The organism is Paenibacillus sp. FSL K6-1558 (assembly GCF_038002565.1).
Classification (GTDB): domain Bacteria; phylum Bacillota; class Bacilli; order Paenibacillales; family Paenibacillaceae; genus Paenibacillus; species Paenibacillus polysaccharolyticus.
Genome location: NZ_JBBOCV010000001.1, coordinates 1,153,433 through 1,268,775, shown reverse-complemented (window position 1 = coordinate 1,268,775; position 115,343 = coordinate 1,153,433). Strand labels below are relative to the sequence as shown.

Genomic DNA, 115,343 nt, shown 5'->3' with positions numbered 1-115,343 from the left:
GATCTGCAAATGATTCAGGACTCTAAAAATCCTTGGGTTGCTTCCGCGGCTGTAGACCCAACAGACATTGGACGTGTACAAGTTCGATATGCATACCAGAAGTTGCATGGGGACCAAACTGAAGATGCGGTTGTTCTTAATCCGGTGTACGTACAACGCGAGGCTTTGCCTGATAAACAAATCTCCACATCTGAGCTGTCTGAGTACGTAAAAGGCTGGGGAGGCAGTACTCAAGGGATTAAGGACTGGATGAGCGAGTACGGGATCACTGCGAAGTAAGCAGCGTTAGAAGCACGCCGCGAGGCGTGCTTTTTTTTCAGGCGATAACAGGCAATACAGCTGATTGGAGGCAACATCATGAAGGACCCGATATCACTGGATATGGAGCATATCCATAAGCATTTTTCAGGCATACCTGCGCTGAGGGACGTACATTTTTCTGTAAAAGGTGGAGAGATCCATGCCCTCCTTGGAGCGAACGGGGCCGGCAAAAGTACGTTGATGAAAATACTGTCAGGCGCGTACCAACTGGATGAGGGAACGATTCGTCTAAATGGCTATAAACTGGGCCTCCATTCTCCGAGAGAAGCCAAGGCAGGTGGAATTCACTGTGTATATCAGGAAGTGGATGCTGCACTTGTGCCGCAGCTGACGGCTTTCGAGAATATTATGCTAGATCAGTTGGCATCATCGGCTGGAGGATGGTGGAAAAGTCCAAGAACGTTGCAACAACGTGCCAAGGAAGCATTGAAACAGCTCGGGGCAGATCATATATCGATTCACCGTAAAGTGGCCGAGCTGACCCTGGCTGAGAAACAGATGATTTTGCTTGCGCGTATCCTGATTCAGGATGCCAAGGTTATTATTTTCGACGAGCCAACTGCACCTCTGAGTCAAGAGGAGACTGATGCCTTCTTTCGCATTGTACATCTGCTGAAGGAACGCGGGGTAGCCTGCATCTTCATTACCCATCGTCTTGCCGAAGTAACGAGTCACTGTGACCGGGTTACTGTGATGAGGGACGGTCGTCATGTGTTTACCGGTGAAACAAATGGACTGACGATCAATGATCTGGTTACGCAAATGTTAGGCAAACCGTTCGAAGAAGAGTTTCCCAAGACCGAAGCATCTGTGGGAGAGCTGCTGCTGCAAGCCCGAGGTCTTCGGCGGGGGTTGAAGGTGAAAGGGGTGGACCTTGAGGTTCGCCGCGGAGAAGTGCTGGCTGTGGTTGGGCTCGTGGGTGCTGGAAAAACGGAATGCTCTCGTCTGCTGATTGGTGCTGATCGATTGCAGGCAGGTGAGATAAGATTACTCGGACGGAATATCCGTCTGTCTCAACCCGCGGATGCAGCGGCTCTAGGCATTGTATCTGTTCCGGAGGAACGACGTAAACAAGGCATTCTTATTCAGGAGAACGTGGAACGTAATCTGAGCCTGCCCTTGCTTTCCAAGCTTAGTCGACTGGGCTTTGTTAACCGCAAACGTGAGCGTCATCATGCAGATTCACTAGTGGAACAACTCGGCATCAAGACTTCTTCCGTGAAACAGGAAGTGAAGTATTTAAGTGGCGGTAATCAGCAAAAGGTAGCCATAGGAAAATGGTTGCGTACGGATGCAGATGTATTTATTTTTGACGAACCAACAAAAGGTGTGGATATCGGGGCGAAAAGTGACATTTTCCGCATTATCAATGAATTGGCGTTGGCTGGTAAAGCGGTGATCTATTTCACTTGTGAATTGGATGAAGGAATGGGGATCGGAGACCGTATTGCGGTCATGTGTGAAGGGGTTATCGTAAAAGAGTTCCAGCGTGGCGAGACGAACCAAGAACAGCTGCTTTACTATGCAAGCGGTGGACAAGAGGTGGAAGCATGAAGGATAAATCACTCGATTTTGCGTTCCGGTATGGGGCGATTATAGTCATTATAGGCGTTATTGCTTTTTTCGGCATAAAACTGCCCTATTTCTTCACGTATAGCAATTTGACGGATATTTTGGGTTCGATCTCGATCGTAACCTTTGTGGCGATTGGTGTAACATTATCTCTCATTGTAGATGGATTTGATCTCTCTGTGGGAGCGACCGTCTCGCTGACAACCGTTGTTACTGCGTCATTAATGATCTGGTATCAACAGCCTCTTGCTGTCGTTATTATCGTACCTCTCGTTATCGGGGCTGTCATTGGTCTGCTGAACGCGCTGTTGATTGTAAAACTGCGTATTCCGGATCTGCTTGCAACGCTTGCGACAATGTACATTATCGGAGGTATCCACAAAACGTATGCGCAAGGGTATACCATCTACAATCACATGCAGTTCCCGGATGGAAGCAAGGCTGCCGGAGAGATGGATCCAACGTTCCTGCTGATTGGACAAGGGAAATGGCTGGGCATGCCGATCTCCGTTATTCTGTTGCTCATTGCTGTAATCGGTGTTCATATCTTTTTGACATACACCAAATATGGTAGGCAAATGTATATTACAGGCGGAAATGAAGAGGCGGCAAGGCTCTCCGGGATCAAGGTGAAAAAGGTACGAACACTTGCTTATGTGGCAGCTGGAATCTTCGCGGCTATTGGAGGAATCATCTATGCGTCCAAAGTGGGCTCGGGACAGATTGATGCCGGATCTCCATTGTTAATGGAATCCGTAGCTGCGGTGTTTGTTGGTTTCTCTGTCTTCGGGGCTGGGAAGCCGAATGTGATCGGAACCTTTATCGGTTCAGTTCTGATTGGTGTCCTGGTCAATGGATTAACGATGATGAACGTACAGTATTTTACACATGATATTGTCAAAGGTGGAGTGCTTGTGCTGGCTCTGGCAGTTACATTTTACGTTTTAAACCGTAGCCGCACTTGAAATTGTGTGCTGTCTGTATTAGTATAAAATTTGTTCGGCGTCAGAAACACGCGTGGTTTCAGGCGGCTTTTGCCAGAAATGACTGTGGGCCGCAGGCGGAGATGAATGTTCATCGCTCAAAATGGTCAACGTTTTTTTGTGAATGAACGTATATTTCCTAATAAAACGGAAACACAGTATAACATTCAGGACATTGATTCAGGAGGTGAAAAACAAATGAACAAATCAGACTTGATTACACACGTATCCGAGGCTACTGAACTGTCCAAAAAAGATGTAACGAAAGCGGTTGATGCCGTATTCGAAGCGATCTCTGAGGCTCTTCAAAACGGAGACAAAGTACAATTGGTTGGTTTTGGGAACTTCGAAGTTCGCGAGCGCTCTGCACGTAAAGGACGCAACCCGCAAACAGGTGAAGAAATCGAAATTCCTGCGAGCAAAATTCCTGCGTTCAAACCAGGTAAAGCGCTCAAAGACGGAATTAAATAAGATTTCTACATATTCCATATGTCAACAAAAAGACCGTGACTTGTTCACGGCCTTTTCTTTTGCCTGTAAACAGGAAATTTTCGTAATCTGTTACTCAACCTCTTTACTTTTTTCCGAAAGTTCCGGTTGCTCGCTGTAAGCGATTAGAATCAGATCTTTGCCCGTAACGGCAGACAGATGATGCTCAATCTCCTGTAACTGGTGTACATGCTCTTCCTTGAGCACAGCGGGGGTGTACTTCATGCAAACTCTCCTTTCCTGGCTGATCGTTATAGTATGACCCGGGAATTACGGTTTCTTGCGGTATATTCCCTCCAGGACTTGTTGACAAATGAAACAATCTTGATCATCATTAACGCTATGAAATCAGAAAAGGGGACGTGCGCGATGGATCACTCTACGGGCAATGACTTTATCGTAATTAAAGCAGAAGAAAACGGTGTACAGGTGATTGGCTTGACCCGGGGGCAGGACACACGTTTTCATCACACGGAGAAGCTGGACAAAGGCGAAGTGATGATTGCTCAATTTACAACACATACTTCAGCCATTAAAATCCGGGGAAAAGCTACGCTGATTACGAAGCATGGAGAGATTGAATCGGAATAGTCTTGAAAGAGTTTGACTAGGTACATTAAAAGGTTGAATGGGTTAGATGAAAATTGCAGGCATAGCCTGCTTTTTTTGATTGTACAATGAGGTATGAGCCTTTACCGGACAGACTACACTAACAGGTAAAGGCAGGGAGGCGCTTATGAAACCGGGAATGATTGTGACTGCGTCCATGCTGTCAACGATTGCTGCAGTCATCGTGCTCGTGGTTTTTCAAAGCTTACATACACGTACATGGGGCGGGGACCGGGCAGAGCCTGTAACCGCTTCTCATCAAACGATTCAGTTGACCAATGATAATCTGGTTGATGTACTGAGTTCACTTCATATGTCTACGCCGATTGCTAGAGTGGAGTGGAAACAGTCTATTTTGACACTTGACCTCAAAGTCAAAGGAACGGATACGAGTTATACTGAAATTTATGAAAATATGGCGGCAGTCGTGGATCTGAGTTTTCGCAGTGTAGACAACGTGGAGCAGGTGCTCCTTCGCGTCATGGCCGAGGATGAATGGGTGCATAGACGTCATCTGCTACTTGCGGCAGATATCAGGCGAGGAGAATGGCCTATGTATGCCATTGACATGCTTCGCACGTGGAAAAGCGCGGCATTTTCGGAGGATTTAAAAGACTGGTTCAATCTGATGCAGACGGAACTGTGGAAGAAGCAGTTCGAAATGACCAGTTAGGGGTAATCAAATAGCAGGATTCAGTGCGTGCCGAATAAACATATGCTATAATATATAAGATTGTAGTGCAGAAATGGTTTGACAAAGCAAAGCCTCGGAGGATGAGAATGAATTCATATCGTGTACCCCAACTTGCAAAGAAATATACGGATTACGACATGATTCGACAACATACGGAAATCCCGTCATTTCCGGATAGCCGGGCGCGTCTGTTACAGGTATTTGTGGGCCGAACAGACGAAAAGGGTCATCAGGAACTTTACGCTCTTGCGACCTCGCTCGTTCAGTTGGCTATGGATACGCATGATCGAATCGATACGATTTCCGGTGATCGGGTAGAACAGGAGATGCGTTCACGCCAATTAAATGTTCTCGCTGGAGATTATCTGAGTAGCCGTTTCTATCAGTTGCTTGCTCATGCAGGCAAAATAGAAATGATCGGTAAGCTTAGCGGTGCTGTTTCCGAAGTAAACGCACGTAAGATGACGCTGTATGAACGGATGAAAAAACTTCTCGTTTCGGCTGATGAATATTTGCGTGAAACGGTACAGCTGAGAATGCAGCTGTTTCTTTCATTTACAGACATGATGCCTGTTGAGGATAAGCCGTTATGGAACAGCTTGCTGATGGAGTTCAGCACTTGCGAAACCATCATAGAAGAAATGGATCGGATGCGTGACGAGAAGCGTATGCTTCATAGCTATGCGTTCTGGTATGTGTACGAGAACGGCAATGACGAGGAACGCGGTCATTTGACTCAAATGGAGCTCGAACCACGTATGTGGAGCTCTATGGTGCTGAAACACAGCATAAGCGAGGTGTTGGTGGACAAGCTTCGCGAGTGCACACACCGCATTCAGCTTTTGCTGCAAGATGAGGAAGGTCTTCAAGATATGCATGAGTTCGAGGCAATTCTTGAGCCTTACCTGTCCTATGTGCAGCCTTCACATGCGGCAGTAAGGGAAGATTGAGGGGGAGACAGACGAATGGGTAGCGGAGAGACCAAACCGAAAGAAGAATTTGTCCATTCGGTTTTTCAGAGTATAGCCGGCAAGTATGACGTCATGAATGATATTCTGAGTTTCCGCAGGCATAAAGCTTGGCGTAAATTCACGATGAAGAAGATGAATATGTCCAAGGGAGATACGGGACTGGATTTGTGTTGCGGCACATGCGACTGGACGCTCGCTATGGCACAGGCAAGTGAAACGGGGCACATGCACGGGCTGGATTTCAGTAGCAACATGCTGGAAGTGGGCCAGACGAAAATTGATGCGGTGAACCGTTCAAAACAGATTACGCTCGTTCAAGGGAACGCCATGTCTTTGCCCTTTGAAGACAATACGTTCGATTATGTTACGATTGGATTCGGTTTACGTAACGTGCCTGATCTAAGACAGGTTTTGTCTGAAATGAAACGTGTTGTAAAACCCGGCGGTATGGTGGTTTGTCTGGAATTGTCCAAACCGACGTGGCAGCCGTTTAAAGGCATTTATTATTTTTATTTTGAGCATATGCTGCCAAATATGGCGAAACTGTTTGCCAAACGTTATGAGCAGTATAAATGGCTGCCGGACTCTCTGGCGCTTTTCCCGGGTAGAAAGGAACTGGCAGACATTTTTGTTGAAACTGGATTGCAACAGGTGCAGGCCTACCCTCTAACCGGAGGCATCGCGGCACTGCATATTGGAACCAAGGAGAATCAGAATGTTTAGGAAAATTCGCATCTTTTTAGAAATGATCAAGATTGAACATACGCTTTTTGCTTTACCTTTTGCTTTTATGGGCGCTATCCTGGGATCGATGGTTGTTAACAACACGTTCCCAAGCTGGATGCAGATTATGTGGGTATTACTTGCCATGGTTGGTGCAAGGAGTGCCGCATTTGGTTTGAACCGGATTATTGACCAGGCGATTGACGCAAAAAATCCACGTACGGCGATGAGAGCTATTCCAGCAGGCTTGCTGAAGAATGGCGAGGTTATTATTTTTATCATCATCTCGTTTATTTTATTATTCTGGGCATCATCCAATCTTAATGTATTATCCATGCAGTTGTTGCCGATTGCAGTCTTCATGTTAGTGCTATATTCGTACACCAAACGGTTCACATGGCTTTGTCACGTCGTACTGGGGATGACCATTGGCCTTGCTCCTTTGGGAGGATGGGTGGCTGTGACAGGTACTATGGATTGGACAGCGATTGTTCTGTACGTTACGATTGTATTCTGGACTGCCGGTTTTGACATTATTTATGCATGTCAGGATCTGGAGTTTGATCAGGGAGAAGGTCTGCATTCCATTCCGTCCCGCTTCGGACTTGTGAAATCATTGCAGATTGCCAAGTTCTTTCATGTCATTACGGCGATTGGTTTCCTTGCCTTGTTACTAATGACCGATCTGAGCTGGTGGTATGGCGCAGGTATGCTGATTACGTATGGTATCCTGCTTTATGAGCACTATATTGTGTCACCTAATGATATGAGCCGTGTACAAACGGCATTCTTTACGATGAATAGTGTACTGAGCCTAGTCGTATTTACGTTTACATTCATTGATCTGGCGGTGAAATAATGATGCAGCAACCGGAGAATAAACGACTTGTCGTCGGAATCACCGGAGCGAGTGGCAGCATATATGGTATCCGATTGATTGAAACGTTGCTTGACCTGGGATATGCCGTTCATTTGGTTATTTCCAATGCTGGCTGGCGTGTACTAAAGGAAGAAATGGACTGGGATGTGACGAACCGGGATAGCCTGCTCCAAGAAAAATTCGGTCATCGCGGTGGATCGTTAATCTATCATCCCGTTAGTGATATCGGGGCTTCGATTGCCAGCGGTTCTTATCTGGCGGAAGGCATGATTATCATGCCTTGCTCCATGGGCACTCTTTCATCGATTGCAAACGGATCTTCAGACAATCTGATGTCACGCGCGGCAGATGTTATGATGAAAGAAGGCAGGACGTTAATTCTTGTGCCTCGTGAGACGCCTTTGCATGCCATTCACTTGGAAAACATGCTGAAGCTTTCACGTCTTGGTGTGCGAATGATCCCGGCGATGCCTGCCTTTTATTACAAACCTCAGAGCATGGAGGATTTAATTTTATTTTTAGTAGGTAAAGTGCTGGATAGCTTGCGCATCCCGCATCAACTGTTTACTAGATGGGGAGAACCGGATGAACGGGGATAATGTAGCCGGGTCGCGCTTTTCTGAATAACCGGATCAGAAAAGTGCGACACATGGACATGATCCCCTGACTCCCGGGGTATCGGTGAGTGCTGATGGCCAGATAAATGTGTCCACAGTCTTGACCCATGCTCCGGCAACTTCTGTACTTTTGGTTGATTCAGATTTGGTCGCAGCGTTTAAATCCCGAATGTTGGTGCTGGCATTCGAATAGGCATCATGATGGACGCTGTAGAAGAACACAAGCAGGAACGGCGAGCCTGAGGCGACGTTTTTGCCTGTAGGCTCGGGCTTGCTGGAAGGGAAGGTAAGCATGGATTTTTGGATTGACAATACGCTGACACGGGTGAACGAATGAAACTATTGGACATTTTCGGATTGTTAAAAAAGGACATGGATTACGTTGAAAAAGAGTTGTATCGTAGCGTAAAAGGCGAACAAAAGTTACTGAGTGAAACTTCGCTTCATCTGCTTAAGGCAGGTGGAAAACGACTGCGGCCTGTTTTTGTGCTTTTAGGTGGCAAATTTGGTACATACGATATCGAGCGTTTGAAGCTCGTAGCCGTTCCACTGGAACTTATTCATTCTGCTTCCCTCGTTCATGATGATGTCATCGATAATGCGGAGACTCGCCGGGGCAAACCCACCGTCAAGTCTAAATGGGACAATCGGATTGCGATGTATACAGGAGACTATATCTATGGCAAAGCGCTAGAGATGACGGCAGGACTTTCTGATCCGGCTATTCACCGCATCCTTGCCAAAGCTATGGTACAGATGTCCATTGGTGAGATGGAACAGATTCGGGACTTTTTTAATACAGGTCAGAGTGTGCGTAACTATCTGCTACGTATTCGTCGCAAAACTGCACTTCTGATTGCAGTGAGCTGCCAGCTTGGAGCACTCGCTACTCGTGCACCTGAGCACATTTCATCTTTGTTGTATACCTATGGATACAATGTGGGTATGGCTTTTCAGATTCAGGATGATGTTCTGGACTTGGTGGGTACGGAGAAACAACTTGGCAAGCCTCCAGGAAGTGATATGAAACAAGGTAACATCACGTTACCTGTGCTGTATGCTTTGGAAGAAGAACAGTTACGTGAGCCGTTGCTCAAGGAAATTTCGCGTGTTCATCATGAAGAAGGACGTGCAAGTGCATCGGATGCAATTGGAATGATTCGCCAAAGTCAAGGAATTGCTAAAGCAGAAGCCCTTGCTGACCGATATATGAAGAAAGCGCTCGATGCTCTCGATCAGCTGCCTAATATCAAGACCACTAAAAATCTGCGAGACATTGCTCACTTTGTCGTTAAACGTACACATTAAGCTTGCTTGTGTTGTTTAATGCTCTACACGGATGTGAAAATCCTCATTGGGAGGATTTGGACTTGTATGTTACAATCAAAGGGATTGCGTTTACATAGTGATTAACTTTGAACCGTGAGTGAGGAGTGAACTGGTAATGGATCGTACCTTTTTGATGGTGAAACCGGATGGTGTGCAGCGTGGTTTGATCGGCCGTATTATCAGCCGTCTGGAAGACAAGGGATTTAAGCTGGTAGCAGGAAAACTGGTGCAGATGTCGGAAGAACAGGCGAGGCGCCATTATGCTGAACATGAGGGCAAGCCGTTCTTTGATGATCTGGTTCGTTTTATCACTTCTGGCCCTGTATTTGCCATGGTGTGGGAGGGCGACGATATTGTGACACTTGCACGTATTGTCATTGGTAAAACGAATGTGAAGGAAGCAGCTCCAGGGACAATCCGTGGAGATTTCGCTAGCCATACACCACATAATCTCATTCACGGGGCAGATTCGCCGGAAAGTGCTACTCGTGAAGCTGCTAATTTCTTTAGTTCTGACGAGCTGGTAACCTATGAGAAGAGCATCGCAGGCTGGTTGTAATTATTAGCCAAAGGGTGATGTACGATGCTGGAGCAAGAACAACTAGACCCGGATTATGCCGGATTCATTCGTAAAATTAAAGAGAGCACAGGCATTGATCTTGCTCAGTACAAAGAAGGCCAGATGAAAAGAAGGCTGACCACACTACGTAACAAAAACGGGTTTAATACATTTTCTATCTTTTTTGATGCGATGCAGAAGGAGAAGTCGTTATTTTACGAATTTCTGGATCGCATGACCATTAACGTATCGGAATTTTGGCGCAACCCGAATCGCTGGGAAGTGTTACGTGATGAGATTCTGCCTGAGCTCGTGGGTTCCAAACGCAAGGTCAAGGTATGGAGCGCTGCTTGTTCGACTGGTGAGGAGCCATACACGATTGCCATGATTTTGGATACGCTAGGCATCTTGAAAGAAAGTTCCATTACGGCAAGTGACCTGGATGAAGGTGCACTCGCTAAGGCTAAGGAAGGCCGTTATATGGAACGTTCGCTGAAGGACGTGCCTCCAGAAACGGCGAGTCGATATTTCAAGCAAGACGGTATGATGTATCGTATTGATGAGAAATTAAAAAGCTCGATCAACTTCAAGAAGCAGAATTTGCTGGTTGACCGTTTTGATGATGGATACGATCTGATCGTATGCCGGAATGTCATGATTTATTTTACAGAGGAAGCGAAAAACCTGCTGTATCACAAATTCGCAGCCAGTCTGCGTCCAGGTGGGATGTTGTTCGTAGGCAGCACAGAGCAGATTTTCTCCCCAGGACAATACGGGCTGGAGACGGCAGAGACGTTTTTCTATCGGAAAAAATAAATCAGTGTATAGATCAACCGCCTGAGGTGCATGAAGATGTGCTCAGGCGGTTGTTTGCATAAGAAAAAGAGGCTTTCTTGTCAAAGCTGGTCAGCTATACTATAATAAGCAAAGAAATTATGGGATTTTAGCAATGTGAAGTTTAACAGTTTAAAGGGGGAACGTATTATGAGTTTACGTTATTTAACCGCAGGGGAAACGCACGGACCCCAATTGACCGCAATTATTGAAGGACTGCCAAGTAATTTGAATATTGATTTTGAAGAATTGAACTTCCAGCTTCATCGCCGCCAGAAAGGGTATGGCCGCGGACGCCGGATGCAGATTGAGAAAGACCAAGCTAATTTTGTTGGCGGAATTCGTCATGGATATACGACAGGTGCTCCAGTAGCGCTCGTTGTTCAGAATAATGACTGGAAGCATTGGCAGAATATTATGAACATTGAGCCGATTGAAGGTACTGATGAAGAAAAACGCCGTGTTCATCGCCCACGCCCTGGGCATGCCGACCTTAACGGTGGGTTGAAGTACAATCTCAAAGACTTGCGTAACGTTCTGGAACGCTCCAGTGCGCGTGAGACAACTGTACGTGTAGCATGTGGTGCGATTGCACGACAGTTTCTGGCTGAATTCGGTATTAAAGTGGCTGGAAGGGTTATTCGTATCGGGGAGATTGAAGCACCATACCAGGAGCTTCCGATTGATGAACTGATCGCCGTGACAGAAGCATCTTCAGTTCGTGTGACAGATGCGGAGACAGAGAAGAAAATGGAAGCCTATATCGATCAGATCAAGCAAGAAGGAGATTCCATCGGTGGAATCGTGGAATGTATCGTTGAAGGCGTTCCTGTCGGTCTGGGAAGCTATGTACAATATGATCGCAAGTTGGATGCTCGTATCGCTCAAGGTGTAATGTCGATCAATGCGTTCAAAGGTGTGGAGATCGGTATCGGCTTCGAAGCGGGTACGATTCGCGGCTCTCAGGTACATGATGAGATTCTGTATACGGAGGATCGTGGTTACCACCGTGCAACGAATCGTCTGGGCGGGTTTGAAGGCGGTATGACCAACGGTATGCCGGTTGTGGTACGTGGAGTAATGAAACCTATCCCAACGTTGTACAAGCCGTTGCAAAGCGTAGATATCGATACGAAAGAAGCTTTTTCGGCTCAGGTTGAACGTTCCGATGCTTGTGCGGTTCCGGCAGCTAGCGTTGTTATGGAACATGTCGTTGCTTGGGAAATTGCCAAGGCATTCCTGGAGAAGTTCGGCGGGGATTCCATGGAGGAGATTCGGGCAAACGTTGCCAGCTACCAAGCACAATTGGAGAATTACTAATATGCGTCAGTTGACAGTACAGCTTGAAGAGCGCTCATATCCTATATTGATTGGCAGCGGCCTGCTGGCTCAAGCTCCGCAATATTTTGAACAGTATGGATTGACTAAAAAAAGTCCACTTCTGATCATTACAGATGATCATGTAGCCCCGATATACTTGCATCGATTAGAGCAAACGTTGCGTGCGGCGGGATATTCCGTCGTATCCGCAGTCGTGCCGTCTGGCGAGACTTCGAAATCACTTGCGGTATATCAGGATATGATGACGGTAGCGATTGAAGGCAAACTGGACCGTAGTTCGGCGATTCTCGCTCTAGGGGGAGGCGTTGTGGGCGATCTGGCTGGTTTTGTCGCAGCTACATATATGCGCGGGGTTAAGTTTGTGCAGATCCCAACAACCATTCTTGCTCATGACAGTAGCGTTGGCGGTAAGGTGGCGGTCAATCATCCTCTTGCGAAAAATATGATTGGTGCTTTCCATCAGCCGGAGCTTGTACTGTATGATGTTGACACATTGCAATCGTTGCCGCCAAGAGATGTATCGGCCGGTTTATCTGAGATGCTGAAGCACGGACTGATCCGTGATGAAGCTTTTGCCCATTGGTGCGAAGAAAACGCCGAAGCGCTGCTTGCGCTTGACCCGGATACACTCGGATATGGTCTGGAACGTGGATGCAGCATCAAAGCCGAGATTGTTTCCAATGATGAACGTGAGAATGGAGAACGTGCACTCCTGAATCTAGGTCATACGATTGGACATGCGATTGAAGCAATTGCTGGATACGGTGAATTTCTGCACGGAGAAGCCATTTCTATCGGTATGGCTGGATCGGCACTACTGGGTGAGAAACTCGGAGCGCCAGCAGGGCTGTATGAGGATACTGTTCGTATGTTGCGTTCTCTTCGTCTTCCCGTGACGCTACCTGCACATCTAAGTACGGATGCATTGATGGAAGCGATGATGCATGATAAGAAATTCCGCGAGGGCCATATGGTCTTTATCGTTCCTGATCGGATTGGATCTGCCAGAATCGTGAAGGATGTGCCGGTTACGGTTGTTCGTGAAGTCATTGAACTGCTTAGGAAGGGAGAATAACAGCATGGTTACACGGGGAATTCGCGGGGCGACCACGGTCACCCAGAACAGTGAAGATGAGATTTTGCAAGAAACAGCAGTGTTGCTTCAGGAAATTGTTGACCGGAACAAGATTATACCGGAAGATATATGCAGCGTATGGATTACGATGACCGGCGATCTGGATGCGGCTTTTCCAGCAAAAGTGATTCGTCAGTTGGATGGATGGGAGCTTGTGCCTTTGATGTGTGCACTAGAGGTTCCTGTAAAAGGCGCTTTGGCGAAATGTATTCGTTTTATGGTACATGTGAACACAACCAAAGCACAAAATGAAATTCATCACGTGTACCTTAACGGTGCACAGGCATTACGTCCCGATCTGGCAGGGCGTTAAGTTTCTTCCATGATCATGGTTGTCAAACCAGTGAATATGATGTATAGTGAGAAACAGTTGAGTAGAGTTTAGATTGAGCTGAGAGCAGCTGAGTTGAGCCTAGTATATAGCAGAGTCCAGTGTTTGGTAGCCGATGCATCCGAAATCGGTCAACGCATACACGGTACGTCTTGCTAAGGGAGAAGTACAGGAGAAGAGAGTAGACGTGTCAGAGGACATCGTTTATTCCCATATATCTAACGAACATTTCACATTATCTATCATTGAGGAATTGAATTGATTTCTCAAGAGATGAAGATGATGCAAACGAAATGTTACGAAGTATATGTTATCTTATAATATCTGAAACATGGATGAACATGGATCAGTTGCCTGTCACTCGCCCTTCGCAAAAGTATAGGGACTTGTTATTTATGGAGCAACATGCTTGAATACAGCTTATAACCAAACCTCTACCTGATGGTAGAGGTTTTTTGTCGTCATAACTTTCTTCTACCTAAATCTGAAAGGACGTGATCTGATGATAACGCCAAACGTTAATCAAGTATTGAAAATGTCAAATGAATATAATCTGATTCCGGTTGTTAAACGGATTTTGGCTGATATGGAGACACCGATTCGTATCTTCCGCCGTTATGCGGACAATGACCGTGCCTTTTTGCTTGAAAGTGTAGAGGGTGGCATTCAATGGGCTAGATATTCCTTCATCGGTACGGATCCGTTTCTGATGATTTCGGGAAAGAAAGGCCGAATTGTGGTTGAAGAGGCAGGAAAGACTCTTGAACTGCCAGGCAAACCGATCGAAGAACTGAAAGCTTTGCTACGCAAATATCGGAGCCCGAAGATGGAAGATCTTCCTCCTTTTACTGGTGGAGCCATTGGATTTTTTGGATATGACCTGTTGCAATATTATGAGAAGCTTCCAGCTCATGCGCTGGATGATCTGAATATGGATGATATTCGCTTTATGTTTTGTGATCAAATTGTTGTGTTTGACCATGTGAAGCAGCACATGTTGCTCGTTGGCAATGTACATGTCAAAGATGGGGCAACGGATGAAGAGATTCGTCAGGCGTATGCAGCCACTTCCGAGAAGCTTGAACAAGCGGCAGAACGTTTGCAGCAGCAAGGACCAGGTGAAAACCTGAACCCGCGTTCGATTCCGGGAGATGTGGAGCTTGGGGACATTCGTTCCAATCTGACGAAAGAGCAATTTATCGGCAATGTGGAGCAAGCCAAAGAGTATATCCGTGCAGGAGACATTTTCCAGGTGGTGCTGTCTCAACGTTTTCACATTGATACGGAAATTTCCCCGTTACATGTATATCGCGTACTGCGGACGCTGAACCCATCACCTTATATGTATTATTTGAAAATGGACGATGAGATTATCGTAGGTACCTCACCTGAGGCGCTGGTCAAGGTTGACGGCAATCGCGTAGAAACACGTCCTATCGCAGGCACACGTCCACGAGGAGCGACAGAGGCAGAAGATCGCGCACTTGCGGCAGATTTGCTACAAGATGAGAAGGAGCGCGCAGAGCATCTGATGCTGGTGGATCTGGGAAGAAATGATCTGGGGCGTGTATCCACTTTTGGCAGTGTGAAGTGTGACATGTTCATGGAGATCGAGCGTTACTCTCACGTTATGCATATGGTATCGAACGTTACAGGTGAGTTAAGAGAAGATAAAGACTTCTTCGATGCTTTCCTCTCCTGTCTGCCAGCCGGGACCGTATCTGGTGCGCCGAAGCTGCGTGCGATGGAGATTATTGCGGAGCTGGAAAAGGAGGCACGGGGTGCCTACGCAGGAGCGATCGGTTACCTTGGATTCTCCGGAAATATGGATGCATGTATTACCATTCGTACGATCATTTTCAAAAAAGGAAAAGCATATGTACAGGCCGGAGCCGGAATTGTATGGGACTCTGTGCCTGAGAAGGAATATGAAGAGACCGTAAACAAAGCCAAAGCATTGTTAAAGGCCATTCGTACGGCTGAAGCGATGTTTCCGGCAAAAGCTGCAGATCCCAAATTAAGTCTGGCTAACGCTGATTATTTTGTTACACCAACTTCGGCAACAAACTGAGAGAGGAGAGACTGGAAATGAACTTGAATCCAATCATGAATGACAGTCAGGTGCTACCTGAAGCAGTGATTTCCCGGGAAGAAGGAATGAAACAAGGACTCGCTAAAATTCTCGAAGGCCGTCACCTGGAGCAGGACGAGGCACGTGAACTGATGTATTCGATCATGCGAGGTGAAGCTACTCCGGCTCAAATCGGAGGGTTGCTGATGGCTCTTCGTATGAAGGGGGAAACGGTGGATGAAATCACTGGTTTTGCTCAGGCGATGCGTGGACAAGGTGGACGTATACTGACTGATGGTAGAGGGCTGCTGGATACATGCGGTACAGGCGGATCGGGTATTCATAAATTCAATATCTCTACAGCATCGGCCATTATTGCTTCGGCAGTTTCAGTTCGAGTAGCCAAACACGGCAATCGTTCAGCTTCTGGCAAAGCAGGCAGTGCGGATGTGTTGGAAGCGCTCGGCGTTAATATTCATCTGAATGGAGAGCAGGCCAGACAATGTCTAGATGAGATCGGAATCTGTTTCTGTTTTGCTCAGGTATACCATCCATCCATGCGTCATGCGGCGGCTCCGAGAAAAGAGCTGGGTGTGCGCACGATTTTCAATATGCTTGGACCATTAACCAATCCAGCCGGTGCAGATCGTCAATTGCTCGGTTTGTATGATCGTTCCCGTACGCCGATGATTGCAGAAGTGCTTAACCGCCTCGGTTTGAAAAGAGCGCTAGTTGTTGCCAGCCATGATGGTCTGGACGAAATCAGTATCTCTGCACCTACACAGGTATCGGAGTTGCGGAACGGGGTAGTGCACACGTATGACATTGACCCACGCGATATGGGGCTGTCTTTGCATCCGCTCGAAGCAGTGCTTGGAGGAGATGCGGCGCAGAATGCCGAAATTATACATCGGATCTTCCAGGGTGAACGCAGTGCTTACCGGGATGTTGTGTTGCTGAATGCAGGGGCATGTATTTATGTATCCGGCCTTGCGGACAGCATTGCAGATGGCGTTAAAATCGCTGCAGAGGCAGTGGACTCGGGTAAAGCGGCCAGTAAGCTTGGACAGTTAATTCATACAACGGAGGCGTACAATCATGTATCTTGATCGAATCGTTGCGACAAAACATAAAGAAGTGCAGGCTCTTGCACAGACGTTTAACATGGATGAAGCTATGAAAAAGATTGAACAATTACCGGCTGCACGCGGGTTTGAACAGGCACTGTCAAGCAGACGCAATCGTAAGCTGGGGCTTATTGCCGAAGTGAAGAAGGCCTCGCCATCCAAAGGGTTAATTCGCCCGGATTTTCATCCGGTAGAGATTGCTTCTGCCTATGAACGTGCGGGTGCTGATTGTATCTCAGTTTTGACGGATGTTTCCTATTTTCAGGGTAGTAACGAGTATTTGCAGGCTATTCATCAGGCTGTGAATATTCCGCTCTTGCGCAAGGACTTTATGATCGATGAGTCACAGATTGCAGAAGCTAGACTTCTGGGAGCAGACGCGATCTTGCTGATTGCCAGCATTCTCACACCGGGGCAGATTCGTCAATTTCTAACGTTTGCGAAAAGTCTTGGACTGGATGCTTTGATTGAAGTTCATGACCGGGCAGAACTGGAAACGGTATTAGAGATTCCTGAAGCGACACTTGTTGGTATCAATAACCGAAATTTGAAAACGTTCGAAACCAGTCTGAATACCACGCTCGATCTGATGGAACTGATTCCACCAGGTGTGACGCTCATTAGCGAAAGCGGGATCGACGGTGCGGAATCGACCAAACCCCTGATTGAAGCTGGCGTGCACGGTATTCTCGTTGGAGAGCATCTGATGCGTAAAGACGATGTGGAAGCTGCTGTTTACGATCTGATGGGACCAAAATAATGAATAACCCGATATATGACGATACAGGTGCAGGTTCCCGTAAAGAAGAGAACTTGATGCCAGCGGCCGTAAAAATATGTGGACTTCAGGACGTTGAAGTGCTAAAATCGATGATAAACTTGCCTGTGGACTATATTGGTGTCGTATTTGCCAAGTCCCGACGACAGATTACTCCTGAGAAGGCAGCGGAGTTGAGATCGGTATTGTTTGAATGGTCTTTACATGAACGACCGAAACTTGCTGGTGTATTTGTGAATCCGACGATGCAAGAACTGAAACATGTGATGGAGACAGTGTCTTTGGATGTGATTCAATTGCATGGGCAGGAAAGTGCGGAATTCTGTCAACAAGTGAAAGAGCTCTGGCATGCAGATTTGTTCAAGGTCGTTTCTTTTCCAAAAGACGAAACAGGACAGGATGCGGATTATGCCGCTTTGCAACGGTTAAATGATTACGTGGGATTCGTTGACGCGATCTTGTTGGACACCTTTGATCCATTGTATGGTGGCGGTTCTGGCAAAACATTTGCTTGGGAACGTATTCCTGTATACGCAGAATGGGCTACTGAACGTGGTATTGCCATGTTTGTTGCAGGCGGACTTCAGACGGACAATGTACAACATTTAATTCAAACGTACAGACCTTATGGCGTAGACGTATCAAGTGGCGTGGAGACGGAAGGTCTGAAAGATATATCCAAAATTACAGCATTTGTAGAAAGGGTGAAGCAGGCATGACACACCAATTGCCGGATGAACATGGGCGTTTCGGTCTTTTCGGAGGCCGTTTTGTACCCGAGACACTAATGAACGCTCTGATTGAACTAGAAGAAGCATACAGCCGCTTCTCTGAGGATGAAGAGTTTAACAAGGAATTGAATTATTTGCTCAGTGAATATTCCGGACGAGAAACACCTTTGTATCACGCGGAGCAATTATCACGTCATCTGGGTGGTCCCAAAATTTATTTGAAACGTGAAGATCTGAATCACACAGGTGCACATAAAATCAACAATGCGATTGGACAAGGGCTTCTTGCTAAACGGATGGGAAAAAAGAAAGTCATTGCTGAGACCGGCGCAGGCCAGCACGGGGTTGCGACGGCAACCGTGGCGGCATTGCTTGGACTGGAGTGCAAAGTATTCATGGGTGAAGAAGATACCCAGCGCCAGCAACTAAACGTATTCCGCATGAAATTGCTCGGAGCAGAAGTCATTCCGGTAACGTCCGGCACACGTACATTGAAAGATGCTGGTAACGAAGCGCTTCGTTATTGGGTCAGTAATGTAGAAGATACTTTCTACGTGCTGGGATCTGTTGTCGGACCTCACCCGTATCCAATGATGGTGCGTAACTTCCAGCGTGTGATCGGAGACGAGACGCGTCGTCAGATTCAGGAGATTGAAGGACGCCTTCCGGATGTTATTGTAGCGGCTGTTGGCGGCGGAAGTAACGCCATCGGAATGTTCTACCCTTTTATCGGAGATCAGGATGTTAAATTGGTCGGTGTTGAAGCAGCAGGCAAAGGTGTGGATACCGAGTACCATGCGGCAACGATGAGCAAAGGCACACATGGTGTATTCCAGGGCTCGATGAGTTATCTGTTACAAGATGAGTATGGGCAAGTGCAACCTGCACACTCCATCTCAGCAGGTCTGGATTATCCAGGGGTTGGACCAGAACACTCCTATCTTAAAGATATTGAACGGGCTAAATATGTTCCGATCACGGATCAGGAAGCCTTGGATGCTTTGCAGTTGTTAAGTCGTACGGAAGGCATTATTCCTGCGCTCGAGTCGGCCCATGCGGTTGCCCAGGTCGTGAAGCTGGCGCCGGAACTGACAGCTGATGATATCATTGTGATCTGTCTGTCTGGGCGCGGGGATAAAGACGTAGAATCCATTATGAAGTATACGGGAGGTAACTTGTAATGAATCTGATGGACCGAACCTTCCAGCAATTAAAAGAACAAAATCGCACGGCGCTTATTCCGTTTCTTACCGTTGGTGATCCAGATGTGAACACCACTATTGATATTATCAAGGAGCTTGAACAAGCAGGAGCAGACATTTTGGAGCTTGGTGTTCCATATTCCGATCCACTCGCAGACGGCCCTGTGATCCAGCGTGCTTCCGAGCGTGCATTGAAAAGCCAAATCACGATTCGTACGGTGATGGAGACGGCGGCTAAAGCTCGTGAAGCCGGTGTGAAATTACCCTTTGTTCTGTTTACGTATTACAATCCGGTGCTGCAAACGGGTCTGGATATTTTCTTTGACGAGTTGATCAAACATGATATCAGCGGCATGATTATTCCGGATTTACCGATCGAAGAGGCTGAGGATATGCGTCGCCGTGCTGATCAGGCCGGTGTTCATCTAGTCCCGCTTGTAGCCCCTACGTCCAATGCTCGTATTGAGCGGATTGTCACTGGAGCGCGCGGATTTATCTATTGTGTCTCATCTCTTGGTGTAACTGGAGAGCGTGCATCCTTTTTTAACGGTGTAGAAAGTTTTATTGAAACGGTAAAAGGTCTGACAGACCTTCCTGTTGCCGTAGGCTTCGGTATCTCGAGTCATGAGCAAGTAGCCCATTTCTCCCGCATCTGTGATGGTGTCGTTGTAGGGAGTGCTATTGTGCGTCAAGTGGAAGAGGCAATCCCGCTACTTGAAAATCCGGATACTCGTGAGGCAGGACTGTTGCAAATTCGCAACTTTGTGGCACAATTAAAAGGATAATCACATAAGTTGAACTTTTTATTTTGCACTTTATTCTAAGTTTGAACAACAGGAGGCGGTCGAGTTGAAACCGAAATCCCAGATTGTCAATCTGCCTGTGTATAAACCGGGCAAACCGATTGAAGAAGTAAAACGTGAACTGGGGCTGGAGCACGTCATCAAGCTGGCCTCCAACGAGAACCCCTATGGCAGTTCTCCCGCTGTACTTGAGGCAATGACGAGAGAATTGGCTAATGTAAGTATTTATCCCGACGGAAGTGCTGCAGAACTGACAGCGGTGCTTGCCAAGCATTTGGAAGTAGAGCGAGACAATTTGATTTTTGGCTGTGGATCAGATGAGATTATTGCGCTGATCACGCGGGCGTTCTTTCTTCCCGGAGATGAGACCATTATGGCGGACCAGACCTTCTCCGTGTATAAAAGCAATGCGGACATCGAAGGTGCAGTAACGATAGAGGTCCCTTTAAAAAATGGAACTCACGACTTGCCAGCAATGCTGGCGCAAATCAACGATAAGACCAAAGCTGTCTGGGTGTGCAATCCGAATAACCCTACAGGTACGATCATTTCCGAGCAAGAGCTGATTGGCTTTATGGACCGGGTACCGTCGAATGTAATGGTTGTGCTGGACGAGGCTTATTATGAATTTGTAACGGATGAAGCTTATCCGCAAAGCATTTCATTGATCGATCGTTACCCCAACCTGGTTGTTCTGCGGACCTTCTCCAAAATTTATGGCTTGGCATCACTCCGCATAGGCTACGGAATTGCGCGTCCAGAGATTATTGACCTGATTAACCGTGTCCGGGAACCGTTTAACACCTCTCGTTTTGGGCAGGTTGCTGCAATGGCTGGACTTCAGGATCAGGCTTTTGTTCAGGAGTGTTCCAAACGGAATGCTGAAGATCGGGAATGGCTGCAAAATGAATTTTCACGACTGGGTTTGCCTTATTTCCCAAGTCAAGGTAATTTCATTTTGGTTGACGTCAACATGCCATCCGTCGAGGCATTTCAGTCTTTGTTGAAACAAGGTATTATCGTTCGCTCGGGCTTTCACGTCTATCCAACTTACATTCGTGTGTCTGTGGGAACAGCGGAGCAAAATCGTGCTTTTATAGCGGCGCTGGAGAACACACTGGCGGAGAATGTGGCAGCACGCCCTTAATACTGGCGATGAAAGAGTGAGGACCCATGACCATAAAAATTGCAATGATTGGTGTCGGACTCATCGGCGGTTCACTTGCGCTTTGCTTTAAAGGCAAGCCGGGGGTTACCGTCATGGGTTACGCACATTTGGAAGAGTTAAAAGACAAGTACATAGCGAGCGGAGTAGTGGATGCTGCGACGCTCTCTCTGGAAGAAGCGGTGCAGGATGCCGACTTCATTTTTTTGTGTGTGCCTGTTGGTTTGCTTGAATCGTATTTTGAACAACTGTCCAGACTGCCGCTGAAAAAAGGTTGCATCATTACCGATGTTGGGAGTACGAAAGCTTCCATTGCAGCTTGTGCGGAACAGATTCGGTTAAAAGAGGCTTACTTTATAGGAGGGCACCCGATGGCAGGATCGGAACGGGCGGGTGTAGACGCAGCGTCAGCTGTATTATTTGAGAACGCCTATTACGTTCTCACCCCTTCCATGCATGTGCCTGAGGAGGCGTATGGCCGCTTATCCGAGCTTTTAGCGTATACTCGTGCTCAGATTGTTCGGGTAGAGCCTCTGTTGCATGATGATATTGTAGGTGCGATCAGTCACCTGCCCCATGTTATTGCTGTTGCTTTGGTGAATCAGGTACGTGAATATAACGAATCTAATCCGCTGTATAAAATGCTGGCAGCAGGTGGTTTTCGGGATATTACGAGGATTGCGTCCAGTGATGCGATTGTCTGGAGGGATATTCTGCTGAGTAACCGTGACGTGCTGCTGGAGTTGCTTAAGGACTGGAATAGTCAAATGTCGTCTTTTACAACGATGTTAGAGCAAAAGAACGGGGAAGGCATTGAGGATGCATTTCGTCAGGCGCGGGAATTCCGCAGTGTATTGCCTGAGCGACGCAAGGGCATGATCTCGCCTTTATTCGATCTGTATACAGATGTGCAGGATGCTCCGGGTATGATCGGTAAAATAGCAACAGAGCTCGGGACAAATGATATCAACTTGAGTAACCTTGAGATTATTGAAAACCGGGTGGACGTGCCGGGGATTATGCGTTTGTCATTCCGTCAGGAAGAAGATATGGAACGAGCGAAGACTCTGCTGGCATCACTAGGTTATCAGGTGTGGATTTAGGTTGACAAAAGAGGGCGAGAGCTCTCTTTTTTTTGTAAGCAGTGGGAGAATTATGTTTTTAGACAAAAAAAAGACCGCTTACATAAGCGGCCATTGCTCACGTGGAGCAATACAGTTATTGGATAGGAGTGGAGAGAAACCATACTGTACTTTTATTATATGTATACGTTTTCATTTTGTCAACACTTTGGACAAATTTATTTGTATAAACTTAGATTTGGAGGAAAAACAGTACAATCAAGGCTTTTAATCTTAGCAAAACCACTCGTGAGGTACGAAAAAGAATGTTGATAGAATGCGCCAAAAAAAATTCCGGAAAAAATATCTCATTTTTGTAACCTTTTTAGAAATGGTCACGTCTATATATGCAAGGCTTTCCAAAATGCTGTATTAGGAAGTCATGACAACGAAATTAATGGCATATAAATGTTAAGTCGGACAAAAGTGGATAGCAATGGATTTGCCAGGATGATGCAGACCGTTGTACAATGTTACTGTTATGTAGAAACGTTGGGGAAATTGCCATTACATAGGGGAATTTGGCGGAAGGGCCGAAAACGGTGCTGGACGCTTTTTTTATGCGGTTGAACCGCAACTTTTTTACGCCTGTTCGGTAATACATGGATAGAGTCGAACGGGGAGAAGCACATGGATGGGCGAGGAGGGGTCGCACTCAAATGACGGATTCCCAGTTGATTCGAGAGATCAAGGAAGGTAACGTTGAGTTATATTCCGAGCTGATGAGTCGTTATCAGCGTAAAATACTGGCTTTCGTATATCATATGTTGAAAAGTTCCAATATGGAGCTGCTTGCGGAAGATCTCTGTTCTGAGACATTCTACAAGGCGTTCCGCAGTTTACACTCTTTCCGTGAGGTGGATGCTTCATTCTCCACCTGGCTGTATACCATCGCTAGAAATACGGTATTGAGTGAGCTTCGTAAACAGCGTAGTGGGAATGTTCCGCTTGAAGAGAGCGGCGTAGTTCCTGTTGCTCCTATGGAGAACGCTCCTGAGCATGCTGTACTGCGTAGCGAGCGGGTTATGCTGGTTAGAGATGCGATTAACAATCTACCAGAGAAGCAACGTTCTGCGATTATACTCCGTGAGTATGATCAGCTCGACTATCAGGAAATTGCAGGTATTTTGGGGCAGAGCGTTAGTTCTGTTAAATCGCTTTTATTCAGGGCAAGATCAAGCGTAAAAACACAGTTGGAGCCTTATTTCTTCGAGCCGATGTACGAGCCATATGAAGGGATGAAGAACCGATGAATTGCAATGAAGCCCAGGAACTGTTTGCATTGGTCTGGGACTTACCGGAATCTCATCCTCAGCGAATTGCTTTTCAAGCACATCTCGCTGGTTGTGAAGATTGTTCGGAGCAGTTTGAAGTCTGGGAGGAAGCCCAGATGTTGCTGCACAGCATCCCGGTTCCAGTGACAGAGCAACAGGCAGAGAGGGTCAACCGAAACGTAATGGACCGGATTTACGCGGAGTCTCCATGGCTATTACCAGAAGAGGCAAAGGTTAATCGATTCTCTGCGGCAATCCGTAAACATATGTCTTTGTGGATTGCGGCGTTCCTGGCTATTTTTTTATGCAGCTTTCTGTACATGGCGATGTTCAAGCCAGAGGTTTCAGAAGCTGAGAAGTCCAATGTAATTACAACAGGCATCCTTGAGACTGGGGTTGCTGGAAGTACATCTTCATCTTCGGGATTATATAAGTATGACATCCCTGGAGCGAATAAAGGGAGTATCATTGAACCTTTTGTTGTGAGTATGGGGCCTGCGTATCCTCAATACTGGATGGCATTGTCTCTGCTTGCCATAGGAATGGCTTTGTTTTCACTTGGACGTATGCATCGATCAACAACTAAACGTAAACAAGGTGTGGGTGCGTAGGTTTCCAACCTGGCGTTTGCTGTGTGGAGAAATGAGGGATGAATGTGCGGATCGGACTTGTTCGTCATGGTCTGACAGATTGGAATGCGGCTGGCCGCATACAGGGGCAGACGGATATTCCTTTGAATGAGGAAGGACGTAAGCAGGCAGAATGCCTTGGTAGACGTCTGCAGTCTGAGGACTACCAGTGGGATTTTATTGTGACGAGTGGTTTATCAAGGGCACAGGAAACGGGAAAGATTCTTTCACGGATGCTGGATGTACCTATGCTTGAACCGGACGCACGATTGAAAGAACGAGCATTTGGTCAGGTTGAGGGCCTTACTTCGGATGAACGGGTTGCGCGTTGGGGGAAATCCTGGGATACACTTGATCTGGGACAAGAGCACATCGAGGATATTCAAGTACGTGCGCTGGCTTTTTTGGACGATTTATGGTCTGCTCACTCGAAAGAAAATGTACTGATTGTAACGCATGGTGCTTTTCTTGCTAACCTGTTAACGGCGTTATATCAGGATAAATACACCGAACGCATTGGCAATCTGTCGCTGACCATTCTGGAGAAAGAACATGAAGATGACTGGACTCCACTCTTATATAATTGCACACAACATCTGTCTATGGATACCGCCAAACAATCTGAGTGATAAGCTCAGGTTGTTTTTTTATACCATCTACATTTAAGAGATTAAACAGGACTGCGGATAAACTCTACTGTTTCTCTTCTGATTGATTGTTTTGAGGCATAAGATGAGATAAAACAAAAAAAATGGCAAGAAGAGGTTTAGATTGTGGAGAATCCGTCAACCATGTTTACAAAACCACACTGTTGAAGGCCAGATCAGCAACCTAAAGCAGTGAACGGGTGAGGCGATGGATCCATGAATCTAGCAGATATGCTGACTTTTGCTGATATTGGCCAGCTTAATCGAATAGCAGACTACTATCAATGTGAATGCAAGCCTAATTCCAAACATGAACTCATCCAGAGCATCCTCACAACATTGGGTAGTAAACCTTTCTTTGAGCAACAGATACGTCAATTGAACCAGGCCGATCAACGGTTTCTGAACAACCTGTTATTTGACCCCCGCCAATTTTATGGTATGGAGGAGCTCATCGCCATAGCCCGTCAATCGATGGACAAAAAGGAGAGTGAGGCAGGCTCGAGTCCGCGTGATCTCATTGTTCGCTTTACCAAAAGCGGCTGGCTGTTCAATGGGACTACACAACAGACCAGATATCTCTATCAAGTGCCTAAAGACTTGAAACTGAGGTTCAGAGATGTATTATCTACCCATTTACGAGCAGGTATAGACAAAACAACAGAACCGGCCATGTATCGAGAAGAATATCATCTGATGGCAGAAGATCTGAAGTTGTTCCTGAAATTTGTGCAACGACATGAGATCGCTGTGAATGCCGAAGGCATGATGTATCGACGCTCACAGCAGCAACTTATGGAGCATCTGCACATCTCTGAGGAACTGGTAGGCAAAGCCGGTTGGCGCTTCGGATATGGTCGTTCGTTCAAGGATTATCCGGATCGATTCGCATTGGTGTATGATTATGCGTTTCATCACCGATTGATTCGTGAAGAGCAGGGGTGTCTTAGGCTGACAGGGTCTGGTGAAGAGAAACTGGGGGCCGAGAAAACAGCCGAAATGATACAGCTGTTTCGGTTTTGGTTAAGACTTTATAAAGGTGCTGTTCCAAATCTGTCCTCGATTGTGTACTGGACAGGCGAATGTGCCGAGAATTGGTCTACAAGGGAATCTCTTTTTCAGCAAATTGGCCCGTTTATCCAGCCGTTTTACTATGACACCGCTGAAGATATCTATGATAAGCGGATCATTAAAATGATGATGCATCTAGGCTTGATTCGTGCAGGTGAGCATGAACAAGGAAGAGTTGTGCAGATGACGGCTTGGGGATTAAAGCTCGCATCATCTTGCCGCTCCATCTCTGCTGATGTTGCACCTATTGTGTTTGACAAGTGAAGGACAAGTTGCTACAATCACTCCCAAATTAAGGAGTGATACGAATGATAATTCCATACAAAGGTATAAAACCAGTGCTACACCCTTCCATATATATGGCGGAGGGTTCAAAATTAATAGGTGATCTGCAAATGGACGAAGATTCTACCGTTTGGTTTAATGCAGTTCTGCGGGCCGATTTGGCACCTATTATTATTGGAAAGCGATGCAATATTCAAGATAATGCTGTAGGACATGTAAACACCGACCAACCTCTTATTCTGGGAGATGATGTCTCCGTAGGACATGCTGCAATCATTCATGGTTGTACCATCGGAACAGGGGCATTGATCGGTATGGGAGCCATTGTACTCAATGGTGGCGAAATCGGTGAGTACTCACTGATTGGAGCCGGTTCTGTAGTAACTGAAAATAGTAAAATTCCGCCCTATACTCTCGCTTTGGGGACACCTGCCAAAGTGATTCGTGAATTGACTGAAGCTGATCTGCAGCGGATGTCAAGAACTTCACTGGGTTATGTAATCAAAGGAAGAGAATATAGGAGCTCTTAAATCCGTTTTGGAGGTGCATCCTATTGGATAAAATGAAAGTTACGTATGAAGTCATGTTGGGGCTGGCGGCTGAGATGGTTTGGGACGAGGCGCTTCGCAAACAGAAGAGTGAAAAGCTTTATTTGGAAATCGACAAAGCGTTAGCTACCGGAGACGAAGTAGCTTTCCGGAGTCTGACGGATGAACTGAGGACGATCAATTAACGGATCAATATAGAACCATTTAAATGAATAGTGGATAAAAAGGAATGCGCAACCGCGCATTCCTTTTTTTAATATTTTTTTATATAAACCTAAAAATTGAATGAATATCTGGCTTTATAACATATGCTCATATATAATATGGGAATAAAATGGATAGGAAGGGGATATAGGGAATTGAAATTCAGTGAGATGAATCAAGACAGCTGGGCTGAACTGCAACTCTATCTGGATACCTGCCTTGTTCCGTTCACGGCTATGAGCGGCAAACAGTCACCGGTTGAAGCGACTGAAGCGCTGGAACGGCTGAGAGATTTTCTAGATACGGTGGAGATTCCTTTTAAAGGGAGAATTATGACGTACCCAGCCTATCATTACGCAAGTTCGCAAATGTCAATGACATTAAATACTTTGTCGACTGAACTCAAAGCTTCTGGATTTAAGTATGTGGTAATTATGTCAGCAGATGGATCATTTGTGGAGATGGACATTCCAGCCGCGGATTTACTTTTGAGTCAAAAGGATCTAGCAGGGCAACTCGAAGAAGGGACAATTGCCCGACATGTCGGGGAATGCATTCGAGACCTATGGAAAAGGTGACATCTTGATGACAAATGTGACAAATTTCCAACAGTTTTTTAACAACGCTTACAATTGAACCTTAAAAATGTGTGACAAATTCTTGACGGTGTTCTAGGGCTACTATATGATTATGTATGTTCTAGTAAGTCGTGGAATTTATGATAATGAAAACGATTGAGAGAGTTGGCTGAAAAAGGGGGTTGGAGACAGTATGAGCAGTGAGCATGACCAGCACGAAGCCTCGATGAAACCGCCAAGCAAATTGGAAATGTCGCGCAGGCAGTTTTTGACGTATACGCTTGGTGGAGCTACAGCCTACATGGCCGCCGGTGCAATTCTTCCTATGGTCCGTTTTGCGGTGGACCCGATTTTGCAACACAAGGGAGAAGGAACCTCTGTCAAAGTGGCTGAGATCAGCAAAATTACAAATGAACCTCAAGAATTTACGTTCGAACTGAAACAACAGGATGGCTGGTATTTGAGTAATGCTTCGTTGGTGGCCTGGATTCGCAAGGACGAGCAAGGGAAAATTTATGCGCTTTCACCCATCTGTAAGCATTTGGGATGTACAGTGGGATGGAACAGTGACAAAAACTACCCGAATGAGTACCATTGCCCATGTCACGGCGCGCACTATGACAAGGAAGGGAAGAATCTTGCCGTAGCCCCGAAACCATTGGATGAATATGTGGTTAAGGAGGAACAAGGCTGGGTTTATCTGGGCGAGATTGTTCCGAACACCCGAGTGAAATAGGAGGCGTGAACGCAGATGTTTAAAAATGTCTATGACTGGATTGACGAGCGTCTTGACATCACGCCAATATGGCGGGACGTTGCGGATCATGAAGTGCCAGAGCATGTAAACCCGGCGCATCACTTTTCCGCATTCGTATACTGTTTTGGCGGATTAACGTTCTTTATTACAGTTATTCAGATTCTGTCAGGTATGTTCCTGACGATGTACTACGTTCCAGATATTATTAACGCGTATGCAAGTGTTGAGTATTTGCAGACGAAAGTAGCTTTTGGTCAGATTGTACGCGGTATGCACCATTGGGGGGCCAGTTTGGTTATCGTCATGATGTTCCTACATACGATGCGTGTATTCTTTACAGGCTCATACAAGGCTCCGCGTGAAATGAACTGGGTTGTCGGCATGTTGATTTTCTTCGTCATGCTCGGTCTCGGTCTGACAGGATATTTGTTGCCTTGGGATAACAAAGCGTATTTTGCAACAAAAGTAACGCTGGAGATTGCCAACACCGTACCTTGGCTTGGACCAATTATCAAAGAATTCCTGCAAGGAGGAACCATCGTTGGTGCACAGACATTGACACGATTCTTCGCATTGCACGTCTTCTTCCTCCCTGCGGTGCTTCTGGTGCTTCTGGTCGGACACTTTATCATGATCCGCAGACAGGGCATTTCGGGACCACTATAAACCAAAGAAGGGAGGAAACGTAATGGCTCACGGGCACAAGGGCAATGATGAGGAAAAAGTTATCTTTGTCGGTGATTCACGCGTCCGCAAAGGGTCGGGGTTCATTACTCCACCTGATTACACGGCATATCCCGGCAAATCGGAAGCATTTATTCCTAACTTCTTGCTCAAAGAGTGGATGGTCGGGGTTGTTGTTCTGGTCGGCATTCTCGTGTTGACCATCTCGGAACCTGCACCTCTCGGTTATCCGGCTAATCCAAGTGCATCGGTTATCCCGATGCCAGACTGGTACTTTCTTTTCCTGTATCAGTATTTGAAATATCCTTATGCATCTGGAGATTATGTCCTGCTGGGTGTACTGGGTGTCAGCGGTGTCGCATTCGGAGCTCTGCTGCTGGCTCCTTTCCTGGATACGGGGAAAGAGCGTCGTTTCTACAAACGTCCAATTGCCTCAGCTTTAATGTTACTGTCCGTTATCTCGGTATTCTATCTGACAAACGTAGCGTGGACACACTACAAGCACGAGCTTGAAGCGTCAGGACAGAAGCCGGAGCATATTCAGCGGGAGGAAGAGGCTCTGGAGAAACATGAACAGGGCTTGCCTACTTCTAATGCACCGGGACAGCAGCAGGAGGAAGTCGCGATTGTTGACAAGGACGATTCTGCGATGGAAACGTACAAAAAGGCTGGATGTATTGGCTGTCACGCAACCGATATGAAAGGCCAAGGCAACGCACCTTCTCTTCGTGGCGTCGGTGACAAGCACAGTCAAGAAGAGATTGTGACGATTATTAAAGAGGGCTACAATGGAATGCCTCCAATGTATGACCAAGCTATAGCCCAGGGTGTTACCGATGACGAAATCACTCATCTAGCCGAATGGCTTGCGAAACAGAAGGCAGAACAGTAAAATCGAATTAATGAAAAAACCTGATCGTTATGCGGTCAGGTTTTTTTGAAGTCTATTTTGATAATATCTGAAATTCGGTAATCGAGATGAAGTGTCAAGAATGAGTGAAGGAAGAAGGTGCAGTGGTCGTGGCTTTATCGTTTTTTTGGAGCAGGGAGTTTTTAACCAATCGGTATTTCCTGTGGCTTTTGTTCTGGTGTAATGCGCTTGGTACGGTTTACGGGTATATCTGGTATGGTGAACAAATGAAATGGACTCTTGCCCACCAGCCAGTATGGCAGATCGTATTTGTGCCAGATAGCCCAACAGCAAGCTTGTTTTTTACATTAGCGCTGTTGTGGGTACTGTATCCTGTAAAGTCGGCAGTCCTGCAACGAATTGGACATATTATCCAGGCACTCGCTGTAGTTACCTCTGTTAAATATGGCGTATGGGCTGTATCTATCATTTTTGCTGGCTGGTCTCAAGGAGGAGCACAGCACTGGCAGGACTGGATGCTGATCGCTTCCCATAGTGCCATGGCAATTGAAGCACTGATATATGTACGCTTCTTCGGCTTCCGCTGGTTGTCATTGATTGTGGCAGGTCTCTGGACATTGTTGAATGATACGATGGATTATACATACGATATTTACCCGTGGTTGCCTGCAACGCTGTACCAACATGTACAGGCTGTTCGTAATTTTACAGTCACGTTGACCATCGCGAGCATTCTTGCGGCTTGGCTTGCGTTAAAGCAGGCCAAAAGAGCCTGAGTATACCAGCTTAGCTTGTTCTAACCAGCCATCCCTCGCCATACATTGATGATGGGAGGGATGTCCATGAAGAGAACATTCAGGAGTCTAGCGGGATGGTTGACGGTATCACTCATGGCTCTGCTGCTTTGGACCAATGCTTCGTACAGGGTATCCGCGCAAAGTGGTGAATTCAAACCAAATGTGAATCAGGAAGTTTCCTCAACTTATACCATTGCACAATTGAATGAAGAGGCTACTGTACTATATCGCAAGGTGCTTGAAAATAACATGGAGGAAGTACGTGCCAGCGTTACTCGTATCGGGAATAGTCTGGCGCATGTCTCGTTTGAGGGTCAAACCTCTGTTGAGGGAATTCATGCGTTGTCCGAAACGGTGGTAGAAGTCAAGGAGGCTACAGCTAAATTCAAAGGGGATAGACATTTGCTTCAGCAAGCTTCAGCCAAACTCAGACTTGCTACGGACAGTCTGGCCAATCCGGCTAAACCGCTCTGGCTCCAATATTATAAAATTGTGAAGAATGATCTCGATGCGTTATCACTGGCAGCTAATCAGAACAACAGTGCAACGATTCTGACTAATCGCTTTAGTGTTCTTGAAGAGCACTATGAAACGATCCGTCCAGCGGCGATCATTCGGCTTGAGCCGTATCAGATCGCTCAAATGGATGCTTGGTTATCCCATCTCAAAGGACTGACACATGCAAAGCAGTCTGATCGATCACAGCTCCGTAGCATGACCGAACATGGAGAGGAGTTAGTCAATCAACTGTTTGGACGTGAAAAGGATGAGAGTGCCTTTGTGCCCTATGTACAAGGGCCAGACCGCCGGGCAGCAGGGCTAATAATTAGTTCTGTCATTGTTGCTACGCTGAGTTATGCGGGGTACCGTAAGTATCGTGCCGAGCAACAGGATATTTTTACATATCGCCGCTAGTCATTTTTCCCTATTTATCATGATAGATGTATCATAAAATGAACAACGAAAACCTCTTACCACAAAGACAGCCGATAGACTGACGTCTTGCTGTGGGAAGAGGTTTCTTTTTTTGCATATTTACTATCGTAAAAATAAAGTCTCAGCTTTCTTTAAAACCTTCCCCATGCACATCGTGTACATCACTGATAATGACAAATGCCCTGGGATCAATGGAACGTACAATCGTTTGTAACCTGCGAAATTCTTGCCTGGAAATAACACAGTAGGCCATATGCTTTGCTTGTTTCGAGTAAGCGCCGATGGCTGGAATGAGCGTAACGCCGCGATCCATATCTTTGGTGATTTGATCGGCAATCTCGGGAGCATAATCGCTGATGATCATAAATGCACGGGCTGAATAGGCACCTTCCTGAATGAAATCGATAACCTTCGATGCAATAAACACAGCGACGAGTGTATACAGAATTTTTTCCTTGGGAATGTAAATGAGGGAAAGGCCAATGATCACAAAGTCGATACCTAACAGCACTCGTCCCATACTCCACCCATATTTTCGATTCAGGATACGCGCGATAATGTCGGAACCACCTGTCGTACCGCCCCAGCGGAACACGATGCCAAGCCCGGCTCCCAAGGTAACCCCTGCATATAATGCGGCCAAGAGAAGATCATTCTCGGTATGTAACGGTTCAATCCAGCCTTGATGAATCATTTTCTCAAACAGCCACAGAAATAAGGTCAACGCCCCAATCCCGACTCCGGTATAAATCATCTGTCTGCTACCGAGCACTTTAAGCCCAATCAGAAATAACGGAACATTTAAAATAAGAGTGGTAAGGGACGGGGAAACCCCGAAGGCATAGTTAATCAGCACGGTAACCCCGGTAAGTCCGCCCTCCATCAACTGATTGGGGATAATAAAATAAAGAAGCCCAAAGGCGTATAAAGCTGTACCCAACAGTATTGGGAGTACAAGTTTTAGTTGAATCCACGTTTTGGTAGTGCTCATAAGATCCCTCTCTGTACTTGAATTAGAATGAGGAAGTCATCATTCCCATCTTAGTATACCTGTTTCTATAGTCTTTAAAAATGATTATGCCGGACATTAATCATGATTTGTACCGTAGGATGGTGGAAGTAAACATCAATAACTGATATTATTAGGAACAAACACGACATCAGAATAGAAGGAGAACCTGCTCTCATGGAGAAAAGTATGGCAGAAATGCAGCGTGAGGTTGACCTCTATATTTCTCAATTCAAAGAGGGATATTTCAGTCCTCTGGCCATGCTGGCCCGGATGTCTGAAGAGGTTGGAGAGCTTGCCCGTGAAGTGAATCACGAGTTCGGAGAGAAACCGAAGAAAGCTTCCGAAGCTGCCAATTCAATTGAACTTGAGCTTGGTGATATTTTATTTATCACTATCTGCTTTGCAAACTCGCTCGGTATTGATCTGGCTGAAGCGCATGACAAAGTTATGCATAAATTTAATACCCGCGACGCAAATCGGTGGACTCCAAAAAACACCGATTAGGCGTAGATTACATATGCTGTACCATCACCCGCACGGGGAGGGTCAGCTTGATGATGAAACCGGAAGATTATATGCAGCAGGCTTACCGCTGTATATTGCAAAATGATTTTGAGCAAGCCATTCGCTGGTTCGAAGCGGCTATTCATGCTCACCCGGAGCATGCCGAGTTATATTATCGCTGTTCCATAACGCACGCCCGAAGCAAACATTTGCTTCCTGCACTTGAATATGCCCGCAAGGCGGTGGAACTATCCGAAGGTGCCGAAGAATATGTGCTTCATCTGCAGACACTTGAAGCGAAGCAACTTACAGTTAGAGCCAAATTACTGCTTGAGCAGGCTGGAACAGAATCAAGCAAGCCATATGTCGAGGCTTCCCAACTTCTTAAAGAAGCGATTAGGCTGGATCCACTGTCTGTGGAGGCACATGTGATGCTGGCTCTTGCTCACAGCGATCTGAACGAATACGAAAGTGCCCTTCAGGTGTTACAGGATGCAATTGTGCTTGATCCGCAGAACGGGCAGTTGTATCAGATGTTACAACAAACGAAGCAACGGTTGAAATCGATGCAGTAATTGATATTCACAGTCGAGTGTTATAATAAATACAGACTGGATGAGATGCATGGGTTAACACGACTAGATGAACTAACATAGTGAAGGAGATGCAGCCAAGATGAGTGAAGTGATAAGAGTTGCCGTGATCGGAGCGGCTGGACGAATGGGTCGTGAAGTTGTGAAACTGGTACTGCAAGACCCGGATTTGGAACTTGCTGCCGCTGTCAATCGCTCCGGAGCAGGCACGGATGCAGGAACGCTGGTAGGACTGCCAGAGTGTGGCGTATTGGTAACCGATGATATCGAGATGGCTTTTGCTGAAACCAAACCACAGGTCATGGTTGACTTTACAGTGCCTCAATTTGCTTTTGCTCATACAGAGATTGCTATCCGCCATGGCGTAAGACCCGTCATGGGTGTTACCGGCTTTACGCCGGAGCAGATTGAACAGTTGGACAAGCAATGCCAGGAGAAAGGTATTGGCGGACTGATCGCGCCTAACTTCTCGATTGGAGCCATTCTTATGATGCGTTTTGCAGCACAGGCAGCCAAACATATGCCTAACGTAGAGATCATTGAATACCATGGCGATCAGAAGCTGGATGCACCATCAGGAACAGCGATCAAAACAGCTGAATTGATTGCAGCCAATCGTGAAGAAATTCGTCAAGGCAATCCGAACGAAGAAGAAACGATTGAGGGTGCACGTGGTGGATATTATAACGGATTCCGCATTCACAGCGTGCGTTTGCCAGGTGTATTCGCACAGCAGGAAGTTGTATTTGGCGATTACGGACAGTCGCTGAAAATTCGTCATGATTCATATGAGCGTGCTGGTTATATGCCGGGAGTCAAGATCGGTGTACAAAAGGTGATGGAATATACAGGACTCGTTTACGGCTTTGACCACTTTATCGACTAAAGGAGATTGAAGATTGTCATGTTGAAAATCGCATTTATTGCCCACGATCGTAAAAAAGAAGAAATGGTAAACTTCGTTACGGCCTATGAGCCTGTGTTTACAGACCATCAATTATATTCAACAGGTACGACAGGTCTTCGTATTATGGAAGGTACATCCCTGCAGATTCATCGTTTTGAATCAGGGCCGCTTGGGGGAGACCAACAGATCGGAGCGTTGGTTGCACAAAACGAGATGGATCTGATCATTTTCCTTCGTGATCCATTAATGGCACAGCCCCATGAGCCGGACATTAATGCACTGCTTCGCCTGTGCGATGTTCAGGGCATTCCACTGGCTACCAATATTGCAACAGCCGAGATCCTTGTTAAAGCTCTTGACCGTGGTGATTTTGCTTGGAGGGAACTCGTACATAAGTACAAGCCGGACGCTGGATTGAATACGGGTGACTCTCAATGAGTCTAGATATTCTTATCTTCGGTGCACATGCGGACGATGCCGAGATTGGCATGGCTGGAACGATTGCGAAACATACGGCTGCCGGGTTAAAGGTAGGCGTATGTGACCTGACTCGTGCCGAGATGTCCTCCAATGGCACCGTGGAGCGCAGAACCGAGGAAGCGGAGCAAGCCTCACGCGTCCTCGGTCTTTCGTGTCGAACAAATCTCGAATTACCTGACCGGGGGCTGTATGTTACACCAGAACATGTAGAAGCGGTTACCGCTGAGATTCGCAGACATGCACCTCGAATTGTTTTTGCACCTTACTGGGAGGATCGGCATCCCGATCATATTATGTGTAGCAAACTCGTGCAAGAAGCGGTATTTAACGCGAAGCTTCGAAATTATATGCCGGACATGCCAGCTGTACAAGTGAAGGAAACTTATTTTTACTTTATCAACGATATCGGTCCTACGGATTTGATTGTGGATATTACGGAACACTATGAACAAAAGGAAGCCTCGCTTCGCTGTTATCGATCTCAGTTCGAGCAGGGTGCAGGTATCGTATCTACACCGCTGAATCAAGGTTATATCGAACGAGTGAGGGCACGTGATTCCTTACTTGGACAACGTAGCTTAATCCCGTTTGCAGAAGGATTTGCAACGATAACGCCTTATGTAGTGAAACAGTTTGGCGTCTAAACGGCGCTACCTCTGTATATAGATAGAACCATATATTCACACTTGAACGGAGAGGACAGAAAATACCTGAAAAAGCGAAGCGCTCGCCTAAAAGCTTCCTGAAAGAGATCTACTTTGTAAGCATAGGCTTATCACCGGATTTTCCCCTTTTAGTAAAAGGGAATCCAAAAAATCTGGGGATAACAGCGATTGGCAGGTAATTCTGTCATCGGAGTGGACGTGTGAATTATAATAGGTCTAGTTATATAAACAGACCATAAACAAATCATGACATCAATTAATTTCCGTTGCATGATATCAACCTGCAATATGCGGGAGATCAAAGGAGCGTCCAACCCGATGGATCAAAAGCTAAAAATCGGAATCACCTGTTATCCGTCCCTCGGAGGATCCGGGGTTGTCGCAACGGAACTCGGCAAATTGCTGGCCGAACAGGGACATCAGGTTCATTTTATTGCGAACAGCATTCCGTTCAGATTAGGAAAGTTTCAGAAGAATATCTTTTATCATGAAGTAGAGGTTAACGATTATTACGTGTTTCGGTATCCTCCGTATGACCTGTCTTTAGCAACCAAGATGGCTCAGGTGGCAAAGGCTCAACAGCTAGACTTGCTACATGTGCATTATGCTGTACCGCATGCGGTATGTGCATTTCTAGCCAAACAGATGGTCGGAGACAATCTGAAAGTGGTTACAACCCTGCATGGGACGGATATTACGGTACTTGCTCAGGATGAATCGTTGAAAGATCTGATCCGTCTTGCGATCAATGAAAGTGATGCGGTAACAGCTGTTTCTCAGGATTTGATTCGGGAGACGGTTGAACTACTGGATATTCAGCGTCCGATTGACCTGACCTATAATTTTATTGATAAACGTGTTTATTATCCAAGAGATGCAGCGAGTCTGCGACGTGATTATGCTGCCCCTCATGAAAAAATACTGATGCACATCTCGAACTTTCGTCCAGTCAAGCGAACACAAGACGTAGTGGAAGTATTCCGTCAAGTTCAGGAGCAGGTTCCCGCGAAGTTGTTGTTTGTGGGTGAAGGCCCAGACTTGCCCAAAATTCAGTGTAAAATTAAAGAACTGGGCTTGAGTGAAAAGGTTCATTTCCTGGGCAGACAGGATGATGTGGCTCAGGTGATATCAATGGCCGACATTTTAATGCTTCCATCCGAGAAAGAGAGCTTTGGTCTGGTAGCACTTGAAGCGATGGCATGTGGTGTGCCTACGATTGGTTCGCAGGCTGGCGGTATTCCGGAACTAGTACTGCATGGGAAGACAGGATTCCTCTCTCCGATCGGGGATACCCAATCTATGGCTGAGAATGCGATTCGTCTTCTAACGAATGAGCGTTTGGCTGCCGATATCAGGGAGGCTTGCCTTCATCGTGCACATCATGATTTCTGCAATGACTCCATTCGGCAGGAATATGAAAAGATATATTATCGTGTGCTTGGAAGAGAAATCCCCAGTCTCAATCCCGTTTGCGGTTAAGTGTGGGAAACCACAACTGGCAAGAGAAGAGGTGATATGTGGTGGTTCAATGGACACAAGCAGATGATGAAATGGCAAAACAAAGTGAGAATGTCCTTACTCGATTAAATGAACATGGCTTCGAGGCTTATTGGGTTGGCGGCTGTGTTCGGGATGAAATATTGGGGCGTGCCGTGGACGACATGGACATTACGACCTCTGCTTCTCCCGAGCAAGTTATGGCTCTCTTTGATGATTGTATTCCTACGGGATTACAGCATGGAACTGTGACGGTCCGCTCTGGCGGTTATTACTTTGAAGTGACGACCTTTCGGACAGAGTCGGAATATCAGGATAATCGCAGGCCTGCAGCAGTGCAGTTTGTTCAGGATATCAAGGAAGATTTAGAGCGGCGTGATTTCACCATGAATGCTCTTGCAATGGACGTGAAGGGAGCTATAGTGGATCCTTTTGGCGGACAAGTTGATATTAAACAAGAGCTTGTGCGTTGTGTAGGCCTGGCGGTTGAGCGTTTTGGTGAGGATGCTCTGCGTATGTTGCGCTGCGTTCGGTTCGCTTCCGTCTTTAATTTCAGGATTGCGTACAATACTTGGAAGGGACTCGTTGATCAACGCGAACTGCTCCGGCATATTGCGATGGAACGGGTTCGTACCGAGATGGTAAAAATGATGGCAGGTCCTCATCCGCTCAAGGGATTGGAATTGTTATTTCGCAGCAGAGCGCTAGAGTATGTCAAAGCACCAGTGGATTCTTCCAGGTTCAATAAAGATTTGTTAACTGGCTTGCAACATTTGGCAGGAGAACATGTGTTGCTCCGATGGTCATGTGTGTTGCTGGCTGGTGGATACAACCGGGGAGAAGCAGACAAGTTATTGCGGCTGTGGACATTTTCCAATGAACAACGTGTTCGAATTACGGGTGTGCTTCAGATGGAGCAACTGGTGACTGATTTTGTGGAGCATTGCGAAGATGATCAAGGGCTGCGGGAAAACTGGATTGTGTCCGTACTCCATTGTGGTGCTCAGGCGGCTAACGACTGGCTGCTCTTGCAAGAGCAATTGCCGAAACAGTGGCGTGAAGGTTCTGAACAGACACATGATCGACTCGTTAAAGTTCAAACTCTCGCGGCAGACTGGAGCCGATCCATGCCAGTCCACGCAATAAAAGAACTCGAAATCACCGGTGAACAGGTGTTGCAATTAGTGGAGCGCAAAGGTGGACCTTGGCTCGGACAACTCATGAAACATCTGCTCAGGGAAACGGCGATTGGAAATATAAAGAATCAGTATGAAACACTAAGTGCTGAAGTGAAACGGGTGGCTGCGAATGACCAAGCATGAGGACTTATTACATATGTTACTTCATGCTGACGGACAGTTTGTGTCGGGCGAGGAGATTAGCCGGCATCTGTCCATCAGCCGAACCGCCGTATGGAAACATGTCAATAAATTACGGGAGATGGGTTATGAGTTTGAAGCCGTTTCCCGTAAAGGGTACCGTCTGGTCACGAGACCCGAAAGCATTGATGAGACAGCTCTCCAACTTGCTCTGAAGACGACGACATTTGGCCGTAAAGCGATCATGCTGTCCTCAACGTCATCTACACAGGCTGATGTTCTTAAGCTGGCAGAAGAGGGCGAGAGTGAGGGGGCGGTGGTTTTCGCTGAAGAACAGACTGGCGGCAGGGGGCGTTTCGGCCGCAAGTGGTTCTCCCCTCCTGGAAAAGGGATCTGGATGAGCGTGCTGCTACGCCCCGAATTACCGTTGCAACATACGCCCCAGCTTACCCTTATGACTGGTGTAGCTGTATGTCGAGCGATTCGAGCTTATACTGGTGCAGAGGCTGGCATCAAATGGCCGAATGACTTGTTGATTAATGACCGTAAGATATGTGGCATTTTACTTGAATCTGCGGTGGAAGATCATCAGGTTCGATATTGCATTGCGGGCATTGGCGTAGATGTAAATTTCGATTCTCAGGATTATCCGGAAGACTTGCAACAGATTGCCACCTCGATTCAGATTGAAACAGGGCAAGCTATTGATCGGACGGGGCTGGCAGCCGCTATTTTAACGGAAATGGAACATCTTTATTTTTTATATCAAAAAGAGGGATTTGGAGTTATATCTTCACTATGGGAAGCGTTGTCCGTTTCGTTAAATCGAAAGGTGACTGTTACCAATCCTCACGGTGTGATTGAGGGAACAGCTGTAGGGCTGGACTCTTCGGGAGCACTGGTAGTTGAGAAGCAGGATGGGGTACGCGAACTGATCATATCTGGCGAAGTGACTTGGAAAAGCTAATATTTTGTCGAAAACTCTTGAATGATCTCGAACATAAGACGTGAACTTTGAGCAGAACTTTGGTATACTGTTTTCGTGAGGCGGTATCGGGCTGTAAAGACCGAGCTGCACTCCGATGAGCATTAACCTTAGTTCTGCTTGATGCGTTTTACGTAGACAAGTAGGACAGCAATAGCAAGGAAAAAATGGAATAAGAACAAATGTGTTGTTGGATTCTGCTCTGAGCCGAAGAGGACCGAGACAGAAGGGACGATCGCAAGTGACTCTTTTTTGACTTTTCGGGACTTTTTAGTGGAAAACTAAAAGGTTTTTTTGTTGCGTTTAATTGAAAAGGTGAGAGGGGTACAAGACAAATGGCAAACAAACAAGCATTAAACATTGTGAAGATGAAAAAATACAAGCAAGACGGCATCCCGCTTAGCATGATTACAGCTTATGACTATCCAACTGCTCTGCTCGCCGAAGAAGCCGGCATTGACATGATTTTAGTGGGCGACTCTCTAGGTAATGTTGTCCTTGGTTATAACTCAACTTTGCCAGTCACGATTGATGATATGGTCTACCACACTCGGTCGGTTGTGCGTGGAGCGGAACACACGTTTATCGTTACAGATATGCCTTTTATGACGTATCACGGTAGCGTTGATGAAACATTGAGAGGTGTTCGCCGGTTGATGCAGGAAGGTCATGCTCATGCGGTCAAAATGGAAGGCGGCATTGAGATTGCAGAGACAGTCAAGGCTGTTGTGCAAGCAGGTGTGCCTGTGCTCGGACATATTGGATTGACACCACAATCGGTGAATCAGATCGGTGGTTACCGGATTCAGGGCAAGGATGCAGCAGATGCCAGACGTCTGATGGATGAAGCCAAAGCGCTTGAAGCCGCAGGGGCTTTCGGCATCGTGCTCGAGCTCGTGACGGAAGAAGTGGCCGAGGCAATCTCGAAGGAATTGTCGATCCCGACCATTGGCATTGGTGCAGGGCGGGGATGTGACGGTCAAGTGCTCGTTTTTCATGATGTGGTTCAATATGCTTCACCATACACGCCTAAACGATTTGTCAAAACCTATGGTGATGTAGGAAGTGTGATTCGCAGCAGTATTGAAACGTATGTAAAAGAAGTGAAAGATCGCTCCTTCCCGGCCGAAGAGCATGTTTTCAGTGCAGCGGATGGCGTGCTGGATGGATTGTATGGACAACGTAAAGAAAAGGTGGAAATTCGCTGATGAAAGTCATACGCACGATCACAGAGTTAAGACGGGAACTAAGCTTGATGCGAAAAAAGCAAGCGATCCATTCCGAAGAAACGATCGTTGGACTGGTGCCCACCATGGGATACCTTCATCAAGGCCATGCCAGTCTGATGAAAGCAGCGAGAGAACAGAGCCACATCGTTGTTCTAAGCATCTTTGTTAATCCGATACAGTTTGGCCCGAATGAAGACTTTGAAAGTTATCCGCGGGATGAACAGCGCGATCTTGAAACGGCTCGTGCTGAAGGGGTAGATATCGTATTTATTCCCTCGGTGGAAGAGATGTATCCCCAGCCGACGCAAACGACGATTGCAGTATCCGGGATTACAGAGCGCTTATGTGGCGCATCCCGGCCAGGACATTTTAACGGAGTGACTACCGTAGTATCGAAGCTGTTTAACATCGTGCAACCGCAGAAAGCCTTTTTTGGGATGAAGGATGCACAGCAGGTGGCCGTTATTGAGCAAATGGTACATGATCTGAATATGCCAGTGGACATTATCCCTTGTCCTATCGTTCGTGAGCAGGACGGTTTGGCGCTCAGCTCCCGTAATGTCTATTTGAGCGCAGAGCTACGTCAGGAAGCTTTGGTCTTGTCTCAGGCACTGCGAGCCGCACAGGAGTCGGTGGAGATTGGAACAGCCGTTACAGCGAAAGACATTCGTCGTCTGCTTCATGAACATATTGGCAAATCTGCGCATGCTGTCATTGATTATGCCGAGATTCAGGCTTTTCCAAGTCTGGAGCCTCTTGCAGACCAAGAGGAATTGAATGCATATGATGATCTGCTAATTGCACTAGCCGTGAAATTTGGGAAAACAAGATTGATTGATAATATACGTATTCAAAAAATGGAGGTGCTGTCCCATGTTTAGAACTCTAATGAAATCCAAGATTCACCGTGCTACGGTAACGGAAGCCAACTTGAACTATGTGGGTAGCATTACCATTGATGAAGACCTTATGGAAACTTCGGATTTAATGGAAAATGAAAAAGTGCAAATTGTGAACAATAACAACGGAGCAAGGCTGGAGACTTATGTAATTCCAGGACCTCGCGGCAGTGGCGTCATCTGTCTGAACGGTGCTGCCGCTCGTCTTGTACAGCCTGGAGATACAGTCATTATCATTTCTTATGCCATGATGTCACAGGAAGAAGCGAATACGCATAAACCTACTGTGGTGTTTGTGGACAGTCAGAACAAACCGGTTCAGACGATGAAGAAAGAAGTTCACGCCACGATCTTGTAATCGACTGGGAAGGGGAATGAAATCGGCCCATCCAGCAAAAAATGAGTACAGGTCACTGCACTAATTCATTTTCCAAGGGTGGGGATGCATCGATGTTCCAGCATGTTTTCGCCGAAATGAACGACATGTTAGATGAAATTATCAAGAGCTATCCTTCCGCTGAAGGTCTGAACAAACAGGAGCTGCAACAAAAATGGAATTTGCTCAAACGAATGAGTGACGGGATGCTGGATGAATGGCTAATGTTTGAAGAAAAGATGAGTCAGATTCGGGAAAGGGAGCTGGACAAACCGGCTTCACTTGAGCCGGAGCAGGAAGCAGTGACAGCTTTGCCTGAACTTCATCTTGAATGCTTCAGCCGCGGCCAAGGATATTTTAAGCTACAAATGTATCCGCAGGCTATTGATCAATTCTTACCGGTTGTGAACGATTACCCGGATAGTGCCTTAGCCCGTTTTTATCTGGCACTCGCACACTTAAGTCTGGAGCAGATTTATGAGTCTGAAACCCATTTACAGCAAATTATGCTACTTAAGGGATCAGCAAGACTCAAAGGCCTTGTATGTAATGCTCTGGGCTGTATCCAAGCGAAGCTCTCCAATCCAGAAGCAGCATGCTCCCTGTTCGCACAGGCCCTTCAGTATGACCCGACGTTGACCGAACCTCTGTACAACATGGAAGTTTGCAGGCTGAACAGAGGTAAACTGCAATACGCAAACCAGCTAGGGTGTGTCTGAAAATCTGCACTTGCACTTCAGTCTGTTTCAAGACATGCCCAAATTGCCCTGAATTGAAAAAGACATGTGGCAACAAAAGAACGGTGTTTCCTCCTTTGACATAGCGGCGGAAACACCGCTTTTTTGTCAGTTAATTTTCAAATGTCCTTTTTTTTGCTATGCTGTAACATAGACTGGAATGGAAGGGATCGTATATTGCAATGAAATTTGCCGTTTTGGATTTCGAAACAACCGGCACGCAGTCCGACGGTGAGATCATACAGGCCGGACTTGCCATCATAGACCATGACTTCAGCATAACTCAAATATATAGTTCTTATGTAAATCCGGGTGTTCCAATTCCGCCATTCATCACTGGGTTGACCGGAATTACAGAAGAAGATGTCGCGGATGCTCCATCTCTTGAAGAGATGATGATGGAGATGGTACCGCTTCTTGACGATGTGGTTCTGGTGGGCCATAACGTAGCATTCGATTTTCATTTTTTACAGAATGCACTTGATCGATGTGGATATTTACCGTTTACAGGTCGTATTCTAGATACGATTGATTTCTTGAAAATAACTTTTCCTTCGCTGGGTTCATACCAGCTTGGTTATGTATCAGCCGAATTTGGATTTGAACATGACCGGCCCCATCAGGCTGACAGTGATGCACTGGCAACAGCTCATGTTTTGCTCAAATGTCTCGATGAACTTAGAGAGCTGCCGTTAATTACAATACAGCGGCTTAGCGACCTGTTTGCACCAGAAGACAGTGATCTGGGATGGTTTTTCGACGGACTACGTGCAGAGAAGGAAGCAGAACCGATTCAGGACCTGGATGGGCATACCTATTACCGTCAGCTGGCGCTTAACGTTAGTGACTGGACGGAAATTGGAGCTCCTCGGGATGAAAGAGAAGCGAATCCGCTGGACGGTGTGACCTTTGATCAGTTTATGGATCAGGTGCGCGCCAACCTCAAAGAGACACTGGATCATTATGAAGAGCGTGAAGCACAGACACAGATGTTTGGCAGCGTACGGCAGGCACTGGATGAAGAGAAACATCTTTTGCTGGAAGCCGGAACGGGAACAGGGAAATCCCTGGGATATTTGTTACCTGCTATTTATGAAAGTGTAAAACAAGAACAGAAGGTGATGGTAAGCACTCACACCATTAACTTGCAAGAACAACTGCGCGAACGGGATATTCCGATGCTGACGCAGGTAGTTCCTTTTCCGTTCAAAGCTTCCGTGTTCAAGGGGAGAGGCCATTATCTCTGTCTACGCAAATTCGAGCACAAAATCAACAAACGTGAATTTGCTACGCCGAAAGAGGACTACTTCACGGCAGCACAGATGATTGTGTGGCTCACACAAACCGAAACGGGTGACGATGAAGAATTGAACCTCAGTGCACGCGGAGGAGATTTCTGGGAAACGGTGCAGAGCGAGTCCGAGTCTTGTCTCGGTAGATCCTGTCCGTGGTTCCGCAAGTGCTTCTATCATCGTGCGAAACATGAGGCGGGACTTTCTGATATTGTGATTACCAATCACTCCAAACTGTTTACAGACGTGAAGGCTGCTCATCAGCTGTTGCCAGCTTATGAAAGTCTGGTCATTGATGAAGCGCACCATCTTGAAGATGTAGCGGGTAAACATTTGGGGCTTCACATGAAGTATTTTACGCTCGTACACACACTGACCCGTTTGTTCAAAGATAGTCGTAATGGTCAGCTTCCCATGCTTCGCTCTCAGTTGTCAGGGCACGAGAACGGTGTACAGTGGGGTTCAATGGTGGATCAGATGTTTCCTCTCGCCGTGGAAGTGAAGGAAATGTGGGATCGTCTGAGCGATGCTCTGTTTGGTCTTTTGCCTGAACGGAGTGATGCTTCTCCAGGGGAGACCGGACAGTTCTCGCTGCGGCTTAAAGCGTCTCAGAAGCCTGCCAAGTGGCAGGAGTTGCAGGATTTGGAGAACCAGATCTATGTGACATTGGGTGATTTGGTTCGTAAGGGTGACAAACTGTTGCTCGAAGTAAAAGAAGATCAGGATGATTATCAGTCCGACAGTCTGATCACTGATATCACCGGGCTCTTGAAAGATCTGACGACGATGAAGGAGAATTTAAGATTCTTCATGCGTATGGATGATGCCAAGACCGTGTACTGGATGGAGGCCAGCGGACAGTTCCGTAGCAAGTCACTCCAGCTATACGCTGTTCCGGTGGATGTGAGCGCACAATTGAAAGAGATGTTTTTCGATAAAAAGAAAAGCGTTGTTCTTACATCGGCTACGCTGTCGGTGGATAAGTCATTCCAGTTCATGATTGAGCAACTGGGTTTGCAGGAAGCTGCCGACAATAATCGGCTTCTGACCTCGGTGCTACCTTCCCCATTCAATTATCGGGAACAAGCTTTGTTAGTAATCCCGCGGGATTTCCCGAGTCTGAAGGGGAGCGTAGGGGACGCGCACTTTGTACAGATGCTGGTGCACTCTCTTGCTGAGACGGCGATTGCAACTCAAGGACGTATGATGGTGCTGTTTACCTCTTATAAAATGCTTCGACAAGTCTATGAACCACTGAAAGAGGCTTTGTCCGGGAATGACATCTCGCTACTGGGGCAAGGTGTTGACAGCGGGAATCGTTCGAAGTTGACCCGACGCTTCCAAGATGCCAAAGCAGCAGTCCTGCTGGGTACGAGTAGCTTCTGGGAGGGCGTGGATATTCCGGGTGAAGCGCTGACCTGTCTTGCGATTGTGAGACTGCCTTTCCAGCCGCCTAACCATCCGCTTCTGGAAGCGAAGAGTGAACTGTTGCAAGAGCAGAAGAAAAATCCATTTATGAAGCTTTCTGTGCCGCAGGCCGTCATTCGCTTCAAGCAGGGGTTCGGCAGGCTTGTTCGGACAGGCAAAGATCGCGGAATCGTCATTGTGTATGATACGCGTGTAATTGAAGCTTATTACGGCAAGTACTTCCTGTATTCGCTACCGGGACCAAAGATGGAGCATATGCTGACAGAACAGATGGTTCCCCGTATTGCTGAATGGTTAGATCGACCTGCAGAAACTCAAAAATAATTACGATGTAAAGCTATAACATTGCATTGGACTTCACCATGGCGTTAAACTTTGAAGAAGACTTCACAAAGTTCGAACAGGGCAGCGCTTTAATGAACTTATATTCCTAATAATTCGGGCATTCTGTATGAGGACATCATGCATGGATATTGCATGTATACAGAATGCTCATCTTTTCAATATTTATTTAATCGTGGCGATGGTAAGGGGGAGCAAGGATGAAATCGGATAAAATATCAGAAGCGGTAGTACGGCGTCTGCCTGTATATTTGCGTTATTTAAACGAGTTGGTTCAGCGTGAGGTGACAACGGTTTCCTCGCAGGAGCTAGGACAGCGACTGGATTTGAATCCAGCTCAAATCCGTAAAGATTTAGCTTATTTCGGTGATTTTGGTCGTAAAGGAATCGGGTATGATGTGTCTTACCTGATCGAGAAGATTCGTCACATTTTGAAAATTGATCAGCAAATTAATGTGGCTCTGGTAGGGGCCGGTAATCTCGGACATGCCTTATCGAATTATAATGCTTATTTGAAGGACAATATGAAAATTGTCGCTATTTTTGATGCGTTTGGGCCTAAGATTGGCAGTAAAATTAATAGCCTGACGGTCAAACCTATGGAAGAACTTACAGAAGCGGTTCAGAAAGATAACATTCGTATCGGGATCATCACGGTGCCGGACACGGAAGCTCAGAATGTTGCCGATCAACTGATTCAATCGGGCATTGAGGCGATTCTGAATTTTGCGCCAACGATTCTAAAAACGCCTTCACATGTGCGGATTCATCATGCAGACTTTACAACGGATTTGCTCAGTTTGGCTTATTATTTGGAGAACGGGAAGGAAGATGAGCTTGATGACAACAACGAATAAATGGGTAATCCAAAATGGTAAATTTGCTGTAAATGAAGGTGCCAATTGGACTGTGATTCAAGGGTATATGGTCGTTGAAAATAACAAGATTGTGCATATTGGTGAGACGCTGCCGGATGGTGACGAGAACCTGCCTAAAGTGGATGGAAAAGGACTGCTCTTCCTGCCGGGTCTGATCAATACGCATGGTCATGCGGCAATGTCTCTGCTTCGAGGTCATGGTGATGACCTGGCATTACAAGTGTGGTTACAAGAAAAAATGTGGCCAATGGAAGCCAAAATGACTTCTGAGGACGTGTATTGGGGAGCATCCCTTTCGGTGCTTGAGATGTTAAAAGGCGGAACAACAGCTTTCCTGGACATGTATGACCACATGGATCAGGTAGCAAAAGTGGTTGAACAGTCAGGAGCTAGAGCTGCGCTGGCTCGGGGTGTCATTGGACTGTGTTCGGAAGAAGAGCAGATGAGAAAGCTGGAAGAGTCCGCAGCATTTGCTCGTGAATGGAATGGACAGGCGGATGGACGCATCACAACCGTAATCTCTCCGCACGCGCCTTACACATGCCCTCCAGATTACATAGAGAAGCTTGTTCAAGTTGCGCATGATCTAAACCTGCCTCTCCATACGCACATGTCAGAGACGCTTCGTGAAGTGGAGCAGAATGTATCAGATTATGGCATGCGTCCAGTGGCACATTTGGAGAAGCATGGCTTTTTCTCACGTCCTTCACTCGTAGCGCATGCTGTGCATCTCAACGATGAAGAGATCGAAATCTTGGCACGTCATGATGTCGCTGTATCGCATAATCCGGGTAGTAATTTGAAGCTTGCATCGGGTGTAGCTCGTGTTCCCGCTTTGTTGAAAGCAGGAGTTACTGTATCTTTGGGAACAGACGGACCGGCAAGCAACAACAATCTCGATATGTTTGAGGAAATGAGACTTGCAGCTTTAATTCATAAAGGAGTATCCGGTGATCCTACCGCCGTACCTGCCGGGGAAGCGTTGCTTCTTGGAACAGCTTACGGTGCGAAGTCCATCTTCCTGAACGATACTGGAGCTTTGAAAGTCGGTAAAAAGGCTGATTTTATTGCACTCAACATTGAACAGGCTCACTTCTATCCACACACGGATTTGATTTCACATGCAATTTACTCGGCTTCGGCGAAAGATGTGGAACATGTATGGGTAGATGGCAAACAAGTCGTAAAACATGGTGAATGTTTAACACTGGATGAAGAGCGCATTTTGCGGGAATCCCAGTTGGCTTTTGATCAATTGCTTGCGCGTTAAGAGGCAACTTCAATGCGCACTTTTAGGGAAAGGAAGTTCAACTCTTGAAGAAAAAAAAGAAGTGGATATGGATATCGCTGCTCATTCTCGTTCTGATCTTGATTGGGCTTCAGCGATATTACGTCTATGTCACGCAGGATCAGCGGCAGGAAGAAGCATTGGCGATTGAATCGGCACAGAACCAGCTGGGCATTACAGCACCTGATGAACTGCGGAAGTACGTGTGGGGCGAAAAGAGTGGCGCTGACAACATATACTGGACGATGACAGCTAAAAACAAAGATAATCAGGACATTATGGTCTGGGTTAAGTTTGATAATAACAATCAGCCTGTACAAGGCGCGGCAGGTGTGCACAGTGAGTTATTGCAGAACGGGATGACCGAAATGCAGATTCGCAACCGTTTCAGCTCAGATGTTCCAGGCGGTGAGATCAAACGGATCATGCCAGGTGTTGTGAACAATATCTATGTGTGGCAAGTGTACTATAACGATGATACGCATAACTATTATCGCTTTTACCGATTTAGCAACGGAGAGCAAGTCGATCTGGTATATACGTTACCGAACAGCTGACTTCATACATCTTCTTTCATTATGATGATGAATAAAACGGTCAATTCATAGATAGTTGCACATAACAATAAGCCAAAAAACCGGCAGACGGGATACCGACTGAACCGGTTTTTTTGGCATTCAAACCATTGAACATCAATGAAATAGTTAAAATTATTAATTTATTCATATTTTCGCCTTCGAAATTGTATATACGATGTGATATACTCAGATATGTACTGAAGTTAACGAACAACGCAAATAAATCTGCAATAAACGTTGCAGACATGATGTACAGCTAAATATACAAGCCTGTAGATTAAGGACGGGCTCATTTTGGGAGGGGTAATTCATTTGAAGCTGAAAGTATTGCCTATTGTTCTAACCGCCGTAGTTTCTGCCGTCCTGTTGTTTGGAGGTTGGTTCATATACCGTCAAGTAGCCGTACAGAGTCCGATTGAAAAGATGGTTACTCAGTACGAAGGTGTTAATAGCGTTCAGTTAACTATTAACCGCAATGATGTACAAATGAAACTTGATTTAAAGCCAAATGTAGATTTAGGTAGACTGGTGCAATATATTCATAGAGAAGGACAGAACCTGATCGGCTCCCGAGCGCTCAAACTGGATGTCGTAGACCACTCCAATGAGGCGCTTGAAAACTGGTGGGGAGATGCCATGTTTACCGTAGCCCAGGCGATGGAGAACAAACAATACGCCGAGATTACTCCGACGTTGTCCAAGATGGCTACAGGAGGAATTCAAGTCAATACGGCGATGGATGACAACAATGTTTATGTAAGTCTGCGAGACGGAGAAGCCAGCAAGTTTATTATACTGCCGCGTGTACCCGGTCAGATAGGAGTGTGGCCTAATGCCTAAATGGACAAAAGAAGCAGCCATAGGAATTGTCCCAGTTGTTATCATTTTTCTTGCTTTTATCGGTGTGAATATTGTTCCGATTCTGATCGCAGCATTGTTGGTTGGTGGGTTGTTATTCATGATGCAGATGCGCGGCGGGATTACGGTAGGTGCTGGACAAGAGCGTAAACGGAAGAAAAAAGGACCTTCAAAACTGACGTTCGAAGAAATTGGAGGTCAGGACAGTGCCAAGCAGGAATTAAGAGAGGCGCTTGACTTTCTGATCCGTCATGAAGAAATACAGAAGTTTGGGATAAGGCCGATGAAAGGCATTTTGCTGACGGGCCCTCCGGGAACTGGGAAAACGTTGATGGCCAAAGCCGCGGCTCACTACACGGATTCGGTGTTCGTAGCTGCATCAGGCAGTGAGTTTGTTGAAATGTATGTCGGTGTAGGTGCCAGCAGAATCCGTGATTTGTTTAAGGATGCCAGAACACGGGCAGCGAAGGAAAACAAGGAAAATGCGATCATTTTTATTGATGAGATTGATGTGATCGGTGGTAAACGTGAAGGTGGACAGCAACGTGAGTATGATCAGACCTTAAATCAGTTGCTGACGGAGATGGATGGCATATACACTTCCGAGACGCCTAGGATATTGCTGATTGCAGCTACCAACCGTAAAGAGATGCTCGATAGTGCTTTGACACGTCCAGGGCGCTTTGACCGTCATATTCAGGTGGATTTACCAGATAAAAAAGGTAGAAAACACATCTTGGAGCTACATGCAGTGAACAAACCACTTACACAGGGCGTGAGCCTGGATAAAACAGCGGAAGAGTCTTACGGTTTCTCAGGCGCACAGCTCGAAAGTGTCATGAATGAAGCTGCGATCTATGCGATGCGTGAGGGCTTGCTTACCATCGAACAGCGTCATTTATCTCTTGCGATTGACAAAGTGATGATGGGTGAGAAAACCGATCGCGAGTCGAGCGTTGAGGAAAAGAAGAGAGTGGCCATTCATGAACTTGGACATGCCATTATGGCTGAGCTTGTGCGTCCTGGGAGCGTAAGCCAGGTAGCCCTTAGTCCGCGTGGACAGGCACTTGGGTACGTGCGTCATAACCCGCAACAGGAGCAGTTTCTGTATACGAAACGTTTTCTGGAGGAGCAGATCATGATTGCACTGGGTGGTGCAGCCGCCGAAGAAATGTACTATGGTGGTCGTTCTACAGGTTCACGCAATGACTTTGAACAAGCGACGAATGTTGTACAGACGATGATGGCTTCCGGTTTGACGTCACTCGGGATTGTAAATATGGATATGGTCACTACCGAAGAACTGATGAGAGAAAATAAAGTTATTCTTCAGGAACTGATGGAGCAGACGAAACGCCGGCTTGAAGAGCAACGGTCAATTTTCGACAATTCTCTCGACATTCTGATGCGTGAGGAAGTTTTGTCAGGAGAACAATTTCGTTGTCAATTTCGTGACAGTGCACGTTTACCAGCATAATTTCTTTATGCTGGTTATTTTTTTTTACATTTCAGTCGTGCTAAGATATTATTAGTTGTTGGGTCGAAATTTGTAATTTTCGGCGAACAGGGTACAATAGAGAAATAGAGAACCGAAAGGATGGAGCAGAACCATGTTTTTCAAAAAAATAGGAGTTGTCGGCGGCGGTACGATGGGGCAAGGAATTTCCCAGATGCTCGCAGCCAAAGGACTTGATGTGCTTCTAGTGGAGCATACGACTAAGAAGCTTGATCATGCATATGACATGATTGAAACAAATTTGGATAAACAGCTCGAGAAATGGGCGATTACCAAAGCGGAGAAGAAATTGATTCTCTCCCGTATTACGAAAGTAGCGCACTTGGCTGAACTGGGCTCTTGCGATATGGTTATTGAGACGATCTCGGAAGATCTGGAAGCTAAAAAAGCAGTCTTTAATCAATTGGATCAGGTATGTCCAAGCAATGTGATTTTGGCAAGTAACACGTCCACGCTGAGTTTGACCGAGCTTGCAAGCTCGACCAAGTACCCGGAGCGTGTTATTGGTATGCACTTTATTCACCCGGTATCCCGGGTTGATCTTGTTGAGATTATTCGTGGTCTGAAAACATCCGATACAACATTCGAAGAAACTCGCCGCTTTGTTGAAGAAGTCGTAGACAAAAAAGGCGTTATGATCTACGAATCCCCTGGATTTGTAACCTCCCGTCTGATCTGCTTGCTGATCAACGAAGCGCTTCATGTCCTGCAAGAAGGTGTAGCTTCTGCTGAGGACATCGATGATGCAATGCGTATCGGTTATAATTTCCAACATGGACCGCTTGAAATGGCTGACCGTTTCGGACTGGATTCCGTTGAGGCAGCCCTCGAAAGAATGTTCCGTGAATTCGGAGAACTGAAATATCGTCCTTCGATTGTCCTGAAAAAAATGGTGCGTGCAGGTCATCTGGGCGTGAAAACAGGAGAAGGATTCTTCAAGTACGACAAGGATGGTGACCGTCTGTGAATATACTCGTAATTAACGCGGGGAGTTCCTCGCTCAAATATCAATTGTACAACATGGAAGATGAATCGGTACTTGCAAAAGGTCTGGTAGAGCGGATCGGGATGGATTCTTCCATTCTGACACATAAACCGACTGGCCGTGAGGAAGTTACGGAAGTTAGTGAGATTCTGGAACATACGACTGCGATTCGTAAAGTCATTGATTTGTTGACACACAAGGAACACGGCGTGGTTGCTTCTGTTAGTGAAATTCAGGCTGTAGGTCACCGTGTAGTACACGGCGGTGAAGCGTTTAAAGAATCTTCACTGGTAGACGACGCTGCAAAAACCGAAATCCGTCGTTTGTTTGACTTAGCTCCGCTTCATAACCCGGCAGCAATGATGGGTATCCGTGCGGCGGAATTGAATATGCCAGGTGTGCCTCAGGTAATGGTGTTTGATACAGCGTTCCACCAAACGATGCCTGAACATGCTTATCTATATGCTATTCCACGTGTACTTTACAAAAAATACAAAGTACGTCGTTACGGCGCCCATGGTACCTCCCATGATTACGTAAGCAAAGCGGCAGCCGAGTATCTCGGTCGTCCGGTGGAAGACTTGAAAATCATCACTTGTCACGTAGGTAACGGTGGTAGTGTAACTGCTGTTAAAGGCGGCGTATCAGTGGATACATCGATGGGTATGACTCCACTTGAAGGTCTGATGATGGGAACTCGTAGTGGTGACCTTGATCCAGCGATTGTGCCTTATGTTATGAACAAGGAAGAACTTAGCGTAAGCGAAGTTAGCTCCATGTTGAACAAACACAGCGGACTTCTGGCGATTTCCGGAATCAGCAGTGATATGCGTGAAATTACAGAAGGCATGGAAAAAGGCGAGCCTAATTCGACGCTGGCTTTTGAAATGTATGAGTATCGTTTGCGTAAATATATCGGTTCTTATGCTGCGGCGATGAACGGTGTAGACGTGATCGTATTTACAGCAGGTGTGGGTGAAAACTCCGTTGTTCTTCGTCAGAAAGTATGTGAGCAATTGACATACCTCGGCGTTGAACTGGATGAAGCATTAAATGCGATCCGTTCCGGCGAGCCGCGCCGCATTACAACTGAAAATTCAAAAGTGGACGTTCTTGTCGTACCTACGAACGAAGAATTGGTCATCGCACGAGATACACACCGAATCGTATTGAATTCTAAGTAATCTAACTGTAAAGTAAATACAGGATGACAATGAAGTGCAGAGGGCAGGTGCGAACCTGTCCGCTGCATTTTCAAATTTATGGAATCAAGGGGAGATATGGGCATGGATACGAATTGTGTAATTCGTAATGTGAACGAGCACGTGGGTGAGACAGTTACCATCGGCGCTTGGATTAATAACAAACGCTCCAGCGGTAAAATTCAGTTTTTGCAACTCCGTGATGGAACTGGATATATTCAAGGTGTAGTGGTTAAGAGTGAAGTCAGTGAAGACATCTGGAATGATGCCAAAAGCCTGACTCAGGAGAGCTCAGTCTACGTGACAGGTATTATCCGTGAAGAGCCACGGAGCGCGTCCGGGTATGAGATGACCGTTACTGGCGTGAAAATCATTCATTTGACAGAAAACTATCCTATTACACCGAAAGAGCATGGTGTGGATTTCTTGATGGATCATCGTCATCTATGGCTTCGTTCCACCAAGCAACGTGCCGTAATGGTGATTCGTGCAGAGATTATTCGTGCTGTTCAGCAGTTTTTTGATGGTAACGGATTCACGCAGGTGGACCCGCCGATCTTGACGCCTTCATCTGCTGAAGGGACAACGAATCTGTTCCATATCAAATACTTTGATGAGGATGCGTATCTGACACAAAGTGGACAATTGTACATGGAAGCCGCAGCGATGGCGCTTGGTAAAGTATATTCCTTCGGTCCGACCTTCCGTGCAGAGAAATCCAAAACCCGCCGTCACCTGATTGAGTTCTGGATGATTGAGCCGGAGATGGCATTTGTCGATCACGAGGAAAGCTTGCGCGTACAAGAGAAATTCATCGCACATGTTGTTCAATCCGTGGTGAAAAATTGCCGAGCTGAGCTCGAGTCTATCGGACGTGACGTCTCCAAACTGGAAGGCATTACAGCTCCGTTTCCCCGTATTACGTATGACGAAGCGATTGAGTTCCTGAATGGACAAGGCTTTGACATTCCTTGGGGCGAAGATTTCGGTGCACCACATGAAACAGCGATTGCGGAAAAATACAATACTCCTGTATTTATTACGCATTACCCAGCTGGAATCAAAGCATTTTACATGAAACCAGATCCAAATCGCCCTGAAGTTGTTCTGTGTGCAGATATGATTGCGCCGGAAGGTTATGGCGAGATCATTGGTGGATCACAGCGTATCGATGATCCAGAACTGATGCAACAGCGTTTTGAAGAGCACAACCTTTCGGATGAAGCGTACCAATGGTACCTGGATCTGCGTAAATACGGATCGGTTCCTCACTCCGGTTTCGGTCTGGGATTGGAGCGCACGGTAGCTTGGATCTGTGGACTTGACCATGTTCGTGAGACTATTGCATTCCCTCGTATGCTCTATCGTCTGTACCCTTAATGCTTAACGGAAAAGAGTATATGGAAGACGCGTCCTCCAAAGCCTGGTTAAGCGGTGCAGCTTACGGTATGGCTTCAGGTACTGCTCAACTACCGTATGCCTTACTACGTTTTTATCATCAGCTTGGATTGTCCGATACTGAGGTTCTGCTTCTCATTCAATTACTGGGCTTCCGTCAGGCGGAATTCAATGAGTTTCCAACCCTTGAAGAGCTTGCTACACGAATGGGACTTGCTCCTGAAGGCATTGCCAGAATGTTGCAGCGTCTGATGAGGGATGGATACATTACGATAGATGAGCATCGGGATGAAGAACGGGATATTCAGTATGAACGTTATGACCTGCACGGCTTGTATGCCAAGCTTGCGATGTGTACAGCGGAAGATGCAGCTCATGCCCGGTCAGAACAACAAAAAGCCAATACTTCACGTCCAGATTCGAACAGTGTTCAAAAAGAAGAGGAAGAGCGAAATATGTTCTCTATTTTTGAAAAAGAATTTGGTCGTCCTCTCTCGCCAATGGAGTGTGAAACGATATCCAGCTGGCTGGATCAGGATCGCTATCAGGAAGAGCTTATTCTGATGGCTTTGAAGGAAGCGGTATTTGCAGGAAAAGTGCATTTCAGGTACATCGACCGAATTTTGCTGGAGTGGAGCAGGAATCGTGTTAAAAATGTGCAGGATGCCAAAGCGTACACGCAACGTTTCCGCAATGGCGGACGTTAAATTAAATAAACAGGCCAGAATTCATTCTGTGCCTGTTTTTTGATATTATTTTGCTCCATAATATACTTCTTATTAGCTATATCTAAATCTATATCACGTTTTTTCGAGGGGATTTTAATAGTTTAACTGGTCTTTCAGTCGGAGCAAGAAATATAACTTCAATACCCCAAGGAATACTAATTATAAAAAGTTTATAAAAATTGCAGGGGTCAGTTGACCAGTCGTCGTCTATAGAATTGGAGAGGAGGGGAGAGTTATTGATGAAGCGCTCGTAATTGAACAAATCCGTCAAGGGGATGCATCTCAAATGCGTGTTCTGATCGACAAATACAGTCAGCATGTCTATCATGTGGCGTATTCTGTCTTACGTAACGATCAGGATGCACAGGATGCCGCTCAGGAGGCGTTCATTCAGATTTATAAATCTCTCCCCGACTACCGATCCGAAGGGTTCAAGACGTGGATCACACGGATTGCTTTTCACAAGGCTATTGATGCCAAACGCAAGCTGGGCAGACGGAGTGCTGAAGATCTGGGCGGAGATGAAATGGTAGTTAATCTGCCTGGACGGGATGAAGACGTTCTAGCCCGTGTCATTCGTGAAGAACGGCAGGAGAAACTTCTTGAGCGGATTAATCAGCTGCCTGCCCAGCACCGGGATATTATTACCGCTTATTATCTGAGCGAGAAAAATTATGAGCAAATTGCCCATGAGGCTCAGGTTGCTGTAAAAACGGTTGAATCAAGGTTATACCGAGCTAGACAGTGGATTCGAAATCATTGGAAGGAGGAAGAGTGGCGTGAGTAAAAAAGAAATGTATACCATCCAGCAATGGACGGATTATATCGAAGGCCGAATCAGCGGCAAACAGGCGATTCTGATGGAGCAGTTTCTTCTGAATGAACCAGACGCAATGCAAGATTATCTTGAAGCTTTAGATATGGAGCGAAACTGCCCTGCATTACCGAATTCAGCGGATTTTACCGACTCCGTCATGAAGCGAATTGAGAGTATGGCGCCCGATGGCAAGACACGACATTCTAGAGGTGAACGAAACCGCCGATGGTTTGAACATAGAGTATTTCACTACGCTGTAGCAGCCTGTTTAACATTGATTTTTCTCTCTTCCGGACTGTTTGACAAGGTGGCTCCTTATCATAAATTCCAAGAAGGTGACACTTCAGGCTCATTTACCGAGAAATGGACTGAGGCAGCTACCTCATGGCTGGATAATTTCAAACCCAAACCTTGATTGGTTTCACATGGCCTGAATAGAAAGGATGACGACTGTGCATTCAGATCGTAATAAATTACTTGCATTTTTATTAAATCTGTTCCCTGGGCTTGGGTTCCTCTATTGGCGGCGAACGGCCCGAGCTGTAGTTTACCCGTTATTATTTTTTGGAACGGGCATTGGTTTTGTCATGCTGACCTATTTGGTCGGTGATAAGGATCTACTAGTCTTTGGATTATTAGGTGTGATCTTTATCTGGTGTCTCAGTATGCTAGACATGATTATTGTGTTGCTCTCTGCACCTTCCGTCCGAGAAATGTATTACAACGGACAAGGTATGCATTATGGTCATCCTGAACATCATCAAGGTTCAACCTATCCAGAGGGTTATGTTAGAGAACAAGGACCAATGGGGGCTATAAATCAGAATGACATGCATCGCCAGGGTGCTGAGGATGAGCATGAATATGGCGGATTTCCTGGTGGGGCAACCTATACGGGACCTCACCCCATGTACCGTAAGGGAAGTGAAGGGGAGCGTTTTTTCACCATTTTGCTTTCATTTGTGCCTGGTCTTGGACATTTACATCTTGGATTGCTTCACCGGGGCTTATCCTTTTTGATCGCATTTTTTGGTTCATTCGCCATGATGGTGTTCGTATCCGCCATTACAAACGAATCTATATTTTTGATGTTTTTGCTCATTCTGCCTGTAATCTGGGTGTACTGCATGTTCGATGCGGTCCAGCATGTACATCGCAAGCAGGCTGGTGAAGTGTTACAGGATCGAACGTTATTTGAAGAGCTCGAGACAGGCAGAATTATGGGCAAGCGCAGCAAAGTGCTGGCTACACTGCTCTCCGCTTTTCCGGGTGCGGGGCATATGTATCTCGGATTGCAAAAAAGAGGTCTGCAACTTATGTTTTTGTTCCTTGGTAGCATCTACATTCTGGACCTGCTTCGTTTATCTGTGTTCCTGTTTATGATTCCACTGATCTGGTTCTATAGCTTCTTTGACGGACTTCAATGCTCAAGTCGGTATGGACGTGAACCGCTTAATGATCAGCCGGTCTTCAAAGACTGGGTTAAACATCAGCGTTTTATCGGGATGGGAATCGCGGCTCTCGGTTTGTACTATTTGACGATCCGCCTGATTATTCCGCAATTAAACGAAATGTTTCCGAATGTGTTCCTGACGTATGAGATTCGTTCGTATTTGAACACAGTTATCGTTTCCTTTTTGCTCATCTTTGGTGGGTTAAAGTTGTTATTTGGAAAACAGCGTGAGTCTACTGCTGAGGCATCGATGGCCAATGCAAACCACACGAAGGATGATGAATTGGAAAGTCTCTTTTTATTCAAGGATCGAGATAAACGATGATTCGTTTACAAGAAACAGTATAAAAAGCAAAACACACCAGGACTGATCTCAAGCCGCTGGTGTGTTTTTTTAATAATCTATTTTTGTGCGCCTTTCAGCAAAAGCTGACGGTACATCACTTCGAACAAAAATTCAAAAGCTTCCAGATGACGTTTCGCCTCAAAAGCATCCTTACCCCACGCATAAATCCCGTGGTTACGCAGCAGAATTCCAGGAACATTAGCGTCTAGTGCACCCGGTACCAATTCAGCGATGGAAGGAATATGTGCGAAGTTGGGCAGAACAGGAACACGAATGGCTGCATTTTCTTCCCAAATGTTAAAGGCTTTGATCAATTCAATACCTTGAATCGGCACATGACCATCTTCACCGAAAAATTCGCTGATGAGGTTGTTAAACACCGTATGCACATGGAATACCGCGCCACAACCGGTTAAACGATAGATTTCACAGTGAATCAACGTTTCGGCGCTCGGCTTCAACGTAGTCGCTTCGATCGCTTTGCCTTCCTTATCAACAAAAAGGAAATCTTCCGGCGTATGCAGGGACTTGTCTTTGCCTGAGGCCGTCACCGCAAAATAAAATTGTTCCGGGTCGAAATCACCCACCCGCATCGACAGGTTGCCACTTGTACCTGGAAACCAGTTTCGGCTTGCGAACAATGCTTTGACATCCGCCAGTTCTTCCAGAACCTGACGTTTATGTTCCAGTGTAATCTTTTCAAAACCCATCTTTACAGCACTCCTTGTAATTGCTTCTGCTTCATATCTTCGATGATGTCATAAAAGGTCGTAAAAGGCACATGATCTACACCAAGTTCCACACATTTATCCGTCAGAATGGAGCGGGAGTAGACCAGATCAGCGATTTTAGCTCCTTCGAAGTCTGTTAGACTGTCTCCGATCAGAATCCGGTTATACTGTTCTTCTGGAAACGTACGAATTACGGTCGTTTTACACATCCCGCAACCGTTGTTGCAAGGGGGCTGACAGGGATGCGGCCATTCAATGCGAATGTGTTCACCGGAGAAATCTGCACCGTTACAGTATACATGATCCTGTGGAATGTCGAAGGGGGCGAGTAAGGGCTCAATGAAGAAGTCCATGCCACCGCTGGTCACATTAAATTCGATGTCCTCACTGCGAACATACTCCAGAAATGCTTGAAATCCTTCACGAATGCCTGCTTGTCCAAGAACAAATTCAACAATTTCATCTTTTCGCGAGGAAGGCAGGAGAGCAAACATGGCTCCCACCCCTTCGCGAAGAGATATTTTTTGTTCAATCGTGTCTTTCATGATGGCATCGATACCTTCTGGTTTGAAGTGTTTCATAATGGCGACAATGTTGTCTGAGAGCGTAATGGTTCCATCAAAATCACAGAAAATTGCTGTTTTCTTATCTGATCTCATCGTTCTCCACCCCACAGATCAAGTGCGCTTTTCAGCTCGGGGTGCTCGGAAGCATACTCGGCCAGTGGAATGGAGCGCCCAGCGGCTTCAATGGCTTGCAAGAACGCACGTCCACCTGCTTCGGTTCCCATGGGATGTCCGTGAATTCCTCCGCCGGCATTGACGATCACATCCTTGCCGAAGTCTCTCAGAATCATCGGAACAAGTCCTGGATGAATTCCTGCTGAAGGCACGGGCATACTTGTTCTTACAGGTAGATCAGATGTGAGCAATTGCTCAGTGATCGCCATATTTTCTTCCTTCGGCATCGTAACCGAACCGTAAGGTGAAGGGAAGAGCACGAGATCAGCACCGGCGAGACGCATCAACTGTCCCAATACAACAGACGCAGAAATACCGTAATGCGGTGATGGATACAAAGCACCGGCAAGTGCCGGGTGAGCCATGATTGGCACGTTAATGTCAGGATCACTGCTTAGTTCATGCAACACATCATAACCATAGGAGAGCACATTGAAGAGTAACGCATTCGCACCTGCACTGATCGCACGTTCAGCTTGTTGTTTCAAACGGGAGGTAGGTCCCGTCAAATTGGTGGCGTACAGAAGTTTTTTGCCTGTTTCTTGGCGAGCCTGTTCGGCAGCCTTCATGCAGACCTCAACTCTTTTTTCAATCGGTGTAAGCTTGTTCTCAAACAGGATTTCATCGTCTTTGATCAGATCAACGCCCCCAAGAGCCTGACGGATAAACTGCTCCCGCAGTTCTTCGGCATTCAGTCCAATAACCGATTTGAAAATACTCATCAGCAAAGGACGATCATGAACTCCAAGCAGATCCCGCACACCGCTCAGTCCAAACTTCGGTCCCGGGAAAGCGCGCAAGAAGTTATCTGAAAATCCGAGATGATTCAGCTTGATGCGTCCGTCCATCGAGATTTTGCCAAAAACGGTGACAAGCAAAGCCGGGATATCTTGACTAAAGTTAATATCCGGGTATCCAATGGTGATATCTGCATAACGTTCTCCAGGTGCTAATCCTTCCGCTTCGTGTACCTCGACCTTGATCACTTCACCCAGATGTTTTTGCATGGCTTCCCGCTGCGCCTGAGGTAGCTCCGTCCAACTGCCCACGGTCATACCTATGGCAATCGATTGAGCTTTTTTGTGAAAATCGGCATGATCATCATGCAGACGATATGTGGCAGTACACATGTTATTCATGTTTTAAATCTCCTTCCAACGCAGCTCCCATCTCGCGAGAACGTTCTGCACAGCGGCTCACGGCCGCAATGACATTTTCAAAGAAGTCTCCTTCATCCAACGTTTTCAGAGCTGCCTGTGTTGCACCTCCAGGCGAGGTTACATCACTGCGCAGTTTCATCGGTTCCATGCCCGTCTGTTGCACCATGCGTGCTGCACCAAGCACCGTCTGAACGGTTAGATCACGAGACTGTTGACCAGACAATCCGCCGCGGATTCCGGCTGCAATCATGGCTTCCATTAGGTAGTATACATAAGCAGGTCCGCTGCCGGAAATACCCGTAAGCACTTCGAGTTTGTCTTCTGGCACAATCGTTACGATGCCTACAGCTTCGAAAAGGGACATGACTGTACTACGCTGTTCATCGGTAATCTCCGCAGAGAAAGCAAGTCCAGTGGCACCAAGTCCAATGGTGCTGGAGGTGTTAGGCATCGTTCTTGCAATCGGCTGTTTGCGGCCAAGCAGGCTCTGCATCGTACGGATCGATAGTCCAGCTATAACGGATACGATTAGCTGGTTTGGAGACAACAGGGGTCCCAGTTCACGAAGCGCCGCCGCGGCATCTTTGGGTTTCATACACAGCACAATCACAGGGGAAGAGGAAAGGATATCCATTGATTTTGAGGCTGTTCCGGTATGCACGGCATAACGGGTGCTCAGTTCCTCCTGACGTTTCAAGTTGCTGCGATTCAGCATCGTAATATCCTGAGGACGAACGACAAGGCGGGAAATGAGCCCACGCACGATGGCTTCAGCCATCGCACCTGCTCCGTGGAAAGTAATCTTTTGTTGTAGTAGTGTCTGTTGCTCTTGGCTCATGTATATCGTTCCTCCTATATAACTGGTTGCTTAAAAATTATTGACGAATCTGACCATTGCCTGTAATCCGGTATTTACTTGACGTTAGTGCAGGCAGTCCCATTGGGCCCCGTGCATGCAACTTCTGTGTACTGATTCCAATCTCGGCACCGTATCCGAATTCGAATCCGTCGGTGAAACGAGTGGAAGCATTATGATAGACAGCCGCCGCATCGACTTCTTGCATAAACCGTTCTGCATGCGCGGCATCACGGGTCACAATGCATTCGGAATGCTTCGTTCCATAGTGTGCAATATGCTGCAAAGCTTCATCCAGATTTTCAACAACTCGGATGTTCAAAATATAATCGTTATACTCTGTTGCGTAATCTTCCTCTGTGGCCTGGGCCGCTGTCGGAACAAGGCGACGCACCGTTTCACAACCTTTTAGAACGACACTTGCTTCACGGAAGCGCTCAGCCAGAGTTGGGAGATGCTTTTCTGCATAGTTCGCATGTAGTAGCAAGGTTTCCATAGAGTTACATACCGATGGGCGCTGTGCTTTGGCATTGATAGCAATATCGGTTGCCATGGCTTCGTCCGCTGATTCATCCACATAGGTATGACAGATGCCAGCACCCGTCTCAATGACCGGTACGGTTGCGTTCGCTACGACAGTGCGAATCAGTGAAGCACCACCACGTGGGATGATAACGTCCAGCAGTCCGTTCAGCTTGAGCATTTCGTCAACGGAAGCACGGTCTGCGTCTTCTACCAACTGAAGTGCATCTGCAGGCATTGCCGTAGTTGCCAGCGCTTGATGTAGCGCCTCAACAATTTTTCGATTGGAGGAGAGAGCAGAAGAGCCGCCGCGCAGAAGTACAGCATTGCCTGTTTTGAGACAAAGGCCTGCAGCGTCAACCGTCACGTTAGGACGAGCTTCATAAATAATGCCAATCAGGCCAATCGGAACTCTTGATTTTTCGATGTGCAGGCCATTCGGACGTGTAAAAGTTTCCAGCACTTCGCCCACAGGATCGGGTAATTCCGCGATCTGACGTAAGCCTTCAGCGATGCCTGTGATGCGCTCTTTATTCAGTGCCAGACGATCCAGCATGGATTCAGGAGTGCCTTGTTCTCTGCCGCGATCCAGATCTTCCACATTTGCAGTAATGATGGCATCCGCCGAAGCAATCAAGGCGTCAGCCATAGTGCGCAGTGCGGCGTTCTTCTGTTCCGTACTCAGCCGATTTAATTCGGTGACGACAGCTTTGGCTTTACTTGCTTTTTCTCTAACTTCACTCATCTTAAATCCTCCTCTAGTTCAGCTATTATTTCAAGGTAATCCATTCATCGCGATGAATCACTTCAAGTCTATGGATGCTGTTCAGCTGTTTCATGACCTCGCCGCTTGGCAGTCCCGCAATCTGACGAAGCTGATCATCATCGTAATTGACGATGCCACGTCCGAGTAGCGACTCATCGGGGCCAAGTACTTCGACCACATCGCCCGCATGGAATGTTCCCAGAACTCGCTTTACGCCTACGGGAAGCAGACTGTGCCCACCGTGAACGAGCGCTTCCTCAGCACCATGATCAACAACAACTGTCCCAAGCGGAGTGGACATGAAGCCAAGCCATTGTTTTTTGCGAGAGAGTGAGGCCAGCTTGGTCTCAAAATAAGTTCCTTTTCCGATTCCATCCAAAGCGAGTTGCATGTCCCCAGGTTCTTTCACACTGCCTACAAAAACAGGAACACCTCCGCGTGTGGCGACTTTGGCCGCATCCACCTTGGAGCGCATACCGCCTGTGCCTACAGCTGATCCCGAACCGCCGGCATATGCATATATCTCGGCTGTGATTTCAGGAATACGGTCATATCGTTTCGCGGCAGGGTCTTTACGTGGATCAGCGGTGTACAACCCATTCGTATCTGTGACGATAATAAGATGCTGTGCCCTCACCAGATTGGCTACCAGCGCAGATAACAAATCGTTATCACCGAATTTTAGTTCGTCGACAGATACAGTATCATTTTCGTTAAAAATCGGAATGACCCCTTGCTTGAGCAGTTCCTCTACGGTCATACCGGCATTTCCCATGCGTTTACGGCTGTGGAAGTCGGTACGGGTCAGTAATATTTGCGCTGTAGTAACGCGGTGCGCCGCAAAAGCCTGTTGATATGCCTGCATCAGCAAAGCCTGCCCAACCGCCGCAGCCGCTTGTTTCTCATGTAGTTGTTTGGGACGCTGAGGGTAACCGATCTCCCGGAATCCGGCAGCAACGGCACCAGAAGTGACGAGCAGAACTTCGTGGCCCTGAGCAACAAGAGAGGCCATTTCATCTGCGAAAAAGGATATCGCCTGGCGATCCAATCCGCCTTCTTCAGTGGTTAATGAGCTGCTTCCGATTTTAACGACAATACGTGAAGTCATGATTTCACTTCCTTAAACATAATTAATCAGTGATTGCGAAGCAGTCTGCTTAGGTACAAAAAAAACTCCCGTCCTTTGGTTAAAAAGGACGAAAGTTCGTTACTTCCGCGGTACCACCTTTATTGATGATCATGATCAGATCATCCGGCTCATGCCCTGTAACAGAAGGCACTGTCCTGTACACAACAGGCCGCTCAGGGGTAGGTTTCGGAGAGAAGCCGCGGTAAATTCTTGCAGCCAGATGGAATTTACTCTCTGTGCGCAACTGATTCTCTCTTACTGGTCCCGTCATCACGTTTCGTTTACTATTTCTTATAACATACCATGGAAAGTTGGCATATGCAAAGAGATTGTAGCCATGTGTTCAGCTTTCACTTATTTGAAAAGATGAAGCTTCCCAATTCGCTCCGCCGCTTCACGCAATCGTTGCTCATCACTCAGAAGACCTATGCGTACATAACCTTCTCCGTGGGAGCCAAAACCGATACCAGGCGCGACAGCAACCTTCGCTTCTCGTAGCAGAATTTCAGCCAAACCAGAGGAGGTATATCCTTCCGGCACAGGCAACCATCCAAAGAATGAACCTTCCGGCTTGGACGCTTGCCAACCGATCGCGGAAAGCGCCTCGTAAAATGCATCACGACGAGATTCATATCGTGCGACCAGTGAAGTGACACAGTCCTGCGGGCCTGTCAGAGCTTCCGCAGCGGCAGCTTGGATACCGCCAAACAGGCTGACATAGATATGATCCTGTAGCAGATTGATTTTAGAGATGATCTCCGCATTCCCCAGTGCAAATCCGACACGCCATCCTGCCATATTATATGTTTTGGAGAGGGTGTAGAACTCGATGCCTACCTCTTTGGCTCCTGGAGCTTGCAAGAAACTGACAGGACGACGCCCGTCATATCCAATTGCACCATAAGCAAAATCACTGGCAACGACAATCTGATTCTGAATCGCAAATTCAACAGTGTCCTCGTAAAAGGATAGCGGAGCGGTGGCCGAGGTTGGGTTGTTGGGATAGTTCAGGAACATAAGCTTGGCCTTCTGCCGATCATCAGCGGAGATTGCTTCATAATCGGGTAGAAATGCATTGGATTTCAATAGAGGCATGAAGCTCATACGCGCCTGCGCGAGAGCAACGCCTGACCAATAGTCAGGATACCCTGGATCGGGAACGAGACATACATCCCCGGGATTCAATAAGACTTGAGGTAATTGAACCAGTCCGGTTTTGCCACCAAATAGAATAGCGACCTCGGTCTCGGGATCAAGATCAACGTTGTAATCTTCTTTGTAACGTTTGGCAACGGCTTCCTTCAGGAAGGCATACCCGCGAAACGGAGAATATTTATGATAAAGGGGATTTTCAGCCGATTGCTGTAAAGATTGAACAATACGCGGTGGAGTAGGGGTGTCAGGATTACCTTGCCCCAGATTAATGACATCATGACCGCTCGCAATCTCGCGGTTCACATTGTGAACAAGGGTCGCAAAAAATTGCGTTGGCAACTGTGACATGACATTTGCAGAGGGGATTGGAAAGGCGGAAAGAGAAGATCTATGTTCTGAATTCGTCATCGTATATATCACTCCATGATGTTCATATATGGCAAAACGTTCTCATTAATTTATCACGTCAATCCCGAGCTGTATAGAGGGAGATAGATGTGAGGAAGAACATTTTTGTACAAAAGGGAAATGCAAAATTCAAGTTTATCCATTGAGATCAGAAAATCCATGAGTTAAGATATTTTACGATAATGATAATCAATATCATTTGAAAAAATTTGAGAGCACATCAAACAGGGGGAAAAATAGAGATGCAAAGCAAGTTCCATAACAAGTTCCGAAATACGGCCCTTTTATTGACAGTCACAGCGTTGTCTGTACTTTTATTCGCATGTTCAAACGAGGCATCGACATCTGCACCAGCTTCAGAGAATCCAGGTAATGTATCGGTTAATCAGGCAAGTGGAGACACAGAAACCGGAAAACAAACTTCTGCAGATGAGGATAACGTCGGACAGACAAGACAGTTCAAGGATTGGACAGGTCATACCGTGACTGTGCCTGTTACTCCTCAACGTGTAATCTATCATGGCGAAGTTACCGGGGATCTGGTCGCACTGGGCGTTATCCCGGTGGGCATACTTCGGCAGGAAGGCATGGTGTTTGACGAGCAGGTCGCGGATTCGGAAGATGTAGGATTTCCGTTTAGTGTAGAGAGGGCCGTTGGATTGAATCCGGATCTGATTATTTTTTCGAATAGTGATGAGGCACAGTATGATCAGATCTCAAAAGTCGCACCTACAGTAACCTTTGATTCATTTGCAACATTGGAGGAGCGCATGCGAACGTTAGGCGACCTGTTAAACAAAAAACAGGAGGCAGAGGACTGGATTACAGCGCATCAAACCGCAACAGAGCAAATGTGGAAAAAGCTTCGTGATCATGGCCTAAAAGAAGGAGAGACAGCATCGGTGTTTACGATGTATCCGGGGAATCGTCTTTTTGTGATGGCTGGAGCCGGGTTACCTCAGTTGTTATATGGCAAGGATGGGATGAAACCAACACCTGAAATCCAAAAGCTATTGAAGGAGGGAATGGGATTTGCGGAGATTTCTACGGAAAAAATGACAGAAATTGCTGGTGATCGGATATTTATCCTTGAACCAGTAACGGAAGATGCCAAGCAGTCCACCAAGGAATTGATGGACAGCGCAGTATGGAAAAACCTGCCCGCCGTTAAAGCTGGCAAGGTGTATCATTTTGATATTGTCAAAGCTTCGGGTGATGCGATGTCCAGAGAATGGTTATTGAAGGAGCTGCCCGAGCAGATGATTCAATGATAAAGTTCAAGGGAATCCGACAATCGAATCACCACCAAATGAAATCTTAAAATTCCCAAAAGCGATCAACTTTGGTTGAGCGCTTTTTTGATACGAATTATCTGTAAGGAGCTCATTACAAAATGATCTAGATATAAGATTAGTACTAGACTATAATGACTCCATAGAGTTTTTAATGATAATAATTCTCAGTAATGCTAGGAGATAAATGAACATGAAAACGTTGGATGTGAATCAAGATAAGTTATTTTTTTCGACATTCATGTTTCGGCTGGAGCATCTGGAGCGACGAATTGAACGATCTAATCAAATCATGCTGGAGGTGCAGTGTGATAAACATACATTTTTAATCTGTGAAGAAGGAGAAGGGCACTTGTACATCGGCCAGGAATACTGGCCTTTTACTGCGGGTTGTATCTATCCGATTTCTCCGGGCGAGGCATACCAGCTGGAACACAGGAATTCAAACCATTTGACTTATACGGTTATGGCATATGATGCTTTTCAGGTTTTTTCCGGCCTTCTCAAGTTGTATTCACCGCCTTTATTTAAGCAACGCGCTCAGTTCAACGATGCTACATATGAGTCTGTGAGCAGAGTGTTAGTCGAATTGTTTGCATCCCGAAATTATAAAAATGATGCGGAGTATTGCAATCTAAATGTGGGGTTTCAGCGATGGATGGAACGGATCATAACTCGTTATACCACAAAAGGTACTGATACAAATTCGGAGTCCAGGTTAACCCGGACTATTCAGTATATTGATGAGTGTTACAGAGATGAGATCACGGTCCATAAGCTTGCGAATATGGCTGGTGTTCGTCCTAAACTATACACGACAATGTTCAAGCAACGTACTGGTCAGAAACCGCTTGATTACATCAATCATGTTCGAATTCAGCATGCCAAAGATTGGTTACGCAAGACAGATGAGCCTTTACGTGATATCGCGAGCCGTGTCGGATTCAAAGATGAATATTATTTTAACAGACGTTTTCGCCAGATTACCGGACTATCTCCTCGTCAGTATGACAGATCTATTCAACAACAGACCTTGGTTCAGGATTGGTTAGGACACGATGTACGAATTCCCGCTAATCCAGAGCGAGTGATCTATTATGGAGATACTGCGGGGGATTTGCGAGTATTAGGTATCCATTTAATTGAGGATGAGGAGTATAATGCAGGCACTCCGATCAATGTTGAAAAGACGATTCGTTTGAAGCCGGATCTGATCATTATAGATAGTGAAGATGAGCATCAGTATGAGCAATTAACGCGTATTGCGCCTACGCTGGCTTACAATTCGCATGCGCCTCTTCATGAACGTTTGACGAGAGTAGGGGACTGGTTTGGCAGGCAGAAACAAGCCAAGCGATGGCTGAGTTCGTATGAAGAACGTACATTGCAGATGTGGGAGAAGATTAGCAAAATAATTCATCTGGGAGAAACAGCCTCAGTACTCACATACCACCGGGGAGCTCGCTTGTTTGTGATGGGAAATATCGGACTTGCGCCATTATTATATCACCCATTTGGTTTCAGGCCTGTTCATAAGGTTCAGGAAGCTCTTGCAGCAGGCAGAGCATACAAAGAGATTTCGGCTGATGCGGTTCAAGAATATGCTGGAGATTATCTGTTCCTCATGCTACCTCAGGAGCCAGATGCACGGCAGGCGACAGAGAAACTGATACAGAGTCCAGAGTGGAGAGCTCTTACGGCTGTAAGACAAGGGCGTGTGTATCCTTTGGAGGAATTGGCCTGGAATTCAGGTGATGCACAGATATGTGACCAGTTGCTGGAGAGGTTACCTGAACTGTTAGGTAGTCATCTGAGTTAATACGGTTGCGAATTTTCTAGGGATCAAGCTATGATATCAAGTATTACAGTTCGGAGGAGTGTTGGGTCATGACTGAACAAGGGGAAATGCGGGTTGTTTTGATTCAAGGGGATATTAAACTGGGAGATCCGGAAGCTAACCATCAACATATGCAGAGGTTGCTTGAACGCGCAGTGGAGCAATATCCGGATGCAAAGCTGGCCGTGCTTCCCGAAATGTGGAACACTGGATATGCTTTGCCGCAAATTCATGAGCTTGCTGACCCGGAAGGGAAGACGTCAAGAGAATGGCTGTCTGCTTTTGCGAAAAAACATCAAATCTCCATCGTGGGCGGTTCTATAGCCGAGAAGCGTGACGGACAGATCTACAATACGATGTATGCCTATAGTGAGGAAGGAACAGAAGTATCACGTTATGATAAACTTCATTTGTTTCGTCTGATGGATGAAGAAAAATACTTGGAGCCGGGTGCACGGCCTGAAATGTTTGAACTCGGCAACGGTCTGACGGCGGGGGCATCGATCTGTTATGATATTCGGTTTCCAGAATTAGCTCGAACCCTCGCTCTGAATGGTGCACGTGCATTAATTGTGCCTGCTGAATGGCCTAATCCTCGTCTGCATCACTGGCGCACATTATTGACTGCTCGGGCTATCGAGAACCAGATGTATGTTATTGCGTGTAACCGCGTCGGCAAAGGGGGAGACACTGAATTTTTTGGACACTCCTTGATCATCGACCCTTGGGGAGAGATCGTAGCTGAAGGCGGTGAAGGCGAAGAGATTGTATCTGGAGTCATCCGTCCTGGTTTGGTTGACGAAGTTCGCGGACGTATCCCGGTGTTTGAGGATCGCAGACCAAGCATTTATTTTAGCGGGAAATAGTTTTTCTCTAAAAAAATGGCATATGCTGTTTATCGCTCCAGGAGGCGGGTAATAATAACTATCCCGTCACCAAGGAGGATGATCAATCAATGGACAACCATGTGAAAGATACGCTCAGGAGACTGGAACAAGGCAACAGAAGGGTAGATCACTTAAGAGCATTCTTAGAGAATGGGACAGGAGGCTTGTCACCCCCTGAGAATTCGCAGGAAGAAGGCCGTGCCATGGATCAACAGAACAGGCTGACAAGTGATCGTAATCTGCGAAGGTAAAGGATAGAATCATGCTTGCGCAGAATGACTGAAGGTTACGTATCAAGATGATGTGAGACATGCTAGATAAGCTATGATATATATGCAATTATTTGAGACAAGACAAGTTAAGTGGTATGACAGTGACAGTGAAATGAAGGTTGATGCGTGAATTGCCTTAATTATATGTATTAACAAGCAACATTGTGCTGTAACAAAACATGCTACATTTTTTGTGGATCAGTTGTTCAGCTGGTCTGTAAACGAAAAAAGCTGTCCCGTAGTCATTAGACTATGTGGACGGCTTTTTTGGTAAGAGCTTATAAGTGTTCTCGTCAACGTGATTACACAATGCAAATCATAAATCCACGAACTTGTTACAGCAACGGTTTAATCTGTTTTGGAAAGCTCGGCAACGGTTTGCCGAAATGTCTGTATAAAAGCTTCGGCTGCCTTGGATAGGACGCGCCCTTGACGATAAGCGACGACAAGCGTACGACTTGGCGTTGGATCGGCAAGTGGGACATATACAGGCACGAACTCACTGCGGGGTGCACGGGCGATAAAACGGGGAACCAGAGTGATGCCCATGCCTGTTGCCACCAGAGATTGCAATGTTTCAATGTTGGTGCTCTCAAAAACCACCTGCGGGTCAAAACCGGCCTGTTCGCAGAGATCAAACGTCAGCTTGCGGAAGCCCTGTCCTTTTTTTAATACAACAAAGGGTTCATCCCGAAGCTCATCAATCCGCACAGGCTGCAGATGGCCCGGGGTTCCTCGATGAGCCAAAGGGTGGTTCGGCGGTACAGCCAAATCTATACGTTCCTCGCCAATCTTGACATAAGACAAACTGGACTCCTGCAAAGGTAGAGAGAGCAGGCTGAGGTCAGCTTTGCCGCTGGCTGTTAACTTTTCGAGTGTAATCCCGGAATCTTCTAACAAAGTTACTTCGATGTCGGGGTACGCTTGTTGAAAGGCTGGGAGCACATGCGGAAGCAGATGAGAACCGGTAATCGGCATACTGCCTACAACAACCTTTCCTTTGCGAAGCTGCGAGATATCCGACATTTCCTGACGCAACAGCTCCATGGCATCCACAATCTTTTGGGCCTGTTCAACAAAAGTAACTCCCGCGTGTGTCAGCTCAACAGTGCTGGTATTCCGTTGAAAAAGCAATACGCCAAGTTCCTTCTCAAGTTTGGACAGTTGCTGACTGAGTGAAGGCTGGGCAATATGTAATTTTTCTGCGGCTCGTGAGAAGTTCCGTTCAGCAGCAATCTGTAGTGTATATTGAAGTTGTCTGAATTCCATAATGATACGTCATTCCTTTCATCGATGTCGTTATTATAACATTAATGAGCACGGGTTCGTTATTCTTATCAGGGAAGCATGGCCCGAACAAGAATTCGAAAAGAGAAATTAAAGCATTGACAGGGCCGAGACATGCACGTAGTATAAGTTATACATGATAATGATAATTGTTATCAATTAAAACCTCTGTATTCTACAGTGGTTTATTACTGTTTGTCTTATTATAGGTTAAACCTATCACATCTATAGATATTATATCTTGGAACAATGAAGGACGGGGTGATATATTTAGGTCATTCAAGAGCTTCACTTTTAGACAAAGATGCACAAAGCTCTTCCAAGGACCGAACTTATGATGAGGTGAAAATGATGAGTAAAAAAACGATGTTTGAGAAAATTTGGGAAAATCACGTAATTCATCAGGAAGAAGGAAAACCAAGCATCCTGTATATCGACTTGCACCTGGTGCATGAAGTAACATCTCCGCAAGCATTTGAAGGACTTCGTCTGAGCGGTCGTAAAGTTCGCCGTCCAGAACTGACATTTGCAACGATGGATCACAACGTGCCAACGAAGGATCGTTTCAACATTACAGATCCGATCTCCAAACAGCAAATTGACACACTGTCTCAGAACTGCCGTGATTTCGGCGTGAAGTTGTACGATCTGGACACGATTGACCAAGGTGTAGTACACGTTATGGGACCTGAGCTGGGCCTGACTCATCCAGGTAAAACGATTGTATGCGGCGACAGCCACACATCTACTCACGGGGCATTTGGTGCACTTGCATTTGGTATCGGAACAAGTGAAGTGGAACACGTTATGGCAACACAATGTTTGCAGCAAGCAAAAGCAAAAACGATGGAAGTTCGTTTTGTCGGCAAACGTAACCCGGGTGTTACGGCGAAAGACATGATCCTTGCGGTCATTGCCAAGTACGGCACAGACTTTGCAACAGGTTATGTTATCGAGTATACAGGGGAATCCATCCGTGAACTGAGCATGGAAGAGCGTATGACTGTATGTAACATGTCCATTGAAGGTGGAGCAAGAGCAGGACTGATCGCTCCGGATGAAACAACGTTTGAATATCTGCGTGGACGCGAGTATGTTCCTACAGGTGCTAAGTTTGATGAAGCTGTTGCAGCATGGAAAGAGCTTGTGACGGATGAAGGTGCTGAGTTTGACCATGTCGTTGAAATTGATGTGGAATCACTGATCCCACAAGTAACCTGGGGTACTAGCCCAGGCATGGGAACCGATATTTCTTCCAAAGTTCCTGTACCAGCAGAACTGCCTACAGAAAATGAGCGTAAAGCGGCTGAAAAAGCGCTTGAATATATGGGACTTACACCTGGAACACCGATTGCAGAGATTCCGATTGATTATGTATTTATCGGTTCTTGTACGAATGGACGGATTGAAGATCTGCGTGCAGCGGCAAAAGTGGCCAAAGGTCACACCGTTTCCAGTAATGTAACTGCTATTGTTGTACCAGGCTCCGGACGTGTTAAAATCCAGGCGGAAGAAGAAGGTTTGGACAAAATTTTCACTGAAGCTGGTTTTGAATGGCGTGACGCAGGATGCAGTATGTGCCTTGCGATGAATCCGGACGTACTGAAGCCGGGACAACGTTGTGCATCTACTTCCAACCGTAACTTTGAAGGGCGTCAAGGACGCGGAGGACGGACGCATCTGGTGTCACCAGCAATGGCGGCAGCGGCAGCGGTTAAAGGTCATTTTGTAGACGTACGTGACTGGAATTTCAAAACAGAAGCAGCGATCTAAGCGATAATCGCCAGAAGGGAGAACGGAACATATGGAAGCATTTCAAACACTGCAAGGCATCGTGGCACCGGTAGACCGGGTCAATGTAGATACAGACGCAATTATCCCGAAACAATTTTTGAAGCGGATTGAACGCACCGGATTTGGACAGTTTTTGTTCTACGAATGGCGTTTTGATGAAGAGGGAAACAACAATCCTTCCTTCGAAATGAACAAGCCTCGTTATGAAGGAGCATCAATTCTAATTTCTCGTGCTAATTTTGGTTGCGGGTCTTCCCGTGAGCATGCACCATGGGCAATTATGGATTATGGATTCCGTTGTGTCATTGCACCATCTTTTGCGGATATCTTCTATAACAACTGTTTCAAAAACGGAATTTTGCCGATTAAACTGTCCGAAGAGCAGGTAGAAGACTTGTTCCAGCGTACAGCAAAGCATGAAAATTATGAGATGAATGTGAATCTGGAAAACAAAACGATTACAGACGCACACGGATTGCATATCGATTTTGATCTGGACGAACACCGTCGTCAATTCCTGTTGCAAGGACTGGATGACATCGGTCTGACACTTCAACATGATGATGCGATTACTGCCTATGAAGAGCGCCATGCGGCTAAACTTTTTGGCTGAATAGAGTGATTAAACACCAAGCCTCCATCTGGACAAGGAATGTTCACGTTCCTTTGCTCAAGATGGAGGCTTCTTTAATTTGTTATTTTCCGACTAAATATGACAACGTTGTAACCGGATCACTAGACATTATCTGATAGACTGGATAGTAGATTATGGAAGGGTACATAGCGTAATACAGGTAGTGAATCAGGCCTCAAATCTACATAACTTAACTAGAATGGTGGATGACGAATGAAGAAATGGTCGGCAGCAGTCATTTTTTTTCTGTTCCTTTGTCTTTTCCCAGTGATGGCTCATGCAGACCGTGCGCCTTCGATCGTGCTTGATGGAGTCACCATTGACCAAAAAGTAGGAGCACCCGCAGAGAATATTGGGAAAACGGTCATGGTTCCGATTCGGATTGTATCCGAAAACCTGGGTTATGACGTGAAATGGGAACAGGCAACGCAAACGGTGCACGTTCAGCGAGGCAAAAGCTCCATCGAGATGACGGCTGGCAAAGATGCAGCTACGATTAATGGAAATGTCGTCAATCTGGATGCACCTCCCTTGATTAAACAGGGTACAACACTAGTACCTTTGCGTTTTGTAGGTGAGGGCATGGGACTACAGGTAGGATGGGACAATGGTACTAAAACGGTTAGCCTGTTTAGTATTCCACCTGTAGTAGATACGGAGCCTGACAGTGATCCGGTGGTGACTCCTGCCCCGGTTGGTTTGACGGAACTGCAAAGCATAAGTTACAGCGGAGACCGTTTAATTGTTGCGACAAATGGAAACATCAGCCCTAAAGTGTCTAGTATTAGCGGGCCTGAGCGGATTATTGTAGATCTGCCGAATACAACCTTTTCACAGACATTTGTGCAGGGACAGGCTTCGAATCCGGACGGAAGTGGGCAAATCGATGTCATGGACTCATCTCTTGTTTCTAAAGTCCGATTTGCCATGTTCAGCCAGTCGCCATCGACGGTGCGAGTGGTTTTGGATCTAAATCAAAGTACGACAGCAAACTGGTCACTTGGAGAGAATAACGTGTTGCTCGTTGATCTCTCAGCTGCGAATGGAACATCGGGTAGTCAGCCAGCCTTACCGGAGAATAACGGTAAAACAGTGATTGTTATTGACCCTGGACATGGTGGACGTCAGTCTGGCGCAGTCAGTGTATCAGGTGCTTACGAAAAAGATTTTAATCTAGCGGTAGGACTTAAAGTGAAGGCTCTTCTGGAACAGCATGCCAACATTCAGACCGTGATTACACGTCAGGATGATACAGAACTTTCCTTACAACAACGTGTGGATATAGCGAAGCTGAACCAGGCGAATCTGTTTGTGTCCATTCATGGAAACAAATTCACAACTCCGGTTCCAAACGGGATAGAAACATTGTACACACGAAAAGAAAGTAAAAGTTTAGCGGAAATCCTTCACAAGCACGTATTACCTGTTACAGGACTTAAAGATCGCGGCGTAAAAGTGGCGAGTCTGCACGTGACTCGGGAAACATCGATGCCGGCTGTACTCCTTGAATTGGGTTTTTTGAGCAATCCAACCGATGAAGCTCTGATGCTTACAGAGTCATATCAGGATCAGTGTGCTCAAGCGATTGTCGACGGAATTTTAGATTATTTGAGTTTGTAGAATGGGATTTTTCGTAAATATGCAGAGTAGGGAAGTCCGTTGTTTCAAGATGCATAATTGATAAATTAGGAAAAAATAAGACATTAAAATGTAAAAAAAGCTTGATCTGACAACGTTTTTTTTCTGTTATGTTGGAATATATTCGCAACTTTTGAGATTGGGAGACGTCTAATAGGTGTCTGGTAATGCCCAAGTGCGCAGTGAAAGTTGCAAGCCTACAACATGCGGCAAAAAAATATGAGATTGGTAGGGGTGAAGGATGAAGAAGTTCGGTTTTTTGGTACTGTTATTTGTCTTTGGGCTCGTTTTCCCGGGCTATAGTCATGCAGCAGCAGACACGAAAATTATCCTAGACGGGAATGAGATCGTACAGCCTTCGGATGCGAAAGCGGATAACATCAATGGTAAGGTGATGGTCCCGATTCGTACGGTTTCCGAAAGTTTGGGATACTCTGTCGATTGGAAACAACAGTCGCAAACGGTGACGATTAGCAAAGACAACACTGCCATGCAGATGATTGTTGGACAGAAGACGGCAACAGTGAACGGCAGTAACGTAGACCTGGATGCCCCGCCCCTCGTAAAAAATGGTACGACTTTAGTACCACTCCGTTTCATCGGAGAGCAAATGGGTCTTAAGGTGGGTTGGAACAACACCACGAAGACGGTAACATTAGTTACCCAGAATGCAGGTTCCGGAAACGGGACAACCACTCCCCCGAACTCTGGTAACGATGGCGGAGGATCGAGTCAGGAAGGTCTTGTACAAGTGAACGGCATTAGCTTTAGCGACAACCGTTTCATGATTGCTACAAGTGGAAGCACAAAGCCGAACGTATTTACGATGAACGGCCCGGATCGAATTGTAATTGATCTGCCAAATACGGCTTTTGCGGATTCGTTTAGTCAAGGTCAGGCGCTGGATAGCAATCAAAATGGTCAACTCGTTGTTAACGGTTATCCAGATGTGTCTCAAATTCGTTATTCCTTATATAGCAACAGTCCTTCTACCATTCGGTTTGTTATTGATCTGACAGGCGCCAAAGGGTACAGTGTGCAGAACGATTCAGGATTGCTCATCATTGATCTAAACAATCAAGGTAGCACACCTGCTCCGCCCGTTGGTGGGAATGGCAAGAAAGTTGTAGTCATCGATGCGGGGCACGGAGATCAAGACCCTGGAGCGATTGGTGTTACAGGCAAAAGAGAAAAAGATTTCAATCTTGCCATGGCATTAAAAGTGGAGGCACTTCTGAAAAAAGAGCCTCAGATCGATGTCGTATTAACACGTAGTGATGATACATTTCTCGCACTGAAAGAACGTGTGAAGGTTGCACAGAACATAAATGCAGATATCTTCATCTCCATTCATGCGAATAGCGGCCCTGTCGCGGCAACGGGGGTAGAAACTTTTTATTCCCGCTCGGTTAGTAAGGAACTGGCTAATATTATGCACAAGTATCTCGTGAAGTCTTCCGGTTTAAAAGACCGGGGAGTAAAAATGGCCAGTCTCCACGTAACCCGTGAAACAACGATGCCTGCGGTGCTGTTAGAGGGAGGATTCCTTAGCAACAAGAGTGATGAAGCTGTATTGTTTACGGAAAATTTCCAGAACAATGTAGCCAAAGGTATTGTTGCTGGGATCAAGGAGTATTTGGGAATTCAATAAGGGACAACCCTTATGCTGAGGAGGATGAGTTAGAATGAACAAAAAAATATGGATCGCAGCTTTGCTGGTAACGGTTATGGCCGTAGCTGCTGGATGTGGTAGTAAACCGACAGCTGCTCCAAACCAGACACAAGGTGCGGGATCAGAGACACAAACAGGGAACGGCGCTACAGAAGTGGACGGTCAGGTCATTACCGACCCTACGACAGCTGGTTCCGAGGATAACACAACACCATCTAACTCAGCGAACGGAAGCTCGGAGGGAACAACGTCTTCTGGTGGAGCTTCTTCTGGTGAAGTATCTACGGACAAACCTTCAACATCCGACAGCAAGGAGAAGAAGTCTATCGAAGTGTTTTATACCGATCCGGAGGAGCTGGAACTTCACAAAGCGCCAGCCGAAATTACGTTTGCATCGGAAGATGACAAATATAAAGAGGCTTTTGCTTCTTTGCAGCAAAGCAAAGATGAAAAGCTCGTTCCGCTATGGTCCAAGGATATTGAGCTGAAATCAGTTCAATTCAAGGATGGAGCACTGACACTGGATATTCATATGCCGGATACGGCACGTCTTGGTGCTGGTGGTGAATCGTTTGCCATCGATGCGTTGAAACAAACGTTCTTCCAGTTCGATGAGGTAAAATCACTTGATCTGCTGGTAGATGGTAAATCAACTGAAAGTTTGATGGGACATGTGGATCTTGAACATCCAATGACAAGATCCAATTAAACATTGCTTCAAGTGCGTTACCGTAGACTCACGGATTGAGGTCGTTTTTATATGAGAGAGGGGAATCATAGGTGACTTTTAAATATAACCATCCATCACACTCTAAAAAAGTAGTATCAGCCGTGCTTGCAGGCATGATGGCCCTTAGCGCGGGTGGAGCTGCTATGGCAGCAGACACAACAGAAACGGGACAGGGCCAAAATGCGGCAGTACAAAGTACGGCTGCACCAACAGGTTTGTTTAGTGATATCAAGGCTGGATACTGGGCTGAGAAACATGTATACAAGCTGGCGTATCAAGGTATTCTTCTCGGCAATAACGGCCTGTTTCGTCCAGGGGACGCGGTAACGCAACAAGAAGCGATAACGATGGCCATCCGTTTTATGAATACGGAATCGCAGTTGAACACGAGCACGGCTGCGGCATTACCGACAAATATGCAAGTAGGAAACTACTTTAAGCCATATGTTGCGCTTGCACTTCAATTGGGACTCGTGGATAAAACGGAAGAAGCATCATCTGATGTCTCCAAAACAACATGGGGACAAAAGCCGGCAACTCGTGAATGGATTACTAAACTATTAATCCGCTCGTTGAACAAAGATGCTGAAGCGAAAGCACAGAATAATCAGTCCACTGGATTTGCTGACAACGCAAATATTTCAGACAGTGCGAAAGGGTATGTAAATCTGGCTGTTAGTTTGGATCTGGCCAAAGGTTTGGAAAACAACAAGTTCAATCCGACAGGCTCTGTAACTCGTGCTCAGCTTGCGACATTTTTTAGTCGTGGTGAATCATTGACGGATACGAAGTATCCGAATACTTCTACGGGTTATGTTACCGGATTGAAAGACGGGCAGATCACGCTACTAGTTGACGGTAAAACGGTTAACTATGCAGTGAACAGCAATACCCCGTACTTTACCAAAGATAGTGAAACACGCGCATCTGCATCGGATGTGAAACTATATACGAAAGTTCTTATCGTTGGTTCGGCAGGTGCAGCTTCCTATGTGGAGGTTGTTGATGCCAAGCAACAAATGGAGAGCGTAGAAGGTACGTTTGCGCGTGCATTGTCCGGGAACAAAATCGGTCTCTTTGTAGGCGAAAACTATGAAACATATACTTATGATGAGAATACTGCATTCATGGATCAGAACGGAAAAGCAATTAAATTGTCTGATATTACAGTGGACAGCATCATTGAAGTACAGCGCGAGACGTTCTCTGCTGACAAAAAAACAGTGGTCATCCGGGTTAAATCCGGTATCGTTAACAAGAGTGATAGCGGTGTAGTTGCGGAAGTGGTTACTTCCGGAAAAACGATCAAGCTCGTGAATGCTGCGGGGGCAACAGAGCAGTATACGTATACAGATAATCTAATTATACGTTATCAAAACCGCATTTTGTCTTTGGCTGATTTGAAGGCAGGCAGCACTGTGAAATACACTGTCAAAGACAGTGTTCTGCAGACAATTGAGCTGAATCAGGGCGTAGAACAATCCGTTCGTGGAACATTAGTTGAGATCGGCGGCAACCAATCCACATTGACGTATAAACGTGATGGAGGTTCACTTGAAGCAAAATTGCTGAGCGAGAAACCGGAAGTGATTATCAATGGTATTCAAGATGCAACGCTCAATGACCTGATTACAGATGCGAACAATGGTGACAAAGTTGAATTAACATTAAACAGTGATGACCAGGTAACTCGCATTCAGGTGATTGGCCGGCAAATGGAGCCTCTGAACGGGGCTACAGTTGTATCCTATAACAGTAAGACCAAAGTGCTTACTGTACTGGATGTAAATAAAAAACCTTATGTATTCACACTGGATGAAAAAACAAAAATGGACTATAACTCAGTCAAACCGACACTGGCAGGTCTGGAGTCCTTGCTCAATGACGGACGCAAACTGGATCTGACTTATGTGGGAACTCGTGCATTGTCTGTGAAGGTAATTTACAAATACGAAGGCACAATTAGTAATATTGATACAACAAACCGAAAAATCAGCTTGTTATCTGGCAACCAGACGATTACAGTTCCTTATACGACAGCACCAGCGGTTGAAATGTATAACAAATCAACGGCTAGTCTGTCTGATTTGAAGGTAGGGGATAATGTTGCGGTTACCCTTGGAACAAATCAGGATGTAGCGCAGAAGATTGCATTGAAAACAGTTGCTCAATTCGAAGTGGTCTCCATGGAATCCAGCGGTCGTGTTCGGGTAAAATCAGATCTGCTTACAAGTCAGTTTTATGTGGATCAAGCGGTATTGACTGGCGAAAGTGGTCAATCCATTACACCTTCCCAGTTGACTGCAGGCAATTTGATTAATGTAACGTTTGAAGGAGTTACACCGAAGGCTGTTCAAGTGGTTAAACGTACGCTGGCTGAGGTTACTGCAGTGGATGCAACTTCGGTTACATTGAAACAGTTTAATGGTGCGACAGATAAAGTATCTGTGAGTGGACCTGTTAAAGTTGTTAAAGCCGGTTCGATATTAACATCTTTGACTAACCTCACGGTTGGCGACCGTGTGGAAATGACTAAAGATACAGATAATTCCACGCGTTTCAGAGTGCTTACTGTCATGAGTAAACAGTTCTGGTCTTATGATGGAGTGGGTAACCAGATTTTGGTTAAACGCGAAACAACATCAGACATGAACTACCGTTTTGCACTGGGATCTAATGTATTTGTTCACCAGGGTGACAATACTTTAAGCGTGCAATCTCTCAGAGATAATGATAATATTGTATTGTATCTCCTGAACAACGTCGTGATGGAGATTCAAAAACAGTAATCGTTTCTTTTTCGAGGATCAAAAGAATGACCGTCTTGATACGGGATCTTTCCCGCATCAAGACGTTTTTTTTGCAAGCTTTTTGGATCCCCGCCAAGCTACTTGGCTGAAGCTTGAAGTAAGGCTCTACAGTGTGGAGCAGACTTGTGGGAGGTAGCCCTTCATGAATGCAGCGACGGTAAGACATATACTCGAAACCATGGAAGCCATGTTTCCTGATGCACATTGCGAGTTAAATCACAGCAATGCATTTGAACTAACGGTAGCGGTCCTTTTATCTGCGCAGTGCACAGACGAAACGGTGAACAAGGTCACTGCAGATTTGTTTCAAAAGTACAAAAGCCCGGCCGATTATCTAATGGTTCCTCTTGAAGAGCTGGAGCAGGATATTCGCCGAATTGGATTGTACCGAAACAAGGCCAAGCATATCCAGAACATGTGCCGAATTTTAATAGAGCAGTATGGCGGCGATGTACCGCAGGAACATGATCAGCTTGTCACCCTGCCAGGTGTCGGACGTAAAACCGCGAATGTTGTCGTTTCAAATGCGTTTGGAGTACCGGCGATCGCTGTAGATACTCATGTTGAACGTGTGTCGAAGAGACTGGGGCTCGCGGGTTGGGATGACTCCGTACTTGAAGTCGAGAAGAAACTGATGAAGCGCGTACCTCGGGATGAGTGGACAATAACTCATCACCGGTTTATATTTTTTGGACGCTACCATTGCAAGGCTCAAACTCCCCAATGCCATATCTGTCCGCTCTTAGACATATGCAGGGAAGGGAAAAAACGTATGAAAACGTCCCAGATCAGGAAAGATAAGGAACGTGTCACCACCCGAAAACGAAAATTAAATTCATAAGCAGAAAAGGATGAATAACGATGAAATGCATTTCCGTGTACACTGACAATTTTGAAGCCTTCTCCGATATTTTTGAACAAATCGTTGAACAGGAAATGGCGGAGAATGAAGAAAAAGAAGTTGAAGGCATTACTGTGAGTCACTCTGGTGACGTGCCTGAGCATTATCTGGAGCGTATGTCTACAAAGCCTGAGGTTGTGGTAATGAGAGACAAAGGCCGTGGCATTACCATTTTGCAACATGGTCAAGTTTTTGAAATCCTGTTGCCTACAATGGAAAACGCAGTATCTTAAGTTTTTGTTAACCTATGATCAGGAACCTGGTTGCATTGACATTGCCGAGAAGCGATCGTTAATGTAGCTGCTAGGCATGTCATGCAGCCAGTTACTTGATGATAAACATCCCTAATTAGTGTGGGAGTTAAAAAGTATGACCTGTATAAAACCGACATGTCGGTTTTATTTTTTTATAGATACATAGTAACGGATTAACGTACCAAACAAACGTAAACGTGGAAATTAGCGTGATGAGTTGGTTCGAAAGAATTTTTTGACATCATCGGGCGTGGCAAATCATCTCAAATTGAACTTATATTGATCTGGAATCCATCTACATGCAGATTCAAGTGAAATCGTTCAAATTCAAACATGATGATGTTAAACTATATGAAGATAAATCAGAGATTGACGTCGAAACGGATGTCAAATTAGAGGAGCCAGGAGGAAGGCCAGTCATGTCCAGAACAGATTACCCAGCAGAAATGGCCACACCTTTGTTACCGCTACGTGAAGCAATGAAGCAGTCAGGGGACCATACCGCTGTAGAGGCACTAACGGATTTAATCAGCAAGGCTGAAACGAAACATCTGACGATTGCGTTCTGTGGACATTTCTCGGCAGGCAAGTCGAGTTTGATCAACAGCTTGTGTGGCAAGCGAGTACTGCCATCAAGTCCGGTGCCAACCAGTGCCAATGTCGTCGCAATACGCAACGGCAAGCCGAGAGCACTTATTTATACTTCACCGAACGTAAGCGCTGACAATAAAGCAGGAACATTGGAAGTTTCACCAGAGGAGCTGGAGACGTATTGTAAAAATGGAGGGGTGTACAGTTCCATAGAAGTATGGGATCATATTCCGCTACTACAGGACGATGCTGTATTGCTGGACACGCCAGGTGTGGATTCGACGGATCGCGGACATAGCCTGGCTACGCATTCGGCACTACATCTGGCTGATGTTGTGTTCTATGTGATGGATTACAATCATGTTCAGTCGGAGACAAATCTTTCTTTTGCCAAAAGTTTGTCCGACTGGGGGAAGCCACTATTTTTGATTGTGAATCAGATCGATAAACATCGGGAACGGGAGCTTTCGTTTGATCAATATGTGGATGGGGTAGAGGCGATTTTTGCCGCATGGGAAGTCCGTTATGACGGTCTGTTATTCACTTCCTTGCGTGACCAGCAGCATCGATATAATCAGTGGGGTCAATTACCGGAACTGATTACTGAGCTGATGACCAAGAAAGAAGAGCTGATCTCTCACAGTTTAGCCAGTTCAGCCAGTCATATCACGGAGCAACATCTGAGACGGGAAGCCGGGAAGAGAGAAGATGAAGAAACTGCACTGCTTGAACAAGTAGGAGGACAAGAAGGTATCGAACGTTTGGAGCGTGAGATTGCTCTACTGGATGAACAAGTCGCAGAGCTTCGAGCCAAACCGTCGCAAGTCCGTGAGAAATTCAGGGCAGAGGTGGATTCTTTGCTTGCTAACGCAAACCTGACCCCAGCGGATATCCGAACTTCGGCTGGTCATTATTTGGAGAGCCGCAAGCCGGGATTCCGGGTAGGTCTGCTCTTTTCAGGAGGCAAAACGGAACAGGAGAAACAGCGCCGGGCTTCGGAACTGGTGAGACTGCTTCAGGATCAGACTTCCAGTCAAGTGGAGGTTCATATTCGGACGATGCTCAGACAGCTAGGGGAAGCTTATCAGGTCTGGGATGCCGCGTGGGAGCAGGCACTTAACACAGAATTGCCTGTAATTAATGAAGAATTGCTTGAACTGAAACGAAGTGCGAGTGCAGAACTATCGCCTGAGTATGTCATTCAATTCAGCAAAGATGTCCGGGGCGAGATTGAGGCCCGGTACCGTAAGTCGGCCATGCTGCTGGCCGACCGCATCCTGGAAGCGCTGGCTGCGCAGGGCGAAGCCGCGCTCCAGGCGCTGGACGCCAGCCGCGCAGCGCCGCTGGCGCAATCCGCGGCGGCGGCGCGCTACACGGCGCTCCAGCGCGCCGCCGCCGAAGAGGCGGCAGGGCGCGCGCCTCGCGCGCCTCCTGCGGGCCCCCTCCCCTCCGGGCTATTGCCGGAGGTGAAGGGCCCGCACGTGCCCGCGCCTGAACCGGGCGAAGCTCCCGGTTCGCAGGTGGGCACGTCCGCGTCTGTGGCGGCGCAGCCACAGACGCAGGCCCCTGCGCCGCCGCGCGCAGCAGCAGCGCAGGGCGCACCGGCGGCGGCTGGCGCGGAACGCCGCCGGCGCCTGGACGCAGCAGCGGCACGGCTGGAAGCCGCTGCTGCGCTGGTGGAGCCGTACCCCGCCATGGGGTCGGCGGTACGGGATTTGCGTGCACGCGCGGCTTCGCTTGCGGGTGGCACGTTCACGCTTGCGCTGTTCGGTGCGTTCAGCGCGGGCAAATCCTCCTTCGCCAACGCATTGCTGGGCGAAGCGGTCCTCCCGGTATCGCCGCATCCAACGACAGCGGCGATCAACCGTATTATGGCTCCGGCCGGGGGCATGGAGCATGGTACTGCCCGGGTCCGCATGAAGACCCGGGAGGCCTTCCAGGAGGACCTTGCCTACTCCTTCCGTCTGCTTGGTCTTGGAGAGCCGGGCACGGAATGGCAAAAGCGGGTGCAATCACTCACGCCTCGGGATGTACACCCAGCAGGGCGTCCGCATTACAGCTTCTTACAGGCTGCTGCGGCTGGCTGGGAGGAAACAGCGGATCAACTTGGGCAAGATGTGCTGGTGGACTTGAACGGATATCGCCATTTTGTAGCCAATGAGAAGAAATCCTGTTTTGTAGATTCCATTGATCTGTATTACAGCTGTGACGTGACGGAGCAGGGCATAGTGCTTGTGGATACACCTGGAGCAGATTCAGTCAATGCCCGGCATACAGGCGTAACGTTTAATTATATGAAAAATGCAGATGCATTGATTTTTGTAACCTATTATAATCATGCCTTCTCCCAGGGAGACCGGCAGTTCCTGAATCAACTTGGGCGAGTGAAAGATAGCTCCGCGATGGATCAGATGTTCTTTGTTGTCAATGCGAGTGATTTATCTTCCTCGGAAGAAGAATTGGAACAGGTGCTCGATCATGTAGGGACAGAACTGCGGAAAAACGGGATTCGTTCACCACGTCTTTTCCCGGTATCCAGCATGCTTGCGATGGAAGGTAAAATGGATGGAAACGTTGATCGATTGCAACAATCGGGCTTTATGCGTTTCGAAGAAGAGTTTAATCAATTTGCAGGCAAGGAACTGGCTGATCTCGCAGTTGGTGGAGCCTCCGAAGAGCTGGCGCGTGTCATTCAGCGGTTAAAGCAACGTGCAGAGGATGCGGCACAGGGGGAAGAAACACTGCGTCAGCGGCGAGATGAACTGGGCACGATCTCGGAGCAGTCACGCTTGCGGATTGAGCGATTAGCGCAGCGATCAATGAAGGATGAACTGTCACAGGAAACGAATGAATTGCTTTTCCATGTCAGACAGCGTTTAGCCTTCCGACTGGGTCAGTTTATGGCAGAAGCGTTTCATCCATCCGTATTACGTGAAGATCAGGGCAACTTGAAAACGGCGTTCGCAGCTTGCGGCCGGGAGCTGTTGCGTATGATCGGCATTGAGCTTGAACAGGAATTACTCGCCACAACACTGCGATTGGAGCAGACTGGTCATGCTTGGGTTGGCAAGCAAGTAACTGAATGTATTAATGAAGTGAAGCAGCTGACAGGCGGTATCGACTTGTCCTTAACCTTGGATGAAAAGTGGAGTACTCCTGTGCTGGATGAAATCCGGCTAGAAGAACCGTCGGGCTGGAAAAACTACTGGAGTTACTTCCGGAATCCGAAGCAGTTCTTTGAAGGAGAAGGGCGTCAGCGCCTTCAGGAGGCACTTGAGCCGGTGCTCAAACAGATGATGATTCAAGTGCTCCCGACCTCAGAACAGAAGCTGGTGCAATTTTATGATACACAGGTTCATCAATCGGTGCAGCATCACTCTCGTCAGCTCACCGAAAGGCTGGAAGAAGCCGTTACGGGCATACAGGATACCCTTGCAAGTGGAATCCAGGCTGAGCATTGGGTGGCCTTGTCCGAACAGCTTGAACAAATGCAGGAATAGATGGTCATGGGGGTTGCATCACCGTGTGAAACTTCTGATAAGTGATACGCTATATTGCCACAAGGTTGGTTGATCACATCTGCAAATATTTTGGAAACGTTTGTAAAATAATTGATTTCTTCCATAACCCAGTGAAAATGTTGCAAAAAAGCGTCAAAAAAGGCTCCCGCCGCAAAGGCATATAGGGAGCCTTTTTTTGGCATGAACAACCTGAAATATAGAGAATATTCAAACATTTGATTGAAAGTCGGCTATTGGCATCCGTTAATGCGATAATTAGCTGAAAGTCGCCTGAATATGGTCTATTATTCGCTTTGCCGCGAATGAGGGACGGTGATAAACTTCATAAATGTTCATATCATTTCAAGCAACATTAGAGGAGGAGACACATGGATGTTCTCAGGCAACTGCAAACCTATTTTTGGGAGAAGCGAACGTATTTATTGGTATCGATCTTGTTTCTCGCCTTAGCGACCGCACTAGGATTAGTCTATCCGAACCTGCTTCGAATTTTGATCGATGACGTTATTGTGCCACGTAATTTTGAAGACGTTCCCATGCTTGCCCTGACGGTGTTAGGTGTTGTTATTTTGAAAGCAGGCATGCAATTTTTACACGGTTTCTTTGGCGGACGTCTAGGCAATTATTTGGCGTATCGTTTACGTAATGCCTGTTATGAAAAACTTCAATTTTTATCCTTCCGTTATTATGATACGGCCAAAACAGGTGATCTGATGTCCCGCCTCACGGGAGATTTGGAGGCCATCCGTAACTTTATCGGATTTGGTTTCGCCCAGATTCTTAACATGGTTCTAATGGTCGTATTCGGCGCAATAATGATGATGACGATGAGTTGGAAGTTAACACTGTTGACGCTCGTCTGCATCCCTCTGCTTGCCTTCGTTGCGCTTCGATTCGAATCCAGAATTCATCCGGCATTTCAGGAAATGCGATTGGCATTAAGCTCGCTGACTACAGCCGTGCAAGAAAACATTACAGGTGTAAGAACGGTTAAATCGTTTGCACGTGAGCCTTATGAAGTGGAGAAGTTCTCCACACGAAATGAACGCTACAAAACGAATCAGATCCATGCCGCCACGTTGTGGAGCCGCTATTTTCCGATTATGGAGATTCTGGCTTCGGTGAGTGTTGTACTACTGCTTGTGATCGGTGGCAGAATGGTAATCCAGCAAACCCTGACCTTGGGTCAACTTGTTGCCTTCTTCAGTTTGATCTGGTACATAATTGGTCCAATGTGGGGCCTCGGCTTTCACATTAACAACTACACTCAGTCCAAAGCTTCAGGTGAACGGGTGCTTGAGTTGCTGAACACCCCTGTGGATGTGCAAGAGACCGAAGACCCGGTTATTGTGGAGACAGATCAGGTGAAAGGTCATGTGACCTTTGAATCGGTAACGTTTGCTTATGGTAACAAAATGCCTGCTGTAACCGATATTAATTTTGATGCTCCGCCTGGTTCTGTAATCGGTTTCCTCGGAGGAACAGGATCAGGGAAATCTACGATTATCCAGCTTTTGATGCGTGCCTATAACGTGAACTCCGGTTCGATCAAGCTCGATGGCAGAAACATTAAAGATATGGGCATTCGTAGCTTGCGAAGTCAGATTGCTTCCGTGTTCCAGGAGACGTTCCTGTTCTCCTCTAGCATACGTAACAACATCTCCTACGGGTTGAAAAATGTGACGATGGAAGAGATTATCCGCGCCGCCAAGCTGGCGAAGGCTCATGACTTTATCATGGAGTTTCCCGAAGGATATGATACGGTCGTCGGTGAACGCGGTATGGGACTCTCCGGAGGACAGAAGCAGCGGATTGCTATTGCGCGGGCTTTGCTGAAAAATCCGAAGATTCTTGTCCTTGATGATGCCACAAGTGCCGTGGACATGGAAACCGAACATGAGATTCAGTCGGGCTTTCAAGAGGTTATGCGCGGCAGAACGACATTTATCATTGCCCATCGGATCTCTTCGCTGCGACATGCAGATGAGATTCTGGTGCTGGACGAAGGACGCGTGGTACAACGCGGCAAACATACGGAGTTAATTCAAGTACCTGGACCGTACCAGGATGTCTATAACATTCAATATGCAGACTACATTGCCCGCGGGAAGCGGGAGGCTGGGGAGCAGGTGAACTCATGAGTGCCGAAACAATAACAGACAGGCGAGAGGTTAAGGAAACCTCTAATAAAAAAATGAATGAACGATTTGTCTATCAGGATGATGAAGTGATCGAAAAACCGTTTAACTGGCAAGAGTTTGCACGATTGTTTGCTTACATGAAACCGTATGCGAGGCAGCTCCTGCCGTTTGTGATTCTAATGATGATTCTTGGAACGATTACGAAATTAGCCGTACCTTTTCTAATCAGTCTTGCAATCGATAGAGCTATTGCACCGCAGACCGGAGTACCTAGCATGACAATGCTGTATATTATCGCAGGTTCAATCCTGCTACTGTATCTCATCCAGTGGGCAGCTAACACATACCGTATTAAACTGACGAATATTATTGGGCAGCGGGTGATTTACGATCTTCGCTCAGACTTGTTCAAACATATTCAGAAGCTGTCCTTTAACTTTTTTGATAAAAGACCCGCAGGTTCCGTGCTTGTGCGTGTAACGAATGACATCAATTCTTTACAGGATCTGTTCACGAATGGTGCGGTTAACGTCATGATCGACTGCGTTCAGTTGCTTGGTATCATCGTCATTCTCCTGTTGATTAACTGGAAACTCGGTCTTGCTGTAATCATTACGGTGCCGATTATGTTCATTATATCTACGAAATTACGGGTGCTGATTCGCCGGGCGTGGCAGGATGTGCGTATGAAGAACTCTCGGATTAACTCTCACCTGAATGAATCCATTCAAGGAATCCGGGTTACGCAGGCGTACACTCAAGAAAAAGAAAATATGAAATACTTCGACAACATGAATATGTCCAGCAAAAAGTCGTGGGACAAAGCATCAGCAATGAACCAGGGATTTGGTCCTTTGATTGAAATTACAGGTGGTTTCGGGACGTTAATTCTGTTCTGGTACGGCGCACATCTCATTCAAAATGAAATGTTGACCGTGGGTTTGCTCGTGGCTTTTGCCAACTATGTCGGCAACTTCTGGGACCCGATTAACCGTTTGGGACAGATGTACAATCAGTTGCTGGTTGCCATGGCATCTTCTGAACGAATTTTCGAGTTTATGGATGAAGAGCCGAATATCGCTGACAAACCAGGTGCCAAGCCGCTTCCTTCTATTAAAGGGGATATCGTATTCGATAATGTCGTATTTGAGTACGAAAAGGGAAGACAGGCGCTGAAAGGCATTAGCTTCAAGGCGGCGGCAGGGCAATCCATCGCACTTGTCGGTCATACAGGCTCGGGTAAAAGTACAATCATCAATCTGATTAGCCGTTTCTATGACATCACGGGCGGCCGCCTGACCATCGATGGACATGACGTGCGTGATGTGACGGTGGAAAGCCTGCGTAGTCAGATCAGCATTGTGCTGCAGGATACATTTATTTTCTCAGGTACCATTCGGGACAATATTCGTTTTGGACGGCTGGATGCGACGAACGAAGAGGTGGAAGAAGCGGCGAAGGCCGTTAACGCGCACGAGTTTATCATGAAACTTCCGGGTGGATATGATACCGAAGTGGAAGAGAGAGGTAATGTGTTGTCGATGGGACAACGGCAATTGTTATCTTTTGCCCGGGCATTGCTCGCTGATCCGCGCATCTTGATTCTGGATGAAGCTACAGCCAGCATTGACACGGAAACGGAGTTGAAAATTCAGGAAGCCCTCAAAGTATTACTTCAGGGGCGAACGTCCTTTATGGTGGCTCACCGCCTCTCCACCATTCGTAATGCCGATCATATTATTGTGCTGGATCATGGGGAGATCAAGGAAGAGGGCAACCATGAACAGCTTATCCAGAAACAAGGAGTTTACAACGGTCTGATTGAAGCACAGTATCGGTTTTTGTAATAAACATAGCGAGTAACGCAGGTTTACAGACACTTCAGCTTATTTTGTTTGGGTGACCCTTTCATCGGACGGTCCTGATGAGAACACTGAGACAAAGGCTGAAGTGTTTTTTTGAATATAATCATTGGGCATTCCTGGATCAACTTGAGTTCAAGATGAATGTTTTTATTGTTCAAAAATGAATGACGAAATTATGTTATATTTTAAATAATTGAAGGAAGCACAATAGAGATATGTGGAGGAAAATATGCAGATGAAAGCCACCGATGAGGCTAATTTATATACATTCTTTGATCAGCTGGATCTGCTGCATTTCAAGTTGGTTGAATTGGAGTCAGCAGTTACAGGTCATTCTGAATCAAACTGGCGTCTCGGAAAACACTTTCTGGATCGTTATCTGTTACTGTTTATTACTGATGGTGAAGGATGGCTTACGGTGGACGGTCAGTTTATTGAACTCCGGAGCGGAGCAGTATATCTAGGTCTGCCTGGACAACTGATTGAAGCAGAGCTTAGGGGAAAAGAAGCAGGAGGACTCTATCAGATCAGATTTAACGTTTTTTTAGGCGAACAGTCAAATTCAAACGTAGTATCCGCTTTGGGGATGATGAAGCAAGTGTGTACGCAGACGAATGGTCGTGTGATTCAATGTAGCTCACCGGTTGCCGTGAATTTGTTATGTCAGGAAATCGAGCAGCTGATCCGTGGGGAAGACAGGCTGCAGCATTTTTTAGGTCAGATTCGTTTTCAGGAGCTATTGTATAAGATTTTTAATGATATGGTTTATGTACAGTCCCACCAACCAGCATTACCTATTGAACAAGTTAGACATTATATCGAACAGCAGTATATGAAAAAAATAACAATCCAGGATTTGGCTGAGGTTGCACGAATGAGTTCTCGTCATTTCATGCGGTTGTTTAAGAAAATGTATGGCTGTAGCGCAATGGATTATTTGACAATATACCGGATCAAACAGGCTCAGATCATGATGAGGAATGATCATAGTCCAAGGCTAAAGGAAATTGCAGCTTGCGTAGGGTTTCAAGACGAGATGTACTTCCGCCGAAAATTCAAGCAAATTACAGGTCTCCCGCCAGCAGCTTTTATACAAAATAGCAAGCAACGTATTGCTGCGGTTCACTCGCTTGGCATTGGAACATTACTGGCCCTCCAGATTATTCCTGCCGCTGCTCAAGCTAGTCATCCTTGGACAGCGTATTACAGACGAAAATACCAAACAGATAAGGTAATACCTCTGATCGATAATGAGCATGGCTGTTTGCAGCAATTAGAAGCGATTCGTCCTGATTATATTGTCGCTGTTCGTGAGGAAATGTCTGAGAGTATGATGCAGCGTTTAAGTTCAATCGCACCTGTTTGTGTGTTAACTCAGTCGGAAGGAGATTGGCGGGATCATCTGAGAACGGTAGCTGAATTTATGAATCGGTTTGAGGCGGCTGAGGTGTGGCTCGAAAGATATGAACAAAAGGCTGACGTAATTAGATCACAGCTATCCAAGCAGGTGCGTCAAGACCGGTTAATCGTGCTTCGTGTGCATGGTACGGAAATACAGGTTATGAATCCGCAAACCATCGCTTCGGTGTTTTATAACGATATGCAGTTAAGGGCGCCAGAGGGTATGGAGTATATTTGGCATAAGCCGCATTTTAATATCGGTGATCTAGCGGAATTAACCATTGATAGGGCATTGCTTATTGTGAGTGAAGACGAGGAATCAAGACAGACGTGGGCAAAAATTCAACAGTCAGAGGTATGGATGGCGACAAAAGCGGCTCAAAATGACTGCATCGATATGTTGATCCCTAGTGTTCTGCTGGATTATACGGCCTTTACCCATGAATTGATGCTGGATGAAGTGTTAAAGTTGTGGCGACATCGTCCATAAGATAAAGTCTGAATCGTCAATATCTTGGAACGCCGTTATTTAATATACTACTCCTATGTCTAATTGATAATGATAATTATTATTGATTGGTGCTTATCATATCTTTTCATATATAGGAGGTACATAAGAAGTGAAGTCAAAATGGTGGGTTCTTATAGGTGTCTTGTTAATGGTGTTATTACTGGGTGCATGTGGGATGGCTGCTGGGCCAGACACTTCTGCTTCTGGAGAGAGCGAAAAAAGCTCATCCAGCGCCGCAACGAATACAACGAATGACAAAGGTGAAGTGAAAGTCGTTCAGACCGAGATGGGCGAAATCACGATTCCCAAGTCTCCTAAGCGTGTGGTTGGGTTATCTGTTGTATATCCAGAGCTGTTATATTCACTCGGTATTGTTCCGGTAGCTGTTCAAAATTATCATGAGGACTTCCCTAAGTATTTGCAGGAGCCTTTCAAAAATACAATGAAGATGGGGATTGCGAAAACACCCAATTTTGAAGCGATCCTGGAGGCGAATCCGGACTTGATCATAGCACCTGCATGGTGGTCGAAGAAGGATTATGATCAGCTTTCAAGTATTGCACCGACGGTGCTTCTGCCAGAGCGTGAAGAATGGCCTGAAGAACTACAGGATATCGCTGCGGTTTTTGGCAAGGAAACAGAGGCCAAACAGGTTTTGGAAGATCTTAAGCAACATGAAAAAGAAGGAGCAGACAAGCTGCACAGCCTCATCGGTGATGAAACAGTGTTATATGCGCGAGTGATGGAGAAAGAGATTGTTTTGAATGGTCCCAATCTTTCTCGGGGTGCTTTTGTCCACAAACGGTTGGGTTTAAAACCTGTGAGCAATTTTCCAAAAGATGAAACCGGACTGTCCATTTCGATGGAAGTATTGCCAGAATACGATGCAGATCACCTGATTATCCAGCTTGATGATGAGGAAAATCCGGAAATTCAGAAGAAATATAAAGACATGATGAGTACATCCATTTGGAAAAACCTTAAGGCTGTTAAAAACAATCATGTGTATCTCGTAGGCGGCAAAGAGTGGTTCAATCTTGGAATGGCACCGATGTCAGATAATTATGCAATCGATGATCTTGTAGCTGCTTTTGAAGAGAAAAACAAATAAACATCTGGAAATGGCTTCGATACCTTGTGGTTAATATGAGCGGTGAACATAAGATAGGAGGTGTTAAGTCATGTATGATCAGGATATTTTTGATGTAACGATTATTGGCGGTGGTCCAGCAGGAATGTATGCGGCTTTTTATGCAGGCATGCGTGAAATGAAAGTGAAGCTGATTGAAGGAAAGGATCAGTTAGGTGGTTTTCTGCACACGTATTCTGATAAAACGATATGGGATGTGGGCGGACTACCACCAATGAAATGTACCAAGCTGATCGACTGGCTTGTTCAGCAAGCGGGTACTTTCGAACCGAATCTGGTGTTCGGCCAGAGTGTTGATGCATTAACCCGGCGGGACGATGGAGTAATTGCATTACACACACTTACAGGTGAGGTGCATTATACGAGGAGTGTCATTGTTGCCATTGGTCGGGGGATCGCCGAGGTGCAGAAGCTTGAACTGGACAGTGCACATCATTATGAACGGAGTAACTTGCATTATACGGTACAGAATCTGAACTATTTTGCTGGAAAAAAAGTATTAATCTCGGGCGGTGGCAATAGCGCTGTGGATTGGGCACTTGAACTTGCAGACTTGGCTGACACGGTAACCGTAGTTCATAGACAGGATGCTTTCCGTGCATTGGAGCATAATGTGAAACAGATGAAAAGCAGGACGAAAGTGCTCACACCCTTTAAGATTGATCGCTTGTATGGCAATGGAGAATGTATACACCAAGTTGCCATATCCAATGTGGCTACAGGTGAAAACATAAAACTAGAAGTCGATGAGATCATCGTAAGCCATGGTTATACGAGTCAAGCAAGCAATCTTGCCCGCTGCGGTCTGGATATGGATGAAGGGATGATTGCCATGAACCAACGGGGTGAAACCAATATACCTGGTATTTTTACAGCAGGAGACTGTGCGATACGCGAAGGCAAAGTGCGTTTGATCGCAGGAGCTTTTAATGATGCGATTGTTGCGGTCAACAGTGCCAAAACATACGTTGAACCAACGGCAGCTGGAATGGCCTACGTTTCGTCCCATAATGAACTGTTTCGGGAGAAAAATCGTGATTTGGAGAAAAGTGACTTATTAAAAGGATAAATTATAAAAAAGGAAAAATCAGGTTGTATGCTTCTTTAATTTTTATATCCTTAAAAATGGGAGGAATGGAAAGAGTATCGAATCCAAGAATGTAATTTGTAAAATTTGATCGAAAAAACACAAAAAATCTTGTAAAATTCACAAGAAAAATAGGGAGTACTCTTGCAATCTTTAACCAAAACCCCGAAAATAGAGAGACAGATATAGAAGATTTCTCTTTGGGAGGATTGGAAAGAACATGTGGGGTGCTCCTTTTTCGGCTCAAGCCAAAAAAATGCTGCTGCTAGGCAGCGGAGAATTGGGTAAAGAGGTCGTGATTGAGGCTGCACGTCTCGGTGTGGAAACAATCGCTGTTGATCGTTATGAGAACGCACCGGCCATGCAGGTCGCACATCGATCTTACTGCATCGACATGTTAGATGGCGAGGCATTGAAACAATTGATCCGTAAGGAACAACCGCATTACATCGTACCTGAGATTGAAGCCATTGCTACTGAAGCATTGCTGGAACTTGAGGAAGAAGGCTTTTGTGTCGTGCCAACGGCCCGTGCCGCTCGTTTGACTATGGATCGTGAAGGCATTCGTCGTCTGGCGGCCGAACAATTGAATCTCCCTACAGCCGCTTATCTCTTTGCGGATAGTTTAGAACAGTTGCAAGAGGCTGTTCGTGAACTAGGTACACCTTGTGTTATCAAACCATTGATGAGTTCATCTGGTAAAGGCCAGAGTGTATGCCGTATACCGGATGATGCAGCAAACTGCTGGGACATAGCTCTTTCGGGAGCGAGAGGCAAGTCTGTTCGTGTTATCGTGGAAAGCTTTGTGAAGTTTGAGAGTGAAATTACGCTACTTACCGTCAGATCGGCATCAGGCACTGTATTTTGTCCGCCGATCGGTCATATTCAAAAAGATGGGGATTATGTCGAATCATGGCAACCTCATGCGATGACATCGGAGCAATGGAAGCAAGCTTGTCACATCGCAAAAACGGTTACGGATGAGCTCGGCGGGTACGGCCTTTTTGGCGTTGAACTCTTTCTCACAGCTGATGGAGTGGTATTTAGTGAAATCTCGCCACGTCCACATGATACAGGTATGGTCACGATGGTTACACAGGATAATTCAGAGTTCGCGCTTCACGTGCGTGCCATTCTTGGATTTCCCGTCACAGAAGTACATTTGCTGACACCAGGAGCCTCAGCCACGCTGAAGGCCGATGTCGAAACATCTGATTTCACCATAGGTGGAATTGAAGATGCACTTGCATTACCTCGTACTCAGGTTCGTGTGTTTGGCAAACCTGAAACGAAACAAGGACGCCGAATGGCTGTAGCCCTTAGTGCTGGAACAGATGTGGAAGAAGCTCGTAAAACAGCGGTTCAAGCCGCAAATATGCTGAAAGTGGAGGTAAATCATGTCCAATAATGTGGAGGCCCCTGTACTGATGATCCGAGAGTGTGAACTGCGAGATGCTGAAGCGGTAACAGGATTGATGCGAGAGGTTAGCTATCCGACAACCACCAATGTAATGAAAGAACGCATTGAAGGTTTGGAGAGCAATCCGAACGCGTGCATGCTCGTTGCCGAAGTGGATGAACAGATTATTGGTGTGATTGGCTTGCAATGTGTTCAAAGTCATGCCTATCCGGAACCTGCTGCCCAGATTACTTCGTTGATCGTAGGTCAGGAACATCGCGGTAGCGGAATTGGTCGCCGTTTAATGGCTCGTGCTGAAGACTGGGGCAAAAAGCAAGGTGGTAAGCAATTGTTTGTCACTGGGGCGAATCGTGAAGTAACTTCAACGACGTATTCCTTCTATGAGCATATTGGCTTCCAGAAAAAAGGCTATCGTTTCAGTAAAGTTCTTTTATAATAGATGAAACGGCATTCAGCAAGTGAAAACTTGACTGAGTGCCTTTTTTTTATATGGTGTGTACATCATTTTATTGAAAAGACACACTAGGAACTCCGTTATTTGTGACTCATAAGGCCGAGCGTAGAGCCTATATATATAAACTGTCCAAGGTTGCTTTGAAACAATCAATAATGACAAAAAAGTCATTTTTCCAGTATTTACGGGTTCACAATCTCCTAATGAATTGATATACTCCTAGAGTAGACATTACAAAGTTGTAATAATTAATTCTAAGGAGATGAATGAATTTGAAGAAGAACTGGATGAAAAAAGTTGTGACAGGCAGTCTGACAGCTGCACTCGCCGTAGGGATTATGCTTCCTGCCTCCGCGTCTGCTGCAGATTCAACATATAAAGCAACGACGGTTACAACGTATAAAGTGGTCAATGCGGATAGCTTGAAAGCTTATATTGAGCAATGGCTGAAACAAAACGGATACAAAGTCTCGGAAGGTCAAACAGCTGAGCAACCAACAACGCAGCCTGTAACCAAGCCTGAACAACCAAGCACACCTGCGAAACCAGTACAAGAAGAAAAACCAGCTACGACTACACCAGCTAAAGATCCTTCAAGCACAGGTAATAACGGTGGCACACAAAGCACACAATCCGATTTTGCTACACAAGTGGTGAAACTTGTGAACGCTGAACGTGCCAAAGCAGGTCTTGGTGCATTGACATCCGACGCTCTTTTGGACAAGGTCGCTATGGCAAAAGTAAAAGATATGAGCAACAACAACTATTTTGATCATCAGTCTCCAACGTACGGTTCTCCGTTTGACATGATGAAACAATTCGGAGTAACGTACAGCTACGCTGGTGAAAATATCGCTAAAGGTCAAAAAACACCTCAGGAAGTTGTAACAGCCTGGATGAACAGTGCGGGTCACCGTGCAAACATCCTGAGCAAAAACTTTACGCAAATTGGTGTAGGCTACTATAACGGATATTGGGCTCAAGAGTTTATCGGTAAATAAGAGTTGGAAATGAATAATATATAACTTATTTTATAATAAAAGAAGTCATATGTGCACATAGCCGAAAAGCTGTGTGTACTATGGCTTTTTTCCATTTTTTGAGTTGTGGAAATGGCTGCTTTCCGAATATAACAGCAAAATTTGCAAATTAACGACAGAAGACTTATGTTATTTAGAATAAGCAATATCTTGATGTGAAAGCCATTATAAATTATTTGTAACTGACTGGAGATGTGATGGATGAAAAAGAACAAAAATCTTGATTCAGCGCCTTGGATCTGGAGAAGTGTAAGCACGATATCCATAGTAGCAACACTGCTATTGATATTTGGATTTGCTTACGCCATAAAAGATGTTATTTTTCCGCAAGGGGATTCAACGTTAAATGAGGGACAGAAGGCTGCGGCTCCAGCTAAAGATGCTCAAAATGGGGGCAATAAAGCGATTGTAGAAGACGGCAAAATCCGAATGGCTGTCATTGGCGATTCCCTTGCAAGAGGAACGGGGGATGATGAAGGACTTGGATTTGTTAGACGGGCGGCTAATCTGCTCAAAGATGAGGGTCATGATGTACAGGTACTTAACAATCTGGGTGTAAACGGTCTGCGAACAGATGCGTTGTTAAAAAAGCTGGATGAACAAGGGGTTCAATATGTTTTGCAACAATCCAACTTTATTTTACTCTCTATCGGTGCGAATGACCTGTTTCAAGGTGGACAGGTTCTTCAAGGTGAAGACCCGCCAACAGCCGAGAAACTGGCTGCCGCCTTGCCGGAGACATCCAAACGTCTACAGGAAATTTTGAAGAAAGTGAAAGAAATCAATCCGAATGCTCAGATTGCATATATCGGATTATATAATCCGTTTGGTAATGTGAAGGAACTGGAGAAGCCGGGCAATGCTGTTGTTGCAGCCTGGAATGACGCGGCGATGTCCATCTTGAACAATGAAGATAACATGACACTTGTGCCAACCTTTGATCTGTTTGAGAATCATCTGGACGAGTATCTTTCATCTGATCACTTCCATCCGAATGGACAAGGTTATCAGCAGATGGCCGTTCGCATTGCACAGGAATATAAAGGGAATAAACCGGCAGAAGGGAGCGCGAAATAAATGGCAGAGAAGCAGTATGATTCCGTCTTGTCCGTACAACACCTGAAGAAAAAAATTGGACGGAAATGGATTATCAAAGACGTCACTTTTGATGTCAAACCTGGTGAAATTTTCGGTTTTTTGGGGCCGAATGGTGCGGGGAAAACGACAACGATTCGTATGCTGGTTGATCTGATTAAACCTACAGAAGGAAAAATTTCGGTCTGTGGTTACGACGTGAATCGTGATCCCGAACGAGCGCTCAAATATGTCGGTTCCATCGTGGAAAATCCTGAGGTATATACATATTTGACCGGGTGGGAAAACCTGGAGCACTTTGCCCGGATGCAACCAGGCGTTGATCATGACCGTATTCAGGAAGTGGTCAATATTGTGCGTCTGGATCAACGTATTCATGATAAAGTTAGAACCTACTCACTAGGTATGCGCCAGCGGCTCGGAATTGCCCAGGCATTACTTGGAAGACCACGGTTGCTGATTCTGGATGAACCAACGAATGGACTTGATCCCAAAGGGATTAAAGAGTTACGTGAATTTATCAAACAGCTCGCCAGTGAGGGGATGGCAGTGTTCGTCAGCAGTCACTTGTTAAGTGAAATTCAACTTCTCTGTGATCGGGTAGCCATAATCAGTACCGGCCGTGTGCTCGCAGTTGGTGGTGTGAATGAACTGATCGAAGACCATTCCAAGGTGGCGATATGGCATCTTACACCTTTTGATGCAGGCCGTCAGCTTTTACTTGATAAGGGGATTACGCTGGTTAGCCGCCCCGGTGATGTGATGGATGATACGATTGTTGCAGGGCTCGGTGCGAATGCTGTTGTTGCCGAGATGCATGAAGAACGGATACCGGAGCTGGTACAGCAGATGGTTGAAGCAGGCATTCAGGTTGAGGGCGTACAACGGATTCAGCCTACACTTGAACAACTATTCTTAAAAATGACAGAAGGTGAATCCATTGAATAATATCATGCCGCTCATTCGTAATGAGACCATTAAAATGGTCAAGAAGAAACGTCTTTATATTATTTTTATCGTTCTGGCCATCCTTGTTCCGATGTTCACGTATGCACAGATGAAATCGGCTCAGAATAATCAAGACAAGTTCGGTGGTGACTGGAGGCTTGAACTACAACAAGCGATTACGGATAATCAGAACTCACTAGGCAGTGATCGGGTTCCCGAGGAATACAAAAAGTATAGAACCGTCTATATCCAGCAGATGCAATACTATCTGGAAAATAACATTAATCCCAAAGAACCAGGCGGTGTGACGTTTACAAGGGAATTTATGAACAATGCCGTTGGATTGTTTATCCCGCTTTTGATTATGGCAATTGCTTCAGACCTGGTGTCAGGAGAACGGACAACAGGCACGATCAAAATGTTGCTGACTCGCCCCGTTAGACGGTGGAAAGTGCTTCTAAGCAAACTGATCACATTGATCATGTTTGTTTCGATCATCGTCGTTTCTGCTTATGTGATCTGTTACGGGATATCGGGGGCCGTTTTTGGTTACAAAGGTTTCGGCATGCCTGTCTTCACTGGATTCAAAGTGGTTGGCACCGAAGTGGATATGTCTGCCGTACATGCGGTAAGTCAATGGCAGTACATGCTGATGCAAGCAGGTTTGATCTGGTTTGTAAGTATCATCGTGGCTATGCTGGCGTTTATGGTATCGGTTCTTGTTCGCAGTACAGCGGCAAGTATCGTAATTATGATGGCTGCGCTGATCGCTGGAACGATTCTAACCAACATGGCAGCTTCGTGGGAAACGGCGAAGTATTTGTTTATGGTGAACCTGGAACTGCCTGATTATTTGTCCGGCGGATTGCCACCAATTGAAGGCATGAACCTTGGATTTTCCCTTATTGTGCTTAGTGTTTGGGGCGTTGCATCACTCATTGTATCATTCCTTGTCTTTACGAAACGGGATATCTTGAATTAAAATGGACAAGGATAAGAAAACATCTGTTTGCATTTCAGGCATTTTTGTAGTTTCAAGTTAAGAAGGGGGAGCATGAATGGTCGAGCAAATCGATATGTCGGCAGGTTCGACAGGCGGAGGACAGGGCGCCTCGGGCTACGACGCGGACGACATTCAAGTACTTGAAGGACTGGTAGCGGTTCGGAAAAGGCCGGGGATGTACATCGGCAGCACCAGTACTTCAGGTCTACATCATTTGGTATGGGAGATCGTAGACAACGCTGTCGATGAGCACCTAGCCAAATTCTGCTCCAAAATCGATATCACGCTGCATAAGGACGGTTCTATTACAGTTCAGGATAACGGAAGGGGAATTCCGACAGGTATACATAAAACAGGGATTCCCACTCCCCAGGTCGTGTTTACGATTTTGCACGCAGGCGGTAAGTTCGGTGGATCAGGATATAAAAAATCAGGTGGTCTGCACGGTGTAGGGGCTTCGGTCACCAACGCATTGTCAGAGTGGCTTGAAGTCGAAATTTTCCGTGATGGTAAGATCCATCGTCAACGTTTTGAATATTGGCAGGACAAAAAAGGCGTCGAACATGTAGGAGAACCCGTGACTGGTCTTGAAGTATTGGGTAATACCAATCGCACAGGCACCAAAGTTACGTTTAAACCGGATATTCGCGTTTTTCAGAATGGAATTCAGTTGAATTATGATACACTGGCAGAACGCCTTCAGGAGATTGCTTTCCTGAACTCGGGTCTGAAAATTGTGCTTAAGGACGAACGTTCAGGCAACCAGGATGAGTATATGTACGAGGGCGGCGCGAGCCAGTTTGTTGAGTTTTTGAACGAAAATAAAGATGTACTTCATGACGTTATACACTTCTACGCAGATAAGGACGATATCGAGGTAGAAGTGGCAATCCAGTATAATGCGGGTTATACAGAAACACTTGCTTCCTTTGTCAATTCGATCCCGACCCGTGGTGGAGGAACGCATGAGACCGGATTCAGGGCAGCCTATACCCGTGTAATGAACGACTACGCTCGGCGTACCAGCATGATCAAGGAAAAAGATAAAAATCTGGAAGGTAATGATCTGCGTGAAGGCATGATGGCGGTAATTAGCGTCAAAATGTCTGAAGTGGAATTTGTCGGTCAGACCAAAGATCAGCTCGGAAGTGCTTCTGCTCGAAGTGCAGTTGATTCAGTGGTCTCCGAAAATATTCAACGTTTTCTGGAAGAGAACCCGCAGGTTGCACAGACCTTGATTCGCAAAGCAGTGCAGGCGTCCAAAGCGAGAGAAGCCGCGCGGAAAGCCCGTGACGAGATGCGAACAGGGAAAAAGCGCAGTGAAAGTTCTAACTTGAATGGCAAGCTGACGCCTGCGCAATCGAAAGATTTTACACGCAATGAATTGTTTATTGTGGAAGGTGACTCTGCAGGTGGTTCAGCCAAGCAAGGACGGGATTCTAAAATACAGGCGATTCTGCCGTTAAAGGGAAAACCGTTGAATCCGGAAAAATCGAAGCTTGCGGATATTTTGAAAAATGAAGAGTATCGTGCAATTACAGCAGCAATAGGCGCAGGAATCGGAACGGAGTTTGCCGTAGAGGACAGCAATTATTCCAAAATCATTATCATGACGGATGCAGATACGGATGGCGCACATATCCAGGTGTTGCTACTTACGTTCTTTTACCGTTACATGAAACCGTTAATTGATGCAGGGAAAGTATATATTGCGCAACCGCCTTTATATAAACTCACTCGTAAATCCGGCAAAATGGCAACGGTAAGATATGCCTGGACGGACGAAGAACTTGCGAATTATATGAAAGAGTTCGGAAATAATGTCGAATTACAGCGTTATAAAGGACTTGGTGAGATGAACCCGGATCAACTGTGGGAAACAACGATGAACCCGGAGACACGCGCTATGTTGAAAGTGGAGATTGTGGATGCAGCCAAAGCAGAGCGTCGTGTATCTACATTGATGGGTGACAAAGTGGATCCACGCAAACGCTGGATTGTAGAGAATGTCGACTTTACAGAGTACGAAGAATAGAAGGTGCTTGGAATGAGTCTATCAGAACAATTTATGCCGGCCTTTCTTGAAGAGGTCGTTGGTGACCGTTTTGGTCGCTACTCCAAATATATTATTCAGGATCGAGCGATTCCCGATGTGCGGGATGGATTAAAGCCAGTACAGCGGCGTATTCTTTACGCCATGTACGACTCGGGCAATACACCGGAGAAGCCATATCGTAAATCTGCCAAAACGGTAGGAGACGTTATGGGTAATTATCACCCTCATGGTGACTCCTCGATCTATGAAGGTATGGTACGAATGGCACAGCCATGGAAAATGGGCCATATGCTTGTAGACGGACACGGTAACTGGGGCTCACAAGACGATGATCCGGCTGCAGCTATGCGTTATACAGAGGCTCGTTTGTCATCTATTGCAATGGAGATGCTTCGTGATATTGAGAAACGCACCGTGTTGTTTAAAGATAACTTTGATAATACAGCCAAGGAACCGGTTGTGTTACCTTCCCGTTATCCCAACCTGCTGGTCAATGGGGTAAGCGGAATTTCTTCCGGTTTTGCAACCGAGATTCCACCGCATAATTTGCGTGAAACGATTGATGCTTGTATTGCTGTCATGGAGAAACCGTCCATTGAACTGGACGAAATCATGATGTTCATCAAGGGACCTGATTTTCCAACAGGCGGCTTAATTATGGGCGGCGACGGTATTCTGGATGCATATCGGACAGGTAAAGGACGAATCTACATACGTTCCAAAACCGAGATCGAAAATATGCGTGGCGGCAAGCAACAGATCGTTATTACGGAGATTCCTTATCAGGTGGTTAAATCCCGTCTTGTTACGGCGATGGAAAATATCCGCCTGGAGAAAAAGGTTGAAGGTATCGCAGAAGTTCGGGATGAAAGTGGACGCGAAGGATTACGGATTGTTGTTGAGCTGAAAAAAGATGCGGATGCACAAGGGATTTTGGCTTATTTGCTGAAAAAAACCGACCTGCAAGTCACATACAACTTCAATATGGTCGCGATTGTGAACAAAGCGCCGCAGCAACTTGGTCTAAAAGCGATTCTGGAAGCTTATATTGCTCACCAACGCGAAGTAGTAACTTTCCGAACCAAGTATGAGCTGGAGAAAGCGGAAGACCGTGCTCATGTCCTGGAGGGGCTGGTGAAAGCCCTTAACATTTTGGATGAAGTAATCGCAGCGATTAAAGCTTCGAAGAATCGTCAGGATGCTCAAAACAATCTGATCTGGATGTTTGGGTTCACGGAACGTCAAGCGGATTCTATTCTCACCTTGCAATTGTATCGTTTGACGAATCTGGAGATTAATTCGTTGCAAAAAGAGCTGGATGATCTCATGAAGAAAATTTCACAGCTACGCTCGATTCTCGATAGTGATCGGAAGCTGATCGGGGTCATTCGTAAAGAACTGCTGGAGATCAAAGAGAAGTACGGAATTGAGCGCCGCTCCGCCATTCAGGGTGAAGTAGAGGAACTTAAGGTTAATCTCGAAGTATTGGTCAACGCAGAAGATGTATTTGTGACATTGTCCAGAGAAGGATATGTCAAACGTTCGAGCATGCAGTCCTTCACACGTTCTGGCGGTGAGCGAAGTGCTAGCGGTGTAAAAGAAGGAGATTATATCTCCCAGGTGCTTGAAGTAAATACATTGGAGAATTTGCTTGTCTTCACACAAAAAGGGCAATATTTCCTCCTGCCTGTGCATCAGGTGCCGGAGTTTAAGTGGAAAGATCCGGGTACCGCCATTGTTAATGTAATTCCTCTGGCGAAGGATGATCGGATCACCAGTGTACTGGCGATCAAATCGTTCGAGGAACCAGATCACAGTCTGGTATTTGTAACCCGCAAGGGACAGGTCAAACGAACTGAACTTAAGGAATACATTACAAAGCGCTCGGGTGCCGTAGCGGCATGCAAGGTTGCTAAGGATGATGAAGTGCTGTCCGTACATCTAAGTACGGGCGGGAAAGATATCATGCTGATTACCAAAGAAGCGATGGCGATTCGTTTCCGTGAAGATGAAGTGAATCCGATGGGACGTGTCTCTGGTGGTGTTCGTGGTATTCAATTGAAAGATACGGATGAAGTAGTCTCTGTGTTATGGGTAGAGGGAGATGAGGGAGAGGTAGCTGTATTGAGTGACCTCGGTTATGGTAAACGATCCTTGCTTCTGGACTATGCCCCGCAGAGCCGTGGTGGTAAAGGCGTGGTTACCTTTGAATTCAAGGAAGGTAAACGTGTTAAACCGAATGGTAGCCGTATTGCAGGTGCATTCTACTGTAAAGAGCAACGTCAGTTGACGGTGATGACCAAAGAGGGACAAGCCCATACGGTCTCATCCGAGAGCGTTCCACTCACAGAACGTAAACACATCGGTAAATTACTTGTTCCTGTAGACAAACAGGACGAAATTACCGAGCTTATTCAGGATTTTAATGAGAATCAACCGGGGACAACCTCCTAAAAAAGATAAAAGACTCTCTGCCGACAGTGCTGATTCTGTCGGGTGAAGAGTCTTTTTTTGTTGTTCTTGGGCGGATGAGAAGTGCATCATCAAGCGAAGTTTAACAACCTTCGTCGATTACAGTCGATCGCTGGGAAATTGAAAAAATGCAGCAGGAATGCGGCTTTGAAGCGCGAAAACTTAAGCAAATGAAATGATTATCCGTTGCAGGAGGAGTGATGTTCGATGTATAATTCCGATTTTGCTAAATGCTGGTCCAGATTAACCAAAGATTATAAACTGCATATGGATCAGGAATTAGCCCCTTCGTTAACAGAGGCACAGCTTGCGGTACTTGAGGTGCTCGAAGATCATGCAAAGATGAAACCATCTGATTTGATTCCATTTCTTGCGACAACACCTGCTGCAGTAACGATGTTATTGGATCGAATGGAGAAAAATGGCCTCATATGCAGAGTTCGTGATGATCAGGACAGGCGGATTGTGTGGGTTTCATTATCCGATAAGGGCAGAATGGAAACCACGCGTGGTATCACGATCCGCAATGAGTTTATGAATTCCGTACTGAGCAACATCTCGATGCACAATCAACAATTGCTTGTATATCTGCTTGGGAAAATGACTGCACCCAAAACGAATGCGCAAGAGCCTGCCTTAACGAGTTCAGGTTAAACGAGCAAAATCTGATCGTGAAATGAGTGTAGTAAATAATCTGATGATGTTAAAAAACAAAACGAATAATGCAATGATCATAAATAAGCATACTTCTGGTCATTAGGGCCAGGTGTATGCTTTTGTCTTTTTATTTTGTTGAGTATGGTTTGTAAAGAATACACATTGACAACTAAATCATTATATCGTAATATTACGTTATAACGTTTGAGGAGGAATCATTTTGGAGTTGCCTGCGTTCGATCGGAATCAATTAAAACAGTTTGACGAGCCAGCAGAGTTTCTTAAAGCGCTGTCTCATCCCGTACGTTTATGTATCGTCCGTGGTTTGATGCGCAAAAAAAAATGTAATGTTTCATATATGCAGGAATGTCTGGATCTCCCGCAGTCGACGGTGTCACAGCATCTGCAGAAGCTTCGCAGTGCGGGTATTGTTGCTACAGAGCGAAATGGCCTTGAAGTCAATTACGTACTGGCTGACTCACGCGCGGAGCAGTTAGTCATGATTTTATTTAAAGAGGATGGTTGCGAAGATGAATAAACCTAAAAAAGTGTTAATCGTGGGGGGCGTAGCAGGCGGTGCATCTGCTGCTGCACGCCTCCGTCGTCTGGACGAACATGCCGAGATTATTATGTTTGAAAAAGGCCCATATATCTCATTTGCCAATTGCGGATTGCCTTATTACATTGGAGGTACGATTGAAGAACGGGGGCGATTGCTCGTACAGACACCGAAGGGGATGGAGGATCGTTTCAATATCGATGTTCGTACACAAAGCGAGGTTATCGCTGTTGATCCAAGTAAACGAACCGTGCAGGTACGTAGTGCCGAGCGTGGTTTATACGAGGAAAACTATGATGAATTAATTTTGTCACCTGGTGCTCGTCCACTTGTGCCCGATCTGCCCGGCAAAGAGAATCCATTGATATATACCGTGAGGAACATTCCTGATATTGATCGAATCAAAGAACAGATAAGTTCTGATAACAACAGTACTTCGATTGTCATTGGCGGTGGGTTTATCGGTGTAGAGATGGCTGAAAATTTGAAGGAAGCTGGACTGGATGTAACTTTGATTGAGGGGAATGATCAGCTGTTAACCCCGTTTGATCCGGAATTGGCAGCTATGCTAGCTCAAGAGATGGAGCAAAATGGAGTAAAGCTTTTATTTTCACAGCGGGTTCAAGGCTTCCGTACGTTAGATCAAGGTATTGGTGTGGAATTGTCCGATGGCAAGATATTATCTGCAGATATGGTCATTCTGGCCATTGGGGTTATACCCGACACCTCATTTTTGCAGGACAGTGGTCTAGCTCTTGGTTCACGCGGACACATCATAGTTAATGACAAAATGGAGAGCAGTGTTCCGCATATTTATGCCGTGGGCGATGCCATCGAAGTGAAGGATTACATTCATGGCACGCAGACAGCAATTCCCCTTGCCGGTCCTGCCAACAAACAGGGACGGATCGTAGCGGATCAGATTGCCGGTCTTCCCACCACCTATAAAGGCACTCAGGGTACATCGATTATCAAAGTGTTTGGTTTGACAGGGGCATCTACGGGCACTAATGAAAAAACGCTGAAACGAATGCAAAAAGACTATCGAAGTGTTATCGTACACCCTGCATCTCATGCTTCCTATTATCCTGGTTCTAGTGCAGTTACGTTGAAATTACTCTTTGCTCCGGATGGGAAGATTCTAGGTGCACAAGCTGTGGGCTACGAAGGTGTGGACAAACGAATTGATGATATTGCAGTGGCGATTCACTTCGGGGGAAATGTACGAGATCTTACGGAACTGGAACTCAGTTATGCACCGCCATACTCTTCTGCAAAAGACCCGGTTAATATGGTCGGATATGCTGCCGAGAACATCTTGGACGAACGAGTGCATTCCTACACGTATGATCAACTTGCAGAACGTGACCCTGCCCAGTCCGTATTAGTGGATGTTCGGAGTGATCTGGAACACCGTAACGGTAACATTCCCGGGTCTCTATCCATTCCGGTGGATGAGCTTCGTCAGCGGCTTGGAGAGCTGGATGTAACCAAAGAAATCTGGGTTTATTGTCAGGTTGGACTTCGTGGTTATACCGCTACACAAATTCTACGTCAGCATGGCTATCAGGTGAAGAATTTAAGCGGGGGTTACAAGACGTATCGTCAGGCACAATTCAAACCTGCAGGCGTAGAACCCCAAAAAGAGCAAGGGAGAATTTTGATGAATGGGAATGCAAATGAAAACAAAGGATCAGGAGAAGATGCATCTAGGGAGCTCCATATTGATAATGAACTGAATGTATGTGGTTTGAGTTGCCCTGGCCCGCTAATCGAGGTTAAACAAAAAATGGATCAGTTGGCAGACGGACAGACCCTACGGGTCAAAGCTTCAGATCCAGGATTTTATGAGGATGTGAAGGCTTGGGCAACCATGTCGGGGTCTGACGTACTCAAGCTGGAGCGGGATAAGGGCGGGGTAATCGAGGCCGTTCTGGCCAAGAATACTTCGCCTGTCACAAGCGGTTCAATGCAACTTGAAAAAGCAAGTACAATGGTCGTATTCAGTGGTGAACTCGATAAGGCCATCGCCTCCTTCATTATTGCTAATGGAGCAGCAGCCAGTGGGCGGAAAGTTACGATGTTTTTCACCTTCTGGGGCTTAAACATGATTCGTAAACAAGAGATGCAGCAGGCACCTGTCAAAACAGGCATGGCCCGTATGTTTGATCTGATGTTGCCGAGCAACAGTCTGAAGCTGGGACTCTCCAAGATGAATATGTTTGGTGCAGGACCGAAAATGATTCGAGGGTTAATGAAAAAAAATAACGTAGCTTCGCTGGAACAACTCATGCAATCGGCTATCGCTCAAGGGGTTGAGATCGTAGCTTGTCAGATGTCGATGGATCTGATGGGCATACAACGTGAGGAATTGATCGATCAGGCTGTCATTGGCGGTGTGGGTTATTATCTCGGACAAGCGGATCATGCAAATCATAATTTGTTTATCTAGAGCGTGTATATTAACCAAAAGCTAAAACTGATCTTATGTTCAAACTTATTAACCGTATCAAACCTCTATTTCACCTAAAGTGGAATGGAGGTTTTTTTTATTTTACATGATGACAAGAACATCAACATCGAAGGTCTACACTACGGTGCATAATCTTATCACTCAGGGAAAAGCTACAACCAAACTGATTAGCTGCTATTGGGCTTGCTTATATAATGTATATATCAAATATAATATGTCTTAATATTATTTTCTTAAAATCATATGTAAAGAGTTGACTATGTAAATATTTTTGTTATAATAAGTAATTGTTCCCCTGATATTTCGTGTACGAAATATTATATTCCATAAGTAAAAGGGTGAAACAATGACGGATACGTACGAGGTATTTTACATTATCAACTCATTTCGACAAGTGAATCAGATGCTTTTCCGGGCATTCTGGAATGAAAACAAGGAGATCGAGCTCACTTCGATCCAGTTTATGGTGTTATCCATCCTTAAGGAGCGACCTGCAATTGGCATTAACGAGATTGCTGATCTGTGCCATATGGGTAGTAGTTCGATGAGCGCTGTAGTAGAACGTCTCGTGAAAGGCGAGTACATCGTACGGACACGATCTGATGCAGATCGCCGTTCTGTGGTACTACAGATTACAGCCAAAGGGGAAAAGGCTCAACAGGAGACACAACAGCTCTGGATGGAGCGTGTATCACCTATACTGGATATTTCGAAGGAAGATCTAGAGCACCTGCTTCGCATTCATAGTCTGATGATTGAAAAGTTACAAGGAAGAGAGATGAACAACTTATGAGCACAACAACTGCTACAGCTCCGTCCTCTGCGATGGACAACATCAAGAAAGGCCCCATTGTAGCGGCCTTGTTAATTGGTGCCTTTGTGGCATTTTTGAACCAGACCCTGATGAACGTGGCTCTTCCTAAAATTATGGAGGATCTCGGCATCGGGCCGAACAAAGCCCAGTGGCTTACGACGGGTTACATGCTTGTCAACGGGGTGTTAATCCCGGTTACGGCATACTTGATTGCCAAATTTTCAACACGGCAAATTTTTATAACAGCTATGACCTTATTTACGATCGGTACGCTAGTCTGCGGACTAAGTCCGAACTTCTCGATTCTTATGGTGGGTCGTGTTATTCAAGCCGCGGGTGCCGGTATTCTGATGCCGCTGATGACCGTGGTATTTCTGACGATTTTCCCGATTGAGAAGCGTGGGCAGGCGATGGGAACGATGGGGATAGCCATGATTCTCGCACCAGCAATTGGTCCTACGTTGTCCGGTTATATCGTTGAGCACTATTCCTGGAGATTGTTATTCTACATCATTCTGCCATTCTCCGTGATCGCAACAGCGATTGGTATTGCATTTGTCAAAAACGTAACACGTCAGTCCAAGCCGAAACTGGACTCTGTTGGCGTAATTCTATCCACACTCGGATTCGGTAGCTTGCTGTATGGTTTCAGTGATGCGGGTACAGACGGATGGGGAAGTGCTGTTGTCATCAGCTGCCTCGTAGTTGGTGTCATTTCCCTGATTCTGTTTGTTATTCGTCAGTTGACGACCGATCATCCGCTTTTGGAGTTCCGTATTTTCAAATACAACATGTATACCTTAACAACCATTATTAATATGCTTGTTACGATGGCTATGTTTGCAGGCATGATCTTGCTCCCAATCTTTCTGCAAAATATCCGTGGGTTCTCACCGATTGAATCCGGCTTGCTCATGATGCCAGGTGCCATCCTAATGGGAATTATGTCTCCGATTACAGGTCGCATCTTCGATAAAGTCGGTGCACGCTGGCTCTCCGTTACGGGTCTGGCTATTACAGCGGTTACCACATGGGGACTCAGCCGTTTGGCCATTGACACCACGTATGGATATATGATGTTTATCTACACTGCTCGTATGTTTGGTATGTCGATGCTGATGATGCCGATTCAGACGGCTGGTCTGAATCAGTTGCCTCAACGACTTAATGCTCATGGTACAGCGATGTCGAACACACTGCGTACAGTGGCAGGTGCGATTGGTACAGCGATTCTCGTAACGATCATGAGTAGCAAGCTCAAGTCGCATCTGGCGGAAACGATGGCTACGGGTACAATTGACCCGAACAACAAAACAGCGGTGCTGGCTGCTACAGCAGATGCAACCATCTATGGTGTCAACTATGCCTTTACGGTAGCCACCTTTATGACAATTGCAGCGCTGATTATGGCTTTCTTCATTCAGAAAACCAAACCAGCTACCGAACCGGTAAACGCAGAGAAAGAAAAAGCCAAAAAAGTAGCAACAGCTTAAAATTAGACTTGAAATCTATAACGAATAAACAAAAAAAGAGAACTCTCAGGCTGCCAGTAGGACACATCTTCTACGGCAACGAGAGCTCTCTTTTTTTGTTTTACAGATGACATATCACTAAGCAAACGAAAGAATATACTGTCATTCATTTTCATCTTTAATTGAAGTCACATCATGCAGTAACCAATCTGGATCAGGTTCATAACCGAAACGTTGGAGATCGATGCTCCCATCCAGCTGGAATTCCACACCTTCACTGACAAGCTCGGTTTCCTGCATCATGCGTGATGCTTCATCGGTTATGGCAATTTGTCCTTTCGCATTGACGACCCGATGCCAGGGTAAGCGTTCCTTCCGGCTCATAGAGTGCAGAATACGAACGACCTGTCTTGCCGCCCTTGGGCTTCCAGCGCAGGCTGCAATCTGTCCATACGTCATTACCTTTCCTTCAGGGATCGCAGCAATAATGGCGACAACCTGCTGTGTGAACGGGGTCATGAATATCGGCTCCTGTCTTAGAAGATTAAATATTGAACGCAGATAGAAGGAGTTGTTATATGATTTTTCGATTAAAAAAGTGTCGCCCGGATGTAGCATCCGAACGACACGTTACAGGTGCAGAAAGCTACTGCTTCTAGTTGATCCAATCTGCTTATATGCAGTTTATATCTTCAATGTGAAAGCTTTTTCGTATATATCCATAGGCCATTCAGCCCAAGGAAATTCTCGCGCAGGCAGGGACTGTAGCACAACTTCCTCTTTGGTGACAGGATGGGGGAGTGCAGCAATGACAGACCATAACGCGATCTGTTGCCCCGGTTTGTTTATTTTGGCGCCATATTTCTGATCTCCGAATAGTGGACAGCCGGCTTCTTTCATCTGCACACGTATCTGATGGGAGCGACCTGTATGAAGCTCGATATGCACAAGGCTGTAACGATCGGTTTCTCCGACGACCTCGTAGTCTAGAACCGCATCTTTACCGCCAGGCGTACCTTTGGGTACAGCGGTTACGGTGTTTGTTTTGCTGTCTTTTAGCAGGGTGTGCTTCAACGTGCCCTGACGTGCTGGCAACTTGCCATGAACAACAGCTGCATAGATTTTACGGAAATGACGTCCACGCACGGTTTCGGACAATCGGGAAGCTGCTTTGGAGGTTTTGGCAAAGATCATGGCACCTCCAACCGGGCGATCCAGGCGATGCACCAGTCCCAGATATACATTGCCAGGTTTATTATAACGTTCTTTCAGATCCTGTTTGAGTAAAGTGAGCAGATCCGGATCACCGGAAGCATCTTCCTGCGTCGGGACATTCACCGGTTTTGTGATGCCTAACAGATGATTATCCTCATACAGAATCTCGATATCTCCAGTTTTTTGCACATCATGAGACATAATCAGGACTCCCAGCGGCCCAAAATACCGCAAGGCAGATCGAGACCGCTGCGTGTAATCGGCAATCCGATTTCTCCGGCAGTAATCTCTCCACCATACTTGGCAGACATCGTCATCGTCAGCATGTTTCGTAATACCGTTGAAGAGATACCTGTGGTATAAGAGTTCACTAGCATAAACAACGGATTATCCGAAAGAATCGTCATACAGGATTTCAGGAAAGGATAGAGGTTTTCCTCCAGTTTCCATGTTTCACCGTTCGGGCCACGTCCATAAGAAGGAGGGTCCATAATAATCGCATCGTATTTGTTACCACGGCGCTGTTCGCGCTGTACAAATTTGAACACATCATCGGTGATGAAACGAACAGGTCGATCAGCAAGTCCGGACAATTGCACATTTTCTTTCGCCCATTGGACCATACCTTTCGCTGCATCACAGTGTACAACAGAAGCGCCAGCGTACGCGGCTGCTACGGTTGCTCCGCCAGTGTAGGCAAATAGATTCAAGACAGAGATGGGGCGTCCTGCATTCGAAATTTTATCCATCATCCAGCTCCAGTTGGCAGCTTGCTCCGGGAACAAGCCGGTGTGTTTGAAGCTTGTCGGTTTAATATGGAATTTCAGGTTTTCATATCCGATCGTCCAGCGTTCAGGAATGGGCTTTTTCATATCCCAGTTTCCGCCGCCAGAAGAGCTGCGGTGATAGTGACCGTGAGCTTGGCGCCATTCATGGGTTTCTTGTTCAAGTGGCCAGATGATCTGTGGGTCAGGTCTGCGCAAGATGACATCTCCCCAGCGTTCGAGCTTCTCGCCGCCTCCTGTATCAATTACTTCATAGTCTTTCCAGTTCTTAGCTACGTACATAGTGGTTTATCCATCCTTCAAAATTCATTTGGATACTATTGTACAACAAAAAAGGGGCTGTACGCCAGTTAGCCTCAGGGGATTAAGGCAATGTGCAGACGACGAATTTCGACATATCATAAAATGAAGATCTGAATAAAATTAATTTGACAATGATAATCATTATCACTTATGATTTTGATATTGCAATATGCAATCGACGCGAAACGTAATTTAAGGAAATTCAATCCATATAACGAAACCAAAGTGAGGGACAATAGATGGCTAAATGGTTAGTGGCGTACGCCAGTATGACAGGCAACACAGAAGAGATTGCGGAACTCATTGTGGAAGGCATTACAGCAAGTGGTCATGAAGCTGACTTGAAATCCGTAACCGACTTTAATGCCGCAGAAGTTTTGAATTATGAGGGCTTTATGATTGGTGTGTACACATGGGGAGATGGTGAACTGCCGGATGAATTTCTGGACTTCTATGAAGAACTGGATGAGCTTGATTTGCATGGAAAGAGAGCGGCTGTCTTCGGAAGCGGAGATACGTCCTATGAACAATTTTGCGGAGCAGTTGATCTAACAGCGGAGAAGCTGAAGGAACGTGGGGCGGAAGTATCACCAGAGATGTTGAAAATTGAATACAGTCCGCTGGAGCAGGAAAAAGAATCATGCCGGGATTTCGGCAGACGTTTTGTTACTGCTGGTGCGGAGATATCCTGATCGAAATGTTACAGCGTGATGCCTATACAGCAAAGGCTCAGGGGAGCGATGGGCTCCCTGAACGTTTGCTTGAGGACTATAAGCTGGAAGAGATGTTGCGTAGCCCGCACCGGTTTATCCGCCCTGAACCTTCGGCTGAGCAACGTCCAGCGCTACAATGGAGACATCGTGTGCAATATGCGGTGAGCCATGCCATTAATCATTTTTACAGTGTGGACCCTGACGTACGCAAAGAAATTCCGATTCAATATGTACTCGAAAAATGGTGGCCTAGAAAAGCGGACGGTTTTGATTCCGTTCTACATTACTGGGATGTAAAGCACAAAATGATTGATGAACTGTCCCTGGCCATTGCAGCGAATGATGACTTGAAGCGGCCTGCGATCTTGTTTGAACAATGGAAAACAGAAGTACCTTCTTTACAGATGTCTTTATCCGTCATCTTTCAGGCGGCTTGGCAGCCGGAAGGCTGGGATGCACTGCTTGTTCAGAAATATATGGTGGTCCATGATGCCAACGTTGTGGAAGCCTTTCAACATATGGTCAGTGTGTTTTGCTGGGAAGCATTTGGCAAGTTGCCAGGTATGATTGAAATTTACTGTCTGCTGGAAGGGCGGAAGATCAGGTACATACCAGGTCGCCAATCATTACAGCGTTCGATGGATTATATCCGTCTTGTTCGGGATAGCATTCCCAAAGCCGAGAAGCAAGAATCAGAGCACTTTACCTCAAAGGATAAGATCCGTGTGCATGAAGAAGTGGACCGTTGGAGAACGGAAGGGACGAAGCCACAAAAAACATGGTTGATGTGACACTCGAAGCTGTTGATAACACTTATTTCGGAGGAGGGAGTACAGGTGACGACGTTATTCAGGCAAGATATCGGTAATGGAAAAAGAAGAGCAGGAACATGTGAGTTCAGCTCCATGCCTGTACCTCAAGCTGTCATAAGAAAGTTGCTGGATGAAGCTGATCCATCATTATATGTTATGAGTTCAGCGCCCTGGCGTTTTATGCTGTTTTCCGGTGAAGGGCGACAGCTCTATATGGAAGCTGTCAGACAGAGCTATCCGCCTCATCTTGCAGATTCTCACGGGAGCTGGGCTGCGTATCAATACACCGAAGCGATCCCAGCTCATTTGGTGGTGGTTGCCCCCGGCAATTCTCCAGAGGATCATGTTTTGCCTGCGAAGGCATGGAGCAAACGATTCTCTATTCTGGCTGCTGAACAGGGGGTACACGCCGTCTGGAAGATGAATGATTATCAGCAACATCCCGTATTCATGAACTTGATGGGACTTACATCGAGCGAAAGGGTGCTCGGCGTATTTCACATCGGTTACGGTGAGCAGTGTGGATTACCCAGTGTGGCAACAGGTAGACCAGCTTCAGAACTCATGACGGTATATGACCATTTGGTGTGAAGGGCAACGAGCCTGACAGCTGCGTTGCCGGGGTGCGCTTACGGATATTTGATTCAGTGAATGTTACCGTGCAAGGTTTCCGAGGAACTGACGAACACGTTCTCGCTGAGAATGATCTTGAGAACTGGCTTTATATAAGCGATTTGAAACGGTAATGTTGTTACCAAAGAAAAATCGTTCAAACTGAGTCTGTCTGCCTCCAAATGAACCTGCACCAAGTTCCCAGATCAGGCGAAACAGTGCGTTTCGTTCTTTGGATTCCATGTCGGAGCCTTTGAGGTAGACGTTTAAAGAGTCAGCTGTTCCGGACTGGAAATCCTCTTCCTGAGGAACCATGATCATGCCGCTGGAACTGAGCAACTGCAATATCTCGATCATTTCAGGATACAGTTTCGGATAGAGAAGATTGGCAGCCATAAGCGGTTTAGGCGCTGGCAGGATATATCCTCGTCCGTCCGGTATTGCGCCTGCCTCAGCAGCTAGAGCAAGTGCTTTTAAGGATTCAAGACCTGCGAGAGCACGTGCAGTTTTTTCTAAAACATGCGCCTCGTTCGACAGATCAAGCGTATCGGTTAATAGTTGAATGGTGCCGAGCATAAATTCGGTTTTGGCAATATAACGACATAACACCTGATGCCCCGCATGGATATGGAAGTTACTGCCGCTGAAAAGAGTCGAAGACATCTGCTCATGACCTGCAAAAAAAATGCGGTTATGCGGCACAAGCACGTGGTCAAAGA

The 115,343-nt window shown here is 46.2% G+C and carries 109 protein-coding genes and 1 other annotated feature (2 of these 110 running past the window's edge); of the genes, 95 read left to right on the top strand and 14 right to left on the bottom strand.

Annotation, left to right across the window (positions count from 1 at the left end; genetic code table 11):
* The 4 genes from MHI38_RS05325 to MHI38_RS05310 all read left to right on the top strand — a co-directional run.
* A protein-coding gene (locus MHI38_RS05325; RefSeq protein WP_341181025.1) for a sugar ABC transporter substrate-binding protein crosses the window boundary here: on the top strand, positions 1 to 279 show its final stretch. It extends 819 nt beyond the left edge of the window; the window shows 279 of its 1,098 coding nt (coding positions 820-1,098); its start codon lies beyond the left edge, outside the window; its stop codon occupies positions 277 to 279.
* 78 nt (positions 280 to 357) lie between these two features.
* Positions 358 to 1,875: a sugar ABC transporter ATP-binding protein gene (locus tag MHI38_RS05320; protein WP_341181024.1), complete on the top strand. Its 1,518-nt coding sequence runs from the start codon at positions 358 to 360 to the stop codon at positions 1,873 to 1,875.
* On the top strand, positions 1,872 to 2,858 hold the full coding sequence (locus MHI38_RS05315) for an ABC transporter permease (RefSeq protein ID WP_123066011.1): 987 nt from the start codon (positions 1,872 to 1,874) through the stop codon (positions 2,856 to 2,858). The genes MHI38_RS05320 and MHI38_RS05315 overlap by 4 nt, the downstream gene beginning before the upstream one ends.
* A 216-nt stretch (positions 2,859 to 3,074) precedes the next feature.
* Positions 3,075 to 3,347, top strand: coding sequence for an HU family DNA-binding protein (locus MHI38_RS05310; RefSeq protein ID WP_090917341.1), 273 nt, complete (start codon positions 3,075 to 3,077; stop codon positions 3,345 to 3,347).
* 90 nt (positions 3,348 to 3,437) lie between these two features.
* Here the strand turns inward: MHI38_RS05310 and MHI38_RS05305 are convergent, their stop codons facing one another.
* Positions 3,438 to 3,590: a hypothetical protein gene (locus MHI38_RS05305; RefSeq protein ID WP_161557000.1), complete on the bottom strand. Its 153-nt coding sequence runs from the start codon at positions 3,588 to 3,590 to the stop codon at positions 3,438 to 3,440.
* 144 nt (positions 3,591 to 3,734) lie between these two features.
* On the opposite strand from MHI38_RS05305, the gene mtrB reads away from it, so the two are divergent.
* The 32 genes from mtrB to MHI38_RS05145 all read left to right on the top strand — a co-directional run bounded on the left by mtrB (position 3,735) and on the right by MHI38_RS05145 (position 31,646).
* Positions 3,735 to 3,956, top strand: coding sequence for a trp RNA-binding attenuation protein MtrB (gene mtrB, locus MHI38_RS05300; protein ID WP_090917232.1), 222 nt, complete (start codon positions 3,735 to 3,737; stop codon positions 3,954 to 3,956).
* 145 nt (positions 3,957 to 4,101) lie between these two features.
* Positions 4,102 to 4,647 (top strand): hypothetical protein, encoded by a 546-nt coding sequence (locus MHI38_RS05295; RefSeq protein WP_154890623.1) that lies wholly within the window; start codon positions 4,102 to 4,104, stop codon positions 4,645 to 4,647.
* A 107-nt stretch (positions 4,648 to 4,754) separates the two neighbouring features.
* Positions 4,755 to 5,618, top strand: coding sequence for a heptaprenyl diphosphate synthase component 1 (locus MHI38_RS05290; RefSeq protein WP_341181023.1), 864 nt, complete (start codon positions 4,755 to 4,757; stop codon positions 5,616 to 5,618).
* Between the two features lie 15 nt (positions 5,619 to 5,633).
* Positions 5,634 to 6,362 (top strand): demethylmenaquinone methyltransferase, encoded by a 729-nt coding sequence (locus MHI38_RS05285; RefSeq protein ID WP_090917226.1) that lies wholly within the window; start codon positions 5,634 to 5,636, stop codon positions 6,360 to 6,362.
* Positions 6,355 to 7,221, top strand: coding sequence for a UbiA-like polyprenyltransferase (locus MHI38_RS05280; RefSeq protein ID WP_090917224.1), 867 nt, complete (start codon positions 6,355 to 6,357; stop codon positions 7,219 to 7,221). Before MHI38_RS05285 ends, MHI38_RS05280 begins: the two co-directional genes overlap by 8 nt.
* The gene (locus MHI38_RS05275; RefSeq protein WP_341181022.1) at positions 7,221 to 7,841 is read left to right on the top strand and encodes a UbiX family flavin prenyltransferase; all 621 of its coding nucleotides are present in this window, start codon (positions 7,221 to 7,223) and stop codon (positions 7,839 to 7,841) included. Before MHI38_RS05280 ends, MHI38_RS05275 begins: the two co-directional genes overlap by 1 nt.
* Before the next feature lie 351 nt (positions 7,842 to 8,192).
* Positions 8,193 to 9,167 (top strand): polyprenyl synthetase family protein, encoded by a 975-nt coding sequence (locus tag MHI38_RS05270; RefSeq protein ID WP_090917219.1) that lies wholly within the window; start codon positions 8,193 to 8,195, stop codon positions 9,165 to 9,167.
* A 136-nt stretch (positions 9,168 to 9,303) separates the two neighbouring features.
* Positions 9,304 to 9,747: a nucleoside-diphosphate kinase gene (ndk, locus tag MHI38_RS05265; protein ID WP_154890621.1), complete on the top strand. Its 444-nt coding sequence runs from the start codon at positions 9,304 to 9,306 to the stop codon at positions 9,745 to 9,747.
* A 24-nt stretch (positions 9,748 to 9,771) separates the two neighbouring features.
* Positions 9,772 to 10,563: a CheR family methyltransferase gene (locus MHI38_RS05260; protein ID WP_090917215.1), complete on the top strand. Its 792-nt coding sequence runs from the start codon at positions 9,772 to 9,774 to the stop codon at positions 10,561 to 10,563.
* 168 nt (positions 10,564 to 10,731) lie between these two features.
* Positions 10,732 to 11,901, top strand: coding sequence for a chorismate synthase (aroC, locus tag MHI38_RS05255; protein ID WP_154957579.1), 1,170 nt, complete (start codon positions 10,732 to 10,734; stop codon positions 11,899 to 11,901).
* Position 11,902: 1 nt separating this feature from the next.
* The gene (aroB, locus tag MHI38_RS05250) at positions 11,903 to 12,997 is read left to right on the top strand and encodes a 3-dehydroquinate synthase (RefSeq protein WP_253493363.1); all 1,095 of its coding nucleotides are present in this window, start codon (positions 11,903 to 11,905) and stop codon (positions 12,995 to 12,997) included.
* Between the two features lie 4 nt (positions 12,998 to 13,001).
* Entirely contained in the window at positions 13,002 to 13,370 is a 369-nt protein-coding gene (gene aroH, locus MHI38_RS05245) for a chorismate mutase (protein WP_154890618.1), read from the top strand.
* 520 nt (positions 13,371 to 13,890) lie between these two features.
* A complete protein-coding gene (trpE, locus tag MHI38_RS05240; RefSeq protein ID WP_154890617.1) occupies positions 13,891 to 15,459 on the top strand; it encodes an anthranilate synthase component I in 1,569 nt (522 codons plus the stop codon).
* 68 nt (positions 15,460 to 15,527) lie between these two features.
* On the top strand, positions 15,528 to 16,568 hold the full coding sequence (trpD, locus tag MHI38_RS05235; RefSeq protein WP_154958041.1) for an anthranilate phosphoribosyltransferase: 1,041 nt from the start codon (positions 15,528 to 15,530) through the stop codon (positions 16,566 to 16,568).
* Positions 16,558 to 17,346 carry an indole-3-glycerol phosphate synthase TrpC gene (trpC, locus tag MHI38_RS05230; RefSeq protein WP_154890616.1) on the top strand — a complete coding sequence of 263 codons (789 nt, stop codon included), beginning with the start codon at positions 16,558 to 16,560 and terminating at the stop codon, positions 17,344 to 17,346. The genes trpD and trpC overlap by 11 nt, the downstream gene beginning before the upstream one ends.
* A 53-nt stretch (positions 17,347 to 17,399) precedes the next feature.
* Positions 17,400 to 18,083 carry a phosphoribosylanthranilate isomerase gene (locus MHI38_RS05225; protein ID WP_423246128.1) on the top strand — a complete coding sequence of 228 codons (684 nt, stop codon included), beginning with the start codon at positions 17,400 to 17,402 and terminating at the stop codon, positions 18,081 to 18,083.
* Positions 18,080 to 19,276: a tryptophan synthase subunit beta gene (trpB, locus tag MHI38_RS05220; RefSeq protein WP_145331732.1), complete on the top strand. Its 1,197-nt coding sequence runs from the start codon at positions 18,080 to 18,082 to the stop codon at positions 19,274 to 19,276. The genes MHI38_RS05225 and trpB overlap by 4 nt, the downstream gene beginning before the upstream one ends.
* The gene (trpA, locus tag MHI38_RS05215; RefSeq protein ID WP_341181021.1) at positions 19,276 to 20,082 is read left to right on the top strand and encodes a tryptophan synthase subunit alpha; all 807 of its coding nucleotides are present in this window, start codon (positions 19,276 to 19,278) and stop codon (positions 20,080 to 20,082) included. The genes trpB and trpA overlap by 1 nt, the downstream gene beginning before the upstream one ends.
* A 64-nt stretch (positions 20,083 to 20,146) precedes the next feature.
* Positions 20,147 to 21,247 (top strand): histidinol-phosphate transaminase, encoded by a 1,101-nt coding sequence (gene hisC / locus MHI38_RS05210; RefSeq protein WP_154957575.1) that lies wholly within the window; start codon positions 20,147 to 20,149, stop codon positions 21,245 to 21,247.
* 26 nt (positions 21,248 to 21,273) lie between these two features.
* Positions 21,274 to 22,368 carry a prephenate dehydrogenase gene (locus tag MHI38_RS05205; RefSeq protein ID WP_154890613.1) on the top strand — a complete coding sequence of 365 codons (1,095 nt, stop codon included), beginning with the start codon at positions 21,274 to 21,276 and terminating at the stop codon, positions 22,366 to 22,368.
* A gap of 677 nt (positions 22,369 to 23,045) precedes the next feature.
* Positions 23,046 to 23,639, top strand: coding sequence for an RNA polymerase sigma factor (locus MHI38_RS05200; protein ID WP_090917194.1), 594 nt, complete (start codon positions 23,046 to 23,048; stop codon positions 23,637 to 23,639).
* The gene (locus MHI38_RS05195) at positions 23,636 to 24,271 is read left to right on the top strand and encodes an anti-sigma factor family protein (RefSeq protein ID WP_090917192.1); all 636 of its coding nucleotides are present in this window, start codon (positions 23,636 to 23,638) and stop codon (positions 24,269 to 24,271) included. Before MHI38_RS05200 ends, MHI38_RS05195 begins: the two co-directional genes overlap by 4 nt.
* 44 nt (positions 24,272 to 24,315) lie before the next feature.
* Positions 24,316 to 24,918 carry a histidine phosphatase family protein gene (locus tag MHI38_RS05190; RefSeq protein WP_090917335.1) on the top strand — a complete coding sequence of 201 codons (603 nt, stop codon included), beginning with the start codon at positions 24,316 to 24,318 and terminating at the stop codon, positions 24,916 to 24,918.
* 234 nt (positions 24,919 to 25,152) lie between these two features.
* The gene (locus tag MHI38_RS05185; protein ID WP_341181020.1) at positions 25,153 to 26,271 is read left to right on the top strand and encodes a hypothetical protein; all 1,119 of its coding nucleotides are present in this window, start codon (positions 25,153 to 25,155) and stop codon (positions 26,269 to 26,271) included.
* A gap of 44 nt (positions 26,272 to 26,315) precedes the next feature.
* Positions 26,316 to 26,822, top strand: coding sequence for a gamma carbonic anhydrase family protein (locus MHI38_RS05180; RefSeq protein WP_090917188.1), 507 nt, complete (start codon positions 26,316 to 26,318; stop codon positions 26,820 to 26,822).
* Between the two features lie 23 nt (positions 26,823 to 26,845).
* Positions 26,846 to 27,025, top strand: coding sequence for an IDEAL domain-containing protein (locus tag MHI38_RS05175; RefSeq protein WP_090917186.1), 180 nt, complete (start codon positions 26,846 to 26,848; stop codon positions 27,023 to 27,025).
* Between the two features lie 189 nt (positions 27,026 to 27,214).
* Positions 27,215 to 27,622 (top strand): DUF2487 family protein, encoded by a 408-nt coding sequence (locus MHI38_RS05170; RefSeq protein WP_253493393.1) that lies wholly within the window; start codon positions 27,215 to 27,217, stop codon positions 27,620 to 27,622.
* 193 nt (positions 27,623 to 27,815) lie between these two features.
* Positions 27,816 to 28,358 (top strand): QcrA and Rieske domain-containing protein, encoded by a 543-nt coding sequence (locus tag MHI38_RS05165; RefSeq protein ID WP_090917182.1) that lies wholly within the window; start codon positions 27,816 to 27,818, stop codon positions 28,356 to 28,358.
* 15 nt (positions 28,359 to 28,373) lie between these two features.
* Positions 28,374 to 29,045, top strand: a complete 672-nt coding sequence (gene qcrB / locus MHI38_RS05160) for a menaquinol-cytochrome c reductase cytochrome b subunit (protein WP_017687726.1) — start codon at positions 28,374 to 28,376, stop codon at positions 29,043 to 29,045.
* A 22-nt stretch (positions 29,046 to 29,067) separates the two neighbouring features.
* On the top strand, positions 29,068 to 29,955 hold the full coding sequence (locus MHI38_RS05155; RefSeq protein ID WP_154890610.1) for a menaquinol-cytochrome c reductase cytochrome b/c subunit: 888 nt from the start codon (positions 29,068 to 29,070) through the stop codon (positions 29,953 to 29,955).
* A gap of 128 nt (positions 29,956 to 30,083) precedes the next feature.
* Entirely contained in the window at positions 30,084 to 30,710 is a 627-nt protein-coding gene (locus MHI38_RS05150; RefSeq protein WP_154890609.1) for a DUF1405 domain-containing protein, read from the top strand.
* 66 nt (positions 30,711 to 30,776) lie between these two features.
* A complete protein-coding gene (locus MHI38_RS05145; protein WP_308723387.1) occupies positions 30,777 to 31,646 on the top strand; it encodes a sporulation protein YpjB in 870 nt (289 codons plus the stop codon).
* 142 nt (positions 31,647 to 31,788) lie between these two features.
* Here the strand turns inward: MHI38_RS05145 and MHI38_RS05140 are convergent, their stop codons facing one another.
* The gene (locus MHI38_RS05140; RefSeq protein WP_253493399.1) at positions 31,789 to 32,658 is read right to left on the bottom strand and encodes a YitT family protein; all 870 of its coding nucleotides are present in this window, start codon (positions 32,656 to 32,658) and stop codon (positions 31,789 to 31,791) included.
* Positions 32,659 to 32,853: 195 nt separating this feature from the next.
* Between MHI38_RS05140 and MHI38_RS05135 the strand changes: the two genes are divergently transcribed.
* The 25 genes from MHI38_RS05135 to MHI38_RS05015 all read left to right on the top strand — a co-directional run bounded on the left by MHI38_RS05135 (position 32,854) and on the right by MHI38_RS05015 (position 57,958).
* Positions 32,854 to 33,183: a nucleotide pyrophosphohydrolase gene (locus MHI38_RS05135; protein WP_090917174.1), complete on the top strand. Its 330-nt coding sequence runs from the start codon at positions 32,854 to 32,856 to the stop codon at positions 33,181 to 33,183.
* Positions 33,184 to 33,233: 50 nt separating this feature from the next.
* A complete protein-coding gene (locus MHI38_RS05130; protein WP_154890606.1) occupies positions 33,234 to 33,758 on the top strand; it encodes a tetratricopeptide repeat protein in 525 nt (174 codons plus the stop codon).
* 100 nt (positions 33,759 to 33,858) lie between these two features.
* Complete coding sequence (gene dapB, locus MHI38_RS05125; protein WP_090917170.1) at positions 33,859 to 34,662, top strand: 4-hydroxy-tetrahydrodipicolinate reductase; 804 nt, start codon at positions 33,859 to 33,861, stop codon at positions 34,660 to 34,662.
* Positions 34,663 to 34,680: 18 nt separating this feature from the next.
* The gene (gene mgsA / locus MHI38_RS05120; RefSeq protein ID WP_090917168.1) at positions 34,681 to 35,121 is read left to right on the top strand and encodes a methylglyoxal synthase; all 441 of its coding nucleotides are present in this window, start codon (positions 34,681 to 34,683) and stop codon (positions 35,119 to 35,121) included.
* Complete coding sequence (gene bshB1, locus MHI38_RS05115) at positions 35,118 to 35,807, top strand: bacillithiol biosynthesis deacetylase BshB1 (RefSeq protein ID WP_090917166.1); 690 nt, start codon at positions 35,118 to 35,120, stop codon at positions 35,805 to 35,807. The genes mgsA and bshB1 overlap by 4 nt, the downstream gene beginning before the upstream one ends.
* Before the next feature lie 339 nt (positions 35,808 to 36,146).
* Positions 36,147 to 37,307, top strand: coding sequence for an N-acetyl-alpha-D-glucosaminyl L-malate synthase BshA (gene bshA, locus MHI38_RS05110; protein WP_090917164.1), 1,161 nt, complete (start codon positions 36,147 to 36,149; stop codon positions 37,305 to 37,307).
* 41 nt (positions 37,308 to 37,348) lie between these two features.
* Positions 37,349 to 38,647 carry a CCA tRNA nucleotidyltransferase gene (locus MHI38_RS05105; RefSeq protein WP_308723386.1) on the top strand — a complete coding sequence of 433 codons (1,299 nt, stop codon included), beginning with the start codon at positions 37,349 to 37,351 and terminating at the stop codon, positions 38,645 to 38,647.
* Positions 38,634 to 39,611, top strand: a complete 978-nt coding sequence (locus MHI38_RS05100) for a biotin--[acetyl-CoA-carboxylase] ligase (protein WP_154890604.1) — start codon at positions 38,634 to 38,636, stop codon at positions 39,609 to 39,611. The genes MHI38_RS05105 and MHI38_RS05100 overlap by 14 nt, the downstream gene beginning before the upstream one ends.
* A 353-nt stretch (positions 39,612 to 39,964) precedes the next feature.
* On the top strand, positions 39,965 to 40,837 hold the full coding sequence (gene panB / locus MHI38_RS05095; RefSeq protein ID WP_154890603.1) for a 3-methyl-2-oxobutanoate hydroxymethyltransferase: 873 nt from the start codon (positions 39,965 to 39,967) through the stop codon (positions 40,835 to 40,837).
* Positions 40,837 to 41,739 carry a pantoate--beta-alanine ligase gene (panC, locus tag MHI38_RS05090; protein ID WP_090917156.1) on the top strand — a complete coding sequence of 301 codons (903 nt, stop codon included), beginning with the start codon at positions 40,837 to 40,839 and terminating at the stop codon, positions 41,737 to 41,739. The genes panB and panC overlap by 1 nt, the downstream gene beginning before the upstream one ends.
* Positions 41,732 to 42,115 (top strand): aspartate 1-decarboxylase, encoded by a 384-nt coding sequence (gene panD / locus MHI38_RS05085; protein WP_090917154.1) that lies wholly within the window; start codon positions 41,732 to 41,734, stop codon positions 42,113 to 42,115. The genes panC and panD overlap by 8 nt, the downstream gene beginning before the upstream one ends.
* A 41-nt stretch (positions 42,116 to 42,156) precedes the next feature.
* On the top strand, positions 42,157 to 42,852 hold the full coding sequence (locus tag MHI38_RS05080; RefSeq protein ID WP_341181019.1) for a hypothetical protein: 696 nt from the start codon (positions 42,157 to 42,159) through the stop codon (positions 42,850 to 42,852).
* A gap of 200 nt (positions 42,853 to 43,052) precedes the next feature.
* Positions 43,053 to 45,914 (top strand): ATP-dependent DNA helicase DinG, encoded by a 2,862-nt coding sequence (gene dinG / locus MHI38_RS05075; protein ID WP_341181018.1) that lies wholly within the window; start codon positions 43,053 to 43,055, stop codon positions 45,912 to 45,914.
* Between the two features lie 218 nt (positions 45,915 to 46,132).
* A complete protein-coding gene (locus MHI38_RS05070) occupies positions 46,133 to 46,789 on the top strand; it encodes a redox-sensing transcriptional repressor Rex (RefSeq protein WP_154890600.1) in 657 nt (218 codons plus the stop codon).
* A complete protein-coding gene (locus tag MHI38_RS05065) occupies positions 46,773 to 48,080 on the top strand; it encodes an amidohydrolase (protein ID WP_341181017.1) in 1,308 nt (435 codons plus the stop codon). Before MHI38_RS05070 ends, MHI38_RS05065 begins: the two co-directional genes overlap by 17 nt.
* A 44-nt stretch (positions 48,081 to 48,124) precedes the next feature.
* Entirely contained in the window at positions 48,125 to 48,655 is a 531-nt protein-coding gene (locus MHI38_RS05060) for a hypothetical protein (RefSeq protein WP_253493468.1), read from the top strand.
* A gap of 333 nt (positions 48,656 to 48,988) precedes the next feature.
* Positions 48,989 to 49,516, top strand: a complete 528-nt coding sequence (locus MHI38_RS05055) for a hypothetical protein (protein ID WP_090917144.1) — start codon at positions 48,989 to 48,991, stop codon at positions 49,514 to 49,516.
* On the top strand, positions 49,509 to 51,011 hold the full coding sequence (locus tag MHI38_RS05050) for an AAA family ATPase (RefSeq protein WP_154890596.1): 1,503 nt from the start codon (positions 49,509 to 49,511) through the stop codon (positions 51,009 to 51,011). Before MHI38_RS05055 ends, MHI38_RS05050 begins: the two co-directional genes overlap by 8 nt.
* Before the next feature lie 133 nt (positions 51,012 to 51,144).
* Positions 51,145 to 52,017: a 3-hydroxyacyl-CoA dehydrogenase family protein gene (locus MHI38_RS05045; protein WP_123066052.1), complete on the top strand. Its 873-nt coding sequence runs from the start codon at positions 51,145 to 51,147 to the stop codon at positions 52,015 to 52,017.
* Positions 52,014 to 53,219, top strand: coding sequence for an acetate/propionate family kinase (locus MHI38_RS05040; protein ID WP_154890595.1), 1,206 nt, complete (start codon positions 52,014 to 52,016; stop codon positions 53,217 to 53,219). Before MHI38_RS05045 ends, MHI38_RS05040 begins: the two co-directional genes overlap by 4 nt.
* 102 nt (positions 53,220 to 53,321) lie before the next feature.
* Positions 53,322 to 54,617, top strand: coding sequence for an asparagine--tRNA ligase (gene asnS, locus MHI38_RS05035; RefSeq protein WP_090917136.1), 1,296 nt, complete (start codon positions 53,322 to 53,324; stop codon positions 54,615 to 54,617).
* Positions 54,617 to 55,342: a DnaD domain-containing protein gene (locus tag MHI38_RS05030; protein WP_260510800.1), complete on the top strand. Its 726-nt coding sequence runs from the start codon at positions 54,617 to 54,619 to the stop codon at positions 55,340 to 55,342. The genes asnS and MHI38_RS05030 overlap by 1 nt, the downstream gene beginning before the upstream one ends.
* 307 nt (positions 55,343 to 55,649) lie before the next feature.
* A complete protein-coding gene (locus MHI38_RS05025; protein ID WP_341181016.1) occupies positions 55,650 to 56,150 on the top strand; it encodes an RNA polymerase sigma factor in 501 nt (166 codons plus the stop codon).
* On the top strand, positions 56,143 to 56,595 hold the full coding sequence (locus MHI38_RS05020) for a hypothetical protein (RefSeq protein ID WP_154890594.1): 453 nt from the start codon (positions 56,143 to 56,145) through the stop codon (positions 56,593 to 56,595). The genes MHI38_RS05025 and MHI38_RS05020 overlap by 8 nt, the downstream gene beginning before the upstream one ends.
* Before the next feature lie 37 nt (positions 56,596 to 56,632).
* Positions 56,633 to 57,958 (top strand): multi-tm2 domain protein, encoded by a 1,326-nt coding sequence (locus MHI38_RS05015; protein ID WP_445667202.1) that lies wholly within the window; start codon positions 56,633 to 56,635, stop codon positions 57,956 to 57,958.
* Positions 57,959 to 58,035: 77 nt separating this feature from the next.
* Here MHI38_RS05015 and MHI38_RS05010 read toward each other — a convergent pair whose 3' ends face one another.
* From MHI38_RS05010 to MHI38_RS04980, 7 genes are all read right to left on the bottom strand, one after another.
* Positions 58,036 to 58,689, bottom strand: coding sequence for a methylthioribulose 1-phosphate dehydratase (locus tag MHI38_RS05010; protein WP_341181015.1), 654 nt, complete (start codon positions 58,687 to 58,689; stop codon positions 58,036 to 58,038).
* Between the two features lie 2 nt (positions 58,690 to 58,691).
* A complete protein-coding gene (locus MHI38_RS05005) occupies positions 58,692 to 59,369 on the bottom strand; it encodes a 2-hydroxy-3-keto-5-methylthiopentenyl-1-phosphate phosphatase (RefSeq protein WP_253493501.1) in 678 nt (225 codons plus the stop codon).
* The gene (locus tag MHI38_RS05000; protein ID WP_186812256.1) at positions 59,366 to 60,589 is read right to left on the bottom strand and encodes a 2,3-diketo-5-methylthiopentyl-1-phosphate enolase; all 1,224 of its coding nucleotides are present in this window, start codon (positions 60,587 to 60,589) and stop codon (positions 59,366 to 59,368) included. Before MHI38_RS05000 ends, MHI38_RS05005 begins: the two co-directional genes overlap by 4 nt.
* Entirely contained in the window at positions 60,582 to 61,448 is an 867-nt protein-coding gene (proC, locus tag MHI38_RS04995) for a pyrroline-5-carboxylate reductase (protein WP_186811616.1), read from the bottom strand. Before proC ends, MHI38_RS05000 begins: the two co-directional genes overlap by 8 nt.
* A 37-nt stretch (positions 61,449 to 61,485) precedes the next feature.
* A complete protein-coding gene (locus MHI38_RS04990; protein ID WP_308723384.1) occupies positions 61,486 to 62,733 on the bottom strand; it encodes a glutamate-5-semialdehyde dehydrogenase in 1,248 nt (415 codons plus the stop codon).
* Between the two features lie 25 nt (positions 62,734 to 62,758).
* Positions 62,759 to 63,862: a glutamate 5-kinase gene (gene proB, locus MHI38_RS04985; protein WP_253493513.1), complete on the bottom strand. Its 1,104-nt coding sequence runs from the start codon at positions 63,860 to 63,862 to the stop codon at positions 62,759 to 62,761.
* An 81-nt stretch (positions 63,863 to 63,943) separates the two neighbouring features.
* Positions 63,944 to 64,163 (bottom strand) — a binding site (T-box leader).
* Positions 64,164 to 64,237: 74 nt separating this feature from the next.
* Complete coding sequence (locus MHI38_RS04980) at positions 64,238 to 65,446, bottom strand: pyridoxal phosphate-dependent aminotransferase (protein ID WP_341181014.1); 1,209 nt, start codon at positions 65,444 to 65,446, stop codon at positions 64,238 to 64,240.
* 242 nt (positions 65,447 to 65,688) lie between these two features.
* Between MHI38_RS04980 and MHI38_RS04975 the strand changes: the two genes are divergently transcribed.
* From MHI38_RS04975 to MHI38_RS04960, 4 genes are all read left to right on the top strand, one after another.
* A complete protein-coding gene (locus tag MHI38_RS04975; protein WP_341181013.1) occupies positions 65,689 to 66,717 on the top strand; it encodes an ABC transporter substrate-binding protein in 1,029 nt (342 codons plus the stop codon).
* 214 nt (positions 66,718 to 66,931) lie between these two features.
* Positions 66,932 to 68,557, top strand: a complete 1,626-nt coding sequence (locus MHI38_RS04970; protein WP_341181012.1) for an ABC transporter substrate-binding protein — start codon at positions 66,932 to 66,934, stop codon at positions 68,555 to 68,557.
* Positions 68,558 to 68,625: 68 nt separating this feature from the next.
* On the top strand, positions 68,626 to 69,441 hold the full coding sequence (locus MHI38_RS04965; protein WP_154890583.1) for a carbon-nitrogen family hydrolase: 816 nt from the start codon (positions 68,626 to 68,628) through the stop codon (positions 69,439 to 69,441).
* 89 nt (positions 69,442 to 69,530) lie between these two features.
* Positions 69,531 to 69,713, top strand: a complete 183-nt coding sequence (locus tag MHI38_RS04960; RefSeq protein ID WP_090917106.1) for a hypothetical protein — start codon at positions 69,531 to 69,533, stop codon at positions 69,711 to 69,713.
* Between the two features lie 369 nt (positions 69,714 to 70,082).
* On the opposite strand, the gene MHI38_RS04955 is transcribed toward MHI38_RS04960, so the two are convergent.
* Positions 70,083 to 71,003, bottom strand: a complete 921-nt coding sequence (locus MHI38_RS04955) for a LysR family transcriptional regulator (protein ID WP_090917104.1) — start codon at positions 71,001 to 71,003, stop codon at positions 70,083 to 70,085.
* 369 nt (positions 71,004 to 71,372) lie between these two features.
* Between MHI38_RS04955 and leuC the strand changes: the two genes are divergently transcribed.
* From leuC to MHI38_RS04820, 27 genes are all read left to right on the top strand, one after another.
* Positions 71,373 to 72,794 carry a 3-isopropylmalate dehydratase large subunit gene (gene leuC, locus MHI38_RS04950; protein ID WP_090917102.1) on the top strand — a complete coding sequence of 474 codons (1,422 nt, stop codon included), beginning with the start codon at positions 71,373 to 71,375 and terminating at the stop codon, positions 72,792 to 72,794.
* Positions 72,795 to 72,825: 31 nt separating this feature from the next.
* The gene (gene leuD / locus MHI38_RS04945) at positions 72,826 to 73,428 is read left to right on the top strand and encodes a 3-isopropylmalate dehydratase small subunit (protein ID WP_090917100.1); all 603 of its coding nucleotides are present in this window, start codon (positions 72,826 to 72,828) and stop codon (positions 73,426 to 73,428) included.
* Positions 73,429 to 73,662: 234 nt separating this feature from the next.
* Positions 73,663 to 75,069 (top strand): N-acetylmuramoyl-L-alanine amidase, encoded by a 1,407-nt coding sequence (locus tag MHI38_RS04940; RefSeq protein WP_154890582.1) that lies wholly within the window; start codon positions 73,663 to 73,665, stop codon positions 75,067 to 75,069.
* A gap of 259 nt (positions 75,070 to 75,328) precedes the next feature.
* Positions 75,329 to 76,738 (top strand): N-acetylmuramoyl-L-alanine amidase family protein, encoded by a 1,410-nt coding sequence (locus tag MHI38_RS04935; protein WP_090917096.1) that lies wholly within the window; start codon positions 75,329 to 75,331, stop codon positions 76,736 to 76,738.
* 34 nt (positions 76,739 to 76,772) lie between these two features.
* Complete coding sequence (locus MHI38_RS04930) at positions 76,773 to 77,468, top strand: GerMN domain-containing protein (RefSeq protein ID WP_154890581.1); 696 nt, start codon at positions 76,773 to 76,775, stop codon at positions 77,466 to 77,468.
* A gap of 71 nt (positions 77,469 to 77,539) precedes the next feature.
* Positions 77,540 to 80,278 carry an S-layer homology domain-containing protein gene (locus MHI38_RS04925; RefSeq protein ID WP_154890580.1) on the top strand — a complete coding sequence of 913 codons (2,739 nt, stop codon included), beginning with the start codon at positions 77,540 to 77,542 and terminating at the stop codon, positions 80,276 to 80,278.
* A gap of 163 nt (positions 80,279 to 80,441) precedes the next feature.
* Positions 80,442 to 81,140, top strand: a complete 699-nt coding sequence (gene nth / locus MHI38_RS04920; protein WP_090917090.1) for an endonuclease III — start codon at positions 80,442 to 80,444, stop codon at positions 81,138 to 81,140.
* Between the two features lie 20 nt (positions 81,141 to 81,160).
* The gene (locus MHI38_RS04915) at positions 81,161 to 81,433 is read left to right on the top strand and encodes an NAD/NADP transhydrogenase alpha subunit (RefSeq protein ID WP_090917088.1); all 273 of its coding nucleotides are present in this window, start codon (positions 81,161 to 81,163) and stop codon (positions 81,431 to 81,433) included.
* A gap of 440 nt (positions 81,434 to 81,873) precedes the next feature.
* A complete protein-coding gene (locus MHI38_RS04910) occupies positions 81,874 to 85,545 on the top strand; it encodes a dynamin family protein (protein WP_341181011.1) in 3,672 nt (1,223 codons plus the stop codon).
* A gap of 389 nt (positions 85,546 to 85,934) precedes the next feature.
* Positions 85,935 to 87,707, top strand: a complete 1,773-nt coding sequence (locus MHI38_RS04905) for an ABC transporter ATP-binding protein (protein WP_090917085.1) — start codon at positions 85,935 to 85,937, stop codon at positions 87,705 to 87,707.
* The gene (locus MHI38_RS04900; protein ID WP_154890579.1) at positions 87,704 to 89,554 is read left to right on the top strand and encodes an ABC transporter transmembrane domain-containing protein; all 1,851 of its coding nucleotides are present in this window, start codon (positions 87,704 to 87,706) and stop codon (positions 89,552 to 89,554) included. Before MHI38_RS04905 ends, MHI38_RS04900 begins: the two co-directional genes overlap by 4 nt.
* Before the next feature lie 247 nt (positions 89,555 to 89,801).
* Positions 89,802 to 91,463, top strand: a complete 1,662-nt coding sequence (locus MHI38_RS04895) for an AraC family transcriptional regulator (RefSeq protein WP_154983644.1) — start codon at positions 89,802 to 89,804, stop codon at positions 91,461 to 91,463.
* A gap of 130 nt (positions 91,464 to 91,593) precedes the next feature.
* A complete protein-coding gene (locus MHI38_RS04890; RefSeq protein ID WP_154890577.1) occupies positions 91,594 to 92,595 on the top strand; it encodes an ABC transporter substrate-binding protein in 1,002 nt (333 codons plus the stop codon).
* A gap of 70 nt (positions 92,596 to 92,665) precedes the next feature.
* Positions 92,666 to 93,703, top strand: a complete 1,038-nt coding sequence (locus MHI38_RS04885) for an FAD-dependent oxidoreductase (RefSeq protein WP_154890576.1) — start codon at positions 92,666 to 92,668, stop codon at positions 93,701 to 93,703.
* A gap of 238 nt (positions 93,704 to 93,941) precedes the next feature.
* Complete coding sequence (gene purT / locus MHI38_RS04880) at positions 93,942 to 95,129, top strand: formate-dependent phosphoribosylglycinamide formyltransferase (protein ID WP_145331682.1); 1,188 nt, start codon at positions 93,942 to 93,944, stop codon at positions 95,127 to 95,129.
* Positions 95,119 to 95,577, top strand: coding sequence for a GNAT family N-acetyltransferase (locus MHI38_RS04875; protein WP_090917074.1), 459 nt, complete (start codon positions 95,119 to 95,121; stop codon positions 95,575 to 95,577). Before purT ends, MHI38_RS04875 begins: the two co-directional genes overlap by 11 nt.
* A gap of 290 nt (positions 95,578 to 95,867) precedes the next feature.
* A complete protein-coding gene (locus MHI38_RS04870; protein ID WP_260510802.1) occupies positions 95,868 to 96,596 on the top strand; it encodes a CAP domain-containing protein in 729 nt (242 codons plus the stop codon).
* A 240-nt stretch (positions 96,597 to 96,836) separates the two neighbouring features.
* Positions 96,837 to 97,712, top strand: coding sequence for a GDSL-type esterase/lipase family protein (locus MHI38_RS04865; RefSeq protein ID WP_154890574.1), 876 nt, complete (start codon positions 96,837 to 96,839; stop codon positions 97,710 to 97,712).
* Positions 97,713 to 98,678: an ABC transporter ATP-binding protein gene (locus MHI38_RS04860; protein WP_154890573.1), complete on the top strand. Its 966-nt coding sequence runs from the start codon at positions 97,713 to 97,715 to the stop codon at positions 98,676 to 98,678. It abuts the gene before it with no gap.
* Positions 98,671 to 99,660, top strand: a complete 990-nt coding sequence (locus MHI38_RS04855; protein WP_090917066.1) for an ABC transporter permease — start codon at positions 98,671 to 98,673, stop codon at positions 99,658 to 99,660. Before MHI38_RS04860 ends, MHI38_RS04855 begins: the two co-directional genes overlap by 8 nt.
* 76 nt (positions 99,661 to 99,736) lie before the next feature.
* Positions 99,737 to 101,716, top strand: a complete 1,980-nt coding sequence (gene parE / locus MHI38_RS04850) for a DNA topoisomerase IV subunit B (protein ID WP_090917064.1) — start codon at positions 99,737 to 99,739, stop codon at positions 101,714 to 101,716.
* Positions 101,717 to 101,728: 12 nt separating this feature from the next.
* Positions 101,729 to 104,191, top strand: coding sequence for a DNA gyrase subunit A (gyrA, locus tag MHI38_RS04845; protein WP_154890572.1), 2,463 nt, complete (start codon positions 101,729 to 101,731; stop codon positions 104,189 to 104,191).
* Positions 104,192 to 104,416: 225 nt separating this feature from the next.
* Complete coding sequence (locus MHI38_RS04840) at positions 104,417 to 104,863, top strand: MarR family winged helix-turn-helix transcriptional regulator (RefSeq protein ID WP_154890571.1); 447 nt, start codon at positions 104,417 to 104,419, stop codon at positions 104,861 to 104,863.
* 223 nt (positions 104,864 to 105,086) lie between these two features.
* On the top strand, positions 105,087 to 105,404 hold the full coding sequence (locus MHI38_RS04835; protein WP_090917058.1) for an ArsR/SmtB family transcription factor: 318 nt from the start codon (positions 105,087 to 105,089) through the stop codon (positions 105,402 to 105,404).
* Positions 105,397 to 107,877, top strand: coding sequence for an FAD-dependent oxidoreductase (locus tag MHI38_RS04830; protein WP_308723377.1), 2,481 nt, complete (start codon positions 105,397 to 105,399; stop codon positions 107,875 to 107,877). Before MHI38_RS04835 ends, MHI38_RS04830 begins: the two co-directional genes overlap by 8 nt.
* 367 nt (positions 107,878 to 108,244) lie before the next feature.
* Complete coding sequence (locus MHI38_RS04825) at positions 108,245 to 108,691, top strand: MarR family winged helix-turn-helix transcriptional regulator (RefSeq protein ID WP_253493588.1); 447 nt, start codon at positions 108,245 to 108,247, stop codon at positions 108,689 to 108,691.
* Positions 108,688 to 110,205: a DHA2 family efflux MFS transporter permease subunit gene (locus MHI38_RS04820; RefSeq protein ID WP_253493590.1), complete on the top strand. Its 1,518-nt coding sequence runs from the start codon at positions 108,688 to 108,690 to the stop codon at positions 110,203 to 110,205. Before MHI38_RS04825 ends, MHI38_RS04820 begins: the two co-directional genes overlap by 4 nt.
* 141 nt (positions 110,206 to 110,346) lie before the next feature.
* Here MHI38_RS04820 and MHI38_RS04815 read toward each other — a convergent pair whose 3' ends face one another.
* The 3 genes from MHI38_RS04815 to MHI38_RS04805 all read right to left on the bottom strand — a co-directional run bounded on the left by MHI38_RS04815 (position 110,347) and on the right by MHI38_RS04805 (position 112,466).
* Entirely contained in the window at positions 110,347 to 110,703 is a 357-nt protein-coding gene (locus MHI38_RS04815; protein ID WP_154983637.1) for an MGMT family protein, read from the bottom strand.
* Positions 110,704 to 110,868: 165 nt separating this feature from the next.
* Positions 110,869 to 111,600: an RluA family pseudouridine synthase gene (locus tag MHI38_RS04810; protein ID WP_253493594.1), complete on the bottom strand. Its 732-nt coding sequence runs from the start codon at positions 111,598 to 111,600 to the stop codon at positions 110,869 to 110,871.
* A gap of 2 nt (positions 111,601 to 111,602) precedes the next feature.
* A complete protein-coding gene (locus tag MHI38_RS04805; RefSeq protein ID WP_090917045.1) occupies positions 111,603 to 112,466 on the bottom strand; it encodes a class I SAM-dependent methyltransferase in 864 nt (287 codons plus the stop codon).
* A 260-nt stretch (positions 112,467 to 112,726) separates the two neighbouring features.
* Between MHI38_RS04805 and MHI38_RS04800 the strand changes: the two genes are divergently transcribed.
* The 3 genes from MHI38_RS04800 to MHI38_RS04790 are packed head-to-tail and all read left to right on the top strand — an operon-like array spanning position 112,727 to position 114,603.
* Positions 112,727 to 113,179: a flavodoxin gene (locus tag MHI38_RS04800; RefSeq protein WP_221788235.1), complete on the top strand. Its 453-nt coding sequence runs from the start codon at positions 112,727 to 112,729 to the stop codon at positions 113,177 to 113,179.
* Positions 113,128 to 113,991, top strand: coding sequence for a hypothetical protein (locus MHI38_RS04795; RefSeq protein ID WP_253493596.1), 864 nt, complete (start codon positions 113,128 to 113,130; stop codon positions 113,989 to 113,991). Before MHI38_RS04800 ends, MHI38_RS04795 begins: the two co-directional genes overlap by 52 nt.
* Before the next feature lie 45 nt (positions 113,992 to 114,036).
* A complete protein-coding gene (locus tag MHI38_RS04790; protein WP_154957536.1) occupies positions 114,037 to 114,603 on the top strand; it encodes a nitroreductase family protein in 567 nt (188 codons plus the stop codon).
* Positions 114,604 to 114,666: 63 nt separating this feature from the next.
* Here MHI38_RS04790 and MHI38_RS04785 read toward each other — a convergent pair whose 3' ends face one another.
* Positions 114,667 to 115,343, bottom strand: partial view of a 4-hydroxyphenylacetate 3-hydroxylase family protein gene (locus tag MHI38_RS04785; protein WP_253493599.1) — the 3' portion only. It continues 781 nt past the right edge of the window; 677 of the gene's 1,458 nt are visible here — the last part of the coding sequence; the start codon falls outside the window, past its right edge — the gene reads right to left on this strand; the stop codon is at positions 114,667 to 114,669.

Bases quoted from the DNA above. Each gene is read 5' to 3' on its own strand.
- MHI38_RS05050 (WP_154890596.1), top strand. From the start codon at position 49,509: ATGCCTAAATGGACAAAAGAAGCAGCCATAGGAATTGTCCCAGTTGTT.
- MHI38_RS04970 (WP_341181012.1), top strand. From the start codon at position 66,932: ATGAAAACGTTGGATGTGAATCAAGATAAGTTATTTTTTTCGACATTC.
- MHI38_RS04865 (WP_154890574.1), top strand. From the start codon at position 96,837: ATGAAAAAGAACAAAAATCTTGATTCAGCGCCTTGGATCTGGAGAAGT.
- MHI38_RS05070 (WP_154890600.1), top strand. From the start codon at position 46,133: ATGAAATCGGATAAAATATCAGAAGCGGTAGTACGGCGTCTGCCTGTA.
- MHI38_RS04875 (WP_090917074.1), top strand. From the start codon at position 95,119: ATGTCCAATAATGTGGAGGCCCCTGTACTGATGATCCGAGAGTGTGAA.
- MHI38_RS04990 (WP_308723384.1), bottom strand. From the start codon at position 62,733: ATGAGTGAAGTTAGAGAAAAAGCAAGTAAAGCCAAAGCTGTCGTCACC.
- MHI38_RS04930 (WP_154890581.1), top strand. From the start codon at position 76,773: ATGAACAAAAAAATATGGATCGCAGCTTTGCTGGTAACGGTTATGGCC.
- MHI38_RS04820 (WP_253493590.1), top strand. From the start codon at position 108,688: ATGAGCACAACAACTGCTACAGCTCCGTCCTCTGCGATGGACAACATC.
- MHI38_RS05295 (WP_154890623.1), top strand. From the start codon at position 4,102: ATGAAACCGGGAATGATTGTGACTGCGTCCATGCTGTCAACGATTGCT.
- aroB (WP_253493363.1), top strand. From the start codon at position 11,903: ATGCGTCAGTTGACAGTACAGCTTGAAGAGCGCTCATATCCTATATTG.
- MHI38_RS05320 (WP_341181024.1), top strand. From the start codon at position 358: ATGAAGGACCCGATATCACTGGATATGGAGCATATCCATAAGCATTTT.
- nth (WP_090917090.1), top strand. From the start codon at position 80,442: ATGAATGCAGCGACGGTAAGACATATACTCGAAACCATGGAAGCCATG.
- MHI38_RS05045 (WP_123066052.1), top strand. From the start codon at position 51,145: ATGTTTTTCAAAAAAATAGGAGTTGTCGGCGGCGGTACGATGGGGCAA.
- MHI38_RS05280 (WP_090917224.1), top strand. From the start codon at position 6,355: ATGTTTAGGAAAATTCGCATCTTTTTAGAAATGATCAAGATTGAACAT.
- MHI38_RS05080 (WP_341181019.1), top strand. From the start codon at position 42,157: ATGAGTACAGGTCACTGCACTAATTCATTTTCCAAGGGTGGGGATGCA.
- MHI38_RS05195 (WP_090917192.1), top strand. From the start codon at position 23,636: ATGAATTGCAATGAAGCCCAGGAACTGTTTGCATTGGTCTGGGACTTA.
- leuC (WP_090917102.1), top strand. From the start codon at position 71,373: ATGAGTAAAAAAACGATGTTTGAGAAAATTTGGGAAAATCACGTAATT.
- MHI38_RS05200 (WP_090917194.1), top strand. From the start codon at position 23,046: ATGACGGATTCCCAGTTGATTCGAGAGATCAAGGAAGGTAACGTTGAG.
- MHI38_RS04915 (WP_090917088.1), top strand. From the start codon at position 81,161: ATGAAATGCATTTCCGTGTACACTGACAATTTTGAAGCCTTCTCCGAT.
- MHI38_RS04860 (WP_154890573.1), top strand. From the start codon at position 97,713: ATGGCAGAGAAGCAGTATGATTCCGTCTTGTCCGTACAACACCTGAAG.
- bshA (WP_090917164.1), top strand. From the start codon at position 36,147: ATGGATCAAAAGCTAAAAATCGGAATCACCTGTTATCCGTCCCTCGGA.
- trpB (WP_145331732.1), top strand. From the start codon at position 18,080: ATGACACACCAATTGCCGGATGAACATGGGCGTTTCGGTCTTTTCGGA.
- MHI38_RS04980 (WP_341181014.1), bottom strand. From the start codon at position 65,446: ATGACGAATTCAGAACATAGATCTTCTCTTTCCGCCTTTCCAATCCCC.
- MHI38_RS04840 (WP_154890571.1), top strand. From the start codon at position 104,417: ATGTATAATTCCGATTTTGCTAAATGCTGGTCCAGATTAACCAAAGAT.
- MHI38_RS04805 (WP_090917045.1), bottom strand. From the start codon at position 112,466: ATGTACGTAGCTAAGAACTGGAAAGACTATGAAGTAATTGATACAGGA.
- mtrB (WP_090917232.1), top strand. From the start codon at position 3,735: ATGGATCACTCTACGGGCAATGACTTTATCGTAATTAAAGCAGAAGAA.
- parE (WP_090917064.1), top strand. From the start codon at position 99,737: ATGGTCGAGCAAATCGATATGTCGGCAGGTTCGACAGGCGGAGGACAG.
- MHI38_RS04900 (WP_154890579.1), top strand. From the start codon at position 87,704: ATGAGTGCCGAAACAATAACAGACAGGCGAGAGGTTAAGGAAACCTCT.
- asnS (WP_090917136.1), top strand. From the start codon at position 53,322: ATGGATACGAATTGTGTAATTCGTAATGTGAACGAGCACGTGGGTGAG.
- qcrB (WP_017687726.1), top strand. From the start codon at position 28,374: ATGTTTAAAAATGTCTATGACTGGATTGACGAGCGTCTTGACATCACG.
- MHI38_RS05260 (WP_090917215.1), top strand. From the start codon at position 9,772: ATGCTGGAGCAAGAACAACTAGACCCGGATTATGCCGGATTCATTCGT.
- aroH (WP_154890618.1), top strand. From the start codon at position 13,002: ATGGTTACACGGGGAATTCGCGGGGCGACCACGGTCACCCAGAACAGT.
- trpC (WP_154890616.1), top strand. From the start codon at position 16,558: ATGTATCTTGATCGAATCGTTGCGACAAAACATAAAGAAGTGCAGGCT.
- MHI38_RS05000 (WP_186812256.1), bottom strand. From the start codon at position 60,589: ATGAATAACATGTGTACTGCCACATATCGTCTGCATGATGATCATGCC.
- bshB1 (WP_090917166.1), top strand. From the start codon at position 35,118: ATGAGTCTAGATATTCTTATCTTCGGTGCACATGCGGACGATGCCGAG.
- MHI38_RS05310 (WP_090917341.1), top strand. From the start codon at position 3,075: ATGAACAAATCAGACTTGATTACACACGTATCCGAGGCTACTGAACTG.
- gyrA (WP_154890572.1), top strand. From the start codon at position 101,729: ATGAGTCTATCAGAACAATTTATGCCGGCCTTTCTTGAAGAGGTCGTT.
- trpA (WP_341181021.1), top strand. From the start codon at position 19,276: ATGAATCTGATGGACCGAACCTTCCAGCAATTAAAAGAACAAAATCGC.
- MHI38_RS05275 (WP_341181022.1), top strand. From the start codon at position 7,221: ATGATGCAGCAACCGGAGAATAAACGACTTGTCGTCGGAATCACCGGA.
- MHI38_RS04975 (WP_341181013.1), top strand. From the start codon at position 65,689: ATGCAAAGCAAGTTCCATAACAAGTTCCGAAATACGGCCCTTTTATTG.
- MHI38_RS05290 (WP_341181023.1), top strand. From the start codon at position 4,755: ATGAATTCATATCGTGTACCCCAACTTGCAAAGAAATATACGGATTAC.
- MHI38_RS04895 (WP_154983644.1), top strand. From the start codon at position 89,802: ATGCAGATGAAAGCCACCGATGAGGCTAATTTATATACATTCTTTGAT.
- proC (WP_186811616.1), bottom strand. From the start codon at position 61,448: ATGAGCCAAGAGCAACAGACACTACTACAACAAAAGATTACTTTCCAC.
- MHI38_RS04825 (WP_253493588.1), top strand. From the start codon at position 108,245: ATGACGGATACGTACGAGGTATTTTACATTATCAACTCATTTCGACAA.
- MHI38_RS05100 (WP_154890604.1), top strand. From the start codon at position 38,634: ATGACCAAGCATGAGGACTTATTACATATGTTACTTCATGCTGACGGA.
- panC (WP_090917156.1), top strand. From the start codon at position 40,837: ATGAAAGTCATACGCACGATCACAGAGTTAAGACGGGAACTAAGCTTG.
- MHI38_RS04810 (WP_253493594.1), bottom strand. From the start codon at position 111,600: ATGTCTCATGATGTGCAAAAAACTGGAGATATCGAGATTCTGTATGAG.
- MHI38_RS05140 (WP_253493399.1), bottom strand. From the start codon at position 32,658: ATGAGCACTACCAAAACGTGGATTCAACTAAAACTTGTACTCCCAATA.
- MHI38_RS05135 (WP_090917174.1), top strand. From the start codon at position 32,854: ATGGAGAAAAGTATGGCAGAAATGCAGCGTGAGGTTGACCTCTATATT.
- panD (WP_090917154.1), top strand. From the start codon at position 41,732: ATGTTTAGAACTCTAATGAAATCCAAGATTCACCGTGCTACGGTAACG.
- purT (WP_145331682.1), top strand. From the start codon at position 93,942: ATGTGGGGTGCTCCTTTTTCGGCTCAAGCCAAAAAAATGCTGCTGCTA.
- MHI38_RS05065 (WP_341181017.1), top strand. From the start codon at position 46,773: ATGACAACAACGAATAAATGGGTAATCCAAAATGGTAAATTTGCTGTA.
- proB (WP_253493513.1), bottom strand. From the start codon at position 63,862: ATGACTTCACGTATTGTCGTTAAAATCGGAAGCAGCTCATTAACCACT.
- MHI38_RS05155 (WP_154890610.1), top strand. From the start codon at position 29,068: ATGGCTCACGGGCACAAGGGCAATGATGAGGAAAAAGTTATCTTTGTC.
- MHI38_RS05180 (WP_090917188.1), top strand. From the start codon at position 26,316: ATGATAATTCCATACAAAGGTATAAAACCAGTGCTACACCCTTCCATA.
- MHI38_RS05165 (WP_090917182.1), top strand. From the start codon at position 27,816: ATGAGCAGTGAGCATGACCAGCACGAAGCCTCGATGAAACCGCCAAGC.
- MHI38_RS04830 (WP_308723377.1), top strand. From the start codon at position 105,397: ATGAATAAACCTAAAAAAGTGTTAATCGTGGGGGGCGTAGCAGGCGGT.
- MHI38_RS04955 (WP_090917104.1), bottom strand. From the start codon at position 71,003: ATGGAATTCAGACAACTTCAATATACACTACAGATTGCTGCTGAACGG.
- MHI38_RS04940 (WP_154890582.1), top strand. From the start codon at position 73,663: ATGAAGAAATGGTCGGCAGCAGTCATTTTTTTTCTGTTCCTTTGTCTT.
- MHI38_RS04935 (WP_090917096.1), top strand. From the start codon at position 75,329: ATGAAGAAGTTCGGTTTTTTGGTACTGTTATTTGTCTTTGGGCTCGTT.
- MHI38_RS04800 (WP_221788235.1), top strand. From the start codon at position 112,727: ATGGCTAAATGGTTAGTGGCGTACGCCAGTATGACAGGCAACACAGAA.
- MHI38_RS05005 (WP_253493501.1), bottom strand. From the start codon at position 59,369: ATGAGATCAGATAAGAAAACAGCAATTTTCTGTGATTTTGATGGAACC.
- MHI38_RS05185 (WP_341181020.1), top strand. From the start codon at position 25,153: ATGAATCTAGCAGATATGCTGACTTTTGCTGATATTGGCCAGCTTAAT.
- MHI38_RS05285 (WP_090917226.1), top strand. From the start codon at position 5,634: ATGGGTAGCGGAGAGACCAAACCGAAAGAAGAATTTGTCCATTCGGTT.
- dinG (WP_341181018.1), top strand. From the start codon at position 43,053: ATGAAATTTGCCGTTTTGGATTTCGAAACAACCGGCACGCAGTCCGAC.
- MHI38_RS05315 (WP_123066011.1), top strand. From the start codon at position 1,872: ATGAAGGATAAATCACTCGATTTTGCGTTCCGGTATGGGGCGATTATA.
- MHI38_RS04795 (WP_253493596.1), top strand. From the start codon at position 113,128: ATGCCGGGATTTCGGCAGACGTTTTGTTACTGCTGGTGCGGAGATATC.
- MHI38_RS04910 (WP_341181011.1), top strand. From the start codon at position 81,874: ATGTCCAGAACAGATTACCCAGCAGAAATGGCCACACCTTTGTTACCG.
- MHI38_RS05025 (WP_341181016.1), top strand. From the start codon at position 55,650: ATGCGTGTTCTGATCGACAAATACAGTCAGCATGTCTATCATGTGGCG.
- trpE (WP_154890617.1), top strand. From the start codon at position 13,891: ATGATAACGCCAAACGTTAATCAAGTATTGAAAATGTCAAATGAATAT.
- MHI38_RS05270 (WP_090917219.1), top strand. From the start codon at position 8,193: ATGAAACTATTGGACATTTTCGGATTGTTAAAAAAGGACATGGATTAC.
- MHI38_RS04905 (WP_090917085.1), top strand. From the start codon at position 85,935: ATGGATGTTCTCAGGCAACTGCAAACCTATTTTTGGGAGAAGCGAACG.
- MHI38_RS04960 (WP_090917106.1), top strand. From the start codon at position 69,531: ATGGACAACCATGTGAAAGATACGCTCAGGAGACTGGAACAAGGCAAC.
- MHI38_RS05030 (WP_260510800.1), top strand. From the start codon at position 54,617: ATGCTTAACGGAAAAGAGTATATGGAAGACGCGTCCTCCAAAGCCTGG.
- mgsA (WP_090917168.1), top strand. From the start codon at position 34,681: ATGTTGAAAATCGCATTTATTGCCCACGATCGTAAAAAAGAAGAAATG.
- MHI38_RS05170 (WP_253493393.1), top strand. From the start codon at position 27,215: ATGAATCAAGACAGCTGGGCTGAACTGCAACTCTATCTGGATACCTGC.
- MHI38_RS05205 (WP_154890613.1), top strand. From the start codon at position 21,274: ATGACCATAAAAATTGCAATGATTGGTGTCGGACTCATCGGCGGTTCA.
- ndk (WP_154890621.1), top strand. From the start codon at position 9,304: ATGGATCGTACCTTTTTGATGGTGAAACCGGATGGTGTGCAGCGTGGT.
- MHI38_RS05010 (WP_341181015.1), bottom strand. From the start codon at position 58,689: ATGGGTTTTGAAAAGATTACACTGGAACATAAACGTCAGGTTCTGGAA.
- dapB (WP_090917170.1), top strand. From the start codon at position 33,859: ATGAGTGAAGTGATAAGAGTTGCCGTGATCGGAGCGGCTGGACGAATG.
- MHI38_RS04885 (WP_154890576.1), top strand. From the start codon at position 92,666: ATGTATGATCAGGATATTTTTGATGTAACGATTATTGGCGGTGGTCCA.
- panB (WP_154890603.1), top strand. From the start codon at position 39,965: ATGGCAAACAAACAAGCATTAAACATTGTGAAGATGAAAAAATACAAG.
- MHI38_RS05145 (WP_308723387.1), top strand. From the start codon at position 30,777: ATGAAGAGAACATTCAGGAGTCTAGCGGGATGGTTGACGGTATCACTC.
- aroC (WP_154957579.1), top strand. From the start codon at position 10,732: ATGAGTTTACGTTATTTAACCGCAGGGGAAACGCACGGACCCCAATTG.
- leuD (WP_090917100.1), top strand. From the start codon at position 72,826: ATGGAAGCATTTCAAACACTGCAAGGCATCGTGGCACCGGTAGACCGG.
- MHI38_RS05305 (WP_161557000.1), bottom strand. From the start codon at position 3,590: ATGAAGTACACCCCCGCTGTGCTCAAGGAAGAGCATGTACACCAGTTA.
- MHI38_RS05130 (WP_154890606.1), top strand. From the start codon at position 33,234: ATGATGAAACCGGAAGATTATATGCAGCAGGCTTACCGCTGTATATTG.
- MHI38_RS04815 (WP_154983637.1), bottom strand. From the start codon at position 110,703: ATGACCCCGTTCACACAGCAGGTTGTCGCCATTATTGCTGCGATCCCT.
- MHI38_RS04965 (WP_154890583.1), top strand. From the start codon at position 68,626: ATGACTGAACAAGGGGAAATGCGGGTTGTTTTGATTCAAGGGGATATT.